A 115,343-nucleotide genomic window follows, 5' to 3' on the forward strand; every position below is an offset into this window, starting at 1 on the left:
TCGGCGGTATGCCGGTAGGGTGGTTGCTGCAGGTTTTTGTTTCTGGTTTTGTTTCACACCTCTACTTGTAAACAGAAACCTGCTTTTTGTGTCTTAGGACACGCCGGGGGACTTTCCTAACACGGCCTAGTCCCGCTCGTCGAGCAGCCCCATGAGGTGCCGCAGAATCCGCCCGCCGTCGATGGCGATGCCGTTGTGCTGGAACTCGTTGGTCACATAGGTCCGGCAGTCCCGATACAGGGACGCGGTGTGCAGGGAGTAGTCCATGGGCACGAAGATGTCGTCAACGTAGACGGCAGCGGCCGCGGTGGCAGTGGCCTCCCGGAGGCTCTCCACGTCGTAGAGCACACCCCAGTCGTCCTTCGCGGCCAGCGCCTCCGCCTGGGCCTTCAGGGGCACCAGGGCCGGGTCCTCATCAAACATCCAGGGGTAGATGTGCTCACCGGTGAGGAAGGTGCCGCCGTTTTCGTCGAAGCACTCGAACTCCTCCCGCACCCGGTGCGCCGCCCAGGCGGTCGCCCCACCCAGCCCACAGCCGGCGTCGGCGTAGATCGCCTCGTGGAGCACCGCGTAGAGGGGGTTGTGGGCGAAGCTCACGCGCTGCCCGACGTCGACGAGGAAGTCGGCCCGCAGTCGCCGGCTGCCACCCCGGGTGGTAAACGGGTCCTCCAGGAGGTACGCCAGGTCCAGAAAGCCTGTGCCCCGACCAAGGGCGATGCCGATGGTGCGGAACCTCCGGGAACTCAACCGCTCCCCGGTGGGCAGAATTTCTTCCTCCCCGTCCAGGTGGCGGATGACGTCCTCGATCGTCTGGCGTGCGGCGGGGAACTGGGCGTTGAAGGCCTCGTGGCGGCGCCGCAGGGTGCTATAGGTGGCCCGGTAGATTTCGTCCGCGCTGCGGCCCACCGCCGGCAGGCCCCCGGTGAGCATGACCCGCTCCACAGCATCCGGTGCCAGCGACAGGTAGGTGGTGATGCAGAAACCGCCGAAGCTCTGCCCGAAGAGATTCCAGCGGTCGATTCCTAAAGCTGCACGGAAGTCCTCGCAGTCGGCGACGATGCCGTCGGCGCGGCAGTTGACGAGCTCCTCGACTGTCGGGGCCGAGTCGCCAAGCAGCGCCCCGGAGCGGCCCGTGCCCCGCTGGTCGAGGAGCAGCACCCGGTAGCGCGGCAGCAACGCCGCCAGCCACCCGGCGATCTGTTGGGGCCGCGGTGAGGCGAAGCCCGGCCCGCCCTGGAGGTAGACGACCATGGGGGCATTCTCGTTGCCGTCGGCGATGATCTCCCGGGCGAAGATTGGCGCCGCCCAGGGGCGCGCCATGCGGCGGACATCGTCCGCGGTGCGGTGCAGGTAGTGCTCGACGAGGGTGTGGCCCATCTGGCGGGTGCGGGTGCTCTCCAGGTACATAGTGCTCCACCCTAACCACGCAGGCAGTACTGCGACCCCGCACACGCCCCGGCACCGCCAACCTGAGAAAACATCCTGCGGGGTGCCGGCCATAGACTGCTCGCGGCGCGGGCTGGGAGACACGCCACCGTCCCAGTGCCTTCCCAGGATGGTGGACCACGCGGTCCCGCACAGCAGGACTCTTCCCCGAGCGGTACGCCCACGCATGGCACTGACCTCCTGGTCACACCAGGATTCCGACAGCCGCCCCCAGCAGCAGGCCACACAGGCGCAACCCAGGGCACTCACAGGAATTTTTATGAGCTTAGACACAAAGGCCATTTTTACCCCCACATGGGGGTGAATTTGGGCCCCTCGGAGCCATGCGTGCAACCCCATCCCCGCCCCGCCGCATACTCATCTGTTCCTTAGGTAGCTCTCATGCAGCTCTTAGTTTTTCCTCATTCCGGGGCCGAAAAATGGCCCTTCCCGGGCCCGCATATTCGAACATTGGCCGCCCGATCGCGGGCTGCACCTCGGCGAAAACGGCGAGTTCAGCACCGGCAGCACACCAGGCGTCGCCCGCACCGAGTGTGCCAATACCTGGGCTTTCCCCACCCAGCCCAGGGCCTTCGCAGCGGCGACGCTGACGATATCGCCAGCATCCAGCTACATCGGCCGCGCAGGCACAGCCGGGACAACGGCCCACAGCCCGCGTGCGGACATCCCCACCCCTTTCTCCCCTTTTCCCCTTTGAGCAGCGCAAACACCGCCCGGGAGGGCCTTGCACCAGGCGAGCGCACCCCGCACAGCCCACTTATTGGCACGCCTGGCGACGGCATGAGAAAACCCCCTGACCAGGAAAGTCAGGGGGGTTCTCGCCCGTGGAAGTCGATGGGCGTCAGGATGAAGAGAAGCGGGCGGGGACTCAGCCGTCCCCGACCACCAGTGACGCAGCGCCACGAATGCGCTGCTCACAGGCTATCTATGGGGCTTTTAGGCCTCTTCGGACTTGCGGCGACGGCCGACAAGGAAGATACCGGCAACAACCAGCAGGGCGCCGGCGATGACCACGCCGATGACGGACGCACCGGTGGAGGCCAGGGCCTGCTGCACCTTGCGCGGAATGCCCTTCTCAGCAGGTGCGGGCGGGGCCGGGGTCGGCGTCGCGGTCGGGGTGACCGTCGCCGGCGGCGGGGTCACAGTCGCGGTGCTCACGTTGGGGATCGGGATCGGAATCGGGATCGGGATCGGCACCGGGGTCGTCGGCGGCACGGTCGGCGGAGTCGTCGGCACCGGCTGGTTCTTCGCGGTCACAGTCAGGTTGTAGGACCATTCAGAACCGTCCTTGTTGCCGGACGGCAGGGTGATGACGAAGGGAGCAGAGCTCACAACATCACCATTCGTGGAGATCTCCTCCACGTAGTACAGGCCACGCTCCAGGCCGGTGAGCTGGGCAGAACCGTCAGCACCGGTGGTGACCTCCAGCGGCTCACCAACGAAGGGGCCCTGCGCAGCCTCAGCAGGAGTGAGCTTCAGAGCCTTCTCCCAGGACTCCTGAGTCAGCAGGTCGTATCCAGCCAGACGCTGCACCTTAAAGGTGACACCGGCAACGGCGGTCGTGCCGTCGTTACCCTTCTTCACCAGCGTCAAGTCAATGGTTTTCGCCGGGTCGATGGCGCCCACATTGATCTTGGACGCATCGACACTCAGGCCACTGACGACCTTGTCCGTGTCAGCCATCGCCATCGGAGTAGCGGACAGCATCAGCGCGGCCGTGGCGGCGGCTGCAACAGCCGAGCGCCAATTCTTTCCATGAGTCATGTGCTAACTCAAACCTTTCCTTCACCACCGACGGGGGTTAGTTTTTCTTCATCCTGCGATAAATCGCACGTGCACCCAAGATTAGCATCACGAGCAGGATTAGCACGACCGCTACCACCGTGAGAATCATCCACCACGTCCACACAATGGTGTTGTTTTTCGTAAACGCTCGGGTCTCTTCTTCCGGATCCATCGGCACCCGGTGTCCGGTGACGAGGAGTCGGTGGGAGTTAATGCCGTAGGGGGTACAGGTGATGAGGGTGACCAGATCGCGGCCCTCCTGGATCCCCAACTTGTCGGTCTTGTCGGGGAGCACCACCTGAATCTCGTCGACGAGGTACTTCATCTTCCGCCCGTAGGTGTTCAGGTAGAAGGCGTCGCCCTCCTTGACGGCGGTGAGATTGTCGAACAGAGTCGAGTTGGTCAAACCTGTGTGTCCGGTAAGAACACTATGAGTGGATTCGCCGCCCACCGGCAGGGAGGAGCCGAAGAGGTGGCCGATCGCACTGTCGAGGGTGTCGCTTTCCGTGCCGTGCTTGACGGGCAGGTTGACCCCGATCGACGGGATGACGATCTGGCTCATGGTGTCCACGAGCGCCAGCTGGCTCAAGTACTCCTGGTACTCGGGGCTCTTCAGGTCCACGCCACCCGTCCACGGGTCGTAGGTCGGCCCGTTGGAGTGCTGCCGGTTGTACTCCTCCGCGTGCTCCAGACCCTCGTAGACCTTGGCCTGCGGCTGGTCCTGGATGATGCTGGCGTACTGTTCCGCGATCTTGGCTTGGCGGTAGTTGTTCCACTGCATCGCCACCATCGGGTAGCTGAGCACCAGCACGCCGAGCAGCACGAGCACCAGGGGCAGGATCGTCGTCGTGAAGACGTTGCGCTTGCCCTTGTCCTCCGCTTGCTTCTCTGCGGCGGCGACCGAGGCTTCAATCTCGGGCTGGACTTTCGGCGCGGGCGCGACAGCGGCGGCGGCCGGCGGGCGCTGCGCCGCACCTGCGGCAGCCGCACCGGCCATGGCGGCAGGGCGCGCCTGGGGCCGCCGTGGCGCGCCAGCAGCAGCCGGCTGCGGGCGGCCCGGTTGCCCCGGTGCGGGACGACCTGGTGCCTGGCGCCCCGGCGCGGGACGGGCCTGCTGCCCGGGGGTTGCCGCACGCGGCGCAGCACCGGCAGGGCGCGGCCCTGCGGCCCCGGCAGCGGCAGCACCCGCGGCCGGGGCAACCCGGCGCACAGGGCGGCCAGGGGCGACACCCTGACGGGGTACCTGCCGGCCGGGCTGGGCAGGGGCTGCCGCGCGCTGCGGCATCGCGGGACGACCAGGAGCGCCCTGTGTGGGGCGCGGGCGCGCGCCCGGGGCGGCACCCTGCGGCGCGGCACCCGGCTGGGGTGGGCGCGGCGCGCCCTGCTGCGGGGGTCGCCCAGTAGCGCGGGGTGCGCCAGGAGCGCTCCCCTGCTGGGCGGCCTGTGCGGGGCGCGGCTGTGCCGGCCGGCGCGCGCCACCCTGCGGGGGCACAGGTCGCTGCCCCGGTGCCGTCCGCGGGGCCTGCGGCTGTCGCTGGCCTGGCTGCGGGGCGGGGCGCGGGGTGGGGTTCTGGCGCGGGGTGGGGTTCTGGCGCGGCGTCGGCCTGACGCGCCCAGTGGGCTGGCCTCCCTCCGGCGGGGTCACCGGCGGCTCGGCTGCTGTCACAGGACACCTTCCTCTCAGGTGAATCTCAGGCTCACATCATCGTACACGCCCACCTGCAGCACCATCGTCGCTGTTCACCACCACTTTTCGCGGTCTCGCGCGCATGTATTCGCGCCCCGGGAAGGGGCGGATCTGCCGCGCGGCGGCCAGGGCCATGCCCGAGGTGGGTGTCGGCGCGTGCGCGCGGGACGCACCCAGTGTTCACCCAGTGTTAGGGAAAAAGGAGGGCATGACGCTCACCGTGGGGATGTCTTAAGGTCTAGACCAATGACCGTTGCCAACGGCAGGCCACCCAGGGTGAACTAGGAGATGGACGGTGGAGCTGGTGTGCGTGCACGGCGTGCACCCAGGAAAGCAAGCACCCTACCGCACCAGCCTGTGTATTCCCTGGTCGTCTGCACAGGATGCATGCGCGCCGCAGGTCAGGAAGTTTTTTACCCACCGCGGCGCGGGCCTGTGTGACGGCGTGTGCCGCGGCGCGCCCCAGTGATTTATCAGCCTGCGTCGCCCACTGTCTGTTGTCTGTTCCCTTGTTGTGTGTGCGTTCGCGCCGATGATTGTTTGTCCAGGAGTTGTCCCAGTGTTTGTCACCCCCACCCACCCCACCACCACGACGACCCGCGCCCGGCGCGCAGGGGCACTGCTGGCCTGCGGTGTGACTGCCGGTGTGCTCGTGGGCTGCAGCACCGCGGAGGTGGACTCCCCCGCACCGAGCAGCACCGCTGCTTCCCCTACGGCGAGCGCACCAGCAACGGAGGCGGGCAGCACGGCCGCGCCCGCCGCTGCGCAGGATGTCACGGTCGACGTAGCGCCCGCAGAGGGGCTGCGCGCCGGCGATACCGTGGAGATCACGCTCGCGGGACTTAACCCGAAGGCGGGCTACTACGCCGCCATCTGCGCCGAGGATCGCCCCGAGGGCTCCCCGGTGCCGCTGTGCACGGGCGGCCGCGGCGACGCCACCGCGCAGGCATGGATCAAGGCCAGTGGTGGCACCATCACCCTGGCGGAGGACGGCACCGCCGTGGCGACTATTGCGGCCACCCCGGTGGGCGAGGGCATCGACTGCCGTGAGGATGCCTGCGGGGTGAAGATTTTCGGCGACCACACGGAAGGCTTCCAGGATGTCGCCTGGGTGCCGGTGACCTTCGCCGAGTAGCGACATCTGCACCCCGCCGTACCCCGCCACGCCCCCTGCTGCCCACAGGCTGCGGCCCTGGGGCTGCGGCACGGGCGGGCGGGGCGCCCGGGCGGGGCCGGTTACACGTCGTCGACGGTGTAGCTGCCCGGAGGGAACTGCGGGGTGGCGAAGTCGAAGTCCTGAAACTTCGCGAGGATCTTCTCGATCTGAGCCACATCATCCTGGGCGTGGGCCAGGATGTAGCCCTCCGCGTCGTCGCAGATGAGCTTGGCGCGCTCAAAGCCGGCCACGCCACCGCAGTCCTCCGGCGGGCAGGCGCGCTGCGCCTCGTCGACGTAGTAGCCGTGGGGGCGCTGCTCCACGCCGAGGACGCGGACACTCATCCGCCAATCGTCACCCGGGTCGTAGACGATCGTCGCCTCCGGGGACTGCTGGGTGAGCACCTGGCTGAGCTGCACCCCATCCGCCCGGTAACACAACGGGCCGTACACCTGCTCCCGGGAGGTAATGATCCGCACCGGCCAGGCTGGGTGCTCCACATCCACATCGACCGCCGGGGCATGCGGCACATCATCGCCCGCCACCTGCGCCAGCGCCGCCGCTGCCGTGTCGTCGTCCTCGGCGGCAGCGGCCCGCACAGCGGCCGCCACGCGGGCGGCCTCCGAGTGGGCTTTCGCCTGCTGGGCGGCCTCCTCCACGGTGGCCTGGGCGAGCTCCTCCCGCGCCTGACCCGTCGGCGCCTTGGTGAGCGTCTGCGCGGACACCGGCGCGGGGAACTGCAGATACCAGGGGTGGATGTTGTCCCAGCCGAACAGGCAGATCATGGCCGCCACGGCGTGCTCGACCGTTTCCGCCCAGGGCACCGCAATCACCCGGGTAATCGCCGGGGTCACCGCCGGGTTCGTGCCCTCCAGGGTCACCCGGGCCACCAGGTGCGGCTGTGTCAGCGCCCCCGGCACCAGCTGCAGCGGCTCGCCGGGGAGGAACACCTGGGAGGACTGCAGCGGGTGCGCGCCCGCCTCCTTCGCCGAGGCCACAAACGTGGGCAACACGCGCTCCTCCGCGGCGGCGGCCGCCGCCACCTCCCCCAGCGCCGCGGAAAACGTCGTGCGGACCGCCGGCGGCACGAAAGGCCGGTAGCGGGGCGTGGCCCCGTCCTCCAGCTCAATGGTGTCCAGGGCGTCGTGATCAATGAGCCACTTCAAGGTGCAGGCCGCCACCCGCAGCACCAGCTGCAGCGTCGGCAACTCCACCAACGCCTCCGCTTTTGCGGTGAGATACAGGGCGGTTTCGGTTTCCTCCACGAGGCCCATGTCCACGCCGATGCGCACCGCCGCGTTGAGCGCCGGCTCGTACTGGGCGCGGCGCACCTGGTGCTTACTCAAGTGGTAGGTGAGGAAGGACTCGCCCTCCACGATGTCCGTCACCACGTCCGCGGCGACCCGTCCCTCCTCGTCGAGGGCCACCGGGTCCTGCCGGTTGATGTAATCCACCAACGCCACCAGCGCCGTGTAGCGGGCGTCCTCCCCCAACACCACGTCCAACAGGGGGTAGGCGCCCAGGTTGAGCTGCGCGGCGCGCACCGCACCGAACTTCAGCACGTCGTACAACGGGTCCGGCAGCTGGTCGACGATCCGCTCCACGAGCTGGGCGTTATCCACCACCCACTCGATCTGCGGGGGAATGTCCTCCCCGCGCAGGGCGGCGCGCACAAAGTTGTACACCGCCGGCTCAATGGTCTCCACGACGGTGCCGGCGAACTCCGTCACCACGATGAGCCCCTCCTGGTCGGCCACGAACTCCAGGTCGTCCGGCTCCGGGTCGGTGATGTCCAGCTCGAAACGCCAGCCGTGCATCGGTGAGGCCTCCAGCACGAGAGTGCGCCCCGGCACCAGCAGCTCCGCGAGCTGCAGCTGGGTGCCATCAATCAGGTTGTCGTGCAGGTAGTGGTAGGCCGCCCGCCCCACATAGGTGTTGCGGCCACCGCGTGGGCCTTTGAGGGTGAGCACCGTGCGGGGGTGGGGTGCCTGCCCCAGGGAGACGACGAACTCGTCGACGATGTCGCACACCGGACGGCTGATATCGACCAGGGCGGTGCGGGTGACGTCGCATTTGTCGTTCGTCAGCGTGATCGTCTTGATTACGCGGCCGGACGCCGCAGGGCCGAATACGTCCCCGCAGCTCAGCCGTTGGGCCTTCGAAGTCATGCTGCCCAGTATCCCACCCACACTCCCCCACCGCCGGACAAGGCTCCCCTCACCCCCACCCCACCCGCAGGGACTGGGGTACCACGGGCACGACGTCAGGCCACGGCCCTGCGGGAACACTGCTTTCCCGGGGCCGTGGCCGTGACAGGCGTCGCGCGCGCCCTAGTTTTCGTCGGTGCTCAGCGCCGCCACGAAGGCTTCCTGCGGCACCGCCACCGAACCGATGGACTTCATGCGCTTCTTGCCTTCCTTCTGCTTCTCCAGCAGCTTGCGCTTACGGGAAATATCGCCGCCGTAGCACTTCGCCAACACGTCCTTGCGCAGGGCACGGATGTTTTCGCGGGCGATGATCTTCGAACCGATCGCCGCCTGCACCGGCACCTCGAACTGCTGGCGGGGAATGAGCTCCTTGAGCTTCACCGTCATCTTGTTGCCGTACCACTGGGCGTTGTCGCGGTGCACGATCGCGGAGAACGCATCGACCGGGTCGCCCTGCAGCAGGATATCCACCTTGACGAGGTTGGCCTGCTGCTCACCGGCCTCCTCATAGTTGAGGGAGGCGTAGCCGCGGGTGCGGGACTTCAACATGTCGAAGAAGTCGAAGATGATCTCACCCAAGGGCATGATGTAGCGCAGCTCCACACGGTCCTCGGAAAGGTAATCCATGCCCTGCATCTCGCCGCGCTTCGACTGGCACAGCTCCATGGTGGTGCCGACGAACTCGGCGGGCACAATGATCGTCGTCTTCACGATCGGCTCCCACACCTCCCGCAGCTTGCCGCCCGGCCAGTCGCTCGGATTGTGCACCATCGACTCGGTGCCATCCTCCGCCACCACCCGGTAGGACACGCTCGGCGCCGTGGAGATGAGATCCAGGTCGAACTCGCGCTGCAGGCGATCGCGGGTGATCTCCATGTGGAGCAGGCCCAAGAAGCCACAGCGGAAACCGAAGCCCAACGCCACCGACGTCTCCGGCTCGAAGGTGAGCGCCGCGTCGTTGAGCTGTAGCTTCTCCAGCGCGTCGCGCAGGTCCGGATAGTCCGCCTGGGAAATCGGGAACAGGCCCGAGTACACCATCGGCTTCGGCTCCTCGTAGCCCTTCAGCGGCACCTCCGCGCCCTTCGACGCCCAGGTGACGGTGTCGCCCACCTTCGACTGGCGCACATCCTTCACACCCGTGATGAGGTAGCCCACCTCGCCGGGGCCAAGGCCCTGACACTTCTTCGGCGTCGGGGAGACAATGCCGATCTCCAGTAGCTCGTGGGTGGCCCCCGTCGACATCATCTTGATCTTCTGGCGCGGCTCCAGCTTGCCGTCCACCATGCGGATGTAGGTCACCACACCGCGGTAGGTGTCGTAGACCGAGTCGAAGATCATCGCCCGCGCCGGCGCGTCCGCGCCCGCGTCACTCGTCGGCGGCGGCACCAGCTCACACACCCGGTCCAGCAGTTCCGGCACACCCTCGCCGGTCTTGCCGGACACCCGCAGCACATCCTCCGGCTCGCAGCCGATGATGTGCGCGATCTCCAGGGAGTACTTCTCCGGGTCGGCGGCCGGCAGGTCAATCTTGTTGAGCACCGGGATGATCTCAAGATCGTTTTCCATCGCCAGGTACAGGTTCGCCAACGTCTGCGCCTCAATGCCCTGGGCCGCATCCACCAACAGAATCGCACCCTCACAGGCCTCCAGCGCGCGGGACACCTCGTAGGTGAAGTCCACGTGGCCGGGCGTATCGATGAGGTGCATGACGATCTCCTCGCCGGCATGCTTGCCCGTGCGCGGCACCCACGGCAGGCGCACGTTCTGCGCCTTAATGGTGATGCCACGCTCACGCTCAATATCCATGTTGTCCAGGTACTGATCGCGCATGTCGCGCGCCTCAACCACACCCGTCAAACCCAAAATACGGTCCGCGAGAGTCGACTTCCCGTGGTCAATGTGCGCGATGATGCAGAAGTTTCGGATCTGCTTGGGGTCCGTGAACGTCTTCTCTGCAAAGTTGCCGGTCTTAGGCGCCATGTGCGAGCTTCACCCTTTCCTCATGATTAGGCCCTAACAGTACCCGACGGGCCCCTGCGCACACACCCTTCTTCCCGCACCCGCCCGCGCCCCGCAGCAACCACCCGCCGCGGCCCGCCCCGCCCCGCGCACGCACGCGACCCCACCCCACCGCGGCAGGCAGCACAGCACCCGCGGCACCGGCACGAACCCGCACCCCCACCGCGGCACGCACGCTGGGCATTCAGCCTACGGCGGGTTTAAGATGAGCCACATGTCACCCGCACTACCCCGCGGCATGTTCACCCGGCTCGCGCGGCGTCTCAACCCGCGCCGCGCACTCACCGCCCCCGGGCTGTCGCACTGCGACCTCGACGAGGGACTCGACCGCATCGCCCACCGCCTCGGGCTGGAATGCTCCAACACCGCCGTGGTGGCACACACCCAGCGCCCCCTCCAGCGCGAAGAGGTCACCGTCGTGCCCACGACCGCGGTGGCGCGCAGCATCTACTACGCCCCCGACATGGACGGCCAAGCCGACCCCGGCGAAGTGGTGTGGATGACCCTCGCCGACGACGAGGGCGACACCCAGGAACGCGCCTTCGTCGTGGTGGGCCGCACCCACCACGAGATCATGGCGCTGCTCATCTCCCCCAACGCCGAGCACGCCGAAGAAAAAACCTGGCTCGACATCGGCTCCGGGGTGTGGGAAAGCTCCGGCCGCAACAGCTGGGTGCGGCTCGACAAAGTCGTCACCATGCCCGAGGACGCCATCCGCCGCCAAGGGGCGGTCATGCCGCGCCGCCGCTACGACCGCATCGCGCACCGCCTGCGCAGCGAATTCGGCTGGAACTAAGCGCACCCACCCCGCCCACCCGTGCGCTGTGGCCCCACGGTGATGACGGCGGGGTCAGACGGGGGCCCGGAGTACATGAGGGGTTGCCCGGGGCGCTCCGGGGGTGTTCGCGATGGGTTCTCCCCCGGCACCTGCGGGTGATGGGTTTGGATTCACCCCACCCCGGCAGGTAGTCTTGTCCGCTGGTGCTTATCAAGGCGCCCGCTGCCGACACCAATGAACGTCGGCCGGTGGGAATTGCACCCTTGGGACAGACACCAAAAGTTCATTACCGTTGCGGCACACAGGCCTTTTCCCCTGAAGACGCGGGCAGGACCTTGGGTTCGCGCACTGCCGCAACATCACCGTCGGGCGAGCTGTACCTGCACGCCCCAGATTCCAAGAGGTTTTCACTCATGGCAAACATCAAGTCTCAGATCAAGCGTAACCGCACCAACGAAGAGGCCCGCGAGCGCAACAAGGCTGTGCGCTCCGCCGTCCGCACCGAGATCCGCAAGTTCCGCGCTCTCGTTGAGGCTGGCGACAAGGCTGGCGCCGAGGCGCAGCTGCGCGTTGCTTCCCGCAAGCTGGACAAGGCCGTGACCAAGGGCGTGTTCCACCGCAACAACGCCGCCAACAAGAAGTCCCGCATGGCGACCGCCGTCAACAAGATGGCCTAAGGTTCCCGCCGGGAACTTCTCCCCCGCTTGACTCACCCAAAAGAATCAAGCACCCACGCGAACACTCCGCACACACCCCACACATGGGGACCGTGTGACGGAGTGTTTTTGCATGCCCTGTGCCCCGTGACAGGCGCGGACGCTCCGCGTCAGCCCCGCACGCCCGTGAAGCGCGCGGGGCACAGATGACTAAGGCTCTACCCCGGGGATGATGCCGGCGGCTTAGCGGGCCAGTTCCGCGATGCGGCGGACGGCGTCCTCGATCGCGAACTCCGGGTCGGGGGCCTGCCCCTTGACCGCCGCATCCAGCTCGGCGACGATGATGACCGCCTCGCTCACAGCCTCCCCCGACCAGCGGCGCGCCACCTGGTGGGTCAACTGCACCGCATAGGGGTGCATGCCCAGCCGGGAGACGTCCGGCTTGCCCCGCGTGGAGTACATACGCGCAATCGCATCAACCTTGTTGGCCAGGGCACTCGCCAACTGCACCGGGCTCATCCCCAACTGCAAGGCCCGCCGTGTGGACGCCACCGCGCGGGCCGTCTTGCCCTGCACCGCATCGTCGGCGATATCGAAGCCGGACACCTCCGCCACGCCCTCGTAGTAGGTGCGCACACTCGCCACAGTGACATCCCCACCTGTGTCGGCCACCAGCTGACTCACCGCGGAGGAAATCTCCCGCAGGTCACTGCCCACGGACTCCAACAGCGCCAGGTTCACATCCGGGGTGACGCGCAGCTGATGGCGGGCGAACTCGGCGGCAACGAACTTGGACAGGTCCCGCGCCTTCGGGGTGTTGGCCTCCCACACATCGGCGATCTTCTGCAGTTTGGTGGCCAGCTGCTTCTGCCGACCGCCACCCGAGTGCTGCACGACGAGTGTCATCCCCGGCGCCAAGTCCACCGCGGCCGCGAGGATCGCGTCGGCAGCATCCTTGCCGGCGTCCTGGGCGCGGGTGATGACGACGACTTTGTCGTCGCCAAACAAGCTCGGGGAGAGCTGCAATGCCAACTCGTTCGGGGTCGCCTCACTCGAGGACAGCAGTGCTACCTCCACGCCGGGATTCTCGGCGCGAAGCGTCGCCACGATCTCGTGACGGGCCCGCTCCGCGAGGAACTCGTTATCGCCCAGAATCAGCTGCACAGGTTTCATCACGCACCCATAGTGCCACACCCCACCCACACCCTAGCCGGGCTGGGGATTCCCCCACCTCAGCGGTGGGCGCGCCGCTGGGTGCCGTCGCGCAGCAGCTCCCAGCCGGGAGTGACGATGGGAAGCCCATCGGGCCGCTGGTAGGGACGGTCGTTGCGGGCGGGCGTTTCCCGCACCACGATGGCATCGACGCGGGGGCCGCTGCGGGAAAACACCGGCCCGATGCGCGTGGCCGTCGCAGTCGCCGGCGCGCCCGCCGGTGGGGCGGCCATGTCCACGCCCGGCGAGTGGGAGGCTGCGGTATCGGCGGCCGGGTCTGCTGTGGTACCTTCTCCCGCCCCGCCCTGGGCACTCCTGTCAAGGGGTACTGCGGGCACCCGGGCGGCGTCCTCCACGGTGTCGACGATGAGGACGATCGCATCAGCCCAGGGCTCCGCGCGCGGCGCGGGCTGTTCCCCCGTTGCCACCCCGGTGACCACCAGTCCGGTGCCTAAGACTACGGCTGCGATCCGCCGCCAGGCGCGGGCGTGGATGAGGACCACCACCCAGGCGGCGATCATGACTGCGGCGGCCACCCCCAGCGCCCCGCCGGGGAGGTCCACCACCGGATGCGGCAGCTCCGCCAGCCGGGAAGCCACGGTGTGGATCCACCAGAGGAACGGCCGCAGCACCCACAGCACCGCAGTCGCCGCAGGCACCCCGACCCCGGGCAGCAAGCCCACAAGCGCCGCAATCAGCCCCAGCACCGTGATGGGGGCGACCGCTGCCGCGACCACCACGTTCGCCGCCACCCCGACCACGCTGATGCGCCCCACCATGAGCGCCAGGATCGGCATCGTCGCCACATCGGCCGCCACCGCCACCGCCACGCCCATGCTCAACCACGCGGGCATGCCCGTCGACGCCAGTGGCCGCAGCAGCAGCGGCTGCAGGGCCACGATGCCGACCGTCGCGGCAATGGACAGGGCAAACCCGAAGTTCACAGCCAGGTCGGTGGAGATGATGAGCAGCGCGAGGATCGCCACCGCCACCCCATGGATGGCCTCCTGGCGGGTCGCCGCCATCATGCCCACCAGGGCCAGGCTGCCCGCCACCCCGGCGCGCAGCACGCTGGGCTCCGGGCCGACGAGGACGACAAACCCGGCAAGGGCCACCCCTGCGGCCGCCCACTGCACCCGCCGGGAGCGGGTAAGCATCCGTCCCGCCAGCAGCACCGCACCGACGACGAGTGCGACGTTCGCACCACTGACTGCTGAGAGGTGGCTCAAGCCGGTGTCCTGGTAGAGGGCGCGCTGCGCGGGGTCTTGGCCCGTGACGTCCCCGAGCACCATGCCGCGAACCAGGCCTGCCTGCGGGGCGCTGAGTGCCGCCTCCGCGGCGGCGGCGAGACGCTGCCGCACGGTGGCCGCCACCGCCGCGAACCCCTGGGGTTGGGCGATGAGCTGCAGGGAGTCCTCACAGATCCCCAGTACGTGGGCCACCCCCGGCCGATCGGAGGCCACCAGGTGCCCGGGACAGGAGACCTCAGCGCCGACTGCTACCTGGGTGTCCAACTCCCCGCGCAGCACCACCGGCAGCTCCACCGGGTGCCGGGGCACCTCAAGGGTGAAGTAGTACGCCCCCTCACCGACCTGCTTCGGGGCCTGCGCCACCTTTCCTGTGAGCATGCCGGCCGCCTCGGGCTGGTAGGGCGACAGCCGTGCCGCCCGCAGCCGCACCCACCCCACGCAGATGGCGGCGAGCATACTTAGCCCGCACACCACCGCCTGGCCGCGCTGCCGCAGCAGCACCGCCAGCGCCACGATGACGCCGCCTGCCAGCAGCGCCCACAGCGCCCGCCCGGACAGCAGCAGCACCAACAGCACCACCCACACGCTGGCCGCGGCGGGCACCAGTCGCAGCTGCGTCATACCCGGATCCGCCCTTCAAACTGGGAGTACTTCGCCGGGCCGATGCCTTTGACCTGCTGCAGCTCCTCCACCGCGCGGAAAGGCCCCTGCGCGGTGCGGTAGTCGACGATCGCTTGGGCGGTTTTCGCCCCCACCCCCGGCAGGGTGGCCAGGGTGGCCGCGTCAGCGGTGTTGATGTTGATGACCCCAGCACCCGGCAGCGCTGCCGAGACACCCGCAGCACCGGCAGCGCCCACGCCTCCCGCACCGGCCACGGGGTCCGGCGGTGGGCCCTCACCATGGCGCGGCACCACCAGGTGCATGCCGTCGGCGACGTGCTGAGCCTGGTTGACGTGGGTGAGATCCGCCTCGGGCAGCACGCCGACCCGCGCCAGCACATCCGCCACCCGGGCCGGGCGCGTCGCATCCTGCCGCAGCTCCACCACCCCGGGGCGTTCCACGGCACCGGCCACGCTGACGACAAGCAGCCCGCCAGCGGCCGCAGCGCCGTCCGGGATGGGGACAGCAGTCGCCGGGGAACCCGCACCCGGTATCTGCTGGGCGGACAGGTCTGCCGCGGCACCCCGCCGCAGCAGCGCCTCCTGGTCGGCAGAGCCTGCGGGGACCACCCGCAGACTGGCATGGGCGATCCCCTCGCTCACCTCCCCGGGGTCGCGCATGCCGACCACCACGACACCGGCGGTGAGCAGCACGACGAGCACACTCGCGGCCACGGCGGCGCGGGTGGTGATGCGCAGCCGGGGCTGCGGGTAGTGGACGTGGAGGAGTTCTTCCTCCCCCAGCGGGCGGGTGAGTTCAGCAATCCTGTCGGTGATCATGCCCGCAGCCTAAGCCCGGACTCCTTCCCCATCCGCAGGTCAATTCGGGACATCGCGCAATCTGTGGATAACCGAAGCCGATCTGCGTGCCCACGGTGTGGACCACCGGGTGGGTGTGGATAGGTTCCTGCGCGCACCCCACAGACAGCAGTATCCTGCCGCACCCTAAGTTGCCTGGCTGCCCGCGCGCCAAGCTGCCGGGTGTGACTGTGTGCGCCGTGACGCGGCGGGGGCTCCTACTCGCCTGCGTCCGGGGTGTCCGCGCCGGGGACCTGGGGGTGCTCTGCGGCAGGAGCGGGTGCGTCCGCAGGGGCTGCAGTGCCGGTGGTGTGGGTATCGGCCGTGCCCTCCCCCGCGAGGGCCGGGGTGTCCTCAGCGGTATCCACGTCGTCGGTGAACACCACACTCACGGCGACGGCACCGGGGCCGGCGTGGACCGCCAGCACCGAATCCAACTCCACCACCATGATCGACGAGCCCTGCGGCAAGGCCTGCTCCAGGGCGTCGGCGAGCCCCCGGGCAGCCTCCCGGGCCTCAAATTGCTGAATCGCGACAAACACCGGCAGGCCGGCCGCGCGCTGCGTGATGAGGTCCACGAGCTTCGCGAACGCCTTGGACTGGGTGCGGGTTTTCGCCGCGATCTCCAGCTTGCCGTCCCGCAGGTGCATGATCGGCCGGGTCGCCAAGGCAGTCGACACGAGCGCATCCGCGGTCGACAGCCTCCCGGAGCGCCGCAGCGCATCAATCTTGTGCACGTACAACCACAGCTCGCTGCGCGCCACCGTCGACGCCGCCAGGTCGTAGCACTCCTCCAGGCCCGCGCCCTGCTGCGCGAGGCGTGCCGCCGCCATCGCGGCAGCGCCCACCCCCATGCCGATGCAGTCGGTATCGACGACACGGACCAGCCGGTCCTCAAACACGCCGGCGGCGGTGACGGCCGCCGACCAGGTGGAGGACAGTTCTTTGCTCAAGTGGAGGGCGACGACCCCCTCGTCGCCGCCGCGTTCCAGTTGGCGGGCGTAGGTGGCGACGAGTTCAAGGGCGCTGAGCCCGGCGGTCGACGCGTCGCCGCCGGTGCGCATCATGTGCAGGTCGACGACCGTGATCCCCAGCTCGGCGGCAATGTCGGCCGGCAGGTTGGCGGAGGAATCCACCACGACCCTCACGGGCATGGCGTCCACCCCTTTCTCAAGCGTCGTGACAGGTGGGTCGGCGGGCAGGACACACACCCATGCGCCCCGCACGGGGGCGGAGGCGTGTGTGTTAGAGGATCGTGGCGTCCGTGTCGGCCGGCAGGGTGGCGCGGCCTTGGGCCACACCCATGTTCCAGCCGTCGAGATACCACTGGGCATCCGCCACGGTCTCCGGGGTAAACCGCAGCTCCTGGGAGAAGTCCTCCTCCTCGCCGGCGCGCGGCACAAACCGCGGCCGGGCAACCAGCTGCGCCCAGCAGGTGTTCTTCAGCCCCGACAGCAGCGGGTACTGGGAATGCTCCAGGCCCAACAGGTTGCAGGTCAACGCGCTGATCGTGCCGCCGTGGGCGACGAGCAACACCGTGGAATCATCCCAGGTGTCCAGCTCACCCATGAGCTCGTCGACGACGGCCCGGGCGCGGGCAGCGACCTCCAGACGGGTTTCCCCTCCCGGCGGCGCCCACGTCGCGTCGTGCCGCCACAGGGCACGCGCGCCCGGCCAGGTCGCATCCACTTCCTCGTGGCTCATGGCCTGCCACTGGCCCAGGTGCGTTTCCCGCAACCGGGGGTCGGTGGTGACCTCCACGCCGAGGAGCTCGCCGACCGCGTCGGCGGTGGCGTGGGCGCGCGCCAAATCAGAGGACACAATGTGGGTGATGTCCTGGGTGCGCAGGTACTGGGCGGCGACCCGGGCCTGCTCCTGCCCGCGGGCAGACAGCAGCGTATCCAGGTGGCCCTGCATGCGGCCGGTGGCGTTGTACTCGGTTTCCCCGTGCCGCAGCGCGATCAGCCGGCGGCTCATAGCTCGTCAGCGTCAGGAGTCGGCTCCGCCAGCGGCAGCTCCTCCTGGGTCTGCGCGGCGCGCGCCGTCGCCAAGCCCTCCCACTCGGCGGGGCGGGTGTAGCCATCCACACCCTCAATGGCGATGAGCGGGCAGTCCGCCCACAGGCGATCCAGCCCGTAGAAGTCGCGCTCCTCGGTGCGCATCGCGTGGACGACGACCTCACCGTAGTCGAGCAGCGCCCAGCGGGACTCCCGCACGCCCTCCCGGCGCAGCGGCTTCGCGCCCGCCTCACGCATCTTCTCCTCCACCTCGTCAACGATGGCGTTGACCTGGCGTTCCGTGTCGGCGGAGACAATGACGAAGCAGTCGGTGATTACCAACTGGTCGGCGACGTCGATGACGGCGATATCCTCGCCGAGCTTCTCGGCGGCGGCCAGGGCGGCCACCCGGGCAAGGTCAATAGAGTTCTTCTGTGCAGGCACGGTCGGTGGCGCTACTTTCTCAGATGTTTTTTATTTATACAGTCGGCATGCTCCCCGGCGGGCAGCCCACCACACACAAGGGCGGAGCTCCGCGGGTCGATACACACGCGGCGATGCACACGGGGATTGGCAGTGCGATGAGGTCGGCTCACCACACGCCCACGGCGGATGCATCGCGGTGAAAGGTGAGAAGCGTCAACAGTAGCGACACCCCCACCCGTGCGGCAACACGCGGTGCGCACCTGGGGCCACCAGGAGACGTGACACCGGCCAGCAGCACAGACTTCACGGCAGTGGGCGCAGGAACCACGCTCCTGCCGGCCCTGGCGGTCGCGGCGCGGGCCGGGCGACCCGCGTCATGTCCACCGGCAAGTATAGCCCGCAGGGCCCGCCCCGCGCCCGGTGGGGCCGGGGAGAAACCGGTTATTTATGCCGTGGTCGGCGCAGCGCTCACGCGGCGGGCGGCCCGCCGCGCGCGCACCCGGGCGGCCAGCAGGCCGAGGATGATGACCTCCGCCCACACGACCACCGCCAGCACACCTAAGGGGCCGCACCACACAAGATTGTGGGCGTCCATCGGCTGGGCGAAAAACATCAACGTGATCCCCGCCGAACCATTGAGCCCCGCGTGGGCGAACACCGCCGGCCACACGCTGCCGCTGCTCAAGCGGAGCCACCCCAGCACCGCACCGATGGCCATGCACGCCACCATCATGAGCACAGGCGCGCGCCAGTCCCGCAGGTTGTAGTTGTAGCCCAGCAGCAACAGCGGGCTGTGCCACAGCCCCCAGATCGCCCCGGTGATCAGCACCGTCGGCCACACCCCCAGCGGCCGCAGCACGGTGGTCAGGTAGCCGCGCCACCCCAGCTCCTCCCCCAGGGCCAGGATCGCGTTAACGATGACGCCCAGCGGGAACAGCGCCAGCTGCAGCAGCACCTGGGTCTGCAGTGTCACGGACACGCCCGGCGCGACGGGCTGCGTCCAGCGGGACAGGTCGTAGTCCGCCAGCCCGAACGCCACGCCGTGGGCCACGATGAGCCCGCTGACCACGACCGGCAGATAGGCGGCCAGCACGAGGTATGCGACGAACCGCCACACCCGGTGCGGCAACGTCAACCCCAGCGCCGCCAGGCGGCGACCGGCAGGCGGGATCTTGAAGACGAACAGGCAGATGAGTGCCGCGGCCACCGGGGTCGCCATCATCACCGCCCCGGTGACCTGGAACCACAGCTGATCCGTCATGCTCGTCATCGTCATGGGGCGGTGCATCCACAGCGGGATCGCCACCAGCCACGCCAGCCCGAACGCCAGCACCACGAACGCACCCACAGCCGCCCACGGCACCGCGGTGAGCCCACCTGTGGGCACGCCGTGCGCGTCGCGGACCCGCTCATCGGGGCAGTCGCGCACCACCGGCCCCGTCCCCCACGCCCCGGAGGTCGGCACAGGTGCGGCCGCAGGCTCCCGCGCCACATCCACAGCGCGTGCTGCACGGCCGGAGTCAGGGGCATCATTCATGGCATCGTCCTTTCCGCAGGGCCCGCCGGCGGCGGGGTCGGATCGTCATCCACCTGCGGCAACGCCGCACCACTGCCCGCCCCGCGGGGTGGGAGGTGGTCCGGATAGGCAGGTGTGCCCCATGCTACGAGCGCGCTGGCTCCCCCGCCACAGCTCCCCCCACCACCCGCCCCTTGTGAGGCCGGCGACTGTGACTACCACGTCCGCCGACCCGGGGAAAGTGCCCTACTCGGCGCAGTTCGGGGCAGCCGGGTCCGCGGGGTCGCGGTACAGGCCCGACTTCGCGATGTACTGCACCACCCCATCCGGCACCAAGTACCACACCGGCCGCCCCGCCTTCGCCCGCGCCCGGCAATCCGTCGAGGAGATCGCCATCGCGGGGATCTCAATCAAGTGCACGCGCTCCTGCACCTCCGGGGGGAGGAAGTCCTCATGCAACTGGTAGCCGGGGCGGGTCACGCCCACGAACTGCGCCAGCTCAAACATCTGCTCCCAGTCACGCCAGGACATGATCCCCGCCAGCGCATCAGCGCCCGTGATGAAGAACAGCTCCGCGCCGGGGAACTGGCGGGACAAGTCCCGCAACGTATCGACCGTGTACGTCGGGCCCCCGCGATCAATATCGACCCGGGACACCCGAAACCGCGGATTGGAGGCGGTCGCCACCACCGTCATGAGGTAGCGGTCCTCCGCGGGGCTGACGGTGGTGTGGGCTTTTTGCCAGGGCTGGCCGGTCGGCGCGTACACCACCTGGTCGAGGGCGAAACGATCGGCGACCTCACTACCGGCCACCAGGTGGCCGTTGTGGATGGGGTCGAAGGTGCCGCCCATGATTCCGATACGCACCGGCACTCCTCACAGAAAAAAAGATCACAACACGTCGAGGTACACGCCGGGCCACGCGCCCGCATCTTTGTCGCGCACGTGCCCCGGAGCAGTGTCTTTACTTTAGCCGCCCCGCAGGCACCGGGGTGGGGTGCCTGGGTGCCGGGTGGCGACCAAGGGCTCAAGGTGTTGGTTCGGAGGGGTACGTCGGCGCGAGTCGGTGTTAGTCAAGGGCGAGGCGGAAGCCGGTGGAGTGGCCCTCCACCACCATCCCGAGACGCTGGTTGACGTGCAGCATCGCATCATTGATGCCGGCGTTCTGCGTCATCACCTTCGTCACCCCGGGCAGCATCTCCGCCACCGCGGCGAGTGCCGCCTGCTTGATCGCCAGGCCGAGGCCCCGGCCGCGGGCGTCCGGGTGGACGATCGTCACCCCCTGGGAGGCGATGTGCGGCCGCGAGCCCTGCGGCTGGCCGAACACGGAGGCCGCGAGCACCCGGTCTCCCTCGGCGATGAGCACCCCGCCGTTCGTACGGCCGGCGGCGATGTTGGCCTGCTGGATGGTGTCCAACAGCTCCCGGTTCCAGGTGGTGCGGTACACCGTCATGTCCCCGTGGGGAACCTCGTCCTCGGAGAGCTGGTACAGCTCCAGCAGGCTGTCGACGTAGCGTTCCGCAGGGATGGCGTTGCGGAAGCGGTGCAGGGTGTAGCGCTCCTCCAGGGTGGGATCGGCAGCCCCCTGGGGTACCGGCACGTGGGCGACGAGTTCCTCCAGGCCGACGGTGAAGCCCTGGCGCAGCAGCCACTCGGCCACGGGGTGATTGTGTGGGCTGGAGTCTGCGCCGATGTCGACCCAGGTCTCCAGGGACCGCACGCTGGGCTGCGCGGCCGCCACCGTGCGGGCGTGCGCCAGCAGTGCCGCGAGTACTTCCTCCGCGGCGGCTGCCAGCGGTTCCCCCGGCAGCGGCAGCAGCCGCTCGCTGAGGGTGAACTTCACGTCCAGCTGCTCCGGGAGGGCGTCATCGGTGTGCAGGATTGTTTCCACCCACCCCAGCGGCAGCACGAGCAGCCCCGGGTCGTGGGACGTGTCATCCGGGTCGGCGTCGGCGGGAAGCCCCAGCGGCAGCGCCACCGACTCCCCCAGGGCCGGCAGGTCGCTGCCGTCCTCGTCGATCGCCACCGCCACGGTGCTCTCACTGCGCACGGCGTTCGCCCAGTTCGCCATCGTCTGCGGCAGGGAGGCCGCATGATCGTCGGAGCCGAAGGCCTGCGCGGTCGCCAGCGCGTCCGCCATCACCAGGCTGTGCGCCAGCGCCGCCGGCTGCTCGCCACGGCGGGGAAGAGTCATGGGGAGAATCTGCATTCCCCCTTTCTATCAGCCACAGCCGACCCCGCGGCGCGTCGTGCACCACACGTGTTCCCCGCAGCCGCCCACCCGCGGGCGACGGGCGCGACGCCACGAGGACGTGCGCGACCCTCCAGCGCCCACCTCCGGCCGTCCCCTTTTTTCACCCCCGCCCGGGCAGCACCCAGGCTGGTGCTGGGGCTTGGCCGGGAGAGAACACGCAGGCCTGCTGCACAGGGGCTACTGGAAGCCCACCCCTCGCGGGCTGGGCGCGCCAGGCGCACCTGCCGACAGCGGCAGGCAGTGCGCGACGGTGGCCTGTGGGGCGCGCGCCGTGCCGCACTGGTAGAGACCGGCAGCAGCAACGCTGCCCCACGCGCGCGGCAGGGGCGGCGCCGGCGGCGTGCGCGGGCGAACGGGCGCGATGTGCACACGGCGCGCAGGCCCCTGCACGGAGGGTGCTGGCTCACATCACCGAGTGGGAGCAGAGGCGCAGAAGTATCGACGCTGCAGCCCCGCCACGGGGGTAGAGGGCTGCATTTTTGCCGCCCCACGTGCGAAAAGACCCGTGCTAGGTTGCAGGTGTGCGCGCACCGCGTGCGCCCCATTGGACGTTTCCCACCGAAGGATGTTGTTGCTATGAAGCTCCGCCGTACCCTCGCCGCCACCCTGGCCGCCACTGCCCTCATGGGTGCCACCGCCCTGCCCGCCCAGGCCGACATTGTCGCCGACGTGAAGGCTGAGGCCCTCAAGGCCTCCGTCACCGCCCTCGAGGGCAGCCCCTGCGCCGTGGCCAAGGTCTCCGCAAGTGCTAAGGGTTTCACCTACTACTCCGATGCAGTCCGCCACATCAAGGAGCAGGCCAAGGGCACCTCCCTCAAGGCCTCCACCGTGAACTCCCTGGCGAACCGCTACGCCACCCGCATGCAGACCTGTGACGCCGTCAAGCCTGACCTGGTGAGCGGCTCCAGCCAGTTCCTCGGCGGCTCCTCCGACATCGTCGACGCCCTGAGCGGCCTCCTCGGCTCCTCTTAAAAAAGACACACCCCACCGCGCGCCCGCGGGCGCGCGTGAGGCGCACCCATGACGACGCTCCGGCGCGGCGACCCTTCTTTGGTTGCCACGCCGGAGCGTTGCTGTGTTCATGCACCGTCTACGTACCCGCGTCGCATCCCGCACACGCGGTGCGGACACCACGCGTACCCCGTGCCCTTGGCCCCGCATGGCAGGGGTCGCGGCGCTCCCCGTGTGCATACCCACGTCCACACAATCGTGGGGAACGCCGCGACGGACCATCTCCGGCTGACGTGAGGTACAGGGGCACGCCAGCCGACGTCTTTTCTTATTCGCTCCCCCGGCTAGCGGGCGGCCCGCACGGCCGCCCCCTGCCCGTGGGGCGCCGGCGCCGGATGCGGGGAGGCCTCTGCGGCGCGGGCGAGCTGCTGCAGGGGGTGCTCATGGGTGCGCTCCGCGGGGGCGGGCTGGGTCGCGTGAGCGGGCGTGATCTGGATACGGCTGCCCAGCACCGCCGGGCGGTGCCAGTGGGCGCGGCCCGCCACGGGCACGATGCCGAGCTGCCAGCCGGCCGCCCGCATCGCGAGCGCCACCGCCTGATCGTCGCTGTAGATCCGGCGCACCCCCACAAAGTGGCGGCGAGCCTGGTTCATGGCCACCCGCAGCGCGCACGCAATCACCGACGGGGAGGCGTCGCGGGACTCGATGCTGGCGGTCGCGGTGGGGCCTGCGGCCGCCCCCTCGGGGCGCTCCAGGATGCAGCGCGCCTCGCCGGCCGGCCCGGAGACAGTCACACTAATGCGCTGCGCCGTCGCCGACACCGTCGGCATGACGCTAAAGCCGGCGGGTACTGCCTCCGGGAGGTCGTAATGCGGCATCGCCATGCAGGCGATGGTGTCGATGCTGCGCAAACTAAAACCGAGGCCGTAGAGCATCTTGCCGATCACGCTGCGCGTCGGCGCTTCGGCCGCGCCGGTGAGCGTGCAGGACTCAATCGCCCCACCCCAGTGGTGGGTGGCGGCGGCGACGAGCTCCTCGACGACGTCGCGGACCTCCGTGGAGACCGGGTCGCCCGGCATGGGGTAAATATCAGCACTCAAGGTGATCTCCATGAGCGCCGGCGGCAGGCGATCCCCGTCCGCGCCATAACCCAGGCCCCGGGGTGTGCCCTCAGCACCGGCGGGGGTGCGGATTTCTACCCAACCCAGGATCCGCAGGTTCACACTCGGATCTTCAGCACCCTGAGGAAGGCTGCCCGGCAGGCTGTCGCCCAGCGGGGGCACGTCCTGCAGGATCTGATCCTCGTCAGCAACGCAGACAAACACCTGGTGGCCGACGGGATCGGCCGTGATGTCCGCGAGCAGCTGCTCGAGGGAAAACGCCAAGTCAGGGTTTCCTGTGGCCTGCTGGCGGACCGCGTTACTATGCACCGCGAGCGCGCTTAACGCTTCGCTGGGATGTTGACCGGGGACGGGTGGGGTGACGGGGAGAATTCGCATACCCCAGTCCTATCACCCGGACTGCATAATTCTCCGGCGGTTAACCCCGCTGAGCTGCCCGTTTTTACCCCTGTATGTGGGAACAGACGTAGGACATCACCCCCGTCCACCACAGGCAGGGCTGCACATCTTCTAACCCATAAGCGGCAACTAATACGAGATGCTCACACGCCGCTTGAGCAGCGAAAGCGCGAGCGCACAGCACACATCGAACACGGGATAAGCGCCGGCCGGCACACACCCACCGACCCGCCACCACAGCCCACCCTGCGGGCTGCCAGCACCCACCCCACTACCCCCGCACTCATGTGACACAAGGTAAGCATTCGCCGAGGGTCATAAATATGCCCGCGGTCGATTTTGTGACATTTTTTGACGCGCCGCGCGAGCCCATTTTTCCCGCGTGCAAAAATCGGACACACAACCGAGGGGGATGCCACCACTCCACAGTGCCGACTATGAGTTAAGTGGCTGCACGCTGCATGAATGTTAAGAATCAAGCGAGCATGACCCCATCGATTCCATCCTGCGCCCCAGCAGAGAAACGACTGCGAAATATGGTGACACCTTTAGTGCATTATTGGTATGACTAAAGCCTGTGCGCGGGCACAATAGCCCTTTTATTCCCCCACTGGGACGGAAGATTCGATCTATGCATCGCGGGGGTACCCCGCCGCACACAGCCCCCAAGGCACCACGACCCCGGCCCCACGCGGTCAGTGCGCAGGGCCGAGGTCGTGGTTGTTCGCGCCACAGGGCGGCGACGAGCGCCGCAGCAGCAGTGCTTAGGGGCGAGTGTGGCCGTCGCCGACGACAACCCACTTCGACGTCGTCAACTCCGGCAGGCCCATGGGACCGCGGGCGTGCAGCTTCTGCGTCGAGATCCCGATCTCCGCGCCCATGCCGTACTGCTCCCCATCGGTAAACGCCGTCGAGGCATTGACGTTCACGGCGGCCGAATCCACGCCCTGGGTGAACGCGTCAATGACGGCGATATCGCGGGCGGCAATACCGTCGGTGTGGCCGCTCGACCACCGGGCGATGTGGGCGATGGCGCCCTCGACACCATCGACGACCTTCACCGCAATATCCATCGACAGGTACTCCTCCGCCCAATCGGCCCCGTCGGCCGGAATGAGGTCGTCGACATTCACATGGTCGAGGTTGTCCGCGTCGCCATGAATGCGGACGCCGGCGGCAACGAGCGCGTCGATGATCTGCTGCTGCGCGGCGACCGGCAACGCAGCATCCAGCAGCGCGGTCTCCGTCGCATTGCACACGCTCACCCGGCGGGTCTTGCCATTGAGCAGCATCGCGATCGCCTGCTCCAGGGCCTCGCCCTGACCGGAGGAGGCATCGATGTAGAAGTGGCAGTTGCCGGTGCCCGTCTCAATCGCGGGCACCGTCGCACCCGTCACCACCGCCTCAATGAGACCAGCGCCGCCCCGCGGGATCACCACATCCACCAACCCACGGGCAGTAATGAGATCCTGCACCGAGTCATGGGACTCGCAGGGCAGCAACTGCACGCACTCCCGGGGCAGGCCGTGCTCTGCGGCAACATCCTGCAGGATCGCCACCAGCGCCGCGTTCGACTGCGCCGCCGACTTCGAGCCCCGCAGCAACGCCACGTTGCCCGCCTTCAACGCCAAACCAAACGCATCCACCGTGACATTGGGGCGCGCCTCGTACACCATGCCCATCACGCCCAACGGCACCCGGTACTGCGTCAACCGCAGCCCGTTCGGCAGGCGCCGCCCGCCGAGCACCTCCCCCACCGGGTCCGGCAGATCCGCGACCTGCCGCAGGCCACCCGCGATGCCGTTGATGCGGTCCTCATCCAGGCGGAGGCGATCCACCAACGACTCGCTCATGCCCTGCGCCACGCCGCGGGCAATATCCTCCGCGTTCGCGGCCAGCACCTCCGCGGCACGCGCCTGGAGGGCATCCGCCGCGGCGCGCAGTACCGTATTCTTCGTCTCCGTCGTGGCGGCAGCAACCTGCGGGCAGGCCGCCTTCGCGGCCGCGGCCTTTTCCAGGACCTCCGTACGCTCGGCCCGGCGCGCGGGGTTGAGGCGGGCGGCAGTAGCTGCGTCAGTGTGTGCGTCCGTCATCTCGTCGCTTGTCGTCTTTCGCTTCAGAGTTTTTCTCCCCCGCCGGACGCTGCCACCGCGCAGGGTGGGACACGCTGCTGCGGGTGCGCCGGTGGGAGGTCAACGTGGGTTCGTGCCACACAGTTAAACACGTCTTCACCGGCACACAACGCCCACTGCGTCCTGTTCGTGTGGCACGTGCCCCCACGCCCGCCCCGCCCACGCGGGCGTGAGCCCCGCCGCGGGAGAAAAGTACTGCAGGTCACGCGGCTCACGCGTCGGTGTCGACGAAGCTCTCGGCGCGCGACTGAGCACGACGTCCGGGCACCGGTGCGACACCCCCACGCCCCACCCCCGAGGCGGCTGCTTCAGGACCCGCACGCGGCGACCCTGGGTCAATCGCGGAGGCAGCCCAGGGCGCTGGGGTGGGGTGTGTGCCTTCGCCGCTGGGCGGCTGCGGTGTGAGTAGGTGGTGCCGTTCGAGTGCCTGCGCCGGGCAGGTGACGAAACCGCAGCAGTCGCCGCTGGTGGCAACAGTATCGATACCGCCTGCGGGGTGTGTGACGTTTTCGACGTGCTGTTCGACTCCATGCGGGTGTGTGCGGCCATCGTTTCCGGTCACTGAACTAGCCTTGGTGCTTATGTCCCGCTACGACGCCCTCCTCGACGCTGTTGCTACTGCTCGCGCGGACGATCCGCTGCGGCCGATCACCGTACTGTGCATGCCCGGCGCCCGCGACGACATTGTGGTCGCGTTGGCGAACTCCGGCGCACAGGTCAACATCCAGGTCATCCCGTTTCCCGCCTACGCCCAGCAGCAGGCACGCCAGCCGGTGTGCCCGCCGCTGTTCGTCGCGCACCAGGTCGCCCGCATCTTGAGCGAGGAAGCACCTGAGACTGAAGGCGGGGAGACGGTCAACGCCTTCCACCGGGCACGCATTGGCCACTCGGCGGCGACGTGGCAGTCCCTGACGGACGTCGTCGGCCAGGTGTTGCGGCTGCCGCAGCGGCTGGCGGATCGTACCGAGGGCCGGCCCCTGCCCACCGAGGTGCTGCGTATCGCGCGGCTGGTGGAGGAGCGGGCCCACGACGCGCACATGATCACCCCGGCCGAGGCGTGGGCGCAGGCGGCCGAGGCGCCGCAGGATGATGCCCTGCGGATCGGCGTCGACCTCGTGCCCCTGCACATCAGCCAGCGGGAGTTCCTCGCCGCCGCCGAGGGCAACGGCAGCCTGCAGCGGGTGGAGACGGTGACGCTGCTGGACGACGCCGCCATCACCTCCGGCGGCGGGGAGTTGAGTGACGGCCCTGCCGCCGGCCACCCCCGCATCGAGGTGCACAGCTGCGCGGAGGAAATGGACGAGGCGGCCGTCGCCATCGCCGCTGTGCGCGAGGCCCTGCTGCAGGGCACCGCACCCCACCGCATCGCCGTGGCCTACGCCGACCCGTCGATGCTGCCCTACCTGCGGCGCGAAGCCGCCGAAACCCCGCTCGCGGGCCCCGTGCCGGGGCTGCGGCTCTCCGAGCCGCGTATCTCCGCCTTCCTCACTCTCGCAGAGCTGGCGCGCACCCCGGGGCAGATGGACATGGGGCTGCTCGCCGAGGCCTGCGCCACGGGGGCCATCACTGCCGGTTCCCCCCGGCCGTCCACCACTGCGCTGGAAAAGATCGCGCGGGTCTCCCCGCTGCGGATCCCGGAGGTCCCCCTCGTGGGCAGTGCCGCGGAGCAGGCCGCACTGGCATGGGCGCGCGCCGTCGAGAAGGACATCCAGGCCGTCGCCCAGGCGGCGACCTTCGAGGAGCTCGCAGCGGCCTTGAGCCAGCTGGCCCGCACCCACCTCACCCCGCCGCGCGGCGTGGAGGACGCCTCCTGGCCGCTGCTGCGCAGCGCGCTGCGGGAACTCGCGCTCCTGCCCGGTGAGCTCGGCAGCCTCGGGCTCGACGGCGCGCTCGACATCCTGCGCACCGCCCTCGCCCAGCCCCGCGAAGCCACCCAGGCGGGCCCCAGCCTCGGGCCCCTCACGCACGCCCTCGGACGCGACCTCGACCTCCTCGTCCTCGTCGGCACCTCCACGGCGACGCTGCCGCACGCCGTGAAAGAACGCTCCGCGATCACCTTCCATCAGGAAGACACCTCCACCGCCGCAGGCGTGGAGGACCAGCACACCATCCTGCGGCACCTCGTCTCCAGCGCGCGCCGCACCCTCGCTACCTGCTCCCGGAGCTCCATCATCGGTGGGGCGCGCCGCCCCAGCCGCTGGCTGCCCGCCCCACAGCCCACCGAGACCGGCTGGGCGCAGCGGGGTGCCGCCTGGCGCTGGCGGAGCGCTGCCGACCCGCAGCCCAACACCAGTGACGAATGCGCCGCACTGTTCGCCACCCGCACCATCCACGCAGGCGCCGAGGCGTCCGCAGGCGACAGCCCCAAGGACGTCCAGGCCCGCCAGGCCGTGGAGGCGGCGCTGAGCGCCGCCGACGGGCACGACTACGAGCAGCTGTGGCGCAGCTTCGCCATGCACACGGCACGCACCGCCGGCTTGAGCTTCGGCCAAGGGCGCGAATACAACGGCTACACCCGTCGCTTCGAGCGCATCCTCGCGCCGACGACGGAACTCAGCGCCTCCCGCCTGGAGACCTACGCCAACTTCCCCTACTTCTTCTTCCTCACCAGCGAGTGCCAAGCCACCCTCGGCGACTCCCCCTTCGACCCGGATCGCATCGACCCGCGCGACAACGGCGTGTGGGTCCACTGGCTGCTGGAGCAATTCACCAACACGTTCTGGGGGCTCGATCACCACAGCACCGCGCCCTTCGCCTTCCAGCCGAGCACCCGCACCATCACCGTGGTGCCCGCCCACGCCCGCGGCGACGACGGCCAGCCGCTCGACGACTTTGCCGGCCGGTTCCTCGACCGCGCCGAATTCCAGGCCCTCATCAGCGGCGACCGTGTCCACGGGCTTGCGAACTGGTCCATCGTCAACACCTGCGTGGCGATCGACACCGACTTCGTCGACCGTGCAGAACAGCTCCTGGAGCAGCTCACCCGGGATCTCATCGCCCGCATCGAACCCCAGCTGGAGGCCCTGCGCCCGGCCGCCTGCGCCGACGTCGTCGATGGCCTGCGCAGCCGTACCCGCAATTGGCTGCACCTGGAACTCGCAAGCATCCGCGACGGGTGGGTGCCGGTCGCCTCCGAGCTCGGTTTCGGAGCCGACGCCATCCAACACATCGCAGACGACGACCCAGCTGATGCAGCCTCTGTCGGCGTCGATGATGAGTCCGTGAGCTCCGGGTACGAGCAGGTGAGCATCCCCCGGATACGCATCGCAGCAGAATCCGCTGCGGTGCGCATCCGAGGCTCCATCGACCGGGTCCAGTTCCACACCACGACCCGGGAGATTCAGCTCATCGATTTCAAGTCCGGGCGCACCCCCAAGGCCCAAGAGCTCAGGCTCCAGCTGCCCTTCTACGGCGAAGCCTTCCGCCACACCCCCGACCTGGCAAACCCCGCCCCCGCACTGCTGGCTGTCTGGATGCTCGGCCTCGAAGGCCCGTCCGCCGAAACGGGCGCGGACGGCGACGTCGTCGCCCCGGCGCTGCGAGGCCGCTACATCTACCTGCGCAGCCTCGACAAACTCCCCGAAGCCTGCGACCTCACCGGTGCCGAACGCATCGGTTTCCTGCGCGTCTTCGACGCGCTGATCACCGGCATGGAGGAAGGCTACGCGCCGCCGACACAGTCGCCGAAGAAAGAAACCGGGGGGTACCGCTACCTCAGCGACGAAGAACGCCGCATCGGCTACACCTCCTACGACCGACAGATCGCCGCCCTGCGCGCTGAACGCCCCGCCGATGTCTTCTCCGCAGACACCCACGACTGACCGGAGGGCTCCTCATCACAGGGGCCGACATCCATCTCCTTAATCTCCCTTGTTTGCGCCCACGACCTGGACACACGAAAACCCATGAACTCCCCCGCCCTGCCTGATTCCCCCACGCCCCACGAGCCGGCCCGCCCAGTTCTGTCGGATGCCGCCGCCCGCGCAGCCATCACCCACGACACGCACACCACCTTGTTCGTGGAAGCCGGCGCCGGCTCCGGCAAAACCCACCACCTCGTCGAACGTCTCCTCACGCTGCTCATCGACGACGGCGTCGACATCGACAACATTGCCGCGATCACCTTCACGAAGAAGGCCGCTGCCGAGCTGTCCGAACGCCTCCACGACGCGCTCAGCGAGATCGCCCGCACCGGCCAGCTCGCCAGCCGCGTCGGCGGCCCGGCGCGCACCTTCGCCGACGAGGCAGTCGCGCGGATGCGTGCCGATGCCGCCGTGGAAAAGCTTCCCGGCGCCGCCCTGGAGACCCTCCACAGCTTCTGCCAGCGCATCCTCACCCGCTTCCCGCTGGAGGCGCGCATCCCGCCGACGTTCACCGTCGCCGACGCCTACACCACAACGTTTCGGCCCTATATCGTCGACGAACTCGTTGAGCACGCCCTCCAACTCGACGACGAGGACAACGAAGCGGGCCCCGCGATGGCTACTGGTGGGCGCTTCGGGACCACCTACCGCCACTCGACACCGCTCGACGTCGCGCTCCGCACCCTGCTCAGCGGTGGGGTTCGGCCGCGCACCCTGCGCGCGCTCGAGGACTGGATGGAAGCCCGCTGGAGCGAACTTGCCCACGTCCCTTGCGCAAGCACATCCACCTCGGATGAGGAGACCAGCGAGGCCGGGCTCCGCGACGCAGACATCGACGCCGCCATCGCCGAACTCACAGCGCTGCGGGCCGAGTGTACCTCTCCTGACACCGACAAACTCGGCGTCGCCGTCGGCGACTTCATCACCCTGCTGCACAAGCTGCGCGACACTCCGATGGAGGAACGCACCATCGAATCCCTGGGAAACGCACCCTCCGGCCGGATTGGTTCAGCCAAGGCCTGGGAGTGCCCCATCGAAGGGAGCCGCGCAGAAGCCAAGCAGATCCACGCCCGGCTCGAGGGGCGGATCACGCTCGCGAACGCCACCCACGTCATGCTGCTGCGCGACGAGCTCGTGCGCCGCGTGCCGCAACGGGCACGGGACCGCATCATCAGCGGCCAGCTGGAACACCACGACACTCTGTTCCTCGTCGATGACCTGCTTCACCGCAACCCTGAGGTGCGCGCCGAACTCCACGACACCTACACCCGGATCCTCATCGACGAGTTCCAGGACACCGACCCGGTGCAGATGCGCATCGCCCGCGCCATCACCGACGACCCCGCAACCGGCCGTCCAACCCCGGGCAGCCTGTTCACCGTCGGCGACCCCAAGCAGGCGATCTACCGCTTCCGCGACGCCGACATCGACACCTACATCACCGCCCGCACCGAGCTCGGCGCCACCCAGCAAACCCTGGACACGAACTTCCGCTCCGCGCCGAGCGTACTGACCTGGATCAACGATGTGTTTGCCGCCTGGATTGACGGCATCACCGCCGACCAGGCCGAGGCTGCGCAGGAGGCCGCTGACAGCGGCATGCCGGTGCCCCTGCAACAGGCTATTGACTTCCAGCCGCTGCAGCCCGCACCGACCACGAGTAATGCTGGCTGCGGTGCGTACGTCCTCTACGGGAAAAACCCCGACGAGGGAGCCGAGCGCACCGCCATCGGCACCATCGCCCCGCAGGTGCCCGACGCCGAAGGCACCACGGTGGAGACCGCCCACAACCTCATCGTCCGCACCATCCTCGCCCTGCAGCGGGGCGACACCCACGCCGGCGGCACCATCGAAGGGCTCGAGGCCCTCGACGGCACCCCACGCGCGCTCGACGACATGGTCATCCTCGTCGACGCCCACGCCAAGGCCCGCGATCTCATGACCGCCCTCGGTGCGGCCGGTATCCCCTACCAGTCGGAGGGCTCCACCCTGGCCTACGCCGGCGCAGAGATCGAAGCGCTCCACGCGGTGCTCTACGCCCTGGCCCACCCCACCGATGCCTTCGGAACCGTCGCCGCCCTCCGCAGCCCGCTGCTGGGAGTCAGCGACGGCGAACTCGCCGCCTGGTCCCACGCCCACAGCGACCCCGAAGCCCAGCCCGGGGCGCGCCCGTGGGCGTACGCCCACCTCCGGGCCGACGACGCGGCCACGCCTGCTGCCGAGGAGCACCCGGCCGTGACCCGTGGGCTCATCCGTCTCGCGGGCTTGCGGGACGACATCCGCGGCATGGACGTCGGCAGTGCGGTCGCTTTCGTCGCCACGGCCCTGAATCTGCGGGCGGTGGCCTGCGCGATGGAGGCCTACAGTGACGACGCGCTGCGCCGCATCGACTTCGTCCTCGCCCAAGCGCGCGCCTTCGCCGACGCCGGCAACACCAGCCTGCGGCAGTACCTCGCCTGGGTGGACACCGTCCACGCGCCCGATGCCGGCGTGCCGGTGCAAGCCACCGAATCGGCGCGCACCGGGTGCGTGACGCTCATGACCATCCACGCCGCCAAGGGGCGAGAATTCCCCATCGTCTTCCTCGACGGGCTGTCCACCCTCACCACCATGGGCGGAAAAGACACCTACGGCTTCTACCGCCCCACCAACTCACTCGAGATCAAAATCAAGGGCTTTGCCACCGCAGACTACGACAACTACAACGCCTACGAGAAAGCCGCCCTCGAGGCCGAACGGGCCCGCCTGTACTACGTCGGTGCCACCCGCGCGAAGCAGCTCCTCTTCGTCCCGCTAGTGCCACCCCTGACGAAAACCGGTGAGGTGTACTCGAACTGCAAAGGCAAGCGCCTGTGGGAATACCTCATCGAGCACCCGGAAACCCCGGCGGCCGCCGTCGTCGCCACCGCCCCGGACACCCGTCCCCTCGCCGAGGGGGAACGCGCCCCCTTCGACCCCGGCATCATCACCCGCCACGCGGAGACCACCGCCCGCATCAACCAGCTCATCGACGACGCCGCGACCGCGCCCCGCCGCCGCGGGGTGACGAGCATCGCCCACGACCCCCACACCACCCTGGTCGACCTGCCCGGTATCAACTCCCTGCCGCCGATCCCCGGGGCCGACCGCCCCGAGCACGGCACCGACTACGGCACCGCCCTCCACCTCGCGATGGAGCACGTCGACCACACCCAAGCCGACACGCACGCGGCTGCCGTCGCTGCTGTTGCCGCCACCGGGGTGCGGCTCAACGCAGGCCAACGAGCCGCCGTCATCCGGGACGTCGAACTGCTCCTAGCGGAGCCGACTGTGCAGGCCGCCTTCGCGGCCACCCACTACCGGGAGATGCCCGTGCTGGGCCGCCTGCCGGACGGCACCGCCGTCGACGGCGTCATCGACCTGCTGTACCGCGATGAGGCGGCCGGCGGCTGGGTCATCGCCGACTACAAAACCGACGCCGGCATCAGTGCGGAGACCCGCCGGGAGTACTTCCACCAGCTGTACACCTACGCCCAGCTCATCACCGAAGCACTCCAGCAGCCGGTCGTGCGCCTCGAGCTGCTCGTGCTGCGCACCGACTCGGTCACTGTGCAGACGGTGACGCTCTAAACCGGGTGGGGCGTGGTGCGCGTGCGCCGGCACCCGCCGTTGCAGCGGGTGCTTTAGGCGCGGGTGGCGTAGTTCGACAGGTAATCCGCGTGCACCACGGGGCGCTGCTGATCGGCCGGCAGCGTCGCCGTGTTGCGGCCCAGCATGCCCGCCAGGGTGTGGGAGTCATAGTTGACCTCACCGCGGCCAATCATCTGGCCCTGCGGGCCGTGGATCTCCACGATGTCGCCGGCGTGGAACTCACCCTGGAAATCGGTAATCCCCACCGCCAGCAAACTGTTCCCGCCCGCGGTGACCGCGCGCATCGCGCCCTCATCCACCCGGATCGTGCCCGAGACGTCAGCGGCGTACAGCGCCCAGAACTTCCACGCCGTCACGCGGTCCTCCTTCGGGTGGAACACCGTGCCCACCTGGGCATCACCCACCGCGGCGGCAATATTCGCCGCGCTGGTGAGCAGCACCGGCACCCCAGAGCGGCTCGCCAGGCGGGCCGCCGACACCTTCGACGCCATCCCGCCCGTGCCCACGCGACCACCATCTCCGGCCACCACGTCAGCCAAATCGTTGCCGTCGCGCACCTCCCCAATGAAACGGGCGGAAGGATCGGAAGGATTCTTGTCGTAGAGCCCATCGACATCAGAGAGCAAAATCAACGCGTCCACACTCGTCAAGTGCGCCACGATCGCCGCCAAGCGGTCATTGTCGCCGAAGTTGATCTCGCCGGTGACGACAGTGTCGTTCTCGTTGATGATCGGCACCACCCCCATCTGCCGCAGGCGCTCAATGGTGCGCTGCGCGTTGCGGGCGCGGGTGCGATCCCCCGCATCCGCCGCAGTGAGCAACACCTGGCCAATGTGGCGGCCATAGCGGCCGAAGCTGCGGCCCCACTCGTTGGCCAAAAACACCTGCCCCACCGCGGCCGTGGCCTGCTTGTTCGCCAAATCCTGCGGGCGGGTTTTCATGCCCAGCGGGGCCATGCCCGCCGCCACCGCGCCGGAGGACACCACCAGCACATCACTGCCCCGCCCCATGCGGGCCTGCAGGGCATCAACGAATGCGTCGATGCGATCCGGCTGAATCCAAAAATCGTCGCCGGTGAGCGAGGAAGAACCAATCTTCACCACGATCTTCTTCGCCGAGGCGATCTGCGCCCGCACCTGCGCCCCCGGCAGCACGCCCGGAGTCAGCGGCGCCGTAGCGGAGTCAGAGGGGTCGACCTGCGGCGTCGAGCCGGCAGAAGAACCAAGGGCAGAATCGGCGGGGGAATGCGTCACAGCGGCAATCAACCTTTTGTGGGTGTGAACAGGCGGCACCGGTGGCCGCCACCGATGTGGCACCACCCGGCAAAAAAGAGTCACCCCGGTTACACCCACACCGGCACGCGCGCAGCACGGCGACGAGGGGGCGCGGGGCGCACCCTGCACCAAACTTTAGCGGCTCACCCCCACCAGGGGACCACCCGCCCCCGGAAAATCAGACGCGACACCGCCCACCGGTGTGCAACCGGTGGGCGGTGACAATGAGGGATGTGGCTGCTGCGGCGGCTTAGCCCTGCCAGCGATCCCGGGAGGCTTCCTGCCCGTCGCCGAAATCGAACTCGTCGATGAGCCCGCGACGCACCTGGGAGGCACGCTTGCGCTCCGCGGCGGACACACGGCCGGTTTTCTCCAGGCGGATATCCGTGCCACGGCCCGTCAGCGTCGTATCCACACCAGCGGCCGTCATCGGCTCCCACTCGAAGGACACCGGGCCGATGGTGACGGTGCAGCCCTCCACCGCGCCGGCCTTAAACAGCGCTTCCTCCACGCCCAGCTTCGCCAGGCGGTCACCGAGGAAGCCGACCGCCTCATCGTTTTCGAAGTCCGTCTGGCGGATCCAGCGCTCCGGCTTCTCGCCGCGCACAATGAACCCATCCTCGATCTCCGGGTCGGCCTCAATGACGAAGTCGCGCTTGCCGTCGACGGCCTTCGGCCGCAGGATCACCTTGGAGGTCACCTTCTGCTTCGGCTGGGCGGCGCGGTGCGCCTGCACCATCTCCATCAGGGCGTACTTCAGTGGCTCGAGGCCCTGGTGCGCCACCGTAGAAATGATGAACACCGGCCAGCCGTAGCGCTCCTTCAACTCGTCGAGGAGGAACTCGGCGAGCTCCTTCGCCTCCGGCACATCCGCCTTGTTGAGGATGATGACGCGGGGGCGGGTCGCCAGGTCCCCCAGGCCCACATCGCCCGCCAAATCAGACTCGTAGGCGGCGAGCTCCGCCTCCAGGGCATCGATGTCGCTGATCGGGTCGCGGCCCGGCTCCATCGTCGCCATATCCACCACGTGCGCGAGCACCGCGGTGCGCTCAATGTGGCGGAGGAAGTCCAGCCCTAAGCCCTTGCCCTCACTCGCGCCCGGGATCAGCCCCGGCACATCCGCAATGGTGAAAGTATCGTGGCCGACGTTGACCACACCCAGATTCGGCTGCAGCGTCGTAAACGGGTAGTCACCAATCTTCGGCTTCGCCTTACTCAGCACACTGACCAAGGAGGATTTGCCCGCAGAGGGGAAACCCACCAGGCCCACATCGGCCATGGACTTCAGCTCCAGGATGATGTCGTGCTGCTCCCCGGGCTCACCCTTGAGGGCGAAACCCGGGGCCTTGCGGGCCCGGGAGGCCAGCGCCGCATTGCCGAGGCCACCATGGCCGCCCTCGGCGGCAATGTAGCGCATACCCGGCGTCGTCAGGTCGGCCACCTGGTTGCCGTGCTCGTCAAACACGACCGTGCCGGCCGGCACCTGCAACACCAGGTCCTCGCCGCGGGCGCCGTTGCGGTGATCGCCGGCACCGTTGCCGCCACGCTTGGCCTTGATGTGGGGGCGGAAGTGGAAGTCCAGCAGGGTGTGCACCTGCGGGGAGACTTCCAAGATGATGTCGCCACCGTGGCCACCATTGCCGCCGTCGGGCCCGCCGAGGGGCTTGAACTTTTCGCGGTGGATGGAGGCACAACCATTGCCCCCATCTCCGGCGATGAGGTGGAGGACGACGCGGTCAACAAAGCGGCTCATTCGCACGAGAATACCGGATGAGGGCGTCAAACGCCGCCCCCGCAGCAGTCACAGCGGTGACACCTCACACCCATCACCCGCAGTGCCCGGCAGCACACCAACCCCACCTCCGACGACGATGCCAGTTCGGCATCGACCCCACACATGACGAAACCGCCGTGGGTGACAAGAAGAGTCACGGGATGATCCGTGTTCTCTTCTCCTCACCGACGGCGGTGCGTCCGCGAAGAAAAAATTCTCGCTTAGGCAGCCTCAGCCGGCACGATGTTGATCATGCGACGGTTGCGCTTGGTGCTGAACTGCACGTGACCTGCGGTCAGGGCGAACAGAGTGTCGTCGCCGCCGCGGCCAACGTTCTCACCCGGGTGGAACGAGGTGCCACGCTGACGGATGAGGATCTCGCCGGCCTTGACCTGCTGGCCGCCGAAGCGCTTCACGCCGAGGCGCTTGGACTCGGAGTCGCGGCCGTTGTTGGAGCTAGATGCACCCTTCTTGTGTGCCATGGTATTTTCCCTCCTTTAAGAGAAATCTGGTAAAGCCGACGAGGCTTACTTGATGCCGGTGACCTTGATGACGGTCAGCGGCTGACGGTGGCCCTGACGCTTCTTGTAACCGGTCTTGTTCTTGTACTTGAGGATGCGGATCTTCGGGCCCTTGGTGTGCTCGACGATCTCGGCGGTGACGTTCACCTTGGCGAGGGCATCTGCGGCGGTAGTAACAGTTGCGCCATCGACGAGCAGAACCGGGGTGAGAGCCACGGACGAACCCGGCTCACCCTCGATCTTCTCGACCTTGACGAGGTCACCTTCGGCAACCTTGTACTGCTTGCCGCCGGTCTTGACGATCGCGTACATAGGAGGGCTACCCCTTATCTAGAAAGTCGGCTCGCGGGGCGCGTGTTCGCGCCAGCGCGAGTTGGACGAATGTTCACTGGCTGCCTTGCGGGCATAAGAAAAATGGGTACGGCTGTGCCGTGACCCGTATCAGCCGATGTGGCAGCGACTGTCCAAGAGTACCCGCTACCATACCGGAACGCCAAACTGTGCATTTTTGGCGCGTGTCGCAGACCGGCGGGCGCGGGCGAGTATGTACCCACAGTAGTCGCCCACCACAGGTGCGCGCGAACGCGCCCCCGGGGAGAGCAGAAGGCCACTGTGGGAGGCGCTGGGCGCTCCACAGTGGCCTTGCTCGGCGATCCTGCCGCTAGCTGGTGCTGCTACCGCGGCGGCGACGCGGCGCCGGGGTCTCACCCGTGGCGGCGGCCTTGCGGCGGCCGCGGCGCGCGGGCGCCGGGGTGTCCTCCGCCGCCTGTGCGGGGGCGTCGGCGGCCTTGGTCACGCGCCGCCGGGTGCGGCGGGCAGGTGCCTTTTCTTCCGCCTCCGGCTGCGCGGCATCCTCTGCCGTGGATGCGGACTTAGTGCTCCGTGCCTTGGCGCGGGTGGCCTTCTTCGCCGGCGCGGCGGTGGTGTCACCGTCGGCGCTGCTGCGGCTGCGGCGGGTGCGCTTCGGGCGGGTGGCCTCCTGCGCAGGCTCGTCCTCGCCGGCGATGACAGCGGTGCTGAGATCGCTGGTGACTTCGACAACCTTGACGGCCCGGCGGCGGGTCGTCGTGGCAGCGGCCTTCTCGCCGGCGGCGCGGCGCCGCGTGCGACGCTTCGGCGCGTCCTCGGCAGCCTCCACCGGTGCGGCGTCCTCGGCGGGTGCGGCCGCAGTGGCGGCACGACCCCGGCGGCCGGCGCGCTGCGGCGGCTGCGCGGTGTCCTCGGTGGGCAGTTCCTCAGCGCTGAGGTCCTCACCCAGGGCGACAGCAGCGACGCGGCGACGGCGCGGCGTGGCCTGGGCGCCGGCCTTACGGCGGCGGGTGCGTGCGGCGGGTGCCTGGTCGGCCTCCGGCGCGGTCGCATCCTCGGCAGGGGCCTCCACGGCGGCGGGGGCCTCCGGGGTGGCCGTGCGCTTGCTGCGGCGGCTGCGGGTGGAGGCCGTCACGAACTCGTCGACGTCCTCACTCGTGGCATCCGGGTAGTCCTCCGGGCGCGGCGGGGTGTCACTCCGGCTGTTGCCGCGGGTGGCGCGCTTGCGGCGCGGGGAGGCCTCGAACGCGGCAAGAGCTTCCGCGTAGGTGGAGAACTCCAGGCCGGCGGCGGCCACATCCTGCTGCGGGTCTTCCGCCGGGGTGGCGTGCACCCGCACATCCACATCGGCGTCCTCGTTCGCCACGGCCGCGCCGGCGCGCTGCTTCGCGCCGCGACGGGACGCGCCACTGCGGCGACGGCGACCACGGGAACCTTCTGCCGGCTGCTCCTGCGCGGATGCTGCGGCCGCATCCTCGGCGAGGTGGTCGGCACCGCTCGGCTCGTCGGGGTCTTCCTCGTCGGCCACGGCCACGGCGGCCGCCGCGATCGCGGCGATCGCGTCCGCCGATTCCTCACCCACGGGCGCCTCGTGCAGCTGGGCGGCACCGCGACGGCGCCGGCGACGGCGCGCGGAGGAGGACTCCTCCCCACGGGCGGGCGCGTCCGGCTGCTGGTTGTCGTCGTCGGCGACGATGCTGGCGGCCAGCGACTCGATCGCGGAGTCCACCTGCACGTCGCGCGCGGAGCCGCGGCCACGGCGCTCCTGCGGGGTGGTGTCCTCGGCGGCGGGCGCCTGCGTGCGCTGCTGCTCGGGGGCGTGCTCGCGCTCGTGGGAGCGTTCGTTGCGGCGCTTGCCCTTGGACTTGCCGCGCACGTGCCGCTCCGGGTCGTGGTGCTCCACCGGATCCTCGTGGATGACGATGCCGCGACCCTCGCAGGCCTCGCACTCGGTGGAGAAGGTCTCCACGAGGCCGGTGCCCAGCTTCTTCCGGGTCATCTGCACCAAGCCCAGGGAGGTCACCTCACTGACCTGGTGGCGGGTCCGGTCCCGGCCAAGGGCCTCGGTGAGGCGCCGCAGCACCAGGTCCTGGTTTTCGGGCAGCACCATGTCAATGAAGTCGACGACGATCATGCCGCCCATGTCACGCAGGCGCATCTGGCGGACGATTTCCTCCGCCGCCTCCAGGTTGTTCTTCGTCACCGTCTCTTCGAGGTTGCCGCCAGAACCGGTGAACTTGCCGGTGTTGACGTCGATGACCGTCATGGCTTCCGTGCGGTCGATGACGAGGGTGCCGCCGGACGGCAGCCACACCTTCCGCGACAGCGCCTTGTGCAGCTGCTCATCCAGCCGGTAGTAGGCGAAGACGTCCTTGCCGTCGTGCTCCTTCGGCTCGTAGCGGGTGAGCCGCTCCACAAGGTCGGGGGCGACGGACTTCACGTAGGCCGACACCGTGTTCCAGGCGCGGCGGCCTTCGACGACGAGTTCCTCGAAGTCCTCGTTGAACAGGTCGCGGACGACCTTGACGAGCATGTCCGGCTCCTCGTAGAGGGCCACCGGGCCGGAGGTCTTCTCCTTCTTCAGCTCCGCAACACGGGTCTTGATGTCTTCCCACAGGCCGTGCAGGCGCAGCACATCGGCTTCAATGTCCTTCTCCGCCACGCCTTCCGCGGCGGTGCGGACGATCGCCCCACCGGACTTCGGCACCACGCCGCGCAGGATCTCCTTGAGGCGCTTGCGCTCCGGCTCGGGCAGCTTGCGGGAAATGCCGGCGTTCTTGCCGCCGGGGACATACACGAGGAAGCGGCCTGCGAGGCTGATCTGGGTCGTCAGCCGGGCGCCCTTCTGCCCCACCGGGTCCTTCGTCACCTGCACGAGCACGTAGTCGCCCGCCTTGAGCGCCTGCTCAATCTTGCGGGAACGCCCACCTAGGCCGGTAGAACGCCAATCCACCTCACCAGCGTAGAGCACACCATTGCGGCCCTTGCCGATATCAATGAACGCGGCCTCCATCGACGCCAGCACGTTCTGCACGCGGCCGAGGTAGATGTTGCCCACGAGAGTGGCCTGCGTTTCGCTGGTCACGAAGTGCTCGACGAGCAGCCCGTCCTCCAGCACGCCGACCTGGGTGACCAGGCCCGGGTGGTCGGTGCGGCGGCGGTCGCGCACCACCATGGTGCGGTGCACCGACTCGCGGCGGGCGAGGAACTCCTCCTCGCTGAGCACGCGCTTCTCCCGGCCTTCCTTCCGGCGCTCGTTGCGTCGGCGGCGCTGGGCCTCCAGGCGGGTGGAGCCCTTGAAGCCCTTGGGCTCGGTGATGACCTCCACCTCGTCGTGCGTCGGCAGCGCCGGCGCAGCCGCAGCCTCCTCGGTAGCTGCTGCCGGGGCGGATGCCTCGGCCGCCACGTCCTCGGGGGTGTGCTCGGCGCCCTTGCCGCGGCTGGCGCCACGGCGGCCACGCCGACGGCGGCGGGGGCCGTCCTCGACGGCGTCCTCATCCTCAGCCGCCACGGCGGCCGGGGCGTCGGCGGCCGGGCTGTCGGCCGCGGGGGCGACGAACGTCGGCGGCTGGAACAGCGGGGCTGGGGCGTGCGCCTCGGCGAGCTGGCCGGCGGCCAGCTCCTCGTCCTCGGCGGCGCGGGCATCGTCCTCGAGCTCCGCTTCGCTGAGCACATCGCTGCGCCGGCCGGCGGGGACGAGTTTCTCGTCGACCTTCGCCTCGATCTGCTGGATCTCGTTGGCGACGTTCTTCTCTACCCGCTGGCGGATCTTGTCCTCCCCTGCGGCGGGTACAGCCTCCGCGACGTGTGCGTCGACGAGGAGGGAGTCGAGCAGGCGCTCGGCTTCCGCAGTGGACAGGGTCGACTGGGCGACCTTGACCAGGCCCACCACGTCGAGGGCGGCGATGACGTCCTTCGAGGGCACGCCCAGCTGCTTCGCCAGGGCGTGCACGCGGATCTTCGCCCCGAGCTGCGTGCGGTCGTAGGTCTCGGCGGCCAGCTGCAGCGGGGTGCGCTCCACGGCGGGGGCGGCAGCGGTCGCAGCCGCCTTCTTCCGCACAGTCTTCTTCGGGGCAGCCTTCTTCGGCGCCGCTGGAGCGGTGGCCTTGGCTGCGGGCGCGGTCTTCTTCGTGGCCGTCTTCTTGGCGGCCTTCTTCGGCGCTGCGGCAGTGATCGAGCCGGTCTTCGCCGCCGGCGAGGCCTTCCGGGTCCGCTTGGTGGCCTTCTTCTCCGGGACGACGACCTCGACGACGGGTGCGGAGCTCTCGGCCGCGGCAGCCTTCGTCGCCTTCGCAGTGCTCGGGGCGGCCTTCGTGGCCGCCTTCTTCGTCGTCTTCGCGGTCGTCTTCTTGGCTGCCTTCTTCGCCGGGGTCTTCTTCTGCGCGCCGGCACGCGTGCGGCCGCCGCGCGGCGACAGCTCCGCGGCGACCTCGGCGCCGATCTCGGCGGCCGGGGCCTGCGAGGCTGCCGGAGTGGATGCCGCAGCCTTCCGGCTGCGGGTGCGACTACGGCCCTTGGAGGCCTCGTCGGATGTCGATGTACGAGTGGTCTCAGCCACGAAAAATCTCCTTGATGAGAGCACCGCCGCGCACCCGATACAGCTCGGGGCCTGCGCGTGACGTGCGCCGCCTCCTGGGGCTCGGGTATGCACACCTCGCGAGCTCCACACAGGGACAACGACAGCACGGCCGCCTCCACGTGTCCCGTCGAGGTGATACTCGAAGGGACATGTGGGGCGCAGCCCAGCGTGACAAGTGGCCCACCACAGGCCGGGTTTCTTGTGAACGCACCCCGCGAACAACGCTGGGGTGTCGGCGCGCCCCTCCACGGGGGCGCTGGTGCACGGTCGGCGGGCTGCGCGACATTCGCGCGCCCACGGGTGATGTGCACCGAATGAGGGGGCTTCCCGCGATGACGCGGGAACGCTATGAAAATGTCACAAGGGGATAAAAGAAACCTGGCGAGAACACACTCGCATGCACCATGTGGTGGCACTCGCACGCACGGCGCGGGACCGGTGCACACCAGGCCAAGCCACACGGGGCTGGGGTGTGTCACGGGTGATGCGCGCCCAGGGGCGGGCGGTGCGGGGCACTGCGCGAACCTGATGTTCGCGGGCAGCGCCACGGAATAAAAAGAATCAGTAATGAACGTATGCAGTTGTAGACACGTTCCCACCTGTCGCCGCAGCTGCACACTGTGCCGCACGACAACGTCGGCGGTGGGGGTGCCCATGAATGGGGTGAATCGGATCGTCCGGAGGTGCCGCACGCAACCTGAGAGATCTGCTTCCTGCGTCGACCACGCCCGAACTTCACGGGCGCGGAGCGCAGAGGCATCCACGGGTTGGCATGCCGGCACACGGGTCCTGCCGTCCTATTGTTCCACACTGCACTCCCCCACACGACACCCCGCCCGCCTGCGCCCGGCGCGCGTCAGCTCGCACGCAGCCCCATCCACCCCGTCACGTGACGGCACACAGGGGGCCCGCCACCCCGCGCGGGAGCGTCACGTGACCGGCCGGGGCGGACGCACGCACGGCCGCACCATGGACGCCACCACACACAGAAACGACGGCATGTTTTCCGCCGGGGCAAGTATGCGACCGCCGGAGGAGACAGAATGTATGCGCCATCGCCGCATGCCAGGCCGCCATATATGGATGTTTCTTCGCGCCCGGAGGTGGCACGGGCGCGCCCACCTCACCTACACTTGCCAGTATGGAAAACAACGAGGATCTGCAGTCCACTCCGAGCACGCAGCCCACGGACCAGCCCTCCCCGGAGGAGGCGCGCGCACTCCTCGCGGACGTCGAGCACACCACCGCGCACACCCGCACCCGTGTGGCCGGCCTCAACCGCTGGTTACTCAGCCCCCTGGGTGCTGCCACCACCGCGGTGGCGGGGGCCGCGACGGCGGCCATCATGATCTACGCCTCGCAGGCCCTGCTCATTGCCTTCATCGGCGTCTGCGTCGTCGCCGCTGTCGTCCCGGCAGTGCTGCTGAGCCGGGGAGGCACCCGCGCCGCCTCCCGCAGCCCCCTGCCCGGCACCCCGGAGGAGGCCGCCACCCGGATGCGCCCCGCTGAGATGTGGACGATGGCGGCGTTTTTCCTCTCCCTCGCGCTCACGAACACGGTGCGCATGCAGGAGGGCAGCACGAAGCACATCGCCGCAGTCATCCTCGCGCTCGTGTGCGGGGCGGCAACCGCCGGCTACATGCGCGCGAGCATCGCCCGCACCTACCCCGTGGAGGAGGCGACCCGGTGACGCCCCCGACGGCCGCCTTTGACCCGGCGATTCACCCCATCGCACGCCTGCGGATCTGTGCCGCACTCGCGGCGGCGCGCGCCACCCAATACCAGCGGGAATGCAAGTTCCAGGCCCTGATCGACGCCACGGGGTTGTCGGCGTCGGCGTTGTCGAAGAACCTCAGCGCGCTGGAGGAGTTGGGCTACGTCAGCCGGGTGCGCGAATATGGCTCCACCCGCGCGAAAGATAGCGTGTGGGTCTCGCTGACCCCGGCAGGGCTGCGCGCTTTTGAGGCCCACATGGCCGCCCTGCGGGAACTCAGCGGCGCGGCCACAACCACCCCCTCCCCCAAGGGCTAACCCGGGCCGCGCCGCGGACGGCGGCACAAGGCCTTTAGCGCTCGCCTGCCTGCAGGGCCTGCGGCTGCCGGCCCGCCCGGCGCGCGAGCTCCAGCTCCACGAGCCCGCAGACGGCCGCCGCGGTCGGCACCTGCACCCCGGCCCGGGCGGCCATCCGCACCACCGCCGGCAGCTGCGCATCGAACTCGCAGGGCAGCCCGTCGAGGAAGTCGCGCTGCATCGACGTCGTGGAGCTCGGATCCAAGCCTTCCGCGAACCGTACCGTGGCCGCCACCGCATCCTCCGCCAGCGGGACCCCGCAGGCCCGGCCGGTGCGGGCGACCTCGTCGATGAGGGCGATGAACTGCTCCCGCAGGCCACCATCGGCGCGCCCCGCCAGGAGGACTCCCAGGCGGGCGCGGGCCGCGCAGCCCAGCGCCCCGAAGGTGGCGACGAACATGGCCTTCATCCACACGTCGACCAGGATGTCCTCCCTGTACTCCCCGCCCATGTCTGCGACGTGAAAGGCGTCCATGAGCCGCCGGGCGGCGGCGCGCGCCGCCTGCCCCGTGCCGGGCAGCGGCCCGACGGTGAGGCTGAGCGGGCCCGGCAGGAACGCCACCTCGGCGGGCGCCTGGTAGTGCATGAACCCCCGCACCACCCCGGGGATGACCCAGTGCTCCCCGGGGGTCGTCGGCCACACCGTTCCCAGTGCGTCCGCGATGCGCCCGGGGGCTTCCACCGAGTTCTGGGTGAGGACCACCGGCAGCGGCTCCACCCCATCGAACACCCCGGAGGCCACCACGTTCTCCCCGAGCGCTTTCGTCGCGAGGATCACGCACTCGGGGCGGTCGACCTCCGCGAGGGTGGCGACCGTCGGGATTCGATAGGTGGCGGTCTCACCGAGGTCGGTGAAGGTGAGCCCCTGGCGTTGCAGGCGCTCCAGGGTGGTTCCGCGGGCGATGAACGTGACCTCGTGTCCGGCGGCACTGAGCCGGGCGCCGAAGGTGCCGCCGACGGCACCGGCGCCAACAATTGCGATTCTCATGCGCTCCAGCATAAGAATCAGTGCCCTCCGCGCGCGGCGCGACTACCCCCGCGCCGCCCCTGTGGCCTTGGCGCCCGCGCGGCGACGCTGAAGCGTGAGGTCCGTATCGGTCGCCAGGGCTGCGGCCACGCCAAGCAGGATGAGCAGCACCGTCGGGGTCGCCATGACCCAGGGGGCGCGCTCCACGTAGCGGATCGACTCGCTGAGCACCACACCCCACTCGGGGGAATCGTGGGCGGCCCCCACACCTAGGAACCCCAGGCCCGCCAGTGCGAGCGCGTTGTGCGCCACCCGGGAGGCGGCGTGCCGGACGACCGCCGGCACGACCGTCGGCAGCAGATGCACACCGACCAGCCGCGCCCGCGAGGCGCCCGCCAGGCGGGCCCACTGGTAGTAGCCGGTCGTCTTCGTTTCCGCGACGACGGTGGCGGCGTGCGCGGCCAAAGGAATCCAGCCGACGAGCACCACGGCGTGGGCCGCGGTGACCAAGGAACCGCCGAAAATGCCCGCGAGCACCAGCCCGAGGAGCACCGCCGGCAGCGCGTTGAGCGCGTCACCGACCTGCGCGGCCCAGCGGCCCGACAGGCCCAGCACGATCCCCACCACCGCGCACACCGCCGTCACGGCCACGGCCGTGCCGATGGTGTACACCGCGCCGTGCGCCACCCGCGCCCACACATCCCGGCCCAGCTGATCCGCGCCCAGCGGCAACGCCAAGCTCGGGGGCGCGAGTCGCTGCCCGGGGGTAATCACCACCGGGCGGGCAAGCCCCGCCAACACGAGAAGCAGCGGCAGCAGCACCGCCACGAGGGGTACCAGGCCGCGGGGCTTGGCGTGCACCCGGGCGGCCGAGGTTTCCGTATCGCTGCCCACCAGCGGGGCCAACACCAGCTGGCGCACCAGGTGCGCCACCATGCCGGCCGCCACCCCAATGACCACCACGGTGAGCAGCACCACCTGCAGCACCGGCAGATCCTGGTTGACGGCCGCCCGCAGCGCGGTGGAACCAAAGCCCCGCATCCCGAAGGTGTTCTCCACCAGCACGGTGGAGGCCAGCAAGCCCGCGAAGAACAACACCACGAGCGGGGCCATGGTGGCCGCCGTGCGGGCCATGATGGCCCGGGCGGTGCGCCGGGCGCTCACCCCATTGAGCCGCCAACTGTCCACCCAGGTCTCCGCGGCGACCCCATCAATCGTGATGAGCGCGACGCGGCCCAACAGGCCCGCGGAAGGAATCGCCAGCGCCAGCACCGGCAGGGCGCTTAACCCCGTGACGGGGAACCATCGCACTTTCAGCGCAAAGGTCACCAGCAGCACGACGGCCAGCACGAACTCCGGCACCGAGCCCAGCACCGCCATCGCCGTGACATCGACAGCCCCACCGCGGCGGCCGTGGCGGCGCACCACCCGCAGCAGCCGCGGCAACGCCAGCACATAGGCGAGGATGACGGCCACGAGGGTCGCGAGCGCCGCCACAGTCAACGACAGTGGCAACCCCTCCCATGCGATGGCGGCCGCACTGCGACCCTTGTTCACCCAGCTCGTGCCGAAGTCGAAGGTGAGTGCCCGCCCCATCGACTCCCAGGGGGTCTGCGGCAGATCCAGCTCCGTGCGGATCGCCTCCAGCACCACCGGGTCGGGGGCGCGCTCCGCCTCGCGGGCGCGGAACACCGCCATCGCCGGATCACGGTCGCCGATCCAGGGAAACAGCGCCGCCAACAGCACGCTGCACACCACGAGGCAGACAGCGACCGCGACCTGCGGCAGGCTCCGTCGCAGCGCACGCGCCACACCACCTGCCCCGGCCACCCGGGTGGGCGCAGACGAGGAAGGAGACGCGGTCGGGGCGGCAGGGGCGGCGGTGTTCATAGGCGACACCCGCAGGTGGTGGGAGGAAACCACCCCGCGCCCGGGCGTGCGGGGCACCCGGACGCGGGGAGCGTCGACGATGACGTCGACACGGCAACAAGGAAGGTGAAGGAAGAGAGAAGGAGAAGAACGAGAAAGGAAATAGAAGAAAGAACAGGAGTGCGCGCCCTGGACGGACCAGGCCATGCTGCGGGCGCACGGTGGGGCTGCAGAGCTCCTGCACCCCTTCTTATGCGATTACCCTAATTGGTGCGGTGGGTGTCCCGCACGATGAGGGTGCGCTCGAAGGGATCGAAGCTCACGCCCTCCACGCCGTCGTAGGCGATGAGCGAGTACTCGTGCGCCAGCGGAATCACCGCGTTGCGGCCCACGATCTCCGCGCCGATGGCGGCCGCAGAACGGAAGCGGTCCTCCATGTCGGACTTCTCCGCGGCGGCCGCGATCTGGGCGTCGATGTCGGCGTCGCAGAACTGGCTCAGGTTGTAGGAGCCCTCACAGCTGTAGTCGCTCTGCAGGAAGCTCACCGGGTCGGCCGCACCCAGCTGGTAGTTGCGGGAACCGATGACCGCATCGAACTCGCCGTCCAGCAGGGCCTTCTCAATCGAGTTGTAGTCGGAGACCCGCACGGTGACCTCAAAGCCGGCGCTGCGGAGCTGGTCGGCCACCAGGGAGGCCACCTCCCCGAGCTCGGGGCGCTCCACCCAGGTCGCGAGCACGATCGGCTCCGCCCCGAGCGCTGCCGCATCCGCGGCACCCTCAGTCGTGTTGTGGGAACCAGCGCCCTTCGCCCACGCCGTGTCCGGCACGAACAGCGAGCCCTCGGCCACGCCCGCGTGGCCCTCGTAGACGGCGTCGACGATCTCCTTCGGGCTGATCGCCTTCGCGGCGGCCGCGCGGACGGATTCCTTCGCGAACGCCCCCTTGGCGGTGTTGAGGTGGAGGTACACACCACGGGGAATCGGCGTGGACTCGAGTTCGACGTCGCCGAGGCTGGACAGCTGCGCGATCGGCACCGCCTGCGCCAGGTTGACCTCCCCGCCGCGCAGGGCGTTGGTGCGGGCCCCACCGTCGGTGAGGAAGTCGACGTTGAGCGTCGTGATCTCCGGGGCGCCGCCCCAGTAGTCGGCGAAGGCTTCCGCCGTCGCCTTCGAAGTGCTCACCGAGGTCAACGTGTACGGGCCGGTGGCGTGGCCGACGACGTCCGGGGTGCTGGGGTCCGCCTCGTAGGCCGCGGCCGAGAGGATCACCGTGCCGGCGTCGGCGAAACGCTGCACGAGCACCGGGTCGTCGACCTCGCTGGTGACGGTGACGGTGTTGCCGTCCGCGGCGAAGGTCAGCTGCTTCTTCCCCAGGCCCTTCGGGCGGGAGGCCGCATCAAAAGCGGCCTGCAGGCTGCGCACCACGGCCTCGCCCGTCATGGGGGTGCCGTCCTGGAACTTCACGCCCTCGCGGAGGGTGAACACGGCGGTCTTCCCATCGGGGCGCTCCACCGACTCGGCCAACCACGGGGTGGCCACACCATCGCTATCGAGGCGCACCAGGGTCTCCGCGACGCCCATGCGGGTGGACAGCAGCGCGTCGTCACTAAACGGCGACAGCGACGCCACGGGCTCGAAGGGCAGCGCGATGGCGGCCGCCCCCTGCGGCGCATCCGCGCCGCCGCCCTCGCCGGCGCAGGCCGTCACGCCGAGCACCAGCGCCGGGGTCACCGCCGCGGCGAGCGCCCAGCGCGCCACCCGCGGCAGCGCGCGGGAACGAGGGGCAGAAGAACGAAAAAGAGAAGAATTCTTCACGAGGAGATCACTTTTCTAGGAAATGCGGCCGGGAACACTCACTCCCACACCAACGCCCACGTTGATGCGCGTCACACTGGGTGTTGCGCGGAGGGGTATGGGCGGGGTGAGCTGCACGGATACGGCCGCTACTTTTTCAACGAAATTCAATAAAAGGGCGGGAGCGAAAACATTCACGCCCGCCACGCGTGCAGGGCGCGCACGACGACCACAAAGGCACATCCGCGCGCAACGTACACACATTTACCATAAATCAACGCTTGTGGAAGAACTTTCCAGCAAGGGGGTACGCGACGGGGGTACACGCCCCGGGGCGCGTGCCCCGGGGCGTGGTCCAGATGCGCTCAGGCGCGCTCGTGTGCCCGCGCGCCCCGCGCGATGAGCGGCAACGCCACCGCCGAGGCCCCCATGAGCACGGTGAGCACCAGCCACGGCCACACCGCCGCAGGGCCCGTGACTTCCGCGCCGTCCAGCAGCGCGCCGATCACCAGGGAACTCAACAGCACCGCGAGACCACCGAAAGAATTGAGGAACCCGAAATAGCTGCCCAGGTTCTTCTCCCCCGCCACCACGCCGACAAGGTCGCGGGACATCGGCACCGCAATCATCTGCCCCGTGTGCAGGCACACCAGCATCACCAACGCCGGCACCAGCGCCAGCACACCCTCCGGGTGGAACCACACACTGGCGACGCCGACGACCAGAAAACCCAGGGCCTGCAGGCCGAAGCCCACACACACCGACCGGGTCTTGCCCATCGCACGTGCCAGGCGCGACATCGGCATCTGCAGCGTCAAAATCAACACCGAGCTGAAAACAAACATCCAGCCCAAGGCATCCGCCGACCCCGTCGCCCGGCGCAGCTCCGTCGGCAGGGACAGATACTGCTGGTTGTAGGCCATCAGCCCCGTCGAGTACGCGATCGCAAACAGGATAAACACCTTGTTACGCAGCACCTCGCCGAAGCCCTTGAGCACACTGTCCTGATGCTCCGTGACGACCGGCGGCACCACCAGCAGGTGGGAGACAAACAACAGGGCGAAAATGCCGGCCGCCACAAAACACGTCACCGGGAAACCCTGGTCGATGAGCGCCGCACCCACCAGTGGGCCTGTGAGCGCACCCACCCGGGAGAAAAACGCGTCCATCGCGAACAATTCGCTGCGCGGCATTCCGCCGGCTTTCTCCACCTCGCGGCCCGTCGCCGCGAACGCGGCCTCCGCCGCCGGGGAGAACAACGCCGCCGCGAAACCGATGAGCACCACCGACACCATGAGCATCGGCAGCGTCGTCGACAACCCGGCGAGCACAAACCCCGCCACACGGATCGCCACGCCGACCAACAGCACCGGCTTCACGCCAAAGCGATCCGCCAAACCGCCGCCGACGAAGAACAATCCCTGCTGGGAAAACGTCCGCAGACCCAGCACGAAACCGACCATGGCGCCGGTGGCCGCCAAGGAATCGGTCATGTAATTCGCCAGGAATGGCACCACGAGATAAAAACCGACGTTGAACATCAGCTGGGTGACCAGCAGCAGCTGGATCTCCCGGGGCAGGGTGCGGAATCCCGCCACATCGTGCGTGAGCGCTGCCCACAGCCCCTGGGCGCGGCGGCGGGGCCGGGCGCGGTCCTGTGAGCGGTCGCGGGTGCAATCACCCCCGGGGTAGGCCTGGTGGTGCGGGCACGGCTGGCTAACTGCCGCCCCATTGGGGTCGCACTGCAGGCACTCCCCATCCAGGGGACGCGTGGACTCCCCCGCCGGGCACTGGGGGTGGTTGTCGTGGGTGTGCTGTGTACTCATGCGCCCAGCACCTCCACGGCGCGCAGCATCACCGCGCGCGCAGGCGACATGCCGTCACTGGGGACCAGCAGGTCCCCTGCGGGGCCGGTCTCCACCACCCGGCCGGAATCGAACAACACCCACTGCTCGCAGGTACTGCGCGCAGCCTGCAGATCATGGGTGATGAGCACCAGGGCGGCATGCTGCTCGCGGAACAACTCCAACGCCACATCTCGCGTCGCCCCATCCAGGGCACTGATCGCCTCGTCGGCGAACACCACCTCCGGGGCGCCCACGAGGGCGCGGGCAATGCCGACACGCTGACGCTGCCCGCCGGACAATTCCTGCGGGCGACGCTGCACCACATCCGCCGGCAAACCCAGCCGCGCCACCAGGTCGGAGATCTCACCTGCGGCAGCCCGGGCGGCCGCGCGGCCCTGCCGAATCACCAGCGGCTCGGCGATGATGTCACGCACCGTCATCCGCGGGTTGAGGCTGGCGTCAATATCCTGCGGGATGAAAGAGAAACTCTCCGCGGGGCGCGCCTGGCCCGCACTCGGAGCAAGCGCGCCCATGAGCAGCCGCATCGTCGTCGTTTTCCCCGCACCACTGCGGCCCACCAGCGCGAGCCGCTCGCCGGCCCGCAGGGCCAGGGTGACGTCCTCCACGCGGCCGGGCACGGTGGCGTGCTCCAGGGAGGCCACCACGCGCGGGGTCTTGGCCTGGTCGCTGGTCACTTAGGCCACCTCCTCGGCGGCTTGGGTCCGCTCGTGTTCCTCCCAGGTGCGCAGCACCGCCCGATACACGCCCGCCTGTGCGCTCGGCTCGAGGGAGATGACGTGGTCACACAGGTAGGCCATCGCGGGGACGTGGTGGGACAGGAACAACAGGGTGGAGCCTTCACTGACTGCTGCCAAGGTGTCCAGCACCTCCACGATGGCAACACTATCCAGCGCGGAGGTCACCTCGTCGGCAATGAGCATCTGCGGGTGGCTGGCCACCGCGAACGCGATGGCGGCGCGCTGCCGCTGCCCGCCGGACAGCTGCAACGGGAAACGGTGGTGCAGGTCGGTGGGCAGCCCCACCGCGCCCAACACCGCCGGGTCCCCCACGAGGGCGACCTGCTCGTCGACCCGCATCAGCGGGTTGAGGGCACCGAAAGAATCCTGGGCGATATAGCCCACCCGGGCATCCGCGCCCGCCACCGCCCCGGAGATCTCGCCGGTGACGGTGGCCTCCGGGGGCAGAAAACCCCCGATGAGGGCCGCCAGGGTGGACTTGCCGGAGCCACTCGGCCCCATGACCGCCACCCGGGCACCGACCGGAATCACCACATCATCGACGTCGATGCCCACCTCCCCAGCCCTGCTGGGATAGCGCACACGCACGTTGTTCAGTACCACGGCATCCGCCGGGGCTGCGGCCGCAGCGGCCGCCTCATTCGTGACCATTGGGGTCCGGGTCATCTTTCACACACACTTCTGTGGGTCGTTTGGCCAACAAAGGGGGAGGCCACCGCCAGGCGGGCCCCAAAACACTCGTGAGACTCGCCGAAGCAGGCACCAGGACGTGCACAGGCCTCGTCGTGACAGCGGTGCAGGTCTCCTGGCTTCAACCCCGCCCACGTCCACCAGCCCGCACCCCGGCACGCGGGGGCACAACGCCCTGACACGCTCCAGGTGTGGCACCGAAAGCTTCCTTTTCTCTCGCGCCCCACGATGCCTTCCCAGGGGTTGCTCCCCCAGTGACATCTGCTGCCCCGCGGCAACCACAGCTGTGGCACAACGCGGCCGAGGACCACATGGTCTGCCCACCCCGAGGTGGCGGTGTGTACGACACACACGGTGGTGGCAGGAGGTCCAAAGCGACCCGCAGCGCACGCGGCACCTGCGGGGCAGTGGGACGCATCAGGCGGTGCCGATGCGGTGCGCACACCACGCACAGTAACCACCCCCACGGACGTGGAGAGGAGAAGAACTGTGCAGGTGAGGCGCAGTGCTGGTGGCGGGCGGCGTCATACAGTGGCGAGGACCGCTCCCGGAGTCGCACCGGGATTCCCTAGACGCACACGCCGTCACGCAAACTCCCCCACAGCATAGTGCACGGCCCGAAACCAGCCCCCGGGTGCCCCGGGTTAGCGCACCTCGCGGTCGCGCTGCCAGGGGCGCAGATCAATGCGCATCCGCACCCGCTCACCATCACGGTCAATGTACTCGCCACCGCAGGCGGCGAACATCCGCTGCGAGGCCACATTATCCGGGTCCATCGTCGCCAACAGCTCGTCCTCCGCCACGAGCTGCGCCGCAATCGGCAACAGCAGCCGCAGCGCCGTCACGCCCACACCGCGGCCGCGGTAGTCGCGGTGCACGAAATAGCCGACGTGCCCGCCGTTGCGCTCCAAGGTGTCGGTGAGCTCGTGCCGCAACTTCAACCGTGCAACGACCTTCTTTGCCGGGGAGTCGTAGTTCTCCCAGAGGAAAAAGTTCGTCTGCGGCACATGCCCCGCCGCAAGGTCCTCCCCGCGGGCCTCAGCCTCCCACTGCGGGGCGACCCGGCCGAGAAACTCATCCAGGCCCACACCCGCCTCGGGGTGGAGGAAACCGTTTTCCTCCGCGGGCACATCCTGCAAGAAACGCCACACGCGGTGCACATCGCTCGGCGAGAATTTCACCAACGACCAAGTCGAATCAACAGCATCCATGACAACCTCCAGCGTATGGACGAAAGCGAGCACCACCATGCGGTCTGTCCGACTCACGCGCACCCACTGTGCGTGAGGAAAAAACCAGGTAGCACCCACAGTCTAGCAGCGAGTGTGAAATACGCCGCATGGGTCAGTGGCGGCGCTACCTGGGGGCAGACACGACAAAAGCCCCAGGGGTGTCCTCACGGACACAGCCCAGGGCCAGGATGCGGCACCCGCCGCAGCACCTCTTAGAGGTTCGGGAACCAGATGCCGATCTCACGCTCAGCGGACTCGGGCGAGTCGGAGCCGTGGACGACATTGTTGTTGACCTCGAGAGCGAAGTCGCCGCGGATGGTGCCCGGGGTGGCCTTCGCGACCGGGTCGGTGCCGCCGGCCAGCTGACGCCACGCCTCGATTGCACGGGGGCCTTCCACCACGCCAGCGATCAGCGGCGCGGAGGTGATGAACTCCACCAGCTCGCCGAAGAAGGGCTTGTCTGCGTGCTCCGCGTAGTGCGCCTTCGCGGTCTCCTCGGTCGCGACGCGCAGGTCGAGGGCCACCAGCTTGAGGCCCTTGCGCTCGATGCGGGAAATCACTTCGCCCACGATGCCTCGTGCGACGCCGTCCGGCTTGATCAGGATGAGAGTACGTTCAGTCATGCGGAACATCCTACAGTGTCTGTTTTCACCCGCAGCCACGTACCCCCACGGGGGTAACCACGCGCCCGTGCCGACGCCCACCCACCTGTCCGTATCGCCTCGCCACACGCACCAGGGTGCTCCACGCCTGCCGTGAGTGTTGACGATCCGCTCCTCGACTGCCGTGGGGACATCGTGCGGGGAGCCCGCAGCTGCCGTGATTGGGGGCGATGAGCGCGCCCCGCGCCACCGTTGACGTCCCCTCCGCACGACGACCACGACCCCACGCATGCGCAGTTCGACCCCACCCATGCGCCGTTTTTGTGGGTGTGGAAACTCCGCTTGACGCCGCGTGGCCGGAGATGATCCGAAACGAATGGGCTGGTTGAGGGGCTTTTTGACATACCACCCACCGACCTATGCTTCGCAGCGCATGCGGTCCCTGTGGACAACCTTCCTGGGCTTTTGCAGCTCCCCTGGTCGAGGTGCGCGCATCCGGCTTGACTAGCTGTCACCACAGCACGCCGGGGCGACACCCCGCCCCACTCGACCACCACGGAAAGGTTGGTACCCACCATGTCCACCGCCACCACCACCCGGCCCCGCGCCACTATGTCGGCGCGCACCCGCCGCGCCCACGGCCCGGCCGCCTACCGCGGTCAGAGCGCCTCGCCCGCGGGCGCGCCCTCGACGTCGTGCACCCACACCGGCAGCACCCGCGCGGTGCCCGGGATGTGGAGCCGGCTGCGGAACGCCCGCGCCGCCCACGCCGAACTCACCGCGCCGACGCCGACCCAGGTGCCCATCACCCTCGATGCGCAGCAGCGCTACGGCCTGCTGCAGGCGCTGAAGAAGACCGCCCGCCAGCGGGGACGCACCCCCGGCCGCCGGTGGGCGGGCCCCCAGGCCTGGTGGCTGCCGGCACCCGCGCAGCGGTTCCAGCGGCTGCGTTTCGCCACGAACCGCTGCCGCCACCGCGACACCTCCGGACTGGTGGCCAATGCTTTCGCCCCGCCCTATGTCTTCCCCGGCCGCGCGGAGCTCACCCCGCAGCGCCGGTTCTTTCGCTACGGCACCAGGGGGTGGGCGGGCACGTACCTGCTGAACCGGGTGCACGAGCACGCCTTCGAGCTGAACACCGAGGTATTCCTGATGGAGGTGCTCGACCACGTGACGCGCTGCGCCGAGGCCTTGAGTTTCCTGGTGCCCGGGGACGACGAAGAGCTCGAGGCCCAGATCGACGTCCTGCGCCGCATGCTGCCCCTCGACGGCGACGGCGGTGAAGAAGAGTGGGACGAAGAGGACGACTGGGGCGACCTCGCGGCGGAGGCCGACACCCACCGGGGCACAGAGGACGCGGCCGGCTGGGTCACCGACTGGGCGGCCACCGTCTACGGCGACGGGCGCGCACCGCTCCTCGACGAGGACGATGAGGACTGGGATGAAGACGACGAGGATTGGGAGGAGGAGTTCGACGAGGAGCTGGAGGACGACGATGACGATACGGTCTCGGACGCCGCGTTCGCCCTGGTGCTGCAGCGCGTCCTCGCCGAAACGCGCCTCAACTCCCTCCGCCTGAGCCGACAGCTGCGCCCCGTCCTCGGGGACCGCGCCAAGGTCTTCGCGCGGCGCCAGCTCCTGGAGCCGTGCCCCTGCCCGCAGCACACCCTGCAGGCGCTGACGCACACGCCGGAGGACTACTACAGCTGGAGGTTCCTGCTCAACGCCCTCGGGTTCGACGCGACCCGCCGCGCACACGCGAGGATCCGATGACCGCCCGGCACCTCACTCCCGGGTTCCCCGGGGAATGCGAACGCCCGCCCCGGCATCGCCGCGTGCTGCGGTGGGTGGGGCGGGCGTGGGACACGCTCGTCGGCGGCTTCCGGATGCTGCGCGATCCGGGGCTGGGGCCGCTAGGTGTGCTGGGTCGTCAGCAGGCCCCGCTTCATGCGGGCAATGAGGTTGCTGCGCAGGTACAGGATGAACGCCCACACAGCGATGAAGACCAGCACCATGATCACCATGGAGTAGTGCACGAAGAACGCGCCGACAAGAGCCACGACCTGCAGGGCGATGTTCACCACCAGGTTGACGCGGGTGCGCTGGAAGAAGGCCCACACGAACATGACTACACCGATGGCGGTGACGAACAGCCAGTTCGCGGGCGTCCAGTACGCGCCGCTATCCAGGCGCCCAATGACGGTGAGCACCAGCAGCAACGAGATGGATTCCATCACGAGCGTGCCGGCCATGACGCCATTGAGGCCCTTGAGCGGATCCTTCGCCGGGGCATGTCCCGGGCCCAGCGGCCCATACTCGACGTCGCCAGCAGCAGGCGTGGGGGGCGTGGTGTCACTCATGCGGGGTCCTTTCCAAACAGGGTGCGGGCCTCGCCCGCAGTGACGACGGAGCCGGTGACAATCACACCGGAGCCGGAGACCTGGCCGCCGGGCTCGTCGGATTCCTCCGCGAGTTCCACGGCCAGCGCCACCGCACCCGTCAACGTGTCGGCGACGTGCACGCGCTCCTCGCCGAAGATTTCTCGCGCCATCTCCGCGAGCTCCTCGGCGGGCAGTGCCCGCGGGGAGGAGTTTTCCGTGATGACGACCTCGGTGAGGACTGGCTCCAGGGCGTCGAGGATGCCGCGGGCATCCTTGTCGCCAAGGACGGCGACGACGCCGATAAGGCGACGGAAGTCGAAGTCCCGATCAAGGGCCTTCGCCAAGGCCTTCGCCCCATGCGGGTTGTGCGTCGCATCGACGAAGACCGTCGGGGTGGCGCGGACTCGCTCCAGGCGGCCGGGGCTCTCGACTGCGGCGAAGCCTTCCCGCACGCGGTCGTGGTCGAGCAGGCGGCCGGGGCCGGCGCCGAAGAACGCCTCCACCGCGGCCAGCGCGCACGCGGCATTCGCCGCCTGGTGCTCGCCCGCCAACGGCAGGAAGATGTCTTCGTACTCCCCGCCCAGGCCCTTAAGGCTGATGCGCTGCCCGCCGACGGCGAGAGAGGAATCAATGACGCCGAACTCCTGACCAAAGCGAGCCACCGCCGCATCGGCCTCCACGGCGCGCTCCAGGATGACCTTCATGGCGGCCGGTTCCTGCGCGCCCACAATGGCCACATTGTCCGGCGGGGTGAGCAGGTCACCCATGTCCCAGCGGGGTTTGATGATGCCGGCCTTTTCGGCGGCGATCTCCTCGATCGTCTCCCCCAGGTAGTCCTGGTGATCCAGGCCCACCGGGGTGATGACAGCGACGTCGGAACGCACCACGTTGGTGGCATCCCAGCGCCCGCCGAGGCCGACCTCCACGACGGCCACATCGACCGGGGCGTCGGCGAAGGCGGCGAACGCCATCGCGGTGAGTACCTCGAACTTGCTCATCCGCGGGCCGCCGGCGGCCTCACTGCGGGCGTCGACCATCTCCACATAGGGCTGGATTTCCCGCCACGTGCGGACATAGTCCTTCGGCGACAGCGGCACCCCATCGATCGCGATGCGCTCGGTGACGAGCTGCAGGTGCGGGCTCGTCGTCCGCCCCGTCCGGCGGGCAAACGCCCGCACGAGCGACTCAATCATGCGCACCGTCGACGTCTTGCCGTTCGTGCCCGCCACGTGAATCGTCGGGTACGCCAGCTGCGGGGAGCCGAGGATATCCATCAGCTCCTCCATGCGGGACAGGGAGGGGTCGATGGTGACCTCCGACCAGCGGGAATCCAACTCGGCTTCCACCTGGGCCAGCGCCGCCAAGTCCTCAGCGGACACCGGCTCTTGGCTGCTTTCCTCCGCAGCAGCACCGATCGGCAAGGTCAGCCCCTGGTCGTCGACCCGGAGCTCACCCGTGAGCGGGGTATCGTCCTCCTCACCGTCCTCGTCGTGCTCAAAGTCCGAAAACCCCAGGCCCGCGGCCGCGAGAGCGGCTTCGACGGCGTTGCCGTCGCGCGGGATGTGGGCGTCCGGAATACCGGCGGCGGCCGCCAGCTGCTGGATGGCCTCCAGCTGATCCGGGGCGATCTCCTCCGAATCGGCCTCGGAAGGATCGGTGAAGTCCGCGGCGCGGTCGAGGTCAGCGGCCTCGTCATGAGGGTCGTGAGAGGTAGGCATGGTGGTGGGGTAAGCAGTCCTCAAATAAGAAAAAAGTCGGTGCAACGTCACTGCGGCACCGTGTGAACAGCACGTCGCCGGGTCACGCTCACAGGATAGTCGCCCACGCGGAACGCGGGCGTCGAGCTACAGGCACGACAGCTGCACAAACGCGTGGGGCCGGGGCGGGGTTGTTGTCTCACCCACCCCGGCCCCACGGCGCACAGAGGTTGTGTTACAGCTCGGCGAGGCGGGCGCTGATGCGAGCCACCTCTTCCTCAGCGATGGTGCGGCGGGCGCGGATCTTCTCCACGACGGCCTCCGGGGCCTTGGCGATGAAGGACTCGTTGGAGAGCTTCTTGCCGGTGGTCTCCAGCTCCTTGTTCGCGACAGCGAGGTCCTTTTCCAAGCGCTTGCGCTCCGCCTCCTTGTCGACGGTGCCGGAGGTATCCAGCGCGACCGTGATGGTCGCCTGGCTGAGACGAATCTCCAGCTCGGCGGAAGCCGCGAAGTCCTCTGCCGGGGCGTCGACGCGCGCCATGGAGCGCACCGCGTCCCCTTGGCCGGCGAGGTCGGCGGCGGCGAAGTCGATGGCGGCCGGCACCCGCTGAGAGGGCTTGACACCCTGATCGGAGCGGAAGCGACGCAGCTCCGTGATGAGCTTCTCCTGGTCGGCGATGCGGCGGCGGGCCACCTCGTCGGTGGCGACGCCACCGTTGGTGTCCTCTGCCGTCGGCCACGGGGCGATGCACAGCGACTCGCCGCCGGTCAGAGCCTTCCACAGGGCTTCGGTGACGAACGGCATCGTCGGGTGCAGCAGGCGCAGCACCACGTCGAGGCAGCGGCCCAAGACCACCTTGGTGTTCTCCCCTGCCGGGCTGGTGCCCTCCCGGGGGATCTGGGACTTGGCGATCTCCAGGTACCAGTCGCACAGCTCGCCCCAGGCGAACTGGTACAGGGCCTCGTTGGCCTTGGCGAACTGGTAGTTCTCCAGGTAGTCGTCGACCTGGGCGCGCACCTCTTCCAGGCGGTCGAGGATCCACCGGTCCGCATCGCTGAGCGCTGCGCGCTCCGGCAGGCTATCCACCCGCGCGCCGTTCATCAGGGCGAACTTGGTGGCGTTGAACAGCTTGGTGGCGAAGTTACGGGAGGACTGGGCGGAATCCTCGCCGACGGGCAGGTCCACGCCCGGGTTCGCGCCACGCGCCAGAGTGAAGCGCAGCGCGTCGGCACCGTAGCGTTCCACCCAGTCCATGGGGTCGATGCCGTTGCCGAGGGACTTGCTCATCTTGCGGCCGTGCTCGTCGCGCACCAGGCCGTGGAGGTACAGGTCCTTGAAGGGCACCTGGGGGCGGCCGTCGCGGCCCTCACCCAGGTTGCTGCCCGGCAGGGAGGCGGCGAAGGTGCCGAACATCATCATGCGGGCCACCCAGAAGAACAGGATGTCGTAGGCGGTGACCAGCACGCTGGTGGGATAGAACTTCTTAAGGTCCGCGGTGGCGTCCGGCCAGCCCATCGTGGAAAACGGCCACAGCGCGGAGCTGAACCAGGTGTCGAGAACGTCCTCGTCCTGCACGTAGCCTGCCGGCGGCTCCTCGTCGGGGCCGACGCAGACGATCTCGCCGTCGGGACCGTAGAAGATCGGGATGCGGTGGCCCCACCACAGCTGGCGCGAAATCGTCCAGTCGTGCATGTCGTCGACCCAGTCGAAGTAGCGCGGCTCCAGGGAGGTCGGGTGCACCTTCGTGTCGCCCTCGCGGATGGCGTCGCCGGCCATCTTGGCCAGTTCATCCACCTTGACGAACCACTGCAGGGACAGGCGCGGCTCGATCGGCTCGCCGGAACGCTCCGAGTGGCCGACGGAGTGGACGTAGGGGCGCTTCTCTGCGACGATGCGGCACTGCTCGGCAAGGGCCTCGCGGATCTTCACGCGCGCCTCGAAGCGGTCCATGCCATCAAACTGGGTGCCGGTGCCGCTGATGTGGCCGGTCTCGTCCATGATGGTCGGCATGTCGAGGTTGTGGCGCTTGCCGAGGGCGTAGTCGTTCGGGTCGTGGGCCGGGGTGATCTTCACCGCGCCGGTGCCGAACTCGGGGTCGACGTAGTCGTCGGCGACGACGATCATCTTGCGGTCCGGCAGGAAGGGGTGGTCCAAGGTGGTGCCCACCAGGCCCGTGTAGCGCTCGTCCTCGGGGTGGACGGCGACGGCAACGTCGCCGAGCATGGTCTCCACGCGGGTGGTGGCGACGATGACGTGCGGTTCGTCGTCGTTGAGGGAGCCGTAGCGGATGGACACGAGCTCACCCTCGACGTCCTTGTAGACAACCTCAATGTCACTCACGGCGGTCGTCAGTGCCGGCGACCAGTTCACCAGGCGGTTCGCCCGGTAGATCATGCCGCGGTCGTAGAGCTCCTTGAAGATGGTCTGCACCGCGCGGGACAGGCCCTCGTCCATGGTGAAGCGCTCGCGGGACCAGTCGACGGAGTCGCCGATGGCGCGCATCTGGTTGCCGATACGGCCGCCGAAGTCGCGCTTCCACTCCCACACCCGCTCGATGAATTCTTCGCGGCTGTAATCGAAGCGGTCCTTGCCCTCAGTTTCCTTGAGCTTGGCCTCCACCTTCGTCTGGGTGGCGATGCCGGCGTGGTCCATGCCGGGCAGCCACAGCACCTCGAAGCCCTGCATGCGCTTGCGGCGGGCGATGCTGTCCATCAAGGTGTGATCGAGCGCGTGGCCCATGTGCAGCTGGCCGGTGACGTTCGGCGGCGGCAGCACGATGGAGAACGCAGGCTTGTCACTCGCAGCATCGGCGGTGAAGTAGCCCGCCTCCACCCAGGCGTTGTACATGTCCGCCTCCACGGCGGAAGGATCCCAGGACTTCGGCAGGGATTGTGCTCGATCATCGGCGTTAGACATGGCAGTCATCTTAGCGGCTTGGCCCACCGCCTCCCCTACCGGCCGCAATACCCCGCGCCCGCGGGCGGGGTTCGCGACGGCCATCTCCCCCACGGCCGCCGGCGATGGTCACTTCAGCAACCGGACCCGGCGCCCCACCCGTGGGGCGGACGCCGAGTGTGCAGCATGTGTGTTTCGACACACCGCGACTCCAGTGCGAGAGCCAGCGCGACTGCATTTTTTGGCGGCGCCGCGGCCATCACTGAAGCAGCGCTTCATACCCCTTAGCGCTGGTACAGCCCGTGTTAGGCGGGCACATGGGCGCCATGAGCCGGGCGGGTGAGTCACCCGTGCAAGTTATACGGGGCGCGACATGGAACGCTTGAACAAGATTCAAAAAATCGAGACGCGGCGGCCTTCGCGTCGTAAACTCCCGAGTCATGTCCAACGCTGTAGCTCACCCCACTGACGACAACGCGCAGCGCCACCAGTCACTCGACCACCGCTTCTTCGGCCACCCCATGGGCCTGGCGAACATCTTCGGCGTCGAAATCTGGGAACGCTTCTCGTTCTACGGCCTGCAGGCCGTCCTCATCTTCTACTTGTACTTCAAGGCCACTGAGGGCGGCCTCGGCATCGACCAGAATGTCGCCACCGCCATCATGGGTGCCTACGGCGGCCTCGTCTACCTGGCCGCCATCGGCGGCGGCTGGGTCGCCGACCGCATCCTCGGCGCGGAGAAAACCCTGTTCTTCTCCGCCATTGGCGTCATGTGCGGCCACCTCTGCCTGTCCGCCCTGCCGGGCATTGCGGGCATGACCGTCGGCCTTACCCTCATCGCCCTCGGCTCCGGTGGCGTGAAGACGACGGCGTCGACCGTGGTGGGCAGCCTTTACCCGCGGACCGACTCCCGCCGCGACGGCGGGTTCTCCATCTTCTACATGGGCATCAACATCGGCGCCCTCTTCGGCCCGCTGCTCACCGGCTGGGTGCGCTCCCAGTACGGCTTCCACCCCGCGTTCCTCGTCGCCGCCGGCGGCATGGCGCTCGGCGCCGGGCAGTACATCATCCTGCGCAAGCGCACCATCGACGTGGACAAGTTCCACCCCACCAGCCCCCTGCCGCGCAGCGCCTACCCCCGGCTCGCAGGTGGCCTGGTCGCCTGCGCCCTGATCATCTGGGGCCTGTTCGCCACCGGCATCCTCACCGTCGGCCGCCTGTCCGACGCGGTGTCGATCGTCTCCCTCGTCGCGGCCGTCGTCATGTGGCTGCAGATGTACCGCTCCTCGCAGGTCAGCGACGTCGAACGCCACCGCCTGCGCGGGTACGTGCCGATGTTCCTCTCCACGGTCGCGTTCACCGCCCTGTTCCAGCAGCAGTTCACCGTGCTGGCGATCTACACCGACGAGCGCCTCAACCGCACCATGTTCGGGCACACCATCACCCCGGAGTGGATGAACTCCATCAACCCGATCTTCATCATCATCTTCGCGGGCGTGTTCGCCTCCATGTGGACCCGCATGGGATCCCGCCAACCGTCCACCCCGATGAAGTTCGGCCTGGGCCTCATCATCATCGGCATCGCCCCGCTGGTGTTCCTGCCCTTCGCGGGCGGCGGCCCGAACTCCACCCCCTTCATGGTCATCGTGCTCATCCTGTTCATCTTCACCATGGCGGAGCTGCTCATCGCCCCGATCGGTTTCTCCCTGGCCACGAAGCTGGCCCCGGAGGCGTTCCCCACCCGCATGATGAGTCTGCACTTCCTGTCCTGGGCGATCGGCACCGCCCTGGCCGGCACCTTCGCCGGCTTCTACCACCCGGACATCCCCAGCGACGAGCGCCTGTTCCACATCATCACCGCCGCGGTCATGATTGGCCTGGGCGTGCTGCTGTTGTCCATGCGCAAGCCGATTGAGCGCGCCTTCGAAGGCGTCGCCTAGGCACCCCACCACCGCGTTCGCCACCCGCCATCCCGGGCGGACACGCGCCCGGCACACAGCTCCGAACGCGTGGGTTTATCTCCCCCGCCCCGCCGCACCTCACTGCACACCACCTCCCCTCCCGGCAGGTGGCCTGAGGTCGGCGGGGCGTCGGCGTCTGGAGGGGACGACACGATCGCGGGGATACCCCGCCAGCCCGCGTTGGGCTGCCTGCACGCACAACAGCCGGGCCGCAGCCCCCACAGGTGGTGTGTGGGTGCGGCCCGGCTGTTGGCCCCCGGTGAGAAGGGGGTGTGCGCGGTGGACGCGGGTCGGCTTAGATGAGGCCGGCGGCCTTCACAGCGTCGCGCTCTTCTTCCAGCTCGCGGATGTTGGTCGCGATGCGCTCCTTCTGGAAGTCGTTGAGCTCGAGGCCCTGAACAATCTCCCACTTGCCGTCGCGGGCGATGGTCGGCAGGCCGAAGATGAGGCCCTCCGGCACACCGTAGGAACCGTCGGAGGACACGGCGGCGGAGCACCAGTTGTCGTTGCCCTGGACCCAGTCACGCATGTGATCGACCGCGGAGGAGGCGGCGGATGCCGCGGATGACTTGCCGCGGACCTCGATGATCTCGGCACCGCGCTTGGCCACCCGCGGGATGAACTCGTTGAGGTACCACTCGCGGTCCACCAGGTCGGAGACCTTCTCGCCATCGATGGTGGCCCAGGTGATGTCCGGGAACTGGGTGGCGGAGTGGTTGCCCCACACGGCGACATTACGGAAGTCAGCGGAGGGCTTGCCCAGCTTGGTGCCCAGCTGGGAGATGGCACGGTTGTGGTCGAGGCGCATCATGGCGGTGAAACGCTCCGCCGGGATGTCCTGCGCGTGCGCCTTGGTGATCAGGGCGTTGGTGTTGGCCGGGTTGCCCACCACGAGGACACGGATGTCATCGGCGGCGTGGTCGTTGAGGGCCTTGCCCTGGGGGCCGAAGATCTTGCCGTTGGCGGCCAGCAGCGCGGAGCGCTCCTCGCCGGCACCACGCGGCTTCGCGCCGACGAGGAAGGCGGCGTTGGCACCGTCGAAGGCCTCTTCCGCCTTGTCGGTGACGCGGATGTTACGGACCAGCGGGAACGCAGAGTCCAGCAGCTCCATGGCCACGCCCTCCGTCGCGCCGAGCGCCGGGGTGATCTCCAACAGGTTCAGCTCGATGGGGGTGTCCTTGCCGTACACGTCGCCGTTGGCGATGCGCCACAGCAGCGAGTAGGAAATCTGGCCGGCAGCGCCGGTCACGGCAATCTTCTTGGTTTCCGTCATGGTTTCTCCGTTACACGTCGAAGGCAGCACCCGCGCCAGCCGCACCCGGATTCTTTGTTTTTCAGGTGCGTCGACGCGGTGACCGCCGGGGGTCCCCGTTGTCAAGGGGATTCACAGTCGCAAGGTGCCTCCACCGCCACGCGCTGCGTGGGCCGTGGGAGTCACACGGCGGGCGAAAAGCCACACCACGGACACATCGAACTGCATCATGCACCTGCGACAGCGTGGGTCACTTTTCTTGCACCCAGCCTAGCGGGACAACACTGCCGCCCGTACTGTCGAGTGGCTCACATGCGCAGAGCCGCATTCCCTCCGCCGGGCTGGAGACGTCACCAATCCCACACTCGGCGGGCTCGCGTTCTGCGATTAGGGCACCCGCCCGCCCCGTGCGCGCAGGACCACCCCCACGAGGTGCCCCCAGATACGGCCCCGCGAGTGAATGGGACGCGAAAACCATGCCCGCCCACTTCCGCGTCGACTGTGGCGAATATCTCGCACACGTCGGCAGAAGCGCAGGATAACGCGCGGTGGACCCGCGGAACTACCCCCGAATAGGGCCACGGCGATGCAGCGCGGCGCGAATTCGTGCAGCATAGTAGCCAGGTTGTACGGACTGTCACCTCCATCAGGGTGTGCGCGGCCACCCGGCTACCCCCGCCCCGCGCGGGGATTCCCAGGTCACCCACACGCCCTCACCCCACCGGGTGGGGACACGGCCGGACCCCACCCGGGGCTCAGGCGGGTCAAAGAAGTGATAAAACACATGAGTGCGTTTGTCACTTCCCCCACGCATGACGACACACCACCATGCGGGTGGGGCGTGGCCGTCCACACAAGACTTCATGCACGCGATCCTTCCACGACGCCACCCCAGATGATGAGGTGCTGTCCAGTCGCGGTGTGACTGACTTCAATTCCATACTGCTTTTTTCTTTTCTTTCCCCACCCCGTCTCACATCGCCGCGCAAGCACGCGATGCACGGCGGGGCGGGCAGTGCCGAGCCTGCACACCACGTGCACGTCGTGGCCGCGGCACGAGTTGTTCATCAAACGCCTCGGTGTCGCCGCGTGTGTGGTCGGGTGGCACAGACACTCCCCGGACCCCCGGGGTACCTCCAGGCTTCCTCCGCGCGTCACGGGTGCCGCGCCGGACGCAGCCTGCGCAGGGCGGTACCGCCAGGTGCGCGCACCACGACGTTGTTGTTTCTTACAAGATTCTCCACCCACATTTTTGAAGGGATGAGGTTTGCCGCCTATGTCGACTGAGCAAGACCTTGAGCACGGCACTGTCACGGTGGACAGGGTCGTTTCCATCGCCCTGGAGTGCTTCGCCAAGCACGGCTTCGACGACACGCGTCTCGAATCCATCGCGCAGCGCTCCGGCATGTCCAAGCGCATGATCCATTACCACTTTGGTGACAAGCGCGGCCTGTACGTCCGCACCCTGCAGCTGGCGATTAGCCGCCTGCGCCCCGACGCCCAGGACATGGCCCTCGAATCGACCGTCCCGGTGGAGGCCATGGCGCAGATCGTCGACGCGATCTACGACCGCATGTCCCAGGAGGAAAGCTCGGTCCGGCTCGTCACCATGGAGAACCTCTTCGGGCAGGCGGACATGCTGCGCGGCGCGCCGCTCGCCGACCAGTCCTCCATCGTGCTGCAGATGGAACGCATCCTGATGATGGGCCAGGATGCGGGTGCCTTCCGCCCGGGCATCGCCGCTGTCGACGTGTACGGCATCGTCGCATCCCTGTGCATGTTCCGGGTGACGAACCGCGCGACGTTCGCCAACCTCTACGGCACCGACATGGCCGACGACGACAACGTCGACGGCATGCGCCGCCTCGTCCGTGATGCCGTGCTGGCGTTCCTGACGTCCAACATGCGCAACACCGGCGGCATGAGCTACCTGGTGGGCACCTTCGGGCAGACCGACGGTGGCGCCCAGTCCATCTACGAATAACCCCCACCGTCACGTGCACCCCGGCGCACCCATCGGCCGGACGCACCCACCCCACGCCCCGCACTCCTCCCCCGCGCGCACGCGCCCCCGGGGAGGACTGCGGGGCTGTTGTGTAAAGCCGCCGACGCGCCACCGCCCCAGCCCGAGCGACACACGCACAGGGAGGCCCAAGGCTTGAGCCTCCCACGACCGCTGGCGCACCCGCACGTGCGCACTGCGCGCCTTGCGACAGGGTCGGCGCGCGGCCCACAGCCACGCCGCGCGCACAGGCCACCACCACAGCGCCAGCAAGGCCCCACAGCGCGGGTAGGCACGTCGACTAGCCACGGTCGTGGCATGGCGCCCGAGCCTTCACACCCCACCACGCACAGACGCCCACACCTCCCCGAAAACAATCGAGGACGTGTGGGCGTCTGTACGGCGCTGGTTCGCGGCTGTTAGGCCGACTTCACGTGGCGGCCGGGGGAATCGATGAGGTTCTCCACGACAGTGACCTCCTCCTCGCCGGCCACGAAACCGGGGGTGACGATCACGCGGGCGACCTCACGGTCCGGCAGATCAAACATGAGCGGCGTGAGCAGCTCCTCCAGAATGGAGCGCAAACCACGGGCACCCGTCTTACGGGCCAGGGCCTTCTCCGCGATGGCGGTGAGTGCCTCATCTTCGAAGACGAGCTCCGTGCCGTCCATGGCAAACAGGGCGCAGTACTGGCGCACGAGCGAATTCTTCGGCTCGGTCAGCACCTTGACCAAGGACTCCGCGTCCAAGTTCGACACCGTCGCCGTGACGGGAAGACGACCAATGAACTCCGGGATCAGCCCGAACTTCACCAGGTCCTCCGGCTGCACCTGGGAGTAGATATCCAGCTCGCTGAGATCCGCCTTGGAGCGCATCTCCGTACCGAAGCCCAAGGACGATGCCCCGAGGCGGGTTTCGACGACCTTCTCAATCCCGGAGAAGGCACCGGCAACAATGAACAGGATGTTGGAGGTGTCCAGGTTGATGTACTCCTGGTTGGGGTGCTTACGCCCACCGGACGGCGGCACCGCCGCCACCGTGCCCTCCAGGATCTTCAGCAGCGCCTGCTGCACGCCCTCACCGGACACATCCCGGGTGATGGAGGGGTTCTCGCTGCGGCGGGCGATCTTATCGACCTCGTCGATGTAGACGATGCCGCGCTGCGCGCGCTCCACATCCATGTCGGCAGCCTGCAGCAAACGCAGCAGAATGTTCTCCACATCCTCGCCGACATAGCCGGCCTCCGTCAGGGAAGTCGCATCAGCAATGCAGAACGGCACGTCGAGCATCTTCGCCAACGTCTGCGCCAGATACGTCTTGCCCGAACCCGTCGGCCCCAGCAGCAAAATGTTGGACTTCGCGAGCTCCACCTCCCCCTCGCTCGCCCCACGGGACGAGGACGCCAGCTCCTGGTTCCGCAACCGCTTGTAGTGGTTGTACACCGCCACCGCCAGGGTGCGCTTCGCCTGATCCTGGCCGATGACGTAGCCGTCGAGAAACTCAGCGATCTCCTTCGGCTTCGGCAGGCGGGGGCCTTCCGCGCGGGCCTGGGCGTCCGCCTTGGCGAACTCTTCCTCAATGATCTCGTTGCACAGCTCAATGCACTCGTTGCAGATGTACACGCCGCCGCCGGCGATCAGCTTGCGGACGAGCTTTTGGCTCTTGCCGCAAAACGAGCACTTGATGAGGTCCGAAGCTTCAGACATGGATGGCTTTACCAGTTCCTTTAAAGGTGGGTGAACCCCACGCCACACCGCCGGCTGACAGGGCCGGCAAGCACCCGCACGAGGTGGTGTGCGTGGACGGTCGGGCTGGGCTGTACCGCACCACTTTAGCCGCACCGGGTGGGACACCCGGTGCAGGAAACACCCCACCATGCCCGCGTAACCGCCGCAGCGGCGGTGTCAGCGGGCACCAGTGGGGTGCGACGCGGCACGTCACGATCAAGGCGGTGGTGCGGCGCCCACAGATGAACTGTGAGACGTGACGTGCGCGGAAGGTGAGGTGACGCGGTTAGCGCTGCGCAGACAGCTTCCGGTACTCGAAGACCTGATCAATGATGCCGTAGTCCTTCGCCTCAGCGGCGGTGAGGATCTTGTCACGGTCGGTATCGATACGGATCTGCTCCGGGGTCTTGCCGGTGTGGTGCGCCAGCGTGGTCTCCATGAGGGTACGCATGCGCTCAATCTCCTTGGCCTGGATCTCCAGGTCGGACACCTGGCCCTGCACACCACCGGTGGCGGGCTGGTGAATAAGCACGCGGGCGTTCGGCAGGGCGGCACGCTTACCGGGGGTGCCGGCAGCCAGCAGCACCGCCGCAGCGGACGCCGCCTGGCCAAGGCACACGGTCTGCACATCGCAGCGCACGTACTGCATGGTGTCGTAAATCGCCATCAGCGAGGTGAAGGAACCGCCGGGGCTGTTGATGTACATCGTGATGTCCCGGTCGGGGTCCTGGCCCTCGAGGACGAGCAGCTGCGCCATGATGTCGTTCGCCGAAGCGTCGTCGACCTGGGTGCCGAGGAAGATGATGCGCTCCTCGAACAGCTTGTTGTAGGGGTTGGACTCCTTCGCACCGAAGGTGGACTGCTCCACGAAGGAGGGGAGGATGTACCGCGACGTCGGCATCGAGGACTGGTTCATGGTGAGATCTCCTAAAGCGAATGATGAGGGGTGAGCGAAAAAGACTAAAAAGAAGGCTCGCGGCCACGTACGCAGGGGACGTGCTTCCCCGCGCCGCCGCAGGCCTCGTGTGTGCTGCGGCGGGTGGTGCTCACGCCCGCTTACTTCGCGTGGGTAATGACGTGGTCGACGAAGCCGTAGTCCTTCGCCTCAGCGGCGGTGAACCAGCGGTCACGGTCGGAATCCTTGGTGATCTGCTCCACGGTCTGGCCGGTGTGCTCAGCGATGAGCTCCGCCATCTCCCGCTTGGTGTGGGCGAACTGCTCCGCCTGGATGGCGATGTCGGCCGCGGTACCACCGACACCGGCAGAGGGCTGGTGCATCATGATGCGGGCGTGGGGCAGGGCGTAGCGCTTGCCCTTGGTGCCCGCGGACAGCAGGAACTGGCCCATGGAGGCCGCCAGGCCCATGCCGTAGGTGGCGACATCGCAGGGGGCGTACTTCATGGTGTCGTAGATCGCCATGCCTGCGGTGACGGAGCCACCGGGGCTGTTGATGTAGAGGTTAATGTCCCGCGTGGGGTCCTCTGCGGACAGCAGGAGGATCTGGGCGCACAGCTTGTTGGCGATCTCGTCGTCAACCTGGGTGCCGAGGAAAATGATGCGCTCCCGGAGGAGACGCTCGAAGACGGAGTCGGAAAGGTTCATGCCTGCGGTGGCAGACATCAGCAGTTTGTCGCTCATGGTCTCTTCAATCTGTTGACGGCGGTGATTATTTCCGTGGCACGCGCCCGTACCGGGTGTGCTGACCCTCTGGGGAGTAGAGGTGTCAGCGCACCCCGCGCGGGGGCGTGCGGCTGCCTGACAGCCTACCGCCGGTGGTGGAGTGCGGGCGAAGAAAAGTGGCTTTTTTCGCCGATGTTCGCTCACAGCGCACGGCCGGCGGGAGCGTAGCGGCGTTTTGGGGTCAACGCGGGTAGGCGAAAGCCCCCAGGGGCCACAACGATAATGCTGGGCCTTGGGGGCTTCACACGGTCCCTGAGGCGCTCCCCGCCCCTCATGCGGGACGGGCGGCGCGGTGGGGGTGCTGCTTAGTTCTCCTCGGCAGCGGCCTCGGCGTCATCCTCGCCGTAGTACTCCTTGGGGTCGACAGATGCGCCCTCGGAGTCGGTGACGGTGACCTTGCAGATGGCGGAGGCGAGAGCCTTGCCGCGGCGCAGGTCGGCCATGACGGTGCCGAGCTGGCCGGCCTGGTTGAGGCGCTCGACGAACTCCTGCGGCTGCATGCCGTAGTTCTGCGCGGTGAAGACGATGTGCTGGGTGAACTCTTCGTTGGTCACCTCGGGCTGCTCGATCTCAGCGAGAGCATCGAGGAACAGCTGGGTGCGCACGTTGGTGGTGGCGGACTCGCGGGCCTGCTTCTCGAAGGTCTCGCGGTCCATGCCCTGGGCGCCGAGCACCATGTTGAGCATGTTCTCGTCGCCACCAACCTGAGCGATGAGGCTCTGGATCTGGCCGTTGGCCTGCTCCTCGATGAGAGACTCGGGCAGAGCGAACTCGGTCTTCTCCAGGGCGGCGTCGAGAACGGCGTCACGGATGGCCATGGCCTGCTGGGTCTTGGCACGCTCCTCGACGGTCTCGGCGAGGTCGGCGCGCAGCGCGTCGACGGTGTCGAACTCGGAGGCTTCCTGCACGAACTCGTCGTTGACCTCGGGCAGCACGCGCTCGCGGACGGCGGTGACCTTGACGGTGACCTGGCCGGTCTCGCCGGAGTGCTCGCCGGCGGGGATCGAGGCGTCGAAGGTGGCGGACTCGCCAGCGGACAGGCCGGTGACGGCCTCATCCAGACCCTCGATGAAGTCCTTGGAGCCGACCAGGTAGGTCAGGCCCTCTTCAGAAGCCTCCGGGATCTCCTTGCCGTCGACTGCAGCAGACAGGTCGATGGTGAGGATGTGGCCCTCAGCAGCCGGACCCTCCACAGCCTTCTCGGTGGCGAAGCGGGCGCGGAGACGATCGAGCTCCGCATCGACAGCAGCCTCGTCGGTGGCGACAGCGTCAACGGTGACGGAGATGTCCTCGAAGTTCGGGACCTCGATCTCGGGGCGAACGTCAACCTCGGCGGTGAACTCGACGAGCTCACCATCCTCAACCTTGGTCACATCGATGACCGGCTGGCTCAGCACGTTGAGCTCGTTGGCCTGCACGGCCTGGGAGTAACGGGACGGCAGCATCTCGTTGATGACCTGCTCGATGACCGGGCCGCGGCCGATGCGGGCCTCGATCAGCTGACGCGGGGCCTTGCCCTTACGGAAACCGGGCACCTGCACCTGGCGGGACAGCGCTGCGTAGGCCTGATCAAACTCAGCGGAGAGTTCGTCGAAGGGAACCTCGACGGTGATCTTCACGCGGGTGTCATTGAGCTTCTCGACGGAACTCTTCACGAGTCACACTCCTGGGAAAATTAACGGTGAGCCGCCCACCGCCAGCACCCGACCCACGCCGCACCAAGCGACGGCAGGAGATGGAATGCGCACAGCAGATGGCGACTCGGAAAACTACATGGTTGTTGCACTGAGAACGATGCCAGCCCAGCGATGAGCGTGTGGCGCTCATCGTGCACTCCCGCAGTCGCGTGAGCGCAAGGACTAGCACCCGAACCAACACCACGCTCCCGGGCCGACACTTTCCATCTGTGATGGTGGTCGGCCAGGCCGCGGTACTCAGCGTCGGGATAACAGGATTTGAACCTGCGACCCCCTGCTCCCAAAGCAGGTGCGCTACCAAGCTGCGCCATATCCCGGTCACGTCACGACCACTGGAGAAACCACCGCAGGTGACCACCAGTGCGTGGACGTGGCTAGCAGTCTACCCAGTATTGCCAGCACGCCCACACACCGGGGTCCACTTCCCCGCAGCATCCACGCCAACACCCCCTCCCACCTGCCCAAATGTCAAGCCCGAGCCTGTGGATAACTTCTCCCCACGCCACAGAACTTCGCGATCACGTGCTCTCTACTGCTCCCCCACCACCGCCGCCACCCACGCAGGCATGCACTACCCGAGTCAACCTCACCGTAGGGGCGCCACGTCGGATGTGTGGTGCGCGCACGCAAGCCCCCAAGCTCCACTCCCCGCACGTCCCACGCCCCCGCCCCGAGGACACAGACAGCGCGAGACTTGTGTAACCCGCCCGCGTCCGATACCATGCGACGGTGCGCGATAAGCGCTGGTCACGGCTCTAAGCAGTACCGTGGGAACGTCGTATAGTGGCTAATACCTCAGCCTTCCAAGCTACCCTTTCATATAATCGCGGCTTTCGTCAAACTTTTTTAAAGCCGCTGGTAGTACTTCCACCCCCGCCGAGTGCCCGCTCTGGTGTGGGGCTTTTTTGTTGCCGGTGCCCGTTTTTTCGGGGCGGTTTTTGGGGGTGTTCCCCCACCCCTTTAAATAACTTATTTATGCGGATATTGCATAACCCCCGCCACCCCGTGGGTACAGGGCAGTGCGGGGGCTACGGGCGGGCCTAGGGTCAGCCGACGACGAAGGTGAAGCAGGCCCGGATCTTCTTGCCGGCACCGAGGGTACTGCCGGAGGCGTAGTACATGTTCCCGTTGTTGCTGAGCATGAAGAGCAGCGTTGACGTGCTTCCGTGGACCTGGCCCGCTGCCTGCACGTGCCAGGTGGGGCGCGCCCAGTCCGGCACGGTGATGGGGGCCTTGGCGTCGTTGCCGGACTGCACCGTCACGACGTTGCCGGAGCGGGCGATACGCCAGCCGCCAACGACTGCGGTGCGCGTCTTCGCACCCTTGGCGACCTCCTTGTCTACATAAGCCTTCGACGCGGCGGAACTGTTTGCCGAGGGTGTATCGGCGACGGAGATTTGGCCGTCTGCACTGCGCGCCACGATGGTGCCCTTCTTGCCGAGGGCGTGGGCGTTGACGGTGCCCGTCGACGCGGTGCTGACTGCCAGCCGGGCGTCGAGGTGGCCCTTGTTGACGGCGTCGGCGCTCTCGGTGGGGTTGCCCACGCGGAGCGCGCCGGTGGAGCGGCGTACGGCGATGGTGTTGATGTTCGCCTGGTGGGGGTCGGCTGCTTTCACCCAGCTGGGCACGTCGGAGAGGCCTGCCAGGGTGTGGGTGTGCGTCTTGGTCGCGTAGTTGTCGGCGACCCACTTCTTGGGCACCGCATCGTCGTCGTACTGCGGGGGTGAGGTTTTGAGCGTGCCGTAGTGGGTACGGACGGGGATGGTGGAGTTCTTGATGGCCCAGTTGATGCCGTCGACGCGGCCGCTGACTTCGAGGGTGCCGTCGCTGCCGTTGCGTTGGAGGTCGCGGAGGCTGTGGGTGTGCCTGCCAGGCGCGCGGGTAGCGATCTGCCCGTCGACGTAGGCCTTACTGGTGGCAGACCACGTGTCCGTCGGCGGGGTAGCCACGGGGATCTGCCCGTCCTTGGTGCGGGCGACGATCGTGTCCTTTTTGCCTGCCGCGTAGGCGTTCACCCGGGCGCTGGTGCTCTTTCCGGGCTTGAGCTGCTCGTCAAAGTAGGCCTTGTTCACCGCGTCGGCCGGCTCGGTCGGAGGCCCCACCCGCAGTGCCCCGGTGGAGCGGCGCACCGCGATGGTGTTCACCCCCGGCTGGTGGGGGTCCCTGGCCTTCACCCAGTTGGGCATGTCCACGAGGCTGCTCACCGCGCGCACGGGGTTGGCGACCTCGGACTTGAGGGACGACAGCCCGATGCTGCCGGGCTTGATGCCGGTGTTGGCGGTCTCGGCTGCCTTGCTGGCAGCAGCCTCGGCCGCCCTCTTTGCGGTCTCCGCACCACCCTTGGCGTTCTCCGCCGCCTTCTTTGCGTTCTCCGCCCCGGTCTTCGCGGTCTCCGCGCCGCTCTTGGCTGTCTCCGCGCCGGCCTTGGCGGTGGCCGCTGCGGTGGCGTGGGCCTTCGCCTCGTTCCTGATGCGCTCAGTGTCGGCCTTGACCTGGTCGGTTGCTTTCTTCACCGCGTCGGTGGCCTTCTTCACCGCGTCGGCCTGCGACTTAGCGCTCTCCGCGCCCTTCTTCGCATTGTTCGCAGCCGTCGCCGAGGACGCGGCCTCCTGAGCCTTGCGGGTCACCGCCTCCTTGAGCTTGAGGTACTCGCCAGACACCGGCAGGGTCGCCAGGCCCGTGGTGTTGTCAATCTCGATCCACGCGCGGCCGGTGCGCAGGTAGTCGTCATCGTCAACGAACCTGCCCTCGACGCGGGCGGTGAACTTCCCTACTTCTCCCACTGTCGGTACTCCTTAAGCTCGGGCGGCAGCGGCCGGACGGCTGCCTGGGGGTATTGCACCGCAAAGTCGGTGCGTAGGTCCTCGATGTGCCTCATGGCGACTTGGAGGAGGTGGTCGGCGGAGGCGATGCGCCGCTGGAGGATGGTGATTTTCCCGGAAAGTTCGGTGAGCTGCCGCTGGGTTTCGGCGTGCTCCTCCTCCACCGCGTTCATCCGCTCGCGCAGTTGGTTGGCTTCCAGCAGGAAGTCGGCGGCGCGCTCGTCGGCCTGCTTGAGGTTGGCCTCCAGGCGCTCGTTGATGCGCAGCGCGGCCTCGGAGGATGCCTTCGCTTCGCCGCCGCGCCGGTTCTCGCGGGCTTGGAGCCAGCCCCAGAACCCGCCGGCGATGGCTACACCGATGCCGCTGATGAGGCTGATGATGCCGCTATCCATGCGCACCGCCTGGTTCCAGCCGGGAGGGCAGCAGGGATGAGAAGCTGCCGTTGACGAGGACCATGCCTGCCAGGGCGAGGTTCATGCAGGCGGGCATGACCAGCCCGGGGGCGTTGAAGGCGGCGATGGCGTAGGAGACTCCCCAGACGAACAGGAGGGTGCCGGCGAAGCCGGTGGACCACCGGTAGACGCGGAGGTTGGTGGCCCCGATGGCGCAGCCGACGGCTGCGGTGCCCCACAGCACCATCCAGAGCAGTGGGGGGAGTGCGGCCTCGACGATGTCGAGGGGTGGGACGACGTTGGGCCAGGGGGTCATCCACACGATGAGGCGAGCCGTGCAGAAGGCGGCGAGGACGATGCTGCCCAGGACCCGCGCACGGTCGGCCCCCTGCGCCCAGCTGTACGGCCCGCGCATCACTGCCCCCGGCGGGAGTTGTAGGTGTCCACCAGTGCGGCGAGGCTGGCGTCGAGCGCCGGGTCGGGGTCGACGGTGGCGGCCGGTGCCTGCGGCTCGGGTGCGGCGGGTGCCGGGGCTGCGGTCTCGCCTGTGTGGGGCTGGTGGGTGGTGTTGGTGCACCCGTGGCCGGAGTCGATGAACCCTGCGCGGGCTTCGTTGACCTTGGCGAGCTGGGAGGCGGACCAGCCGTTGGGGGTGCGGCGCACGCCGACGATCGTGGCGAGGAAGCCGACAGCCCAGACGGCGGTCTGGATGCGGGTGTCGTTCTGCGCCCACTCCTGGGAGGCAAGCCATGCGACGGAAGTGACGAGGAACCCGGCGATGGTGGTGACGGTGTTCGCGTGGGCGCGGTACCAGGGCTGGGTCTTGACCTGCTGGTAGATGTACTCGCCGGTGAAGTCGAGGATGGGGGTACCGACCATTAGTGGGCCTCCTTTGCTTCGAGTGCGTCCAGGCGGCGGGTGATGTCTGCCAGCTGGGTGAGGATTCGCTCGGTGTTGGCGCGCGCCACGAAGGCGTGGGCGTCGGCGTTGAGCAGTGCGTCCAGGGGGCGCATGGTGACGGTGCTGCCCTCCACGCGGGAGGGGTAGCGGGCCTGGATTTGGTCGAAGGACACGGTGGCCCCTTTCTGCCCCACGGGGGCGGTTGCGGTGGGGCCGCGCTTGATTTCGGCGGCCACCCGGTTGCGGAAGTCGTTCATGTCGATGCCGCCCGGATCCCACTTGCCTTGAGCGGCACCGGCCCATTCCTTGTGGCCGATGACGGCCGTGGCGGGTAGCCCCAGGTACCAGCAGATGGCGGCGCAGATGCGCACGTAGGCGTCGAGTTCGGCCTGCGGCCAGGGGCTGGTGCCATCGGACTGCGCCTCGATGCCGATACTCACCGCGTTGGCGTTGTTGGCGGGCCAGCCGGGGTAGGAGCCTTGGCCGGCGTGCCAGGCGATGCCTGCGCCGGTGATCGTGGCGACCCCGTCGCGGGCGAGGTGGATTTGGGCGCAGAGGCCCAGCTGGGGGTGGCGGGCGATGTAGTCCGCGCCGGTGGCGTTGTGGCCGGTGTGGTGGGCGACCACGCCGATGATGCGGCCGAAGTCGCCGTGCCCCCTATCACGCCAGCCGGGGTGCTCACGCACGGTAACGCCCCACTCGCGCAGCAGTTGGGGGAGGAACACCGGGTCGCCCCGGTGGTTGGGGTTGGGTTGCAAGACCCCTCCTGTCCTTCGTGTGGTGCACCGCCGCCGTCGTCGCCCCCTAGGGCACCACACTCCCCCGTGCGGTCAGTCCCCCGCACCCCACCCGCCCGGGTGCCGTTAGGACTTCGCCGGGGGCGGTGGGGCGAGCGCCGCGCGGCCGGCCAACGCCTCGGCGGCACGCATCGCGTTCACCAGGGCATCGATGGGGGACTCGGTGTCCTGCCTGCGCCCCAGGATGGGGGCGACGGACAACGGGGTGTTGACACCCCACTCGGCCTCCCACCCGGATACGACTTCGCTGATGACGGTGTCCCCGTCGGCGAAGCGCACCCGGTCGCCGATGCGCCACCCGGGGTAGGTGACACCGCCCTCGGTGACGTCGTCGCCGAACACGCACCCCAGGGCGTTACCAGCCCCCAGCTTCACGCCGACGCTGCCCTGGGAGGCGATCCACTCCTTCTCCAGGGCGTCGGTGGTGTCTGCCGTCCACGCCCCGGTGCCGAGGTTGGCGAACCGCTGCCGGTAGGCGAACGCCCCCACCGCGTCGAGGTTCACCGCCGCCCCGAGGGTGTTGTAGCTGACGGTGCTGCCGGCTTGGGTGGCTGCGGGGTTGATGTTCGCGTGGAACTGGGTGTACACCGGCCCGTCGTCGGTGGTGGCCTTGGCGACGTCGCCGAGCTGCACCCCTTTGCCGCCGGCGGCGGCCTGGTCGGGGGTGATGGCCTTGGCCTGCACCCCGGTGCGGGCGCGGACGGACAGTGGGGTGGCGTCGTCGGTGAGGAGGCGGTTCATCCACGCGTCCCACTGGGCGGCGGCGACGATCTCCGCCCCGTCGGGGGCGTTGTAGGTGGTCGACCACTGCCCCACTCCCCCGCCGCCACGGGTGGCGAACACTACCTCGGGGCGGTCGCGTTCCCGGTAGAGGTGCACCATGAGGCCGGGGACCTGGGGTAGGGCTGCGCGCGCGGGTGCGGCCGTCTCCTGGGCGGCGACCTTCCGCCGGTAGTCGTCGTACTGGGCGCGGGTCATGAGCCACCACTTGTCGGCGTAGTTGATGCCGAATACTTCCTGGTTATGGAGCTTTTTGTGGAGGTAGTCGATGATGCTGTGGGTGCGTAGGAGGTCCTCGGGGTGGGTGGGGAACACCTCGGGGTTGAGGCCCTCCGGGTAGTTCTTTTTATCCCACTTGCCTTTGAATTTTGGCACGTGGTAGAGGCTCTGGTACTCGCCCTTGGCCATGAGCGGGTGGCCGACGTTGATGTTCCACGGGAACAGTGTGGCGTGGAAGTAGTCCTCGGCGCTGAACTGCCCTCGTGCCCAGCGGGTGACGAATGCGGGCAGGTTGTTGACCAGCGAGTTGTCGGGGAGCCGGTAGAAGTCGTCGACGCCCATGACGCGTACCGCGCTCTTCCACAGCTTCTCGCTGTACCCCTTGGCGAAGCCCTTGAACATTTCTGCGTGGGTTTCGCGCATGTCCTCGTTGTCTTTGTTGGCCTCCGACACGCCCGCCTCATACGTGGCGCGGTACCGCTGGTAGATGATGGTTTCGATAATCCGGAAGGGGCTTTCCCCGGAGCCTGTCGGGTACATCGGCACCCAGCACAGGCCTGCCCTGCCGTCCTTGATGGAGTTGCCCAGCGCGTCGCGGTAGGCGATGCCTGCGAACGCCTCGATGGGGTACTGCTGCGCCTGGGTGAGGTCGTAGGGGCGCAGGTGCCCCACCTTCGCGTGGGGCCAGTACCCTTGGGCACGCTTCGCCGCGCACCACGCCTTGGTGGTGCCCGTGATCGCGAGGACGGGGCCGGACGTCGGATCCGGCGGGATGGTGGTGACGGGGATGTCGTGCTCCGGCAGCAGCATCCGCACGTCCGCGTAGTAGGTGGACTGCTCCAGGATCGGGCCGAGTACCCCGGCGACGCTATCGCCGGCACTGACCGTCGCCTCCACCTTGGGCATGGTGGCGTAGTAGCCGGATGGCAGGCACAGGTAGGTGGGGAGCTGCTGGGCGAGGGCGCGGGCGTAGATGATTTCGTACATGACCCGGTGGAGCAGGCCACGGTGCACGGCGAGCGGAACGTCCTTGCCACCGGAGGTGCTGGTGGTTGCCCCCGGGTCGGCGGCGAGCAGCCGGTGGAGGTGCTTGTCGTCGGAGGCGAGGGTGAGCGTCCACGTGGTGCGCCCCTGGGCGTCGCCGGCCTTGACTGCGGTGGTCACCCGCCCCGTCCAGTACTGCCCGTTGACCTCCAGGGTGACGGGGGCGGGGTTGCGGCCTGTCGCCGCCCACACGGGCGAGAGGTTGTGGTCGCCGGGGAGGGTGATGGTCGCGGTGTCGACCTGCATGTCGCCGTGGCGGCTGAACTTGGCGGACTGGACATCCACGATGGGCCGCCAGCGGGCGTAGTAGGTGTCCCACACCCTGAGGTCGGGCTTGAGGTGGCGGGTACTGCGAGGGCCGTGGGGGTGCGGTGTGCGGGCGGTGGGGGTGGGAGCTTTGCTTACCATGCTCGGGTGGACTCCGGGGTGAGGGTGACGGTGACGGTGGCGTTCTCATTGCGGGACGGGGTGCTGAAAGAGCAGCGGACGGGGAGGACCCGGCGGCTCTGCCCACTCAAGCGTGGGGCGAGCGGCTCCGCCCAGTAGGGCACGAAGCCGCCGAAGTGGCCGGTCTTACTACCGGCGGTGTAGGTGACGGACTGGGTGGCGGGCCGGGTGTCGATCGTCCACGTCGCCCCACTGCGGGGCGGCAGGGCCAGGGGCTTGGACTGCCCATCGTGGAGGTAGCTGAAGGTCCCGGTGTAGCTGCCGGCGATGGTGATGACGGGCCAGGCGGGAAGATCCCCGTCGTAGGGCACCGCGAGGCCTGTGGTGCGGGTGTTCTCCACCTCCGGGCCGGTGTACGTGTAGGCGTCGGGGAAGCGCTGCCAGGCGGGGTACGGCACGGCGAGCTGGACGTCGAATTGGGCGAAGCCCGCCGCCCCCGGGGTGCCGAAGGTGTCCAGCTGGGTGACGCCTATGTAGTACACCTCCACCCACCGGTACCCGTGGCGGGCGGTCCGCACCACCAGACGGCGAGGCTCACTACCGTCGCCAAGGGCGTTGAGGAACCTGTCGATGAGGTACTGCACAGTGGTGTCGGGAAGGTGGCGGGTACCGTCGCGCCCCACTCCCCTGGCCTGGAGTTTCAGCGTCAGAGTCGTGTTGGGGTGGCTGGTGCCCCGCCACCTGCCGCCGAACTGCTGATACCCGCGCTCGATGCTGGGCTGGGTTGGCCACCCCACCCAGCCCGCCGGTACCTCCCGGAGGTAGATGCCCGGGGCGTTGTGCCGGCGGGTGCGCGGCCCGTCGTGGCGGGCGTGCCCGTGGACGCGGGCCAGGGGGATGCCACGACCGTCGGGGCCGATGATGCTCACGGCGGGTTCAGGCAGCAGCAGCTCGTCACTCATGGTGTCTTATCCTTGTCGCGCCAGTGCGGCGGTCAGCGTGGTGTCCTGGTCGGGGTAGACGCTGTCGACGGCCTCCATAACCATGGTGCCCAGCGCCCCGGACTTCGTGGCGAGGGCCAACGCGCGGGCGAGGGGGACAGTGTTCTTGTGGCCTGCGGTAGGCAGCGCCCCCGCGATGCGGGTCAGGGCCTCAAGCATCTTCTCCTGGGTGTTGGCCTGCTCGGCGGCCTTGGCCTGGGTGGCCTTCTGGTACCCGGAGGACGCCACCGTCGCCTCGGTGGCCTCGGTCTGGGCTGCCAGGGTGGCCGCCCCGGTGGCGGTGATCGCGGACTCCAGGCGGCTGGTGGAGTCCTGCTGGCCTCGAACGTTGGTGAGCAGCCGGGACGGTGCCGCAGGGGTGTAGCCACCGTCGTCGATGGACCAGGACGCCCCCTGCTCTGCCAAGGTGCCGCCGATGCCCACGCCACCGAACCCGCCGTCGGCCTGGTAGGCGTCCATCGCGCTGCGGGTGGGGTCGAACCACGTGCCGCCGCCAAGGCTGAACACCAAGCCCCGGCCGCCGCCGGCGGCGGAGGTGGCGTCGGTGAGCGCGTCGGTCGACTTCCGGTTGGCGAAGGTGTTCTCCTCCACCTCCCGGGTGAGTTCCGCAACCCGGTCCTTGAGGGTGGCACCGATGGACAGCTGCTTCTCCCGGGCGGCTTTCTCCTCCTCCAGGCGGCGGAGTTCGTTGGCGTTCTCGGCCTTCGCGTTCTCCCGCTCTTGCAGGGCTGCGTGCCGCTCGTCCACGGCCCGCTTCGCCTCGTTGCCGGAGAGGTACCCCTCCAACAGCAGGCGGGGGATGCCGCCCAGCCCGTCGCCGAACTCCTCGGCGGTCTTGTGGTCGACGCCCATGCTCTCAGCGAGGGCGGTGGCGGCACCGGAGACGGGTGCACCGGCGGCCGCCAGGACAACGGCAACCTTTTCGCCGAGGCTCAGGTCTCCGAACTCGTTGTACGCGTCAGTGGAGTTGGCGTCCATGGTCTGCCACCCCTTGACCGTGTTGGTGAGGCCGGTGCCGATGTCCGCGAGGCCGGAGGCGGCCAGCGGGACGCCGACGAGCGCGCCTGCGCCGGTGGTGGTCAGCATGCCGCCGACACCCACCTTCACGGCACCGAGGACGGTTTTGCCTACGCCCCCGAAGAAGTCGCCCATCGCGTCCAACCATCCCATCAGGCCGCCGGCTTCCTCACCGCCGTAGCTGATGGAGTTCTGGGCCTCCGCGAGCCGCACGGACTCCTGCGCCAGCCGCAGGGCCTGGATGCGCGCGGCCTCCTGCGCGTACACAAGCTTGGTGGTGGCCTCCCGCTCCAGCATGGCCGCGTCGAAGGCTGTGAGCGCCTCCTGCGCGCGGGCCAGCCGGGCGAGGGACTCCAGCTTCAGGGCCTGAGCCTCGTTGTCGGCGATGGTGAGCTTACGGTTGGATGCGTCCTCCACGCTCACGATTGCTTCCGTGGCGGAGCGGCGCTCGTAGTCGTAGGCAGCCTGCCGTGCGCGGGACAGGTCGTACTCGGCCTCCCGCACCTTGAGGTTGGCGGCAGCCCGCTCGGAGGCTGCGGTACGTGCCGCGTCCTGCTGCGCGATCAGTGCATCGGTCAGCTCCACCTGGGCGCGCGCGGAGTCCAGGGCGGCAGCCCTGAACCGCTCTTCGACCTGCCGGCGGTAGGCGTGCAGCTCGTTGAGGCGGGCGACCTGCTCGGCGGCTTTTTTGAACCCGTTGGCTACGGACCCCATGACGGAGTTGAACGCCTGCGCCGGAGCGATCGCTTTCGCGATGTCCATCTCCATGCGGGCGCGCTCCAGCGCGGCGACCTTCTGGGTCTCCTCCATCCGGGCCTTGGCGAGTTTCCGCTCCGCCTGCACGACCTTCTCGGATGCTTTCTCGGCCTTCTCCGGGGCCTCGGCCAGCATCTTGTCGAGCTTCTTCTGGGCCTTCTCCACCTTGTCGGAGTCGACTTTGCCCTTCTTATCGGGCGTCTTTGCTTTCTCCAGGTCCTTGCGTGCCTCGGCGATTTTGTCGGCCCACTCGGTGTCCGTCTTCCCGACCTGCTTACGTGCCTCGGCGAGGGCTTTCTCAGCCTCGGCGACGTTGTACGCGGCCTCCGCGCGATCGTCCTCGGCCTCGCCCAGCTTGTTGAACGCGGCGATGGTGTCCTCGTTGACGTACAGCAGGACGTCGAGGGTGGGCAGCTTGAGTTTGCCCATCTGGTCGACGATGTCGCCGAGGCCGGCGTCGCGGAGGGTCTGCATCGCCGGGTGGGTGGCGAACGCCTCCCCCAGGGTGGGGGCGGCGGTGTTGTTGGCCAGGCCGGGGATGTTCACCGCCCCGCTGTAGACGCCACCGTTGGTGTTGGTGGCGACGGGGACGAAGCTGCGGACGAAGCCCGGGGATCCGCCGTCGCTGCCTGCTGCGGTTGCCCCACCGTCGCCGGTGTACTCCAGCTTGCGGTGCATGTGCTGGGTGAACTGGGGGTCGTCGGCACCGGTGGCGGGGCCGTCGATGTGCAGGCCGCCGCCGGTACCCCCGCCGGATTCGAGGCGGTGGCCGCCGATGGTGGCTGCCGCGTGCCCGTCGGTGCCGGAGTTGTGGTACCAGCCGACGGAGAAGTCGTCGGGGCCGCCCAGGCCCGGCTCGAAGCCTCGGGAGGCGAGGAACTCGGCGAAGTTGGCGGTAGCGCCGCGCCCGTCGAGCGGGTCGCGGCCGTCGGCGACGTTCGCGGCCATGGAGACCGCGCCGGTGCAGTCGGAGGAGTCGGATCCCCAGCCGCCCAGCCGGTAGGGGGTGCCCTCCCAGGGCCGCAGTGCGGACAGCACGTCGTCGGCTTTGCCGCCGTCGGCGAGGCGGGGCAGGTCCTTGGCGAGGCCTGCCAGCACCCCGGAGGGGTCGCCGTGGTTGATGGCGGCGAGGGTGGTGTCGAAGCGCTCGGAGGAGCGGCCGTTGATGACCCACTCCCCTTTATCGACCCAGGTGGTGGGGATGCCGTCTTTGCCGACGCCGAGGAACCCGTCGACGCGTTCGGTGCCGGGGCCGGTGGTGGGCAGGCGGTAGCCTGCGGGGCCGCCGATGCGGGAGCCGTCAGCGTTGGCGGGGATGCGCGAGCCTTCGGCGTTGGTGGGGATGCGGCCGCCGGTGGCGTGGCCGGTCAGGCGGGTGAAGAAGCTGCCTGCGGCGTTGAGGGTGATGGTGGCGACTTTGCTGAGCGCGGCGGGGCTGAGCAGCGAGTCGATTTTGTTGCGGACGACTTCGGCGTTGTCGTGGATGACGATTTCGCCCTCGGGGAGGGTGGTGATTTTCAGCCCGAGGTCTTCGAGGGCGCGGCGCTTCTCCCCCGTGCGGTCCTCGATGACGATGTTGCCCTGGGGGAGGTTGAGCACGTCCGCGCCGAGCTGCCGGAGGCGGTCCATGTTCTCCGGGGTGTAGTCCCTGATGAGGATCTCACCGTCGGGCATGCTTTCTGCCGCCAGCCCCAGCTCGTGGATGGCCTGGCGGGCTTCCTCGGTGTCGGCGATGATCGGGAACTCCGCAGGCTCCATCACGGACGCCTGGTAGCCGATTTCGTTGAGCTTGGCGACGACGTCGTCGGTGCGGGCGCGGAGGTCGACGGAGATGTTCTTCGCCTCCGGGATGTCCATCATCTGCCGGCGGATGCTGTCCAGCGTGCGGGTGGTTGCCGCGTTCTGCGGGTCGGCCTTCACCGCGAGCGTCTTGCCGTCGGGCAGCTTCTCGACCTTGAGGTGCAGGTCTTCCAGCTGCTTCTGGACGTGGGCGGGGATGTCGGCGGCGATGTGGAGTTCGTGTTTTTTGTTGTCGAACTCCAGGGCCTTGTCGCCCAGGATTTCCAGCGCCTTCGAGGCGTCCTCGTCGCCCTGGACCTGCACCTTCACCAGGGTGTTGAGGGGCTGGTCGAAGCCTGCGGCTTTCATGACGGCTTGGATCTCGTCGGCGGAGCGGCCGGCGGCGGTGAGGGAGTCGACGACGGACTGCCGGTACTTCTCCCACTCCTGGCGGGCGACTTCGATGACTTCGGTCTCCTGGGAGCCGGCGTTGCGGAGCTGCTCCATGCGGGCGGCGACCGCTTCGCTCATCTCGTTCTGGGTGGAGCGCAGGACGTCGAGGGTGTCGCGGGCGGCCTGCTGCGTCATGTCGAACTGGCCGGTGGAGCTGTTGAAGAAGTCCAGGCCGGCGCTCTTTTTCGACAGCTCTTCTACCTGCTTGTAGAACTCGCCGATCTCCTGCTGCATGTCCAGAGTGGTGCCGTTGAACTCGGCGTTGAGGGCGCGGGCGGTGCGCTTGATGGCGTCCTCGAAGTTCTTTGCCTCGTCGGCGGCGTGGTAGAGCTGCTCTGCCAGGCTGCGGGTGCGCTCGGCGGCGTCGTAGGCGGGGGCGGAGATGCTGGCGGAGGACTCGCCGAGTTTGCCGATGGCGTCGGCTGCCTGCTCGGCCTTGGTGCGGCCCTCGTCGAAGGCCTTGCCCTGGGCTTCGATGGCGTCGCGGGCGGCCTTGAGCTTTTCGATTTCCTTGTCGGCGTCGGAGCCGTAGTCGACAACGTTGGCGGCGTTGGCTTTTTCGCGGGCCTTGATTTCCTCGTCCAGGGCGTCAAGGATTTTCTTCCGGGCGTCGCCCTCGTTCTCGATGGCGCGGGCGGCCTGCTCGGTGGTCAGCGCGCCGGCGGTGATGGCGTCGCCCAGTTTGCCGGTCTGCGCCTCCTGCACGGCGAGCTTATGGATGTTGGCGTCGATGAGGTTGTTGGACGCCTGGAAGGCCTGCGCCCACCTGTCGGTGGCGGCTGCGGCCTCCGCCTGGGCCTGCTTGGTCTTCTCCACGTGCCCCAGCCACGCCCCGAGGGCGAGGGTGACGCCGGTGATCGCCAATCCGAGGGGGCCGCCGAGGGCGGTCCACAGGCCCGTGGCGGCGGCTTTCAGGCCGGCCATGCCGACGGCGGCGACGCCCGCGCTGCGGGACATGAGGGTGAGCTGGAGGCCACTGCGGCCGGCCTCCGCGCCCATCCGGGCCGCACCCATGGTGGCACCGAGGTAGGCCTGCTCGAGGGCCTTGAGGCGGGGGGAGGTGACGGTGACGGAGCGGATGAGAGCCTCGTGGCGCGTCAGGCCGGCGTTCGCGGCCTGGAGCTGGGTGGCGGTGGCGCGGAGCTGCTGCGCCCAGGACTGTGCCCCCTTGGCGGCGGATGCGAGCTTCGTGTTCGTGGCGTCGAAGCGCTTGCCGAGGGTGGCGTTCGCGAGGGCGGCTGCGGTGGCGGCGAGGGCGACCTGCTGCACGGGGGCGGGGAGGCCCTGCATGAAGCCGGTGGCCCGCTTGACGCTGTCGGTGAGGGAGTCGGTGGCGCTGGTGGCGCTGCCGAGGATGCCCGGCAGGGCCTGGAAGGCGGGGTTGAGGATCTCCGCGCCGAGGCGGCCGAGGGCGGCCTTGGTGTTGGCGGCCGCACCGGCGAAGGTGTTGCCCATCTCCTTCGCCGCGCCGCCCATGCCGTCGCGCATCGCGGCCTCGAAGGTGGCGAAGTCGACCTGCCCCTTGGAGACCATGTCGGAGACCTCGGCGCTGGTGACGCCGAGCTGCTTACCGATGAGCTGGAGGACGGGGATACCTCGGGACAGCAGCTGGAGCATGTCGTCGCCCTGGAGTTTGCCACGGGCTGCCACCGAGTTGAAGATCATGCCGATCTCCTGCATGCTCGCGCCGGCGATGGCTGCGGTGTCGGCGACGGTGCCCAGGGTGGTGGCGAGTTCCTTGCCGGGCTTGATGCCGGCGGCGACGGTGCCTGCTGCGGTGGAGGCGGCTTCGCCGAGGCCGAAGGCGGTGCCCTTCACGGAGCCGAGGGCGTCTTTCATGATGGCGGCGACGGCCTGGGTGTCGTGGCCGAGGCCCTTGAGCTTCGACTTGGCGTTGTCGATGGCCTTGAGGCGGCTCATGCCGCCGCTGAGGGCCATGCCGGCGACGGAGGCTGCGGTGAGGGCCGGGCCGAGCTGCTGCACGGCGGGCAGCAGGGTTTTCACCGCGCCGGCGAGGCTGGCGGCGTTGGTGGCGGACTCGGCGGCGACGATCGGCTTGGTGGGGATGCTGGCGGCTGCCTTTGCGAGCCGCTGGGTGGAGTTGGCGGCTGCATCGGCGGCGGTGGACAGTGCGCGAGCCTGGGCGGCGGCCTGGGGGTTGAGTTTGACGCTCGCGCCGGCGGCGGCGGTCTGCTTGAACGCGGCCCCGGTGGTCTTGGCGGTGTCGCCGAGGCCACGGACCTCCCGCTGGGCCTTGGTGACCTGCTTGGTGTCCGTCTTGAGTTTGAGGGTGGTCTTGGAGGTTTTTTCGGCGAGTTCGCCGAGGTCGACCAGCCCGTCCCTGGTGGTGTCGATGGCCTTGATTGCTTTGCCGGCGTCGACGGTGAGGTCAAACTTGAGTTCTCGGGACATGGCGGTGGTCTCCCTCCGGTGCGGGGGCTGGGTGCGGGTTTAGAACAGGGCGGGAGACGGGTAGGGGGCTGCCGGGTAGGCGGGTGCCGGGTAGGTGGGGGTGGGGTTGGTGCCCAGGGCGGTGGAGAGCCTCCCGGGGCGGGTGATGAGGTCAATGATGCGCACCTCTAGCCACCTCCAGGTGCGGCGGTCCAGGATGCCGGATTCGACGTCGAGGCCATAGATTTCGTGGAGGTCGCACTCGATGGCGTTCCACTGGGAGAGGACGGCACCCCAGGTGATGGTGGGGGTGCCGTCCTCTGCTGGGGTGGGGTTGTACCACTCCCGGATGCCGTAGTCGGCGAGCCAGGGGCCGCCGCCGGGGTCGTCTGCCGCGTAGGCCCCGGGGCGGGGGTCGTACCACCCGTACTCGGGGTCGTAGATCAGTCCGTCGGCGCTTCGGCGGCTGCCGTCGGCTCCGATGCTTTTCCCTCCGGGGCGTCCGCGTTGTCGGCGTCGCCGGTGTCGGCCTCGTCGGTGGTGGTGCCGCTGCCCTTGTGGGCGTAGTTGATGGCGGCGTCCGGGGAGGCCCAGAAGTACAGGAACGTGGCGCTCAGCACGCGGTCGATGATGTTGAAGTCCACGCCCCGGGCGGTGAGGTCGGCGAGGACGCCACCGGAGAAGGTGCCGGTCTCCGGGTCGAAGGCGCTGCCCAGCAGCGGCGGCACGAACTGGAGCAGGTCGAGGTCGGTGGTCTGCTTGCCGGAGACTGCTGCGCGGAAGCGGAGCACCTCGGCTGCGGTGGGGGCGACGGCGTAGGGGTGGCCGTCGACGGTGAAGGTGAATGCGCTCTTCTCGGTGTAGGCGGTAAGTTCGCCAAGGTCGTGGGACACGGTGGGGCCTTTCGGTGGGGTGGGCGGGGTCGCTGCACAGTATGTGTCCCTGGGTGCTGCGGTCAGTGCCCACCCCGGCCCCGGCTACTTCACCACTCGGAGGTGGGGGCGTGTGGCGGGCTGCTGTGGCGGCCGGCTGGTTGGCGCGAAGGAGTACCGCTCGACTGGGATGCGGATGGGTTCTTTCCGCGTCCAACCGCGCGAGGACAGTTGTTTCCGCAGGGACAGGTGCCGGTCGGCGTCGATGATGCCGAGCGCCCTGGCGCGCTGCACGGTCGCTGCCAGGGAGATGAGGTACTGGCTTTTCACCCGGCCGTAGCCTTCGAGGCGGAGGCCTGCGGACACTGCCGCGCGGGCGTCCGTCTCTGGCAGTAGGAACGCCCCGGCGAAGAGGTTTGCCTCGTCCTCCCGCACCCGCACGTCGGTGGGCGGGTTGATGCTGTGCAGCACAAGGTGCCCGAGTTCGTGGGCGCGGGTGAACCGGACGCGGCCGCCGTCCTCGCACTCGGTCGTGGCGACGACGGGGCGTTGGCTGGCATCCCACGGGGAGGACACCCCGTCGATTTTGCTGAGGTCGAGGTGGGGGTTGGCGAGCTTGGCGACGGGGATGCGGGCTGTGGCCATGGCCCGGGTGACGTTGTGGACGGGGCCTGTCGGCTCGACGCGGAGGAGGTTGCGGGTGCGCTGCGCGATCTCCTCGATGGCTTGCAGGGGCAGTGCGGTTGTCCGCTGTCCCGCGTCGACGGCGACGGGCACCCAGGGGTGGGTGATGGCTGCGCGTGCGGTGGCCTCGATTTCGGCGAAGGTGGCGACCACGCCACGCTCGGTGACCTTGGGGAGCTTCTTGAGGCGAAGGTTGAGATCGTCGGCGGTGTAGGTAGGGGTGGGGCGGTCGAAGAAGCCCTCCGGGGTGTCGGGGAGCCGGCGGGCGCGTTCGATGACGCGCTGGGGATCGCGCTCGCCGCGTTCGGCGTAGCTGACCATCGACTGCGGCACCCCCAGGAGGTCGGCGAGTTGCTCCTGGTGGAGGTTGAGGTAGGCGCGGAGGTCTTTGATGCGCTGGGGGCTAGTTGGCGTTGTCGTCAATGTTCACGTCGTTCCTGGTGTCGGTGTGTAATCCGGCGTGATGGCATCCCCCCTGGGGTGATGGTATACCACGCTTTTTCACACCGGGGTGCGTGCAGACAACGCGAGGGCACCGACCTCGAGGGCCACCACTCACACACCCACAGCCCCGTAGCGCGCCCAGACACCCCACCCCCAAGCAAGTGCACCCCCGGGCCGGTTCAACGCGCCCACGGGGCCACAGGGCCGGATTTTGCACACCCCTACGCCCCACCGCCGACAGCAGCGACGGGCACCACCCGGGGGCGAGGCCCACGCCGACAGGCGGGGCCACACGCCCCTGCCCTACAAACACTCCCCCGTGCGGCTTGGGATGGGGGCGCGGTAGCGCCAACCCCAGACCCCACCCAGGGCAGCGCTTCCCACCCAACCCCTCGCGCGCGTACCCCCCTCTTATGGGTGGTCTTTTCTCTTGTCTTATATGTGCCCAAGTTTTTTAACAACCCGTACACAAGTATCTTTACAACCCCTGACCAGCCACTTTACCCGATCGGTAAAAGTTTCCCACCCGTTGCCCCTGCTAGTGGGCACAACACCCCACCCCACCACACCAGCCCCCAACCCCACCCGTACCCAAATATCTTTACAACCCCTGACCAGGGGTTTTACCCCGCACCCAAAAAAGCAAAGCACCCCGCACCCTCGTCGAGTGACGTCCGCCGGAAATCAGTAGCGGCTCGCCACTCCACGGAGGAGTGCGGGGTGCAGGGGGTGTAGTTAACCGAGTGGTACGGGAAGGGGATTCGCCGCCGGGGGTGGTTCCCCGGCCTTAGCGCAGGGTGATGTTGGTGTACTGCCCGCTGTCGATGAGCTGGGCGGCGACGTCCACGGCCTCCTGCAAGCGGGAGACGAGGCGCTCGGCCTGGGTGATGGTGAACCCGACGGAGTGCCAGCGGTTGCCGTCGATGGCGACGTCAATCATCGTGAAGTTGTCCTCCGGGTCGTGGGAGACGTCCACGATGACGTGGGCGAGCGGGTCAGGGCAGGTGATGTGAGGCTGGCCGCCGCACTTGTCGCGGTTGTTCGGCTCGCTGTAGGTGGTCTTCACTTGATGAGTCCCTTCTTGGTCCAATCGTCGCGGATCATGGTGATCCAGGGAACGCTGCTGGGGAGCAGGTAGGTGGTGTGGCTGATGCCGATGGTGCCGTCGGCCTTGTCGAACATCCGGGTCTTGACCTGGAAGTACCGCTCATACTTGGCGTACGGGGTGTTGTGGAGCTGGCCTCCGGTGATGAGGATGCCGTCCTCGCGGAGCAGCCGGTAGAACGTCTGCTGGGGTACGCGGAGGATTTTGGCCACGGTACGGAGTCCGATGAGGCCGTCGGCGTCCATGAACTCGCGGGCGGCCTTGTTGTTGAGGCGCTCGGTCCACAGGTCGCAGGCGAGTTCCACCACTTGGGCCTCGTTGGAGGCGATTTCGGCGAGGAGCTGCTCGTTTTCGGACTTGAGGTCCTCGGCGAGGGCTGCCTGCTGGGCGGCGACTTGGAGGGCTTGGGCGTAGGTGGTGGGGATGGCCCACTGCCCGGTGCCGGTGCTGTCGTCGTTGGTGGGTGCTTGGCCGGTTTCGGCTTGGCGGGTGCGGATGGCGAAGTAGGCTTGCGCGGCGGCGACTTCGAGCTTGTTGGGGTCGCCGTTCATGGCGACGAGGTAGGCGGCGAACCGCGACAGCTCGTAGTCTTCCTGGGCCGGGCCGCGCTTCCCGGAAACTTTAGGCGATCGCCTAAAGTTTCCCTCTAGCTGGGCGTTCTGGTTCTCCGCGGCCTTCATGGCTCGGGTGAGGGGCTTCTGAAAATCGCCCCACCTGGGGTACCCCATGAGGGTCATGAGGTCGCGGGCGGACCAGTACTCGGTGCCATCTTCACGCACGTGACGGTGGTCGTCGAAGGGGGAAACGTTTGCCTCGCTAGCAACGTCGCTGATAGCGTGAGACTCACGCGGAGCCTCTACGGCTTTGTTTTGGTTGAGGCCCTTCACCTCTGGCGCGGCAACGCCAGACTCCAGGTGGAGGGTCTTCTGCATGTTCGAGGACATGCCTTCTCCTTAATTTTTCGAAGGGGCACCACCCGTTGAGGTGGTGCAGGTAGATGCGGTGGCGAACTCCTCCCGTACGTAATCGGATTAACTACGCGCCTATTTTAACCTAGAGACGCGTGCTAGAGCTAATCCGCATGCAAACATCCATGCAGGCCACAGATTTGCGATTTTCACCACACGCGCAAGCGCTTTCGACAGGCCACTCTACGTCACCATGCGGATACACTCCGAACTAGCCCTGCCGCACACTAGCTGAGCTGCTGTTTTACCCGCTACGCTGCCTGCCATGAGCGAAGAGACACCCCCCACCGCCGAGGGGACAAGCCTGGGCGACTACCTCCGTACCTTCCTCCCCGACGAAGAGCTGCCAGAGGACGAGCGCGCCGCTCGACGGGCACAGTGCGACGCCATCGTCAACCGCACTGTCACTTGGCTCGACCGGGACATGGACTGGCGGATCCCGTACGGGTACGTAGACCTAGCCGGCCGCATCGACGGCAAGCACTTCCGGGAGTACACCGACACCGTGAAGCAGCTCAAGCGGGAGGGGAGGCTAGAGGAGGCACTAGCCCTCCAGCTGCGCATTCTGGAGGCCGCGAACCGCTACCACCAGGCCAGCTACGAACTCATTTCAGTTCCACACCGCCGCGACTGTGAGCGCGAGGGGTGGCAACTGCCGAACTTGCAGGCCATCACCCACCACCGGAATACCATCGACACCGCGATCATCTACCGCAAGCTCAAGGACTACGACGGGGAGATCGCCGTCCTTGAGGGCTACCTCGACTACAACAGCGTGCTACCCGAGTTTGCAGACTCGTTCTGCCGTGTGCTTGTCGAGGAGCGGCTGGCGAAGGCGCGCCAGTTGAAGGCCAAGGCCGAGGCACGGCAAAGCCCCCAGGGTTAACAACCCCGGGGGCACCAGCCCTAGCAGGCGTCTACGCCGCCGCGTAGGGCACGGACGCCTTCGTGACGGCGTCGGTAAGCACCGGCTTGATGCGGCGCGGCGCGCACGAGGACTGCAAGTTCGCGGTGAACGTACGCATGTCGTTCGCGCCGCCGTCGTTGGTGGTGAAGGTGTTCGTCGCGGTCATCTCCCACCCCTCGTCGGTGCCGTCAGTACGCCAGACGCGGACGTCCAGCTGCCCCTCGGCACCCAGCTCGATGCCGGTGTCGTAGAGCAACTTCTGGGACGGCTCCAGCTCCTTGGCGTTGCGCACGACGGCGAACTTGCCGTTGCACACGACGGTGAGCTTACGGCTGGTCTTCACCTGGGACTCCCAGCCGTCGGAGTCGAGGTCGGAGGCGTCCACCGCAGACGTCTCAATGTTGACGGAGATCGTGTCGAGACCGCGCACGAACTTCCACGCGGAGTCGCCGTCGCCGGTCTTCTTGATCTGCAAGGCCCAATTTCGGTTGAGCAGCTTGTTCAGCTCACAGGAGCCGGGGGCCGTGGCGACAGTGGCAGCAGCCATTTAGTCCTCCTAGTCGGGGGCCAGCAGGAGCAGCCGATACACATCGGCCCGCTGCCACCGGCGGTTCTGGTCGTGGTGTAGTGCCCCCATCTGCGTGCGCCTGGAGAGTAACACCCGCTGGGCGGCGGTCAGTGGGAACCCCTGTCGGTCGTGCAGCGCGGCGAACGCGCCACCCATGATCCGCCTGAGCGCCTCCATGTCCCAGGGGGCTGCGCGGCCTGTCAGGGATACAAGGTAGGTGGGGTTGGCGTCGTCGCCGTCGCGGTCCTCCATGAGCACGCGTACGGCGATGGCGGCATCCGGCTGGTCTGGCAGGAACCCGAGGAACACTGCGGGGGTGTCCCCTGGTGCCTGCTGGTCGTCGTCGGGGTGGCGGCACAGCCCCACCGAGTGCAGGTAGGTGGCGAGTTGGTAGTCGAGGCCGTCGTGGCTGGCGCAGCCGACGGCGGTGGTTGTCCCGGTCACCGTGTGCCCCTTTCGATGGCAGCCTCCAGGATGGCGGCGACGCGCGGCTTCAGATCCTCGGCTGCGGACTCCAGGTACTTCGCCTGTCCCTCTAGGTGGGTCCAGGTCAGCTCCTCGTGCTGGCGGTTCGCGTACGGCAGGTTGTAGTGAATCACGCCGTGGAATACGCCGCCCTCTTCCGTGAGCATGACCTCGGCGGAGTCGCGGAGTGTGCCCTCCCGGTACGGCGTCCTCCCCTTGGCCTCTTTCGTCACTTCGTCGAGTGCGTCCTGGGTGCCCTTCTGCACGTGAGTGACAAGGTCCGCCTTCGCGGCCTCAAACACTGCCCTGACATCCATCAGCGCACCACCACCCGCACATGATCCGGTGTCAGCCCATTACCCGACACAGCACGCCCAGCAGACACGACCTCCAGCCGCCGGCCCCGGCCAAACACACCCGGGGCCTCCAGCACGTCACCCACCTTGGGCAGCGGGCCGTCAGGACGCCAGCAAATCCGCGCAGCGCCGACAACCTCCTCGCCACCCTCCGCACCGGCGACACGCTCCGACGTCAGCCGCACACTCGCCTCCACACGCTCCACCCCACCAGGAGTGAAACCCGAGGCGGTACGCACCCCGGGGGCGTGCACCAGCACCTCCTCGGTGAACCACCGGCGGTAGAAGTCCTCTAGTACGCGATCCACGGCAGCGCACCCCCCAACAGGCCAGCAGCATCCAGCACGGCCTCCACCTCCACCGGCACCCCACCCGCCAGCAGCAGCCCCAGGGCCTCCTGCCCGGCGGAAACGTCCACCGTGACGCTCGCCCCATCAATGGACGACTGGGTGACCACAGGGGACGCGCCCGCCCCACCGTCCGCCAGCCGGTCGACAACACCGGCGCGCACCAGCACCGACACCCACAGGGCGGCCGCGTGGCGGAACACGTCCTCGAAGCCGCCGGCAGGCAACCCCTCCGGGGTGGTGGGGTACACCGCAGCGCGAGTAACCACCCGCAGCCTGGCAGACACGAACGCCAAGGCGCGTGCCAGCACCACATCAGTGGGCGGCGGCTCCACCCCCTCCAGCAGGGGGCGAACATCCTCCACCCCCGCATACACAGTCAGCATGTTGAAAGCTCCTTCGCTTGTAGTGGTCGGCCGCTACACCTGGCTCGGGTCGTCGAACCACGCCATCGCCAGCTCCTCCACCCGGCTAGCCATCTCCGGCTCACGGGCGAACATGTCCCCCACCAGGTTGAACATCTCGCCGGTCTCCAGGATGAGGTCCGGGGTATCCACGCCCATCACGCCGAGGAGGCGCTGCGGGGACGGACGCCCAAGGAACGCGGCGAGGTTGTATTCCTCCCGGCCGAGGTACTGGTAGGCCATGAAGGTGCCGAACTTGGCCAGCTCGGACAGGTCGTCGAACACGCCGGGGTTGTAGACGTAGACGGCTTCCCCGGTGGGGCAGTCGACGCCCCAGTAGAGGGACTCGTCGAACTGGAAGCCATCGTCGGCGATTTCGGGGATGGTGGGGGCTTCGGTGGCGTCGTCCTCGTTGTCGGCGTCGGTGTCTTCGCCTGCGGTGTCCTCGGTGCCGCCGGTTGCCTCGGGGGTGGTGTCACCGCCGGCGGGTGCGGGGTCCCCGGGGGTGGTGGTGTCGGGGTCGCGGGTGTCCTGCTGGGCGGTGTCCTCCGGTGCCTGCTGTTCGTCGTCGGCACCTTCCTCGGCCTCCTCGACGTCGTCGGTATCGGTGTCGGTGTCGCCGGGGGTGTCCTCGACGTCGCCAGCCTCGTCAACATCACCCGGGGCGTCGTCCTCGGTGTCCTCGGCGTCGTGGTCGTCTCCGGCCTCACCCACAGGGTCCTCGCCCACGGGGGCCGGATCCTCGACGTCGGTGTCCTCCACGCCCGGGTCCTCGACACCGGCGTCAGCGTCATCGCCCTCGTCGGCGGGGTCCTCCACCGGCACCGCCGGGTCCTCCTCCCCACCAGGGGCACCATCCTCGCCGCCAGCAGCGCCCACAGCGCCCTCAGAGTCCACCGCCGGGCCTTCCACCCCAACAGACTCCTCCGAGCCGTCAGGCGCGCCGACAGCGCCGTCCTCGGCGGCACCAGCGCCCGGGGTGCCGTCCCCGACGGTGTCGGTCTCCTCGGTGGTCTCCTCGACAGCCTCCGCACCCTCGGTGCCCTTGGTGTCCTTGGTGTCGTCGGCAGGGGCCTCAGGCTCCACCAACTCCACCAACTGCGGAGCAGGCAACCCCAACGCCCCCACCAGGCCCGCCAACGCACCCTCCAACACCCGCGCCAGCCCCTCCACACGCGCAGCCTGCACCACCGAGCCGCCATGCACATCCCCCGCATCAAACAACGTCGGCACCACCAACGCGCCCACCGGCACACCCGCACCACCAGACAACGCACCATCGCCGCCCAGCCCCTGCGCGCACGCAAACAGCAGGGCATTCGCCACCCCCGCCGACACGTCAGCGACAGCCCCCTCCACATGCCGCTCCCACACCGGCACACCAGACACCACCGTCTCCGGCGACAACCCCAACAACACCCCGGCTGTAAACCCGGAGGCACCAGGATGCGACGCCAAGTAATCCGGCCCCACCCGGCCACCCACCCGCACACCAGCAGACAGGTAATTCCACGCCCCCAGCACAGGGCGGAAACGATCCTCCACCTCCCCATCCAGGAGGAACAGCACCCCCGCCACACCCTCACCCTCCGGCGGGCGCACAGCACCCTCCACCCCTGCCGCATACGCGCCGCCCACCACACGCCGCGTAGACGCAGGCGACGCCACCTCCCCCAACAGCGCAGCCCGCACATCCTCCAACGCCTGGGACGGGCGCACCGGGAACACATCCACCAGCACCTCCCCCACCTGGGTCGGCACGCGACGCGCCACCTCCCACACCGGCCACGGCCGAGCCTCCGCCTCGTCACGGAACGCAAACACAGCAATAGAACGCATAACCCCTCCTCAAGGGCAAGTAGTGATACACGAAAGGAGGGGCGCGCCACCAGGCACGCACCCTCCTCCCACGATGGTTATCCACCCACCGGCACTAGCCGTGGGTCTTGTTGTACTGGCGGGTGTAGTAATCCACCAGCAAATCCAGGTGACGCCACCCGCCATCGGTCGGGTTGGTGCCCACATCCAGGCTCTGCCACTCCGGGGTATCGAAGATGTCCTCCGTATCCCAGTAGCCCAAGTCGCTGAAGCCCACCATGCGGGCCACAGGCCCCTCCGCCAGGAAGTAGCTCACCGCCTCGTACTGGCTGGGGTACTGGGGTGCCTGCGGGTGCTCGTAAATCGCCTCACCCAACAGGAACGCCATACGGCCCTCGAGGTCGTGCTGGTAGGACTCGGCCACCGACTGGGCCAGGGTTCCGGCCCCCTGCTTGTCCGCACCCCACCAGCCGTCAGGCCCGTAGGCGGGGTCGTAGTAGTCATCACTGAAGAGGATCTCCTCCTCAGTCGGCTCCTTCGCCCCGTCGGGGGTGCCCGCATCCGCGTCACCCTCACCGGCACCACCATCGGCACCGGCCTTACCGCCACCGTCACCGGCAGGCGGCTCGGCACCCCCACCCTCAGGCGGGGACACCGGGGGCTGACCACCAGCCCCCTGCCCTGCTGCTGCACCAGGCCCAGCGGCACCACCAGACACCGGCGGCACCCCGGGGGCGCGCATCTAAGCAGGCTCGACGATCTCCGCGTCCACCGTCACCAGACCCTCCGGCCGGAACGCCTTCGCCCCGTACACCATCAGGCCCTTCACAATGTCAGCGAAGCGCTTCTCCTCCCGGGTCGTCTCCACCCGGGTGATCTGGTTGACGAACGTGACCGCCTGCGGCACACCCGCGATGATGGTCTCCTTCTTGCCGTTGACGGGCACGTTGTTGGAAACCAGGATGTCCATACCCAAGGCGCGGCCAACGATGCCGTTCCGCAGGCCCTCGGTCGTGCCGGAACCGTCGACGCGGGTGAAACGCGGGTCCATCATCAGCGCCGAGTAGAAGCCGGACCCGACCACACAGAACCGGCCGTCGGTCGGCACGGACTCCTGGTTGAGCGCCGCCGCCATCTTCACCAGCGTCTTGTAGGCGGACTGCTGGCCTTCGCCGACACGCTGCGGGTCATCGTCGACAACCTTCACCGCGCCCAGCTTCGTCTTCGCGTCCTTCTTCAGCACGCCCGCCAGGTAGCGGTCCACGCCATCGCGCAGCGCGATGGACGCCTGACGGGTAGCCGGGTCCTTCAGCGGGCCGGCCGCCTGCAACGCGGACACGTCCTCCACGCGGAACGCGAAGTACTGGCCCTGGTCCACGGTCAGCGTCGCATCGGTGACCGTCAGGTCCTCGATCTCCAGGTCCGCGTTCGCGTCGTAGGCGCGCACCGTCGGCGCACCAATCTGCCCCACGTGGACGGTGTCACCAACCTGGGCGACCTGCCCCGAGTAGGTGCTGTTCACGATGGACGCCTGCCCGTACACCAGGGACTTCTCGAAAGGTTCCATCAGGGCCGCAGCCCACACCTCGGGAATGAACGGGGTGATACCTGCTGTGGTGATAGCCATGTTTGCCTCCTAGGCTTCGACGCGGCCCTCCCGGGCCGCCTTGTTGATTTCGTCCCACCGGCCAGCAGCAGCCCACTCGGCCAACTGCTCCGGCGTCACCACCCCCGGCTTCCTCTCCGGGGACGGCTCGGCCTGCACGCCACTAGTACGGGCTACCACCTGGGTACGTACCTGCGGGTGCTCAGCCACCACAGACTCCATCACCTCCGCCACCTGGGCGTCGAAGTCATCGGCCTGCGGGTCAAGCGCATCCAGCCGCCCCAGCCCACGCGCCAGCGGCACGGCAAGGGCAGCATCAGCTCCGGCACGCTGGGCGGCGGCCTGCACCGCCTGCGTCACCGCATAGTCCCGGAGGCGGGCCGTAGCCTCATCACGCTCACGCTCCAACGCGGCGATCCGCTCCTCCGGGGAAACGTCTTCCCCACTATCACCCCCAGCCAGCCGGGACAGCCCCTCCATGAGGGACTCCAGGCGGGCCTCCTGCTCCGCGAGCTTCTTCTCCGCGTCGCGCAGCCCAGTGCGATACCGGGCCGACTCGGCGCGGAGCTTCTTCACCTGCTCGTCGCCGGCACTGTCGTCACCGTGCCCCTCGGGGTGCTCCAAACCAGCCTCGGGGCGTCCCGTGTCGGGTGCGGGCGAGCCGTCTCCCTGCTCGACCGTGCCGTGCCCTTCGCTCGCGGCGTCCTCCGTCACGGGGGTGGTGTTGTCAGCATCAGCGTCCACAGGTGTGCTCCCTTGCAGGTGGGGGTGATAGGTGGGGGGTGTGGCCCCGGCCCCTTGGTGCGGGGTTGCGGTGGGGTGTGTGATTCCGGGGCAGTGCACGCTGAACCGTTGTCACACCGTTGCCGCCGCCCCGCCGTGTGGAGGGGTGGGGGCCACGTGCCGCATGATGCCATGGGTGGGGGTGCGGTCAGTTGGCGGTGCGTGTGCCGGGGTGTGGGCATGAGAAAACCCGCCCCTGGGGGGTGGGGCGGGCTATGGGGTGACGCTTAGAGCGGGGTGTAGGTGAAGCTGTCGACCGGGACGATACGTTGCAGGTCTGGGTACAGCTCTGGGTAATTCGGCGGCGGGGTGAGCCTCCGAGCCCGCATTCCGGCCCACCGGCGCACCGGCCAGTTCGGGTATTCGCGGTCAACCCCGAGGACGTCGAACACATAGAAGCCTTCCCTCGCGAGGTACTCAAGGTAAAGCGCCCTCAACTCGGGGGACGCCTCCATGCGCTTCCGCATGGCCTCACGCTCGGCGTCGTAGTCGTCAATCGATGGGCAGGCCCAGGTTTTCATCATTTCCGGAGTCACGTCACCGATCCACTTGTCGAAGATCCTGTCGCCCTCGTCGATGTAGCCATCAAAAGTAGAGTTCTGTGCCTTCATCATGCACAGTACCTCCCCGTCTGCCAGGAAGGCGTGTGCTTTCCACAGCTCGGTGGCATCGGCAACCCACGCCTGGTCGACCACCTCGCAGACAGTGTCCTCACACCACTGGGCCAGCCGGTCGTCTGGCCACGGCACCGGCGACTCGCCGGCCGTTGTCAGCGGTGGCAGCGTCTCACCCGTAGGCAGGAACGTACACCACCGATCCTCCTCGAAGAAGGCCACGGCAAACACCTCCGGTGGGTAGTTCGGGTCGCGAGGCTCTAGAACCCTCACGACGTACACCCAGGCGGGGCCGTCGACGTCGAAGAACGAAACAGGGGGGTTAGACACGTTGCTCCTTTACTGTGCAGAACGCAATTATACCTCCCCTATTTTGCTCCACGCGGTTCACCGTGAAGACAGTTTGCCGGGGCAGCAGGAACTCCCGCTCGCCAGGAACGTCGGTGACTGGTGTGGAGCCGAACTTACCCGCGTCGAGATAAATCCCCTTGGTGCCCGCCGGCGCCTCGATCACCATCGTGATCTCTTTCGACATGGCCGGGTTTGCGGACACACTGGTGGACATGTACCCGTACTCGATGAAGTCGTGCCCCACGATAGACTGCGGGTCCGCCTCGGCGTCGAACACCCTGCCAGGGCTGTCAACGCACGTGGTAGCAAACTGGCCCCCACGGGTTCCGCGCGTCACCGTGACACTCCGGTCGAGGCGGGGGGACGCCTCGATGGCGCGATCGATGCCCGCCGCCGCTTCGTGGTGGACCGTACCGTGACTCTCGCGCTCGCTACCGTTGATATCCTGGTAGGCGGGGCCAGTGTAGGTTTTGGTCGCCTTGTACTCCTCGAGCGGCAGGCGCGAAGCCTCCGCCTGGTAACGCGTCGCAAACACCCTCGCGAACTTTTCATCACTCCACTGGACCGGTGTCTCATCCAAGGTTCGGCGAAACTCCCCAGTGTCGTCCACCAGGCGGCGCTCGTTCCAGTCCCACGTTTTCCGCCCACGGGCTGCCAGCTCCGCGCGCGCCTCGGCGACCGCCCCGTCACGTAGGCCAGACCCCGGAGTACCGCCCACACCGTAGAGGTCGTTCTCCATCAACGCGACCTTGAAGTGCGCGTCGTCAACCGGCATCCGGTGCCGCCTCGCCCAGCCCTCCAAGGCCTCCGAGTGGTCACCGTGGTAGCCAGCGGTGCGGAGCTGCGCGATGTACCGCAGCTCATGGTCCGCCGCCTCCGTAGGAGTGAGCACCAGGTGCCCCTGGCCCCACGACGCGTTTTCACCATTGGCACCAAAGGTCGCCATCGGGGCCTTAGTGAACCGCCCAGGGGTCTTCTCCCCACTAGTGAATTCCCACTCTAGGCGGCCGCTGACCGGGTGACGGATATCGTCAACCGCGATCCTCCCCCGACCCGCCACGCGGCTGAGCGCCGCGTAGTCGTCGAACGCAAAGTCAGCATCACGCCACGCCAGCGCCTCTCTCATCTCATCCGGATCCCACCTGACTTTTTTGTGCTTAATGTGTGCCTTATCCGGCAGCTCGGCAAATGCCTTGGCGGCACGTTCGCCGCCTCGCATCAGCACCTGCCCAAACTCTGCCGGGGGCACACCCAGCTCGTCGCGCAGGATCGACAACATCTGGGCCTGGGCCTCCGGCACACCCAACTGCCCCAGCAGCACCACCGAGTGGGCGGCCTGATCGTAGGTGGGAACGTCCAGCTCAAAGAACTCCCGCTCCAGCAGCGCACGAGCCTCAGCCGCATCGCCCATCGCCCCAGCCTTCGCCATACGGGCCGCCAGCTCGTCCCCGTCGACACCGTAGACGCGCGCGGCAATACCCCGCACGTAGTAGCCCTCCGCGCCGCCCTCCGCCGACACAGACGCCAGCGCACGGGCGGTAGCGTCCGTCAGCTGCGGCGCACGCCGCTCAGGCCACGGGGCGAGCTGCCCCACGGCAGGCGAAGCGGGCATCGGCGGCATCGCCTTCAACGCCTCCGCCTCGAAGCCCTTCAACGACTCCCGCACACCAGCACGCCCACGCCACAACCGCTCACGGTCATACCGGCGCACCAGCAGCCCCTCATGGGCCGCCACATGCTCCCGCACACGCCCCTGCCACTGACGCACCTTCCCACGCGCATACGCCCGCTCACTTGGTGTCGACGCCGCAGCCTCACGCCGCTTCCACCGCCGCACACCCCGCTCCAGGTACCGCTGCCGCTGCGTCGCCTCATACTCCCCCTCCGGCTGCTCCGCCGGCGGCTCCACCCGCATCCCCGGCACATACGCACTATCCGTATGTCGGCAGTTCGGGTGGTGGTAGCCGGCCGCCAACGCGTCGTCCCACGTGGCTACCGCCTCCACCTCCACCTGCGCGCCCGTCGCCGGATCCTCCACCACCCTGCGCCCAGCAGGCCCCGAGACCGCCAGCAGGCGGCCCTGGAACGGCAAACACAGGTCCGAGCACCCCTTGTGCCGGGACACCAACACCAGGCCCACACCGCGCTGCCGGTAGCCCTCCACGCGCCCAAAGTTCCGGGCACGGTTCATCCCCGTACGCACCGTCATCTCCGCGTACGAGTCGATACCCCACCGCCGGCCCAGCTTGTCGCGGAACCCATCCACACCCTCATCGGCGAACCGGTCCAGCGCCGCCTGCATCACCTGCACACGAGTCTGCGCCTGCGGCATCGACACCGCCAACGTCGTCGCCACCACCCTGCGGTACACCCCCTCCACGCTCCGCAGGATCGCCCGATGCTGCTCCGCCACAGCCTCCCGCACCTCCCGCACCGTCTGCACCAGCCCGGCGTGGGAGAACCCCTGCGGCAGCTGCCCACCACTGGTCTCCCAGAACGCCTCCACGTAGGCCCGCCCCAGCGCCTCCTCCGTCAGCTCCCCGGTACCCTGCTGCACCTCCCGCAGGATGCCCTCTACGCGCCGCCGCAACGCCGCCACACCCACACCCTGCCGCCCCAGGTACTCGGCAGTACCCGCAGCCTCCCGGCGCACCGCATCCGCCAGCGCGGCCGTAATCTCCACCGAGGCCGCCGCGTACACCGCACCTAGCAGCTCCGCAAACTCGTAATCCACCCCGGCCAACCTTCCTCTACCCTGCTCGTCCTACATCCCATCCGGGGGCATCAACCCCAAGGGGTCTCCCCCGCCGGCCTCCTCCGCGCGGATGCGCTGCACCTCGGTGGCACACTGCTCCGGCGTCCACTCCGGGTGCATCCGCTCCACGACGTACTCCGTCGACACCGCCCTAGCGTCCCGCAGCTCCCGCAGCGTCTGCGCCTTGTCCAGCTCCGTGTCCTGCACCGGCTCCGTCAGCGCCACGTTCACCGGCCGCGTCAACGGCGCGTACCCCCGCAGGGCAGCATCCACACCAACCCACGCGGTGACGAGCTGAGACAACCCAGCACGCCACATGCGGGCCTTCCGCCTCCACGTGTTCAGCGTCGCCGTGGACCGGGCACGAATCTCCGTCGCCGTCATCGCCCCCTGCCCCGGGTCCTGCCCCACCGTGATCGGCGACAGCCCCACCGCGTCGAACGCCCGCCGCGTCGCCACCTGCAAGGCCTGCTCGTACTCGGCTACACGCATCTGGAACTGGACCTGCTGAATCGTGGACCCACCATCCAGTCCCGTCGTAGCCAGCGGCCACACGTCACGCCCCCAGTCGAACGACAGGCCCCGCCCCGGCCCCGCATCCTGCATGTACTCCTCCGACACCAGCAGGCGGGCGCGGGCGGAATCCACCTCGTGTAGCAGGTCCGTGTAGATCTTGTCGATGTCTGCCCACACGTCGCCGGCGGCGGCGATATCGGACAACCCAAGGCCGCGCAGCTGCGGCCGGTCACGCCACGTCGGGTTGCCATCAATGTTGGGGATCAGTACCGCAGTCATGTGGGCGGTACCCGTCCGCACCCCACCCTCGGCGTCGACAAGGTCGGCGAGGAACGCCGCGCTCGGGTGCTCCGTCAACGGCATCAGCTGCCCCAGGTTGTCCCCACTGCCCCGGTAGAGGGCGTAGTCAATCCGGCCGGGGGTGTGCCGCTGCAACAGCCTCCACACCCCACCCCGCCGGCCCTCGGGGTCCTCGAACGCATCCCAGAAAGTGATCGCCGCCGGCCGCCCATGCCGCCACTCCACCACACCCCGGTCGGCGTCCACCCACTCCACCCACGGGGTGGGCCGCACCTCGGTGTCCCACACCACCCGGCCAAACACCCACCCCAGGCCGGCGCAGTACATGGCGGCGCGGGTCAGCTGGGCCGCCCACTCGTCGGTGGTGGTCTCCTCGACGAGCAGCTGCTCCGCCTCCGCATTCGCCTCGTCCTCCGGGTGCAGGGTGATCGCCGGCGGGGTACCCACCAGCAGGTTCGCCGACGCGGCGCACACCGCCAACGGCACCGGCAGATGCCGGTCAATCGTCGCCGACCCCGGGGTGCGGCGCGGCTTGCCGTACACCGCGCGGGCGGCCGCACCCCCGAGGCCACCGTTGAACTGCCAGGGGGTGCTCGCCGCCTGCTGGCGTGGGGCACGGGCACGCGCCCGGATGCGGTCCATGTCGCCTGACAGCCAGGCACTGTCTGCGGCGATCTGGGTAAACGCGTCGGCAACAGCCTCCGGCGGCCACGGGGTGTTCGGTGCGGGCATACTCATGCACCCACGGCACCACACACCCCAGTGCGGTCAGTCCCCCAGGGTGATGAACTTGCGCCACACGTGCCGGCACGACGCGACCGCGTACCTCAGGGCATCCACGTGGTCGTCGTTCTCCTTGATGGGGGCGTCCACACCCCGCGCAGCCTTCTTCGCATCCCACCGGTACGACGACAGCTCCCCCGGCAGGTGCTCGCACACGTCCGACACCACCAGCTGCCGGTTGACGAGCAGCGAGTCCACCGTCCTGATGCCGTCCAGCACCCGGTTGTCGGCCTTGTGGGTGACGATGTGGCGGGCGCGCAGCTCCTCCCGGAACGACGCGGCCGCCGGGTCGCAGTAAATAAACCTTGGGGGTGCGGGGAGGCCCCGCAGCCACCGCTGCAAGTCGTCCGCGAGTTGGGCGTCAGTCAACCGGCGGTGCGCCCCCGTCTCCAAGTTCGGCGACCACTCGGCCACCACCCACAGGCGGCCGTCCACCCCCACCGCGAGCGCGTAGCCTGCTGTCGGGTGGTTGGTGCCGTAGTCGATGCCGACGGCGAGGATCTGCTCCAGCTCCGGCACCTGGGCATCCGGCACCAGCATCTGCTCAGGGTCCCAGCACTCGTACACCGCGCCCTCGGCGGCCACCCACTCCGCGAGAATCATCCGCCGGTAGAACAGTCCGGTGAAGGTGCGCTCCAGGCGCTCAACGTAGGAGCGGGGAAGCCACGGGTTGTCGTGCAGCAGGAACCGCTCGACGTGAATGTCGGGGTCCGTGGCCCGGTCCACCACCGTGGTCTTCAAGTAGTGGGACCCGGTACCGGGGTTACACGTCGCCAGCAGCGACGACTCCGGCAATGACAGGCGGGTGAGCAGCATGTCCCAAAACGACTGCGGCCACGTCACCGCCTCATCGCCAAGGCACGTCGCCACCGTCATGCCCTGAATCCGCTGCCAGGACCGCTCGTCGGACGCGCCGATGACGGACACCTCCACCCCAAGGATTCGTGCCGTTGGCGCACCCTGCTTGTACTTGATGTGCGGGGCGACCACCGCGAAGTCGTCGTGCGACAGCAGCGGCACGAAAAGGTTCCGCCAGATTGTGTCGCGGCTGAACCCGACGATGATGACCGCCCCGTCCCCCTCGTGCCCCGCGATGCGGGCGAGCAGCCACCACAGCGACGCGTGGGTCTTGGAGGCGCGCACGCTGCCGTACCAGAGGTTCACGGGCGCGGTCGAGCGGGCGAGCGCCTGTTTCTGGCGGGCGGACAACGGCACGTTTACTCCAGGGGGTCGGGCATCGGGTCAGGCAGGGTGGGGGTGTCGTCCAACTCCGGGGTGAAGGTGGCGACGGCATCCCGGATGGCCTCCCGCACGTCGACGGACGCCTCCACCTGGATGGAGTCGAGGCCTAGCAGGCGGGCGCGCCGCTCGATGATGCGCACCACCCTGTCGACGGCGCGGAGGTTGCCGCCCACCGCGTCCTCCCAGACTGCGCGTTGGAGGCGGTCGAGGCGGGCGAGTTCGAGTTGGCGGAGTTCAGTGGCCTCGGTGGCGGGGATAGCCCGGATTTCCCTGGCTATGTCTTTCCACGCGGTGCCCTGGCTGATGCCGAGCACCTGCCCGATTTCTGCGTAGGTTGCGCCTGCTAGGCGCATCTGTAGGGCGCGCTTTGCTCGTTCGGCGCGTTCGTGGTCTTTGGGTACGTTCTTTTTGCGTTTACCCATGGGGTTTGCCTTACTCCTTCTCCGGGGCTATCGGGCGCGTGTAGGCGTGAGGTATCCCAGCACCTTGGGGGGTGCGGTCAGGTGCGGAGGATCGCGGCGATCGTGTCGGCTGCCGCGTCGGGGTGGGTGACGGTGTGGACGGTGACGCCTGCGGGCGGGCGGGCTGCGAGGTTACGGGCGGCGGTGGCGCGGCCTTTCGCCCAGGATTCGGATTGGGGGGTGGTGTGGTGGGCTGCTGCCCTGTCGAGCGCCCATTGCCGCGCGTGGGGGTTGTCGATGTAGACGAGGTGCGTGTCGTATCCGGCCTTGGTGGCGGTGGTGAGGAACTTCGCGTTGGCGAGGCGTGCGCCTTCGGCGAGGATGGTGGGGGGTTGTTCGGGGGCGTGTGTGAGGTAGTTGCAGGCGGCGGTGTTGGCGTTCATGGGGAGTGCGTCGGTCCCGGAGAAGGTGGGGCGTCGTGCGCCGAGTTCGATGCCCCAGAGTGTGCCGTTGTCGAAGAGTGCGTCGCGGGCGGGGTATTGGTCTTTGGGCATGGGGGTGCGGTCGAGGTGGGCGGTGATGCGCCGCATGGTGGTGCTTTTGCCTGCGCCGGGCGGGCCGATGAGGTAGATGAGCTGCATGGGGGTTAGTGTCGTTCGATCATGTGGCCGGTGTCGCGGTAGATGCGTCCGCGTGCGCGGTCTATGGTGTGGCGTCCGTGGAGTTCGCCGAGGTATTCGTGGGGGAAGGTGTTGCGGCGGACGTTGAGGGCGACTTCGGTGAGGGGGCTGGGCACTGCGGTGAGTTGTTCGAGTTGCTCGTCGATTTCCTGCCCGATGTAGTAGCGGCCTTTGTGGGCGGAGTGGAAGTTGCAGAGGCTGGTTTCGATGCGGGCGACGTCTGGTTGGCCGGCTGCGGCGCGGAGTTGCTCGGTGAGTGCGTCGAGGTGGCGGATGGTCTCGGGGGTGTTGTCTTTCGGCTGGGGGCCGTAGATGTCTTGGAGGCCTTTGCGGGGGCCGGAGGAGCCGTCGTGGCAGGCGTCGGGGGCGTTGATGGGGGTGCCGAGGCAGCAGGCGGACATTTCGGCGACCTTGTAGGCGAAGTAGCGGCCGTTTCCCCAGACGGCGAGGGCGCGGTTCATCATTTCTTGCCAGCCGCGTGTGCCGGTGTGGGGTGGGGTGAGCCACTGGATGGGGCCGCCGTGGTTGTCGATGTGGTGGAGGAGGCTGGTCCAGTGTTTGCGGAAGCGGGTGGGGACGCGGTGGTTTCGGCGTTCGGTGCCGGTGGGGTAGGCGAGGTGGGTGTCTGGGAGGTGTGGGCCGGGGCTTTCGGCGTAGGAGCGGAGGGTGCTGCCCATGTGGTAGAAGCCGGTGTGGCGGAGGAGGAGCCAGGCGGTGTGTTCGCGTGAGCCGAGGGCTTCGCCGACTCCGGTGATGACGGGGTAGTGGGGGTCGCTGTCGCCGGCGGCGAGTTGTTTGCGGTGCCATCGGACGAAGTCGGCTTGGCGTTGCTCGGTGGTTTGGTGCACAGGGAGGGTGCGGGGCATGCGGGGTGTCCTTAGGTGGGGATGTTGTAGTCGCCGTTGGCGAGGCGTTGGGCCATGGCGCGTTCGCGTTCGGTGCGTTTGCGCTGGCCTCGTGCTGTTTCTTGGGCGTGGGTGAAGCAGTCTTTCATGCCTTGGAGCGCGTAGAACACGATGCTGTACCGGTAGGAGTCTTCGGTGAGGCGGGTGATGGGGGTGACTCCGTGGACGAGTTCTTTTCCTTTGAAGAAGCTCGCGGTGGAGTCTTGGCATGGGAGGACGAGGTCGTATTCGGGGAGGTGGAGGTGGCCGCCTCTGGTGTGGCGTCGGAGGACGGGCATGGCGGAGACGACGGGGTAGTTGAAGTTGTCGCGGTGGTATGGGAGTTGGGCGGTGTCGTTGATGACGCCGCTGGTCCAGAGTTTGGCTTCGCCCATTTTCCATTCTGGGAGGACGTCGGCGAGTTCGGTGCGGTCTTCGCGGACGAGTTCGGGGGAGTAGTCGGCGAGGAGGGCTGCGCATTGGTCGCCGATGTGGTCGAGTTCGGTTTGGATGTCGGGGTGGTCGATGGTGGCGCGGGCGGTGTCGCAGTTTTCGCGGAGGCGGAGGGGGCGGCGGGGCCGGTAGCCGAAGGTTTGGGATCGGCTGTTGTAGTTGTTGGAGCGCTGGAGGGTGCCGAATTTGAGGGTGTGGAGTTGTTGGCGGAGGCGGGCTGCGCCGGTGATTTTGAGTTGGGCGGCGACGGGGCGGCCGGTGTCGGCGTCGAGGATGACGACGTTGCCTCTGACGGTGGGTTGGCGGTCGGGGACGGTGTCTCCGATGAGGGTGGAGGCTTCGTCGGGGCTGCAGACGCGTTTGGCGTGGAGGATGGTGTAGTCGGGCATGGGGTTAGGGTTCCTGGGTGGGTGCGGGGGTGTTGTTGGCGGCGGCGAGGAGGTGGATGACGATGGCGGCGTTGGAGTCGTCGCAGTCGTCGTGGTTGGTGGCGTAGGCGGCGAGTTGTTCGACTACCCAGGTGTAGGTGTCGTAGTCGTAGCTGAGGACGAGCATGCGGCTGCCGCGTTCGGCGTAGGTGGCGGCTTTGTCGGCGTCGGAGTGGGAGGTGCTGAGGCCTTCGGCGAGGGGCGCGTTGGGGGCGCTGTCGATGGCGGCTTTGCTGGGGTCGATGGTGCCGTCGATTTCGGTGGCGACGGGGAGGGTGGGTGCGGTGGGGGGTTCGGGGAGGGTGTCTTCGGCGAGGGCGCGGAGGTCGTCGAGGTCGTCGTAGTTGTAGCCGGTGCCGTCGAGGTCGTGGTCGATGGATTCGAGGAGCTGGAGGAGGGTGTCGTCGTTGTAGGTGCCGAGGTCGGCGGTGCGGTTGTCTGCGAGGACGATGCGGGTGGCTGCTTCGTCGTCGACGTCGATCACCCAGCAGTCGATGGTGTGCCAGCGTTCGTCGTCGGGGTTGTTTTCGGCGAGGAGGCGGGCGGCGGCGAGGGTGTGGTTGCCTGCGAGGACTTCCATGGGGCGGCCGGTGTGGGTGCCCTTGTTGACGACGATGGGCCGGTATTGGCCGTTGGCGGCGAGGCTGTCGGCGATGGCGGTGGTGTCGCCGCGTCGGGGGTTGCGGTGGTAGGTGTGGAGGTCGTTGAGGGGGTGGGTTTCGGGGCTGCCTGTGGTGTTGGGAGCGGTCATGGCCGCATGGTGTCACGGGTGGGGGCGCGGTCAGTTTGGCCGCCGGCGGGTGGCGCGGGCGTTAAAAAGCCCCCGCGTGGGGTTCGCGGGGGCTGAGGGGTGTGGGGGTTAGCGCTGCCAGTGGGTGATGGCACCGTAGAGGTAGCCGAGCATGATGATGATTGGCACCAGCATCCACGCGGGGTAAATGTGGTGGGCGGCGACGCTGAGGCCGAAGTCTGCGAGGAGCCAGAGGGGGATGATCGAGAGGGCGAGAATGGTGGCGTTGATGTTTTTCCGGGCGGGGCTGAGCGTGGTGGACATTTGGGGGTTCCTTTCGCTGGGGGCTATTCTGTTGCCCGGTGTGCCCTCCCCCGTAACGGGGGAGGGGCCGGCGGCTAGTCTGTCTTGGTTGGGAGTCTAGCCGTTTTCTTTTTCTTCGCGGCGGGCTTTCCGTTCTTCACGCTTTTCGGCGAGGGTCACGGAGCGGTCCTTGATGCGAAGTGCTCGGAAGGCGAGCCACAGACCTGCTACGGTCGTGATGGCTTTGCCGCCGAGTTCCAGGGCTTCTTTGACCTGGTTAAAGGTGTCAGGGTTCATGTTTCACCTCCTTTCTGATGTAACTTATCTTAGCGCGTAGATTATCCGCAGGCAAACATCTCCCCTACCTCACCCTTCGCACCCCACCATGCGCCCCTTCTACGTGGCGCGGGTGATGCGGAGGGCTTCGTCGTGTGCGGCCTGTGGCCACCCCTTGGCGACGAGGAGGACGTCCCGGGTGTGGAGGACTTTGGGCGCGCTGTCGTCGTGGGGCATCCACCCGCTGGAGTGGTAGGCGGTGAACGCCTTGAAGATCCCGGCGGGGAGGTAGGTGCCCCAGCCACTGGGCGGCTCTTCAAGCGTCTTGCTGTCTACCACGGTGAGGTGGATGGTGTGCACGGTGTCGATGGTGGCGGCGACGGTTTCCGCACCTCCGATGATGATGCTCCCGGGCGGGATCTTTTCCGGGGTGTCGATGGTGGTGGCTCCGCTGCTCCACTCCCCTGCCGGGGTGGTGGTGAGGATGATGTTCTCGCGCTTGGGGAGGGGTTTGCGGGGGAGGCTCTCCCAGGTGCGGCGGCCCATGATGATGCGTTTGCCTGCGGTGAGGTGGGCGAACTTGCGGAGGTCTTCGGGGATGTGCCAGGGGAGGCCTTCGGGGCATCCGATGAGGGTGCCGTTGGGGGTGTCGGCTCCTGCGAGGATGAGGGTGTTTGTGCGGGTGGGTGTCATGGGGTTTGCTGCGTCGTCTCCCGGGTTGGGGTGTGCTGCGGTGGCTGTGGGTGGTGGGCTGGGGGCCTTCCACGTGGTGGCTGTGGGGTTCATGCTTGGGGGTGATCCTGTTCTGTGCGCGCGTGGATCGCCCCCATGAGGTCGTGGAGGCAGGCGATCATCCGGGGGCTGATGGGGACGTATTCGCATCCCCGGCAGCCGGTGTTGATGAGCGCCCCGTAGGTGCCGTCGTCGCAGAGCACGACGGTGGCGGTGGTCTCCTGGGGGCCAAGGAGGCTGGGCATGGTGACGTCGTGGGCGTACACGATGGTGCGGCCGCCGGGGAGCTGCATTTAGTGCTCCTCGTCGTAGTAGTAGTCGGACAGCGCGTCGATCAGGTCGCCCACCTCGCTGCGGGTGAGCCGCAGCCGGCAGAGGTGTTCGAGGGGCCGGTGTGGGGGTGTGATGAGGAGTTCGGCTTCGTCGTCCTCCTTGCGGACGACTTCCAGCCAGGTGTGCGCCAGGTGCGCCGTGTAGGACTCCGCGAGGTGCGGTGGGGTGCCTGCGCGCTCGCGTGCGGGTGGGAGTGTGGTGAGCATTAGGCCTCGTCTTCTTCGGTGGCGACGCGGACGTACATGCTGTCGGCGCGCTGCACAGCTTCGTATTCGTATCCGTCGTCAAAGGGTGCGGCCTTGGAGTTGACGCGGTAGACGAAGCCCGCGATGAGGGTTTTGCGGCGCGCGATTTCCTGGGCGTCGAGGTCGGGGCGCAGCTGCTGCGGGGTGGCCTTGACCCACTCGCCGGGGTTGGCGAGGCAGGTGTCGCGTAGGGCGGTGAGCTGCTCGACGGCGACGCGGCGGGCGCGGTACTTCTTGCCTGGCAGGGCGTCGACGACTTCAAAGGTGGGGGCGGTAGGCATGAGGTGTCCTTTCAGTTGGTGGGGTTACGGTCGGGGGCTACTGGGCATCAGGGGGTGGGTCCAGAATGTCGGCTAGGCGGTAGGCGGATGTGAGGGGGAGGACGGTGCCCATTTCTGCGGTGCCTTCCGTGTCGAAGGCCTCGCGAATGCCCACGTGCACAACTTTGCTGCTACCCCACTTCATGGCCCACGCTACGACGTACAGCTGCTTGCCATTGCCGACGTGGGTTTCTTTCGTGCGCCTGGTATCGGCGTCGCGGAGCGCTTCGCGGATTGCCACGCCCATCCGGCCCACCGCATTCGGGGTCTCTCGGGCTTCGTAGGTGACTGCCCACCCGTCGGTCTTGCTGCTGAGCTTGAACGATGCCCAGATGTTTTCAGTTTCGCGGTCGGGCCTGGTGCCCACGGTGAGGGTGACGCCACCGAACACGGGGGTTGCGTCTTCGTCGTCTGGCCACTCAAGGGAGCGCAGGGTCACGCGGGCCATTAGGATGCCCCCGGCGGGAGAGTGGCGGCGTAGGCCTCCAGCGCCCTCAGGTGCTCAAAGGTTTTGAGGTAGGCGTCTACGTGTTCACGGAACGTCAGCAGCGTGGAGTTCCACATCGTGCCCATACTTCCCTTGTCGGCAAGCGCGGTGTCGATATCGTCGGTGAGGTCGGTGAGGTTGTCGGCCGCCTTCCGGAGTCGGTGGCGGGTGTAGAGGATGTGGTCGGCGAGGGAACTCCCCTTAGTGGGTGCGTCGTCCTTGTAGGGGTTGTACATGGGGGTCTCCTAGTCGTGGGTGGGGGTAGCGGCTTCGGCGAGCTGGCGGGCGATGCCTGCGGCGACGTCGTGGGGGAAGTGCCAGGTGTGGGCCTCGTCGCGGCTTGTGAAGGTGACCCGCACCTCGTTGCCGTCGCTCTCGCATCTGATGGAGTCGAACCAGTGGGTTCGCACTATGGTGCGCGGCGGGGTGCGGTGGCGCATTTCCCAGAGGGGTTTTAGCCCCGCTGCGACGGCTGTAGCCCCGTAGGCGAGGACGATGATGCTGCACACGCCACCGGAGGCGAGGAGGGCGATCTCGGGCCAGTTCACGGGGTGTCCCCCGGCTGGGGTGAGTGGAACATCTCGTAGCCGGCGGTGAAGAATTTCTCGGCGTCTTCTACCCGCATGGTGACCGAGTCGGTGAGCACGCCATCGTCGATGAAGATCTGTGCTTCGCCGTTGCAGTGCACCTCGGCCCAGATGCGGCCCTCCGTGGTGGGGATGAACGGGGTGTCGCACATTAGTCCTCCTCCCACGGGTCGATGTCGTAGCAGCGCATCGTCTCGCCCAGCATGTAGTGCAGGGCGGCGACTTCGTCGCCGCTCATGGTGATTTCGAAGCTGCGGCCGTTGCTGGGGCTGATTTCGAGGGAGACCTGGGGTTCCAGGTCCGGGCCGTATCCGCCCATGACGTCCACGGCTGCGGCCGTCCACACGTGGAGCTGGGTGACCAGGCTGCTGCCCTGCTGTTGGATCCTCACGGGGCGTCCTCCGCTTCGACGGACACCTGGCAGGCCTCTTGCAGTGCGCGGATGAGGGCGGGCACCTCGGTGGTGGAGAGCACCGCCTGGCAGGTGCGTACGCTGCCGCTGGCGCTTGGCACGGCGAGGGCTACGCCTACCGTGCCGAGCTGCGTGGCGGTGACGTGCACGGTGTACTTCTCGCCGGTGAGGTGCTCGCTATCCGTGCACGCGAGGTGCCAGCCGTACCCGTCGCGGGTCAAGCCGCTCATTTCTGCTCCCCCTCTTTAATGTCGATCATCTTGGTCAATGCGTCGCGCAGCATCTTCATGCTCTCCAGGTCCAGGGCCAGGGCTTCTTCGTATTCCGTGATCACGCTGACGTAGAATCCATCAAAGGGACCAAATTCAATCAACACGGTGTAGATGTGGCTCGAGGTTGTGCTGTTGAGTTTCAGCTGCAAGCCGCTGATCATCGTTCGCACTTCGCTCATTGCTTTCTCCTTTTCTGGTGGGGCTACCGCGCCGGCGGGGTGTAGGGATCGTGGTCGTAGAAGACGTGGTGCGGGAGCACGGTGCGGGTGTCGCCGTCGTCGGTGGTGACGGTGCAGATGCCGCCTGCATAGGCCTTGAGCGTGCCGCCACGCCCCTTGGGGGTGCGGGCGTTGTCGAGGGTGACCCTGTGGCCGATGTGCTTTTTGACGTCGTCGAGGGTGAGGCCGATCAGCGAACCCCGGAAGCTGGCGTACTCCCCCAGCCCCTCCTGGACGTCTTTCGCCCACAAGGTCAGCTCCTCGGCCCAGTCGTTGAAGTCCGATCCGACGGCGAGGGTGTGCCGCGTGCTGTCTGCCAGGCCGGCCATCACTTCGGCCGCGTCGTAGAGCAGCTCGACGACTGTCGTGAGCTTCTCCAGTGCGGCGTCGTACTTGGGGGACACTGGGAATGGGGTTTTGTACATGGGGAGCATGGCGGTTCCTTTCAGTGGGCGGCGGCGTCTGCCAGGATGGTGGCGACGGCGTCGAGGTCGGTGGGGGTGAGGCATAGGCCGACGCGGACTCCGCGCCAGTCGGTGACGGTGAGGGTGATGCGGTCGCCGTCGCGGCGTGCGGCCAAGGTTTGGGTGTGCCCGTCGCGGCCGGCTACGGGGGTGCGGATCTGCCAGGTGTGGGTGTGGTTCATCGGCGCTAGTCCTTACCGATGAGGTCGAGCACCCAGGCGGCGAGGAGCATGGTGCAGGCGAGGCAGGCGAAGGCGGCGAGGAGGTCGAGAGGGTTCACTTGGGGGCTGCTTTCTGGGGTGGGGCGGTTTTGAGTGTTCACCTAGTTGGTGGCGGTCTGTTCGCCCATGACGTCCCGGATGGCGGTGGCGAGGGTGAGGGCGTCGTCGCATCCGATTTCGAAGGTGATGGCGCAGGAGATGTGTGTGCCTGAGCTGAATCCGAGGCTGCACAGTTGGTCGAAGGTGTCGGCGGTGACAAGGATGCGGTCGCCGGGGTCTTCGCCGGATTCGCAGTGGCGGAGGGCGATGGCCTGGTGGCGTCTGCCCCCGGCGGCGGCCTCGAGGAGGCGGGCGAGCCCGTGGGCGTAGGTGGTGTTGATGTTGAGCCACAGTGCCCCGCAGTCGGTGGTGAGGGCGAGGATGAGCCAGTCTTGGGTGATGGCGGCTTTAAGCGGGGGGAGTTCGCGTTCGGGGGTGCAGGCGGGAATGGAGATATCCGCTCGCCCCGCGCTGATGGTGGCGTGGCCGGTGGGCGCGTCCAGCAGAGCGACGGCCAGCTCCTTCAGCAGCTCGGGGGTGAGTTTGCGGGGAGTGGGCGGCACTTCACCTTCGTCGAGTTCGCTAACGTCGGTGGGGTAGACGGCCTCCCACTGGTCGGCGAAGTCCTCGGGCTGGTAGGTGTGCCAGCGGGAGAATTCTTCGATGAGCTGGGCGCGGATGTCTTCGAGGGTGCCGGTGTAGAAGCGCTCCGCGCCGTATCGGTTGTGCTTGGTGACGGAGAGTACGCAGGTGTACATGGTGGTTCCTTTCTGTAGGCCTCGGCGGGGTAGTGGCGGTGTGTCTCGCGACGAGCGCCAGGGTGGGGGTTAGGGGCGGAAGGGGCTGCGGTAGACGTGGTGGGCGTGGTAGAGGTCGGCGATGACGCTGAGGCTGGCGCCGGCGTCACGTACACGTTCGGCGAGTGCCTCGGCCTCTGCGCGGAGTGCGCGGACGTGCGGGTCGTTGTCGGTCGCCCCGGGTACGTGGCGGACGATCGCGTCGGCTTCGGCGAAGAGGTGGGCCGCGTCTACCGCCCAGCGGGTGGCCTGGGGGCCAAGGTCGGCGGTGATGAGTTCGATGTAGGAGCGGAGGTTGGTGGGGTGGGTGATGGTGGCCATGGGGGTTCCTTTCTGTAGGCCTTGGGGGCGGTGTGCCGTCGCGGCTAGCGCCTTGGAGGGGTGGGGGTTAGTTAGTGCTGGCGGCGTGCTGGATGGTGGCGGAGATTTCGTCGTCCGGGATGCCCATGGCGTGGAGGGTGATGCACAGCATCTTCTGCTCGGTGACGGCGTCCTGGTGGGCCTGGAGGGTGGCGGGGTCGATGCCGCCGGCGGTGGTGTGGGCGCTCACCCCGTTGGTCATGCGCTCGAGGGTGTTGTCGAGGCCGGCCTGGATAGTGCGGCTGCTGCGGGCGATTTCGCGGGTGGCTTCTGCCAGTCGCTTGAGCAGGTAGGTGGTGTTCATTGGTTGGTTCCTTTCGGCGGGGTGGGGTGGGGTTAGTGGGTGGCTGCGTACTTGTCGGCGGCGGCCTTGATGGTGGTGTGGATGAGATCCTTGGGGGCGTGGGCCTTGGCGAGGATTTCGATGAGTTCGCGCTGGCGGGCGGCCTGGTAGTGCAGCTGGGTGATGCGGTCCGGGGAGATTGCGGTGCCGTCGAAGCCGGTGGCTGCGGCTTCGCCGGCCTCGGTCCAGGCGGTGATGCTGTCCAGCTCGCGGGCGATAGCGTCGCGCAGTTCGAGGATTTCGCGGGTGGCGTTCGCGAGGTCGTTGGCGAGGGTGTCGATGAGGGCCTGGGGGGTGGTGTTTACGGTGGTCATTGGGTGGGTTCCTTTCGGTGGGCTTCCCGCTTACGTAAGTTACTTTAGCGCGAAGATTATCCGCGCGGCAAATATCCGCGCGGTGGGGGTAAGGAAATCCGCGAACTCCCTGGTTGCCACTACCCCCTCCCCGCCCAGACTGGCCCCACCTCCCCGGCCTAGCGCGTCTAATATCCGCGCGCTTTCCGGTGGGCGGCTGCGTCGGCAAGCAGGCGTGCCGTACACCAGAGCCGCAGCTGGTGCGTCCTGCCGCCGCCGAGGTCCGCCTCCCACAAGCCCCCGCTCTTACGCACCGTCGCCACAGGGGCGGTGCGGGCGATGGCGACTACCTCCTGCGAGTACTTCACGATGCGGTAGCGCTGCCGCACAGGCCAGTCCTCCCCCTGGGCGACCGCTTCCCGGTAGTTCTCGTCCTCCTGGGCTACCAGCGCCTCCAGCCGGGCCTCCGCCTCGGCGAGGGTGGGGCACTCCTCCAGGAAGTCCCACCCCATGCGGGGGCTGCCAAAGTCGGTCGCCTCCAGGAAGTAGGTGCAGTGGATGGTCTTGGGGGTGATGCGGTGCATGGTGGTTCCTTTCAGTAGGTGTAGAGCGACTCGGCGAAGGTGGCGATGACCAGCCACATGCTGGGTTTTTCGCCGGGCGCGTGGGTGTGGATGATCGGCTCAGGCTTGGCCATGAGCCGGGGCACGTCGTCGTCGACCAGGGGCCATCCAGCGCCGGTGCGGGTGGGCGGGGTGAGCGCGTCGCAGATGGGCTTGAGGGTGGCGACGAGGTTGTCGGTGTCGCGGCGGCGGTTGTCGGCGGGCCGGTAGTGGAGCTGGACGACCGCGTAGGGCACGCGGGTGGGCAGGCGTAGCGCGCGGGCGCGGGTGGCGACCTCGTGGCGAATCTCCCGCAC

Annotated in this window: 101 protein-coding genes and 1 tRNA gene (1 of these 102 running past the window's edge); 12 read left to right on the forward strand and 90 right to left on the reverse strand. The window is 68.2% G+C overall.

Translation table 11 applies throughout. The annotated features are described in order from the left end of the window. Window positions 1–126 precede the first annotated feature (126 nt). From C1Y63_RS04415 to C1Y63_RS04425, 3 genes are all read right to left on the reverse strand, one after another. Window positions 127–1,407, reverse strand: coding sequence for an alpha/beta fold hydrolase (locus C1Y63_RS04415; RefSeq protein ID WP_106015265.1), 1,281 nt, complete (start codon window positions 1,405–1,407; stop codon window positions 127–129). Window positions 1,408–2,382: 975 nt separating this feature from the next. Then, window positions 2,383–3,210 (reverse strand): SpaH/EbpB family LPXTG-anchored major pilin, encoded by an 828-nt coding sequence (locus C1Y63_RS12990; RefSeq protein WP_106015266.1) that lies wholly within the window; start codon window positions 3,208–3,210, stop codon window positions 2,383–2,385. Between the two features lie 37 nt (window positions 3,211–3,247). Beyond that, the gene (locus C1Y63_RS04425) at window positions 3,248–4,228 is read right to left on the reverse strand and encodes a class C sortase (protein ID WP_106015267.1); all 981 of its coding nucleotides are present in this window, start codon (window positions 4,226–4,228) and stop codon (window positions 3,248–3,250) included. 1,249 nt (window positions 4,229–5,477) lie between these two features. Between C1Y63_RS04425 and C1Y63_RS04435 the strand changes: the two genes are divergently transcribed. Continuing rightward, entirely contained in the window at window positions 5,478–6,053 is a 576-nt protein-coding gene (locus C1Y63_RS04435; protein ID WP_233195577.1) for a neocarzinostatin apoprotein domain-containing protein, read from the forward strand. Window positions 6,054–6,154: 101 nt separating this feature from the next. Here C1Y63_RS04435 and C1Y63_RS04440 read toward each other — a convergent pair whose 3' ends face one another. Beyond that, window positions 6,155–8,242: a hypothetical protein gene (locus C1Y63_RS04440; protein ID WP_106015270.1), complete on the reverse strand. Its 2,088-nt coding sequence runs from the start codon at window positions 8,240–8,242 to the stop codon at window positions 6,155–6,157. A 162-nt stretch (window positions 8,243–8,404) separates the two neighbouring features. Then, window positions 8,405–10,261: a translation elongation factor 4 gene (gene lepA / locus C1Y63_RS04445; protein WP_106015271.1), complete on the reverse strand. Its 1,857-nt coding sequence runs from the start codon at window positions 10,259–10,261 to the stop codon at window positions 8,405–8,407. Window positions 10,262–10,514: 253 nt separating this feature from the next. Here lepA and C1Y63_RS04450 point away from each other — a divergent pair, with 253 nt between their 5' ends. Next, window positions 10,515–11,096: a type II toxin-antitoxin system PemK/MazF family toxin gene (locus C1Y63_RS04450; RefSeq protein ID WP_233195578.1), complete on the forward strand. Its 582-nt coding sequence runs from the start codon at window positions 10,515–10,517 to the stop codon at window positions 11,094–11,096. Window positions 11,097–11,491: 395 nt separating this feature from the next. Beyond that, window positions 11,492–11,755 carry a 30S ribosomal protein S20 gene (rpsT, locus tag C1Y63_RS04455; protein WP_106015273.1) on the forward strand — a complete coding sequence of 88 codons (264 nt, stop codon included), beginning with the start codon at window positions 11,492–11,494 and terminating at the stop codon, window positions 11,753–11,755. A gap of 222 nt (window positions 11,756–11,977) precedes the next feature. Here the strand turns inward: rpsT and holA are convergent, their stop codons facing one another. The 9 genes from holA to C1Y63_RS04500 form a co-directional block, all read right to left on the reverse strand. Continuing rightward, window positions 11,978–12,907 (reverse strand): DNA polymerase III subunit delta, encoded by a 930-nt coding sequence (gene holA, locus C1Y63_RS04460; RefSeq protein WP_106015274.1) that lies wholly within the window; start codon window positions 12,905–12,907, stop codon window positions 11,978–11,980. A 59-nt stretch (window positions 12,908–12,966) separates the two neighbouring features. Continuing rightward, window positions 12,967–14,817, reverse strand: coding sequence for a ComEC/Rec2 family competence protein (locus tag C1Y63_RS04465; protein ID WP_106015275.1), 1,851 nt, complete (start codon window positions 14,815–14,817; stop codon window positions 12,967–12,969). Further along, window positions 14,814–15,635: a ComEA family DNA-binding protein gene (locus tag C1Y63_RS04470; protein WP_106015276.1), complete on the reverse strand. Its 822-nt coding sequence runs from the start codon at window positions 15,633–15,635 to the stop codon at window positions 14,814–14,816. Before C1Y63_RS04470 ends, C1Y63_RS04465 begins: the two co-directional genes overlap by 4 nt. 236 nt (window positions 15,636–15,871) lie before the next feature. Continuing rightward, window positions 15,872–16,807 (reverse strand): DegV family protein, encoded by a 936-nt coding sequence (locus tag C1Y63_RS04475; RefSeq protein WP_106015384.1) that lies wholly within the window; start codon window positions 16,805–16,807, stop codon window positions 15,872–15,874. A gap of 91 nt (window positions 16,808–16,898) precedes the next feature. Then, window positions 16,899–17,630 carry a histidine phosphatase family protein gene (locus C1Y63_RS04480; protein ID WP_106015277.1) on the reverse strand — a complete coding sequence of 244 codons (732 nt, stop codon included), beginning with the start codon at window positions 17,628–17,630 and terminating at the stop codon, window positions 16,899–16,901. Continuing rightward, window positions 17,627–18,094 (reverse strand): ribosome silencing factor, encoded by a 468-nt coding sequence (gene rsfS / locus C1Y63_RS04485; RefSeq protein WP_106015278.1) that lies wholly within the window; start codon window positions 18,092–18,094, stop codon window positions 17,627–17,629. The genes C1Y63_RS04480 and rsfS overlap by 4 nt, the downstream gene beginning before the upstream one ends. A gap of 427 nt (window positions 18,095–18,521) precedes the next feature. Then, window positions 18,522–19,613, reverse strand: coding sequence for a CPBP family intramembrane glutamic endopeptidase (locus C1Y63_RS04490; RefSeq protein WP_106015279.1), 1,092 nt, complete (start codon window positions 19,611–19,613; stop codon window positions 18,522–18,524). A gap of 225 nt (window positions 19,614–19,838) precedes the next feature. Continuing rightward, window positions 19,839–20,465 (reverse strand): nicotinate-nucleotide adenylyltransferase, encoded by a 627-nt coding sequence (gene nadD, locus C1Y63_RS04495; RefSeq protein WP_255414041.1) that lies wholly within the window; start codon window positions 20,463–20,465, stop codon window positions 19,839–19,841. Between the two features lie 196 nt (window positions 20,466–20,661). Next, window positions 20,662–21,801, reverse strand: a complete 1,140-nt coding sequence (locus C1Y63_RS04500) for a GNAT family N-acetyltransferase (RefSeq protein WP_106015281.1) — start codon at window positions 21,799–21,801, stop codon at window positions 20,662–20,664. A gap of 621 nt (window positions 21,802–22,422) precedes the next feature. Here C1Y63_RS04500 and C1Y63_RS04505 point away from each other — a divergent pair. Further along, window positions 22,423–22,818, forward strand: coding sequence for a hypothetical protein (locus C1Y63_RS04505; RefSeq protein WP_106015282.1), 396 nt, complete (start codon window positions 22,423–22,425; stop codon window positions 22,816–22,818). Window positions 22,819–23,141: 323 nt separating this feature from the next. On the opposite strand, the gene C1Y63_RS04510 is transcribed toward C1Y63_RS04505, so the two are convergent. Continuing rightward, window positions 23,142–24,296, reverse strand: a complete 1,155-nt coding sequence (locus tag C1Y63_RS04510) for a hypothetical protein (RefSeq protein ID WP_146128861.1) — start codon at window positions 24,294–24,296, stop codon at window positions 23,142–23,144. Between the two features lie 785 nt (window positions 24,297–25,081). Next, window positions 25,082–26,410 (reverse strand): glutamate-5-semialdehyde dehydrogenase, encoded by a 1,329-nt coding sequence (locus C1Y63_RS04515; protein ID WP_106015284.1) that lies wholly within the window; start codon window positions 26,408–26,410, stop codon window positions 25,082–25,084. A gap of 620 nt (window positions 26,411–27,030) precedes the next feature. On the opposite strand from C1Y63_RS04515, the gene C1Y63_RS04520 reads away from it, so the two are divergent. Both C1Y63_RS04520 and C1Y63_RS04525 read left to right on the forward strand, forming a co-directional pair. After that, window positions 27,031–30,270 (forward strand): PD-(D/E)XK nuclease family protein, encoded by a 3,240-nt coding sequence (locus tag C1Y63_RS04520; protein WP_106015285.1) that lies wholly within the window; start codon window positions 27,031–27,033, stop codon window positions 30,268–30,270. Between the two features lie 84 nt (window positions 30,271–30,354). Continuing rightward, window positions 30,355–33,921: an exodeoxyribonuclease V subunit beta gene (locus C1Y63_RS04525; protein ID WP_106015286.1), complete on the forward strand. Its 3,567-nt coding sequence runs from the start codon at window positions 30,355–30,357 to the stop codon at window positions 33,919–33,921. Between the two features lie 53 nt (window positions 33,922–33,974). Here C1Y63_RS04525 and proB read toward each other — a convergent pair whose 3' ends face one another. The 5 genes from proB to C1Y63_RS04550 all read right to left on the reverse strand — a co-directional run bounded on the left by proB (window position 33,975) and on the right by C1Y63_RS04550 (window position 41,880). Then, entirely contained in the window at window positions 33,975–35,078 is a 1,104-nt protein-coding gene (gene proB, locus C1Y63_RS04530) for a glutamate 5-kinase (RefSeq protein ID WP_106015385.1), read from the reverse strand. Window positions 35,079–35,466: 388 nt separating this feature from the next. Beyond that, window positions 35,467–36,969: a GTPase ObgE gene (obgE, locus tag C1Y63_RS04535; protein ID WP_106015287.1), complete on the reverse strand. Its 1,503-nt coding sequence runs from the start codon at window positions 36,967–36,969 to the stop codon at window positions 35,467–35,469. Between the two features lie 242 nt (window positions 36,970–37,211). Continuing rightward, a complete protein-coding gene (rpmA, locus tag C1Y63_RS04540) occupies window positions 37,212–37,472 on the reverse strand; it encodes a 50S ribosomal protein L27 (RefSeq protein WP_106015288.1) in 261 nt (86 codons plus the stop codon). Window positions 37,473–37,517: 45 nt separating this feature from the next. Then, the gene (gene rplU, locus C1Y63_RS04545) at window positions 37,518–37,823 is read right to left on the reverse strand and encodes a 50S ribosomal protein L21 (protein WP_106015289.1); all 306 of its coding nucleotides are present in this window, start codon (window positions 37,821–37,823) and stop codon (window positions 37,518–37,520) included. A 349-nt stretch (window positions 37,824–38,172) separates the two neighbouring features. Further along, the gene (locus C1Y63_RS04550) at window positions 38,173–41,880 is read right to left on the reverse strand and encodes a translation initiation factor IF-2 N-terminal domain-containing protein (RefSeq protein ID WP_106015386.1); all 3,708 of its coding nucleotides are present in this window, start codon (window positions 41,878–41,880) and stop codon (window positions 38,173–38,175) included. Window positions 41,881–43,540: 1,660 nt separating this feature from the next. On the opposite strand from C1Y63_RS04550, the gene C1Y63_RS04555 reads away from it, so the two are divergent. Both C1Y63_RS04555 and C1Y63_RS04560 read left to right on the forward strand, forming a co-directional pair. Then, window positions 43,541–44,089 (forward strand): hypothetical protein, encoded by a 549-nt coding sequence (locus tag C1Y63_RS04555; RefSeq protein ID WP_106015290.1) that lies wholly within the window; start codon window positions 43,541–43,543, stop codon window positions 44,087–44,089. After that, window positions 44,086–44,430, forward strand: a complete 345-nt coding sequence (locus C1Y63_RS04560) for a transcriptional regulator (protein WP_106015291.1) — start codon at window positions 44,086–44,088, stop codon at window positions 44,428–44,430. The genes C1Y63_RS04555 and C1Y63_RS04560 overlap by 4 nt, the downstream gene beginning before the upstream one ends. Before the next feature lie 34 nt (window positions 44,431–44,464). Here the strand turns inward: C1Y63_RS04560 and C1Y63_RS04565 are convergent, their stop codons facing one another. The 8 genes from C1Y63_RS04565 to ndk all read right to left on the reverse strand — a co-directional run bounded on the left by C1Y63_RS04565 (window position 44,465) and on the right by ndk (window position 54,248). Next, window positions 44,465–45,457 (reverse strand): 2-dehydropantoate 2-reductase, encoded by a 993-nt coding sequence (locus tag C1Y63_RS04565; RefSeq protein WP_158256083.1) that lies wholly within the window; start codon window positions 45,455–45,457, stop codon window positions 44,465–44,467. Window positions 45,458–45,499: 42 nt separating this feature from the next. Then, window positions 45,500–47,326 carry an ABC transporter permease subunit gene (locus C1Y63_RS04570; protein WP_233195579.1) on the reverse strand — a complete coding sequence of 609 codons (1,827 nt, stop codon included), beginning with the start codon at window positions 47,324–47,326 and terminating at the stop codon, window positions 45,500–45,502. A gap of 242 nt (window positions 47,327–47,568) precedes the next feature. Then, entirely contained in the window at window positions 47,569–49,119 is a 1,551-nt protein-coding gene (locus C1Y63_RS04575) for an ABC transporter substrate-binding protein (RefSeq protein WP_233195580.1), read from the reverse strand. Window positions 49,120–49,463: 344 nt separating this feature from the next. Further along, window positions 49,464–50,924, reverse strand: coding sequence for an MFS transporter (locus C1Y63_RS04580; RefSeq protein WP_255414042.1), 1,461 nt, complete (start codon window positions 50,922–50,924; stop codon window positions 49,464–49,466). Next, on the reverse strand, window positions 50,921–51,640 hold the full coding sequence (locus C1Y63_RS04585) for an ATP-binding cassette domain-containing protein (RefSeq protein ID WP_106015293.1): 720 nt from the start codon (window positions 51,638–51,640) through the stop codon (window positions 50,921–50,923). Before C1Y63_RS04585 ends, C1Y63_RS04580 begins: the two co-directional genes overlap by 4 nt. Continuing rightward, window positions 51,641–52,369, reverse strand: coding sequence for an ATP-binding cassette domain-containing protein (locus C1Y63_RS04590; RefSeq protein ID WP_106015294.1), 729 nt, complete (start codon window positions 52,367–52,369; stop codon window positions 51,641–51,643). A 668-nt stretch (window positions 52,370–53,037) separates the two neighbouring features. Continuing rightward, window positions 53,038–53,661 (reverse strand): GNAT family N-acetyltransferase, encoded by a 624-nt coding sequence (locus C1Y63_RS04595; protein WP_146128862.1) that lies wholly within the window; start codon window positions 53,659–53,661, stop codon window positions 53,038–53,040. 176 nt (window positions 53,662–53,837) lie between these two features. Next, window positions 53,838–54,248, reverse strand: coding sequence for a nucleoside-diphosphate kinase (gene ndk / locus C1Y63_RS04600; RefSeq protein WP_106015296.1), 411 nt, complete (start codon window positions 54,246–54,248; stop codon window positions 53,838–53,840). Window positions 54,249–54,803: 555 nt separating this feature from the next. On the opposite strand from ndk, the gene C1Y63_RS04605 reads away from it, so the two are divergent. Beyond that, a complete protein-coding gene (locus C1Y63_RS04605) occupies window positions 54,804–56,000 on the forward strand; it encodes a hypothetical protein (RefSeq protein ID WP_106015297.1) in 1,197 nt (398 codons plus the stop codon). Between the two features lie 140 nt (window positions 56,001–56,140). Here the strand turns inward: C1Y63_RS04605 and C1Y63_RS04610 are convergent, their stop codons facing one another. The 3 genes from C1Y63_RS04610 to C1Y63_RS04620 form a co-directional block, all read right to left on the reverse strand. Further along, entirely contained in the window at window positions 56,141–56,587 is a 447-nt protein-coding gene (locus C1Y63_RS04610; RefSeq protein WP_106015298.1) for a DUF4233 domain-containing protein, read from the reverse strand. After that, a complete protein-coding gene (locus tag C1Y63_RS04615) occupies window positions 56,584–58,326 on the reverse strand; it encodes a folylpolyglutamate synthase/dihydrofolate synthase family protein (protein WP_106015299.1) in 1,743 nt (580 codons plus the stop codon). Before C1Y63_RS04615 ends, C1Y63_RS04610 begins: the two co-directional genes overlap by 4 nt. Window positions 58,327–58,540: 214 nt before the next feature. After that, the gene (locus C1Y63_RS04620) at window positions 58,541–61,231 is read right to left on the reverse strand and encodes a valine--tRNA ligase (RefSeq protein ID WP_106015300.1); all 2,691 of its coding nucleotides are present in this window, start codon (window positions 61,229–61,231) and stop codon (window positions 58,541–58,543) included. 410 nt (window positions 61,232–61,641) lie between these two features. On the opposite strand from C1Y63_RS04620, the gene C1Y63_RS04625 reads away from it, so the two are divergent. Beyond that, window positions 61,642–63,141: a peptide MFS transporter gene (locus C1Y63_RS04625; RefSeq protein WP_106015301.1), complete on the forward strand. Its 1,500-nt coding sequence runs from the start codon at window positions 61,642–61,644 to the stop codon at window positions 63,139–63,141. Between the two features lie 316 nt (window positions 63,142–63,457). Here C1Y63_RS04625 and C1Y63_RS04630 read toward each other — a convergent pair whose 3' ends face one another. After that, a complete protein-coding gene (locus tag C1Y63_RS04630; RefSeq protein ID WP_106015302.1) occupies window positions 63,458–64,435 on the reverse strand; it encodes a malate dehydrogenase in 978 nt (325 codons plus the stop codon). Window positions 64,436–65,690: 1,255 nt separating this feature from the next. On the opposite strand from C1Y63_RS04630, the gene C1Y63_RS04635 reads away from it, so the two are divergent. After that, entirely contained in the window at window positions 65,691–66,398 is a 708-nt protein-coding gene (locus tag C1Y63_RS04635; RefSeq protein ID WP_106015303.1) for a TetR family transcriptional regulator, read from the forward strand. 437 nt (window positions 66,399–66,835) lie between these two features. Here C1Y63_RS04635 and clpX read toward each other — a convergent pair whose 3' ends face one another. The 18 genes from clpX to C1Y63_RS04720 form a co-directional block, all read right to left on the reverse strand. After that, window positions 66,836–68,122, reverse strand: a complete 1,287-nt coding sequence (clpX, locus tag C1Y63_RS04640; RefSeq protein ID WP_106015304.1) for an ATP-dependent Clp protease ATP-binding subunit ClpX — start codon at window positions 68,120–68,122, stop codon at window positions 66,836–66,838. A 307-nt stretch (window positions 68,123–68,429) separates the two neighbouring features. Next, a complete protein-coding gene (locus C1Y63_RS04645) occupies window positions 68,430–69,059 on the reverse strand; it encodes an ATP-dependent Clp protease proteolytic subunit (RefSeq protein WP_106015305.1) in 630 nt (209 codons plus the stop codon). A gap of 140 nt (window positions 69,060–69,199) precedes the next feature. Further along, window positions 69,200–69,781: an ATP-dependent Clp protease proteolytic subunit gene (locus C1Y63_RS04650; RefSeq protein ID WP_106015306.1), complete on the reverse strand. Its 582-nt coding sequence runs from the start codon at window positions 69,779–69,781 to the stop codon at window positions 69,200–69,202. Between the two features lie 347 nt (window positions 69,782–70,128). Continuing rightward, window positions 70,129–71,478, reverse strand: coding sequence for a trigger factor (gene tig, locus C1Y63_RS04655; RefSeq protein ID WP_106015307.1), 1,350 nt, complete (start codon window positions 71,476–71,478; stop codon window positions 70,129–70,131). A gap of 285 nt (window positions 71,479–71,763) precedes the next feature. Then, window positions 71,764–71,837, reverse strand: a tRNA-Pro gene (locus C1Y63_RS04660). A 729-nt stretch (window positions 71,838–72,566) separates the two neighbouring features. Further along, window positions 72,567–74,303: a hypothetical protein gene (locus C1Y63_RS04665; RefSeq protein WP_106015308.1), complete on the reverse strand. Its 1,737-nt coding sequence runs from the start codon at window positions 74,301–74,303 to the stop codon at window positions 72,567–72,569. Further along, the gene (locus C1Y63_RS04670; RefSeq protein WP_146128863.1) at window positions 74,291–74,734 is read right to left on the reverse strand and encodes a uroporphyrinogen-III C-methyltransferase; all 444 of its coding nucleotides are present in this window, start codon (window positions 74,732–74,734) and stop codon (window positions 74,291–74,293) included. Before C1Y63_RS04670 ends, C1Y63_RS04665 begins: the two co-directional genes overlap by 13 nt. After that, window positions 74,727–75,149, reverse strand: coding sequence for a hypothetical protein (locus C1Y63_RS04675; protein ID WP_106015310.1), 423 nt, complete (start codon window positions 75,147–75,149; stop codon window positions 74,727–74,729). Before C1Y63_RS04675 ends, C1Y63_RS04670 begins: the two co-directional genes overlap by 8 nt. Further along, a complete protein-coding gene (locus C1Y63_RS04680) occupies window positions 75,149–75,613 on the reverse strand; it encodes a hypothetical protein (RefSeq protein WP_106015311.1) in 465 nt (154 codons plus the stop codon). The genes C1Y63_RS04675 and C1Y63_RS04680 overlap by 1 nt, the downstream gene beginning before the upstream one ends. Continuing rightward, window positions 75,613–76,392 carry an N-acetylmuramoyl-L-alanine amidase gene (locus C1Y63_RS04685; RefSeq protein WP_106015312.1) on the reverse strand — a complete coding sequence of 260 codons (780 nt, stop codon included), beginning with the start codon at window positions 76,390–76,392 and terminating at the stop codon, window positions 75,613–75,615. The genes C1Y63_RS04680 and C1Y63_RS04685 overlap by 1 nt, the downstream gene beginning before the upstream one ends. Window positions 76,393–76,497: 105 nt before the next feature. Continuing rightward, on the reverse strand, window positions 76,498–78,882 hold the full coding sequence (locus tag C1Y63_RS13175) for a hypothetical protein (protein ID WP_106015313.1): 2,385 nt from the start codon (window positions 78,880–78,882) through the stop codon (window positions 76,498–76,500). Next, window positions 78,876–79,823, reverse strand: a complete 948-nt coding sequence (locus C1Y63_RS04695; RefSeq protein ID WP_106015314.1) for a hypothetical protein — start codon at window positions 79,821–79,823, stop codon at window positions 78,876–78,878. Before C1Y63_RS04695 ends, C1Y63_RS13175 begins: the two co-directional genes overlap by 7 nt. A gap of 6 nt (window positions 79,824–79,829) precedes the next feature. Next, window positions 79,830–86,279, reverse strand: coding sequence for a tape measure protein (locus tag C1Y63_RS04700; protein WP_106015315.1), 6,450 nt, complete (start codon window positions 86,277–86,279; stop codon window positions 79,830–79,832). Between the two features lie 39 nt (window positions 86,280–86,318). After that, window positions 86,319–86,444, reverse strand: coding sequence for a hypothetical protein (locus C1Y63_RS13180; RefSeq protein WP_255414043.1), 126 nt, complete (start codon window positions 86,442–86,444; stop codon window positions 86,319–86,321). Window positions 86,445–86,701: 257 nt separating this feature from the next. Continuing rightward, entirely contained in the window at window positions 86,702–87,151 is a 450-nt protein-coding gene (locus C1Y63_RS04705; RefSeq protein ID WP_106015316.1) for a hypothetical protein, read from the reverse strand. Between the two features lie 84 nt (window positions 87,152–87,235). Further along, on the reverse strand, window positions 87,236–88,237 hold the full coding sequence (locus C1Y63_RS04710; protein ID WP_106015317.1) for an ImmA/IrrE family metallo-endopeptidase: 1,002 nt from the start codon (window positions 88,235–88,237) through the stop codon (window positions 87,236–87,238). A gap of 808 nt (window positions 88,238–89,045) precedes the next feature. Further along, on the reverse strand, window positions 89,046–89,324 hold the full coding sequence (locus C1Y63_RS04715; RefSeq protein ID WP_106015318.1) for a hypothetical protein: 279 nt from the start codon (window positions 89,322–89,324) through the stop codon (window positions 89,046–89,048). Next, entirely contained in the window at window positions 89,321–90,307 is a 987-nt protein-coding gene (locus C1Y63_RS04720) for a phage antirepressor KilAC domain-containing protein (RefSeq protein ID WP_106015319.1), read from the reverse strand. The genes C1Y63_RS04715 and C1Y63_RS04720 overlap by 4 nt, the downstream gene beginning before the upstream one ends. 289 nt (window positions 90,308–90,596) lie before the next feature. Between C1Y63_RS04720 and C1Y63_RS04725 the strand changes: the two genes are divergently transcribed. Continuing rightward, entirely contained in the window at window positions 90,597–91,217 is a 621-nt protein-coding gene (locus C1Y63_RS04725) for a hypothetical protein (protein WP_106015320.1), read from the forward strand. Window positions 91,218–91,248: 31 nt separating this feature from the next. Here the strand turns inward: C1Y63_RS04725 and C1Y63_RS04730 are convergent, their stop codons facing one another. The 39 genes from C1Y63_RS04730 to C1Y63_RS04920 all read right to left on the reverse strand — a co-directional run. Further along, window positions 91,249–91,785, reverse strand: a complete 537-nt coding sequence (locus C1Y63_RS04730; protein WP_106015321.1) for a phage tail tube protein — start codon at window positions 91,783–91,785, stop codon at window positions 91,249–91,251. 9 nt (window positions 91,786–91,794) lie between these two features. Continuing rightward, window positions 91,795–92,250: a hypothetical protein gene (locus C1Y63_RS04735; RefSeq protein WP_106015322.1), complete on the reverse strand. Its 456-nt coding sequence runs from the start codon at window positions 92,248–92,250 to the stop codon at window positions 91,795–91,797. Beyond that, window positions 92,247–92,588: an HK97 gp10 family phage protein gene (locus C1Y63_RS04740; RefSeq protein ID WP_106015323.1), complete on the reverse strand. Its 342-nt coding sequence runs from the start codon at window positions 92,586–92,588 to the stop codon at window positions 92,247–92,249. The genes C1Y63_RS04735 and C1Y63_RS04740 overlap by 4 nt, the downstream gene beginning before the upstream one ends. Next, a complete protein-coding gene (locus C1Y63_RS04745) occupies window positions 92,588–92,935 on the reverse strand; it encodes a hypothetical protein (RefSeq protein WP_106015324.1) in 348 nt (115 codons plus the stop codon). The genes C1Y63_RS04740 and C1Y63_RS04745 overlap by 1 nt, the downstream gene beginning before the upstream one ends. Further along, entirely contained in the window at window positions 92,920–93,360 is a 441-nt protein-coding gene (locus tag C1Y63_RS12660) for a hypothetical protein (protein ID WP_158256084.1), read from the reverse strand. Before C1Y63_RS12660 ends, C1Y63_RS04745 begins: the two co-directional genes overlap by 16 nt. A gap of 33 nt (window positions 93,361–93,393) precedes the next feature. Beyond that, window positions 93,394–95,217: a hypothetical protein gene (locus tag C1Y63_RS04755; protein WP_106015325.1), complete on the reverse strand. Its 1,824-nt coding sequence runs from the start codon at window positions 95,215–95,217 to the stop codon at window positions 93,394–93,396. 94 nt (window positions 95,218–95,311) lie between these two features. Next, complete coding sequence (locus C1Y63_RS04760) at window positions 95,312–95,851, reverse strand: hypothetical protein (protein WP_106015326.1); 540 nt, start codon at window positions 95,849–95,851, stop codon at window positions 95,312–95,314. Window positions 95,852–95,938: 87 nt separating this feature from the next. Beyond that, the gene (locus C1Y63_RS04765) at window positions 95,939–96,823 is read right to left on the reverse strand and encodes a phage capsid protein (RefSeq protein ID WP_106015327.1); all 885 of its coding nucleotides are present in this window, start codon (window positions 96,821–96,823) and stop codon (window positions 95,939–95,941) included. Between the two features lie 9 nt (window positions 96,824–96,832). Beyond that, entirely contained in the window at window positions 96,833–97,546 is a 714-nt protein-coding gene (locus tag C1Y63_RS04770; RefSeq protein ID WP_106015328.1) for a hypothetical protein, read from the reverse strand. A 266-nt stretch (window positions 97,547–97,812) separates the two neighbouring features. After that, window positions 97,813–98,472 carry a hypothetical protein gene (locus C1Y63_RS04775; RefSeq protein WP_146128864.1) on the reverse strand — a complete coding sequence of 220 codons (660 nt, stop codon included), beginning with the start codon at window positions 98,470–98,472 and terminating at the stop codon, window positions 97,813–97,815. 49 nt (window positions 98,473–98,521) lie between these two features. Further along, window positions 98,522–101,284, reverse strand: a complete 2,763-nt coding sequence (locus C1Y63_RS04780; RefSeq protein WP_158256085.1) for a phage minor capsid protein — start codon at window positions 101,282–101,284, stop codon at window positions 98,522–98,524. Window positions 101,285–101,314: 30 nt separating this feature from the next. Next, complete coding sequence (locus tag C1Y63_RS04785; protein ID WP_106015331.1) at window positions 101,315–102,859, reverse strand: phage portal protein; 1,545 nt, start codon at window positions 102,857–102,859, stop codon at window positions 101,315–101,317. A 30-nt stretch (window positions 102,860–102,889) separates the two neighbouring features. Continuing rightward, on the reverse strand, window positions 102,890–104,119 hold the full coding sequence (locus tag C1Y63_RS04790) for a PBSX family phage terminase large subunit (protein WP_106015332.1): 1,230 nt from the start codon (window positions 104,117–104,119) through the stop codon (window positions 102,890–102,892). A 2-nt stretch (window positions 104,120–104,121) separates the two neighbouring features. Further along, the gene (locus C1Y63_RS04795) at window positions 104,122–104,568 is read right to left on the reverse strand and encodes a hypothetical protein (protein WP_106015333.1); all 447 of its coding nucleotides are present in this window, start codon (window positions 104,566–104,568) and stop codon (window positions 104,122–104,124) included. Between the two features lie 77 nt (window positions 104,569–104,645). Then, a complete protein-coding gene (locus C1Y63_RS04800) occupies window positions 104,646–105,188 on the reverse strand; it encodes a P-loop-containing protein (RefSeq protein WP_106015334.1) in 543 nt (180 codons plus the stop codon). 5 nt (window positions 105,189–105,193) lie between these two features. Next, window positions 105,194–106,093 (reverse strand): hypothetical protein, encoded by a 900-nt coding sequence (locus C1Y63_RS04805; protein WP_106015335.1) that lies wholly within the window; start codon window positions 106,091–106,093, stop codon window positions 105,194–105,196. An 11-nt stretch (window positions 106,094–106,104) separates the two neighbouring features. Beyond that, window positions 106,105–106,953, reverse strand: a complete 849-nt coding sequence (locus tag C1Y63_RS04810) for a hypothetical protein (protein WP_106015336.1) — start codon at window positions 106,951–106,953, stop codon at window positions 106,105–106,107. A 4-nt stretch (window positions 106,954–106,957) separates the two neighbouring features. Beyond that, entirely contained in the window at window positions 106,958–107,743 is a 786-nt protein-coding gene (locus tag C1Y63_RS04815; RefSeq protein WP_106015337.1) for a ParB/RepB/Spo0J family partition protein, read from the reverse strand. Between the two features lie 108 nt (window positions 107,744–107,851). Continuing rightward, the gene (locus C1Y63_RS04820) at window positions 107,852–108,046 is read right to left on the reverse strand and encodes a hypothetical protein (RefSeq protein ID WP_106015338.1); all 195 of its coding nucleotides are present in this window, start codon (window positions 108,044–108,046) and stop codon (window positions 107,852–107,854) included. 96 nt (window positions 108,047–108,142) lie between these two features. Beyond that, window positions 108,143–108,322: a hypothetical protein gene (locus C1Y63_RS04825; RefSeq protein ID WP_106015339.1), complete on the reverse strand. Its 180-nt coding sequence runs from the start codon at window positions 108,320–108,322 to the stop codon at window positions 108,143–108,145. 99 nt (window positions 108,323–108,421) lie between these two features. Then, window positions 108,422–109,087, reverse strand: a complete 666-nt coding sequence (locus tag C1Y63_RS04830) for a dihydrofolate reductase (protein WP_233195581.1) — start codon at window positions 109,085–109,087, stop codon at window positions 108,422–108,424. Then, a complete protein-coding gene (locus C1Y63_RS04835) occupies window positions 109,084–109,326 on the reverse strand; it encodes a hypothetical protein (protein WP_106015341.1) in 243 nt (80 codons plus the stop codon). The genes C1Y63_RS04830 and C1Y63_RS04835 overlap by 4 nt, the downstream gene beginning before the upstream one ends. Beyond that, window positions 109,327–109,572: a hypothetical protein gene (locus C1Y63_RS04840; RefSeq protein WP_106015342.1), complete on the reverse strand. Its 246-nt coding sequence runs from the start codon at window positions 109,570–109,572 to the stop codon at window positions 109,327–109,329. It abuts the gene before it with no gap. Further along, window positions 109,572–109,892, reverse strand: coding sequence for a hypothetical protein (locus C1Y63_RS04845; protein WP_106015343.1), 321 nt, complete (start codon window positions 109,890–109,892; stop codon window positions 109,572–109,574). Before C1Y63_RS04845 ends, C1Y63_RS04840 begins: the two co-directional genes overlap by 1 nt. A 37-nt stretch (window positions 109,893–109,929) precedes the next feature. Beyond that, window positions 109,930–110,379: a hypothetical protein gene (locus C1Y63_RS04850; RefSeq protein WP_106015344.1), complete on the reverse strand. Its 450-nt coding sequence runs from the start codon at window positions 110,377–110,379 to the stop codon at window positions 109,930–109,932. After that, window positions 110,379–110,654 (reverse strand): hypothetical protein, encoded by a 276-nt coding sequence (locus tag C1Y63_RS04855; RefSeq protein WP_106015345.1) that lies wholly within the window; start codon window positions 110,652–110,654, stop codon window positions 110,379–110,381. The genes C1Y63_RS04850 and C1Y63_RS04855 overlap by 1 nt, the downstream gene beginning before the upstream one ends. A 9-nt stretch (window positions 110,655–110,663) precedes the next feature. Beyond that, window positions 110,664–110,966 (reverse strand): hypothetical protein, encoded by a 303-nt coding sequence (locus C1Y63_RS04860; protein WP_106015346.1) that lies wholly within the window; start codon window positions 110,964–110,966, stop codon window positions 110,664–110,666. After that, on the reverse strand, window positions 110,963–111,157 hold the full coding sequence (locus C1Y63_RS04865; RefSeq protein ID WP_106015347.1) for a hypothetical protein: 195 nt from the start codon (window positions 111,155–111,157) through the stop codon (window positions 110,963–110,965). Before C1Y63_RS04865 ends, C1Y63_RS04860 begins: the two co-directional genes overlap by 4 nt. Beyond that, window positions 111,157–111,396, reverse strand: coding sequence for a hypothetical protein (locus C1Y63_RS04870; protein WP_106015348.1), 240 nt, complete (start codon window positions 111,394–111,396; stop codon window positions 111,157–111,159). Before C1Y63_RS04870 ends, C1Y63_RS04865 begins: the two co-directional genes overlap by 1 nt. Beyond that, window positions 111,393–111,647: a hypothetical protein gene (locus tag C1Y63_RS04875; protein WP_106015349.1), complete on the reverse strand. Its 255-nt coding sequence runs from the start codon at window positions 111,645–111,647 to the stop codon at window positions 111,393–111,395. The genes C1Y63_RS04870 and C1Y63_RS04875 overlap by 4 nt, the downstream gene beginning before the upstream one ends. Continuing rightward, the gene (locus tag C1Y63_RS04880) at window positions 111,644–111,868 is read right to left on the reverse strand and encodes a hypothetical protein (protein WP_106015350.1); all 225 of its coding nucleotides are present in this window, start codon (window positions 111,866–111,868) and stop codon (window positions 111,644–111,646) included. The genes C1Y63_RS04875 and C1Y63_RS04880 overlap by 4 nt, the downstream gene beginning before the upstream one ends. A gap of 23 nt (window positions 111,869–111,891) precedes the next feature. Continuing rightward, on the reverse strand, window positions 111,892–112,332 hold the full coding sequence (locus tag C1Y63_RS04885; RefSeq protein ID WP_158256086.1) for a hypothetical protein: 441 nt from the start codon (window positions 112,330–112,332) through the stop codon (window positions 111,892–111,894). A gap of 20 nt (window positions 112,333–112,352) precedes the next feature. After that, a complete protein-coding gene (locus C1Y63_RS04890) occupies window positions 112,353–112,553 on the reverse strand; it encodes a hypothetical protein (protein WP_106015352.1) in 201 nt (66 codons plus the stop codon). A gap of 140 nt (window positions 112,554–112,693) precedes the next feature. Beyond that, a complete protein-coding gene (locus C1Y63_RS04895) occupies window positions 112,694–113,389 on the reverse strand; it encodes a hypothetical protein (protein WP_106015353.1) in 696 nt (231 codons plus the stop codon). Window positions 113,390–113,458: 69 nt separating this feature from the next. Then, entirely contained in the window at window positions 113,459–113,749 is a 291-nt protein-coding gene (locus C1Y63_RS04900; protein WP_106015354.1) for a hypothetical protein, read from the reverse strand. A gap of 67 nt (window positions 113,750–113,816) precedes the next feature. Further along, entirely contained in the window at window positions 113,817–114,092 is a 276-nt protein-coding gene (locus C1Y63_RS04905) for a hypothetical protein (RefSeq protein WP_106015355.1), read from the reverse strand. Between the two features lie 32 nt (window positions 114,093–114,124). Next, entirely contained in the window at window positions 114,125–114,445 is a 321-nt protein-coding gene (locus tag C1Y63_RS04910) for a hypothetical protein (protein ID WP_106015356.1), read from the reverse strand. A 167-nt stretch (window positions 114,446–114,612) separates the two neighbouring features. Then, window positions 114,613–115,008, reverse strand: coding sequence for a hypothetical protein (locus tag C1Y63_RS04915; protein WP_106015357.1), 396 nt, complete (start codon window positions 115,006–115,008; stop codon window positions 114,613–114,615). Between the two features lie 11 nt (window positions 115,009–115,019). Then, window positions 115,020–115,343: the 3' portion of a hypothetical protein gene (locus tag C1Y63_RS04920; protein ID WP_106015358.1), read on the reverse strand. It continues 108 nt past the right edge of the window; 324 of the gene's 432 nt are visible here — the last part of the coding sequence; the start codon falls outside the window, past its right edge — the gene reads right to left on this strand; the stop codon is at window positions 115,020–115,022.

Origin of the sequence: Corynebacterium sp. 13CS0277 (assembly GCF_002994655.1) — a bacterium.
Taxonomy (GTDB): domain Bacteria; phylum Actinomycetota; class Actinomycetes; order Mycobacteriales; family Mycobacteriaceae; genus Corynebacterium.

What these genes read in the sequence shown, in the direction of transcription:
- C1Y63_RS04845 (WP_106015343.1), bottom strand. Translation starts at nt 109,892, where the DNA reads ATGCCTACCGCCCCCACCTTTGAAGTCGTCGACGCCCTGCCAGGCAAG.
- C1Y63_RS04855 (WP_106015345.1), bottom strand. Translation starts at nt 110,654, where the DNA reads ATGTACAACCCCTACAAGGACGACGCACCCACTAAGGGGAGTTCCCTC.
- C1Y63_RS04465 (WP_106015275.1), bottom strand. Translation starts at nt 14,817, where the DNA reads ATGACGCAGCTGCGACTGGTGCCCGCCGCGGCCAGCGTGTGGGTGGTG.
- C1Y63_RS04650 (WP_106015306.1), bottom strand. Translation starts at nt 69,781, where the DNA reads ATGAGCGACAAACTGCTGATGTCTGCCACCGCAGGCATGAACCTTTCC.
- clpX (WP_106015304.1), bottom strand. Translation starts at nt 68,122, where the DNA reads ATGTCTGAAGCTTCGGACCTCATCAAGTGCTCGTTTTGCGGCAAGAGC.
- C1Y63_RS04415 (WP_106015265.1), bottom strand. Translation starts at nt 1,407, where the DNA reads ATGTACCTGGAGAGCACCCGCACCCGCCAGATGGGCCACACCCTCGTC.
- C1Y63_RS04810 (WP_106015336.1), bottom strand. Translation starts at nt 106,953, where the DNA reads ATGCCCGACTACACCATCCTCCACGCCAAACGCGTCTGCAGCCCCGAC.
- C1Y63_RS04480 (WP_106015277.1), bottom strand. Translation starts at nt 17,630, where the DNA reads ATGAGCCGCCGGCTGATCGCGCTGCGGCACGGGGAAACCGAGTACAAC.
- C1Y63_RS04700 (WP_106015315.1), bottom strand. Translation starts at nt 86,279, where the DNA reads ATGTCCCGAGAACTCAAGTTTGACCTCACCGTCGACGCCGGCAAAGCA.
- C1Y63_RS04905 (WP_106015355.1), bottom strand. Translation starts at nt 114,092, where the DNA reads ATGAACACCACCTACCTGCTCAAGCGACTGGCAGAAGCCACCCGCGAA.
- C1Y63_RS04830 (WP_233195581.1), bottom strand. Translation starts at nt 109,087, where the DNA reads ATGAACCCCACAGCCACCACGTGGAAGGCCCCCAGCCCACCACCCACA.
- C1Y63_RS04800 (WP_106015334.1), bottom strand. Translation starts at nt 105,188, where the DNA reads ATGCAGCTCATCTACCTCATCGGCCCGCCCGGCGCAGGCAAAAGCACC.
- C1Y63_RS04490 (WP_106015279.1), bottom strand. Translation starts at nt 19,613, where the DNA reads ATGAATGATGCCCCTGACTCCGGCCGTGCAGCACGCGCTGTGGATGTG.
- C1Y63_RS04515 (WP_106015284.1), bottom strand. Translation starts at nt 26,410, where the DNA reads ATGACGGACGCACACACTGACGCAGCTACTGCCGCCCGCCTCAACCCC.
- C1Y63_RS13175 (WP_106015313.1), bottom strand. Translation starts at nt 78,882, where the DNA reads ATGGTAAGCAAAGCTCCCACCCCCACCGCCCGCACACCGCACCCCCAC.
- obgE (WP_106015287.1), bottom strand. Translation starts at nt 36,969, where the DNA reads ATGAGCCGCTTTGTTGACCGCGTCGTCCTCCACCTCATCGCCGGAGAT.
- ndk (WP_106015296.1), bottom strand. Translation starts at nt 54,248, where the DNA reads ATGACTGAACGTACTCTCATCCTGATCAAGCCGGACGGCGTCGCACGA.
- rpmA (WP_106015288.1), bottom strand. Translation starts at nt 37,472, where the DNA reads ATGGCACACAAGAAGGGTGCATCTAGCTCCAACAACGGCCGCGACTCC.
- C1Y63_RS04695 (WP_106015314.1), bottom strand. Translation starts at nt 79,823, where the DNA reads ATGAGTGACGAGCTGCTGCTGCCTGAACCCGCCGTGAGCATCATCGGC.
- C1Y63_RS04500 (WP_106015281.1), bottom strand. Translation starts at nt 21,801, where the DNA reads ATGCAGATTCTCCCCATGACTCTTCCCCGCCGTGGCGAGCAGCCGGCG.
- holA (WP_106015274.1), bottom strand. Translation starts at nt 12,907, where the DNA reads ATGAAACCTGTGCAGCTGATTCTGGGCGATAACGAGTTCCTCGCGGAG.
- C1Y63_RS04885 (WP_158256086.1), bottom strand. Translation starts at nt 112,332, where the DNA reads ATGTACAAAACCCCATTCCCAGTGTCCCCCAAGTACGACGCCGCACTG.
- C1Y63_RS04840 (WP_106015342.1), bottom strand. Translation starts at nt 109,572, where the DNA reads ATGCTCACCACACTCCCACCCGCACGCGAGCGCGCAGGCACCCCACCG.
- C1Y63_RS04525 (WP_106015286.1), top strand. Translation starts at nt 30,355, where the DNA reads ATGAACTCCCCCGCCCTGCCTGATTCCCCCACGCCCCACGAGCCGGCC.
- C1Y63_RS12660 (WP_158256084.1), bottom strand. Translation starts at nt 93,360, where the DNA reads ATGCTGACTGTGTATGCGGGGGTGGAGGATGTTCGCCCCCTGCTGGAG.
- C1Y63_RS04865 (WP_106015347.1), bottom strand. Translation starts at nt 111,157, where the DNA reads ATGTGCGACACCCCGTTCATCCCCACCACGGAGGGCCGCATCTGGGCC.
- C1Y63_RS04450 (WP_233195578.1), top strand. Translation starts at nt 10,515, where the DNA reads ATGTCACCCGCACTACCCCGCGGCATGTTCACCCGGCTCGCGCGGCGT.
- C1Y63_RS04505 (WP_106015282.1), top strand. Translation starts at nt 22,423, where the DNA reads ATGAAGCTCCGCCGTACCCTCGCCGCCACCCTGGCCGCCACTGCCCTC.
- C1Y63_RS04820 (WP_106015338.1), bottom strand. Translation starts at nt 108,046, where the DNA reads ATGTCCACCACGCTCAGCCCCGCCCGGAAAAACATCAACGCCACCATT.
- C1Y63_RS04470 (WP_106015276.1), bottom strand. Translation starts at nt 15,635, where the DNA reads ATGATCACCGACAGGATTGCTGAACTCACCCGCCCGCTGGGGGAGGAA.
- rpsT (WP_106015273.1), top strand. Translation starts at nt 11,492, where the DNA reads ATGGCAAACATCAAGTCTCAGATCAAGCGTAACCGCACCAACGAAGAG.
- C1Y63_RS04570 (WP_233195579.1), bottom strand. Translation starts at nt 47,326, where the DNA reads ATGAACACCGCCGCCCCTGCCGCCCCGACCGCGTCTCCTTCCTCGTCT.
- C1Y63_RS04720 (WP_106015319.1), bottom strand. Translation starts at nt 90,307, where the DNA reads ATGTCCTCGAACATGCAGAAGACCCTCCACCTGGAGTCTGGCGTTGCC.
- rplU (WP_106015289.1), bottom strand. Translation starts at nt 37,823, where the DNA reads ATGTACGCGATCGTCAAGACCGGCGGCAAGCAGTACAAGGTTGCCGAA.
- C1Y63_RS04605 (WP_106015297.1), top strand. Translation starts at nt 54,804, where the DNA reads ATGTCCACCGCCACCACCACCCGGCCCCGCGCCACTATGTCGGCGCGC.
- C1Y63_RS04555 (WP_106015290.1), top strand. Translation starts at nt 43,541, where the DNA reads ATGGAAAACAACGAGGATCTGCAGTCCACTCCGAGCACGCAGCCCACG.
- C1Y63_RS04880 (WP_106015350.1), bottom strand. Translation starts at nt 111,868, where the DNA reads ATGAGCGAAGTGCGAACGATGATCAGCGGCTTGCAGCTGAAACTCAAC.
- C1Y63_RS04850 (WP_106015344.1), bottom strand. Translation starts at nt 110,379, where the DNA reads ATGGCCCGCGTGACCCTGCGCTCCCTTGAGTGGCCAGACGACGAAGAC.
- C1Y63_RS04615 (WP_106015299.1), bottom strand. Translation starts at nt 58,326, where the DNA reads ATGCCTACCTCTCACGACCCTCATGACGAGGCCGCTGACCTCGACCGC.
- C1Y63_RS04645 (WP_106015305.1), bottom strand. Translation starts at nt 69,059, where the DNA reads ATGAACCAGTCCTCGATGCCGACGTCGCGGTACATCCTCCCCTCCTTC.
- C1Y63_RS04740 (WP_106015323.1), bottom strand. Translation starts at nt 92,588, where the DNA reads ATGGATGTCAGGGCAGTGTTTGAGGCCGCGAAGGCGGACCTTGTCACT.
- C1Y63_RS04635 (WP_106015303.1), top strand. Translation starts at nt 65,691, where the DNA reads ATGTCGACTGAGCAAGACCTTGAGCACGGCACTGTCACGGTGGACAGG.
- C1Y63_RS04835 (WP_106015341.1), bottom strand. Translation starts at nt 109,326, where the DNA reads ATGCAGCTCCCCGGCGGCCGCACCATCGTGTACGCCCACGACGTCACC.
- C1Y63_RS04890 (WP_106015352.1), bottom strand. Translation starts at nt 112,553, where the DNA reads ATGAACCACACCCACACCTGGCAGATCCGCACCCCCGTAGCCGGCCGC.
- C1Y63_RS04680 (WP_106015311.1), bottom strand. Translation starts at nt 75,613, where the DNA reads ATGGTCGGTACCCCCATCCTCGACTTCACCGGCGAGTACATCTACCAG.
- C1Y63_RS04510 (WP_146128861.1), bottom strand. Translation starts at nt 24,296, where the DNA reads ATGCGAATTCTCCCCGTCACCCCACCCGTCCCCGGTCAACATCCCAGC.
- C1Y63_RS04875 (WP_106015349.1), bottom strand. Translation starts at nt 111,647, where the DNA reads ATGAGCGGCTTGACCCGCGACGGGTACGGCTGGCACCTCGCGTGCACG.
- C1Y63_RS04630 (WP_106015302.1), bottom strand. Translation starts at nt 64,435, where the DNA reads ATGACGGAAACCAAGAAGATTGCCGTGACCGGCGCTGCCGGCCAGATT.
- C1Y63_RS04900 (WP_106015354.1), bottom strand. Translation starts at nt 113,749, where the DNA reads ATGGCCACCATCACCCACCCCACCAACCTCCGCTCCTACATCGAACTC.
- C1Y63_RS04765 (WP_106015327.1), bottom strand. Translation starts at nt 96,823, where the DNA reads ATGGCTATCACCACAGCAGGTATCACCCCGTTCATTCCCGAGGTGTGG.
- C1Y63_RS04910 (WP_106015356.1), bottom strand. Translation starts at nt 114,445, where the DNA reads ATGACCACCGTAAACACCACCCCCCAGGCCCTCATCGACACCCTCGCC.
- C1Y63_RS04565 (WP_158256083.1), bottom strand. Translation starts at nt 45,457, where the DNA reads ATGAGAATCGCAATTGTTGGCGCCGGTGCCGTCGGCGGCACCTTCGGC.
- C1Y63_RS04730 (WP_106015321.1), bottom strand. Translation starts at nt 91,785, where the DNA reads ATGGCTGCTGCCACTGTCGCCACGGCCCCCGGCTCCTGTGAGCTGAAC.
- C1Y63_RS04675 (WP_106015310.1), bottom strand. Translation starts at nt 75,149, where the DNA reads ATGCGCGGGCCGTACAGCTGGGCGCAGGGGGCCGACCGTGCGCGGGTC.
- C1Y63_RS04755 (WP_106015325.1), bottom strand. Translation starts at nt 95,217, where the DNA reads ATGCGTTCTATTGCTGTGTTTGCGTTCCGTGACGAGGCGGAGGCTCGG.
- C1Y63_RS04795 (WP_106015333.1), bottom strand. Translation starts at nt 104,568, where the DNA reads ATGGGTAAACGCAAAAAGAACGTACCCAAAGACCACGAACGCGCCGAA.
- C1Y63_RS04915 (WP_106015357.1), bottom strand. Translation starts at nt 115,008, where the DNA reads ATGCACCGCATCACCCCCAAGACCATCCACTGCACCTACTTCCTGGAG.
- C1Y63_RS04670 (WP_146128863.1), bottom strand. Translation starts at nt 74,734, where the DNA reads ATGGATAGCGGCATCATCAGCCTCATCAGCGGCATCGGTGTAGCCATC.
- C1Y63_RS04425 (WP_106015267.1), bottom strand. Translation starts at nt 4,228, where the DNA reads ATGGCCGGTGCGGCTGCCGCAGGTGCGGCGCAGCGCCCGCCGGCCGCC.
- C1Y63_RS04815 (WP_106015337.1), bottom strand. Translation starts at nt 107,743, where the DNA reads ATGACCGCTCCCAACACCACAGGCAGCCCCGAAACCCACCCCCTCAAC.
- C1Y63_RS04620 (WP_106015300.1), bottom strand. Translation starts at nt 61,231, where the DNA reads ATGACTGCCATGTCTAACGCCGATGATCGAGCACAATCCCTGCCGAAG.
- C1Y63_RS04520 (WP_106015285.1), top strand. Translation starts at nt 27,031, where the DNA reads ATGTCCCGCTACGACGCCCTCCTCGACGCTGTTGCTACTGCTCGCGCG.
- C1Y63_RS04440 (WP_106015270.1), bottom strand. Translation starts at nt 8,242, where the DNA reads ATGACTTCGAAGGCCCAACGGCTGAGCTGCGGGGACGTATTCGGCCCT.
- C1Y63_RS04580 (WP_255414042.1), bottom strand. Translation starts at nt 50,924, where the DNA reads ATGAGTACACAGCACACCCACGACAACCACCCCCAGTGCCCGGCGGGG.
- C1Y63_RS04610 (WP_106015298.1), bottom strand. Translation starts at nt 56,587, where the DNA reads ATGAGTGACACCACGCCCCCCACGCCTGCTGCTGGCGACGTCGAGTAT.
- C1Y63_RS04895 (WP_106015353.1), bottom strand. Translation starts at nt 113,389, where the DNA reads ATGTACACCTGCGTACTCTCCGTCACCAAGCACAACCGATACGGCGCG.
- C1Y63_RS04625 (WP_106015301.1), top strand. Translation starts at nt 61,642, where the DNA reads ATGTCCAACGCTGTAGCTCACCCCACTGACGACAACGCGCAGCGCCAC.
- C1Y63_RS04785 (WP_106015331.1), bottom strand. Translation starts at nt 102,859, where the DNA reads ATGAGTATGCCCGCACCGAACACCCCGTGGCCGCCGGAGGCTGTTGCC.
- C1Y63_RS12990 (WP_106015266.1), bottom strand. Translation starts at nt 3,210, where the DNA reads ATGACTCATGGAAAGAATTGGCGCTCGGCTGTTGCAGCCGCCGCCACG.
- lepA (WP_106015271.1), bottom strand. Translation starts at nt 10,261, where the DNA reads ATGGCGCCTAAGACCGGCAACTTTGCAGAGAAGACGTTCACGGACCCC.
- C1Y63_RS04805 (WP_106015335.1), bottom strand. Translation starts at nt 106,093, where the DNA reads ATGCCCCGCACCCTCCCTGTGCACCAAACCACCGAGCAACGCCAAGCC.
- C1Y63_RS04475 (WP_106015384.1), bottom strand. Translation starts at nt 16,807, where the DNA reads ATGCCCGTGAGGGTCGTGGTGGATTCCTCCGCCAACCTGCCGGCCGAC.
- C1Y63_RS04725 (WP_106015320.1), top strand. Translation starts at nt 90,597, where the DNA reads ATGAGCGAAGAGACACCCCCCACCGCCGAGGGGACAAGCCTGGGCGAC.
- C1Y63_RS04825 (WP_106015339.1), bottom strand. Translation starts at nt 108,322, where the DNA reads ATGAACCCTGACACCTTTAACCAGGTCAAAGAAGCCCTGGAACTCGGC.
- C1Y63_RS04590 (WP_106015294.1), bottom strand. Translation starts at nt 52,369, where the DNA reads ATGACCCGGACCCCAATGGTCACGAATGAGGCGGCCGCTGCGGCCGCA.